The organism is Pseudomonas sp. FW305-20 (assembly GCF_058788075.1).
Map to the genome: position 1 here is coordinate 1 of NZ_JBYTAJ010000012.1, position 113,446 is coordinate 113,446.

Consider the following 113,446-nt stretch of genomic DNA (forward strand, 5'->3'; position numbering starts at 1 on the left):
ATGCCTCAAGGGACGCTCCGCGTCCAGTGACGCGGAGCGTCACGGGCTGCATTCCCACGCAGAGCGTGGGAACGATCTATGCGCGCTCCCACACCTCGAAGTTGTAGGCCGGCTTGTCGCCTTCCGCTGGATTCGGCACGTTCGACACCAGCTTCCACTGCTTCAAATCAAACTCCGGAAACCACGCATCCCCTTCCGGGCTCAGCGCCACGCGCGTCAAATACAGCCGATCAGCCTGCGCCAACCCCTGCGCATACAACTGCGCCCCGCCGATCAGCATCAGCTCATCGACGCCCTGCTCCCGAGCCCACTCTTCAGCGCGAACCACCGCAGCCTCCAGCGACGGATAAACTTCCGCGCCCTCGAGTTGCAGATCCGCCTGACGGCTGACCACGATGTTCAATCGGCCCGGCAACGGACGGCCGAGGGAATCCCAGGTCTTGCGCCCCATGATGATCGGCTTGCCGAGGGTCGTGGCCTTGAAGTATTTGAAGTCCCCCGGCAAGTGCCAGGGCATGCTGTTGTCGACGCCGATCACACGGTTTTCACCGAGGGCTGCGATCAGGCTGAGGGGGAGTGATTTAGTCATGCCGGCGAGGATACCAGAGCCTCCCGTACCCCGATAAGCGTCACAGCGGTTATGCTCACAGCTCGATTGAGCGACGGGATGCCGCGTGACTGAACTGACTCCACTGCAAAACCTCTGGCTGACCGAGACGGTGCGCCTGCGTGAAGAACACGCCGGCCCCCTGGATGATCTGGAAGCCAACCGACTGGCCCGCAGCGCGGGCGGTGATCTGCCGACACGGATTCAACGCCGCGCCCTGTGGCTGGCCGAGCGCGATGGGCTGACCAACGCCCTCACACATTGGCTGCAAGGCGCACGTCTGGCGTTGATCGTGATGGCGCTGCTGGCCATTGCCAGCGGCGCCGGCCTGGCGTTTGCCGCGTTGGGCGACGGACAAACCCCGGTCAATGTGTTCTGGGCCTTGGGCAGTTTGCTCGGGCTGAACCTGATTCTATTGCTGAGCTGGGCGCTGGGCCTGGTGTTTGCCGGCGAACACGGCGCCACCCTCGGCCGCTTATGGTTATGGCTCAGCGAAAAACTCGCCCGCGATGCCAAAGCTGCGCAACTGGCCCCGGCCCTGCTGCTTTTGCTGCAACGACAGAAACTCAATCGCTGGGCGGTTGGCGTACTGGTCAACAGCTTGTGGTTGCTGGCGATGCTCAGCGCGCTGGTCATGCTGTTGATGTTGATGGCGACCCGGCGTTATGGCTTCGTCTGGGAAACCACGCTCCTGGGCGGCGACACCTTCGTCGCCATGACCCAGGCCCTCGGCGCCCTGCCGGCCATGCTGGGTTTCAACGTTCCGACCGTGGAGATGATCCGCGCCAGCGGCGATGCCGCGCTCAACATCGAAAGCGCCCGTCAAGCCTGGGCCACATGGCTGGTCGGCGTGCTGGTGGTCTACGGTGTTTTGCCGCGCCTGTTGCTGGCGCTGTTTTGCCTGTGGCGCTGGAAAACCGGCCAAGTAGCCTTGCACCTGGATTTGAACCTGCCCGGCTACGCCCAACTGCGCGAACGGCTGATGCCGACCAGTGAACGCCTGGGCATCAGCGACGCGGCGCCAGAACAACTGCATCGAATCGAAAACGCTGCAAGCGATCTGCCAAGCGATGGCGCGCTGTTGGTGGCCATCGAGCTGGACGATCAACGCCCTTGGCCGCCGCCACTGCCGAAGTCCGTGAGCAATGCCGGCATCCTCGACAGTCGCGAATCGCGGCACAAACTCCTCGAACAGCTGAGTCGCTTCCCCCCAGCCCGTCTGGCCATCGCTTGCGATCCGCGACGCTCGCCGGACCGCGGCAGCCTGGCACTGATCGCCGAACTGGCCCGCAGCGCCAGCGCCACCCGCGTCTGGCTGCTGCAAGCACCGCCGGGCGAAGCGCTCGACGCCCAAAGGCTGGGCGACTGGCACGTGGCGCTGCAACAGTTGGACTTGCCGTTCGCCGATTGCGCGCCGTTGAACTGGCTGGAGAGCGGTCATGACTAATCCCTGGAAAGCGCCGTTGAAGCTCGCGGTGGTGGGCCACACCAACGTCGGCAAAACCTCGTTGCTGCGCACCCTGACCCGCGATGTCGGTTTTGGTGAGGTGTCCCATCGCCCCAGCACCACACGACACGTCGAAGGCGCGCGGTTGTCGGTGGACGGCGAGCCGTTGCTCGACCTCTTCGACACGCCGGGCCTGGAAGATGCCATCGCCCTGCTCGACTACCTCGAGCGTCTGGAACGACCGGGCGAACGCCTCGACGGTCCGGCTCGATTGGCGCGATTCCTTGAGGGCAGCGAAGCCCGGCAGCGTTTCGAACAGGAAGCCAAGGTGCTGCGGCAACTGCTGACCTGCGACGCCGGTCTCTACGTGATCGACGCCCGGGAACCGGTGCTGGCCAAGTACCGCGACGAACTGGAAGTGTTGGCCAGTTGCGGCAAACCGCTGCTGCCGGTGCTGAATTTCGTCAGCAGCGCCAACCACCGCGAACCGGATTGGCGCGAAGCCTTGGCACGGCTGGGCTTGCACGCCTTGGTGCGTTTCGACAGCGTCGCACCGCCGGAGGATGGTGAACGTCGACTCTATGAAAGCCTCGCCTTGCTGCTGGAAAACGCCCGGCCGCAACTGGAACGTTTGATCGCCGATCAGCAAGCCCAACGCCAGGCCCGGCAACAGAGTGCGGCGCGGCTGATTGCCGAATTATTGATCGATTGCGCCTCGTGCCGACGCAGCGTGGTCAGCGAAGCCGAGCAAGAACAGCAGGCCATCAACGAACTGCGCAAAGCGGTTCGACAACGGGAACAACGCTGCGTCGAAGCGCTGCTCAAGCTCTACGCCTTCCGCCCACAGGACGCGGCGGCCAGCGATCTGCCGCTGCTCGATGGCCGCTGGGGTGACGACCTGTTCAACCCGGAAACCTTGAAGCAACTCGGCGTGCGAGTCGGTGGCGGTATCGCGGCCGGCGCGGCAGCCGGGGCCGGCGTGGACTTGCTGGTCGGCGGCCTGACCCTCGGCGCGGCCGCATTGGCTGGCGCGATTGCCGGTGGCGCCCTGCAAACGGCCCGCAGTTATGGCAGTCGGTTGATGGGCAAGATCAAAGGCCAGCGTGAACTGACCGTCGATGACAGCGTGCTGCGGCTGTTGGCGTTGCGCCAGCGGCAACTGCTGCATGCGCTCAATGCCCGCGGGCACGCGGCGATGGACAGCATTCAGGTCGCCACGCCACAAGACAAATCCTGGCGCGAAGGCAAACTGCCCGAACCGCTGAACAAGGCCCGGGCGCATCCGCAGTGGTCGTCACTCAATCCCTATCCGAAGTTGAGCCAGGCGGAACGGCAGGAGCAGATCGAAGCGTTGGCGCAGCAACTCTGAACCTGATCGTTTCCATGCTCCCGCGTGGGAATGCAGGCCGTGACGCTTCGCGTCACTGGACGCGGAGCGTCCCTTGAGGCATTCCCACGCAGAGCGTGGGAACGATCAACCACTACCAATCGACCTTCAGAAACTCTCTCACCAACGCTGTGACACGACTGCGATCCGTGCGATCCGCGCGCCCGTCATTGTCCACATCCGAACTCAGTATCACCTCCAGCCCACCATCGTTATCAAGATCGTGAGCCGCGGCTTTATAGGCAATCTTCTGCCCCTCGTGAAAATGCAGCCGCACCGTTTCAGGTGTACCGTCAGAGGATGGATTCTGCGAGAAGATGCGCAAGTGTCGCTCCTCACCTTCACCCTCGTTGAACCAGGCGCATTTCAAATAGGTTTTGCCAAAAGAACTGAGCCGCTGCCGATCCACATCCGTCGTCTCACGCTGCAACCGATCATCTTCATGGAACTCAAAATGAACGGTATCTGCCGAGCCTTTCCTGCTTCGATCCTGTGCCATCACTTTCAAATAACGCATCCGTGCGCTTCCTTGCGAAAAGCCCAGATTGAACCGTTACTGCAAGCCCCTCCATCCGCCGTTTCTCAATTGCCTGTGAGACAACTCATTGCACCTTGCGGGACAAGAGACCGACCGCCTTGCGTTTCAACACCTCCAGATCCATCACCGGCACCGCCATCTCCTTTGCCAACTCATCCCACTGGCGCATCCGCAGACTGACCTCGCACAACGGATCTTGCTCGAACGCTTCAGCCTCGGCCGCCGTCATCACCCCGCCTTGATACTCCAGCGTTCGGCGGCTGGCTTCACTCAAGCGCTCGTAGTACCCAGGCTCTTTCAGCGTCAGGTAACGCTTGGCCTGAACGTGGTACTCCACCAGCCGCGCCATGCGTTCGCTGAAACCTGCGCGGCGTAAGTAGTCCGCGCCCAGGCGCTCGTGACTGACCACGCCGAAGCCGCCCATGTTCTCGGCACTCTCGGCGCAGATATGCCCGATGTCGTGGAAGAACGCAGCCAGGACCACTTCGTCATCGAAGCCCTCGGCCATCGCCAGTTCGGCAGCCTGGGACATGTGCTCGATCTGCGACACCGGCTCACCGATGTAATCGCTGTCACCAAAGCGCTCGTACAGACTGAACACCTCGGCGATCATTTGCTCATTGCGGTCCATCAACGCTCTCCCAACACAGTCGCTACGTTACGTTCAGCCATCGCCGGCCCGACACTCATGCCGACACCCGTGTGCATCAGTGCCACGCTCACACCCGGCATCGGCCGCAGGAACGAGAACGGCCCCGGCCCCCGTGAACCATAGACGCCTTGCCAGCGTTCGACCACTTGCACCCTGCAGCCCAACGTCTGCTCGGCCAGTTCAATCATCCAGTTATCCACCTGCTCGGCGTTGAACGGCGACGGATCGCTGCCGTAATGGTGGGAGTCGCCAATGATCAACTCGCCATAAGGTGTCGGGCTGATCAACAGGTGAATGCCGTGTTCATGCAGGTGCGGTTCCTCGCGCAGGATTTGCGCCTGCACCGCCGCCGCTTCCGGCAGATCGGCGAAGGCGCCGTAGTGCACGCAACTCAGACCGGTGAGCAGCGCGTGTTGCAGGTTGAGGTTGATCTGCGGTCGGGCGCGAAGCATTTGCAGACGGCAGATTTGCGGTTTGAGTTCGGCGATCGGCTCAGCCAGCAGCGTCTGATAATCGTGGCCGGAACAGACGATGATCTGCTCGGCACTGAAGGCTCCTGCGGTGCTGTGCAAGCGACCGGGCTCGATGTCGCGCACGAGAGTGGAGAAGTGAAACGTGACGCCGAGTTCGTGATGCAGGTAGTCGATCAGCGCTGGAATCGCTTCGCGGGAATACAGTTGCTGATCGTCCATCCCGTGCAACGCGGCGCGGTGATGGCTGAATTGGCCGCGATACACATCGCGCAATGCAGCGCCGCGTAGCAGGTCGACGCGGTAACCGTGTTCCACGGCGCGACCGGCGCAGAAGGCTTCCAGCAGGTGTTCTTCGGCTTCGGTGCGGGCAAACAGGTATGAACCGTTGCGCTTGAGTTGCAGGCCGGCGAGTTGTGCCCATTGGCCCCAGATCTCGCGGCTGGCTTTGGCCAGTTCGAGCATCGGGCCCGGTGGCTGGCCGGTGACCAGGGCCTGGCCGAAGTTGCGAACCGAGGCGCCCAGCGGGGTTTCGCTGCGTTCGAAAACGGTGACTTTCAGACCGCGCCTGGCGGCGGCGTAGGCGTGGGACAGGCCGAGAATGCCGGCGCCGACGATCAGCATGTCGTTGTGGTGTGTCATGGAGAGGTGTCCTGAATTCGAAGCCGCCTTCGCGGGCAAGCCCGCTCCCACAGGGTCCGTGGTGTTCACAAAACCTGTGGGAGCGGGCTTGCCCGCGAAGGGGCCCTGTCAGCCGATGAAAATCTTACTTGGCAGCCACTTTCTCGGACTTGCCGTCATAGCGCTTGCGCCACTCGGCCAGGATCTGGTCGCGATTCTTCGAGGCCCAGGCAAAGTCGTTCTTGATCAAACGCTGCTCATAATCGGCCGGCAATTCGGTCTGCGGCTTGGCGATACCCGGTTGCGCGAGGACGGCGAAGTTCTCTTTATAAAGCTCCATCGCCGCCGGGCTCGCGGAGAAGTCAGCCAGTTGCTTCGCCGCCTCTTCGTGCGGGGTGCCCTTGATGACTGCGGTCGCTTCGATCTCCCAGCCCAGGCCTTCTTTCGGCAGGATGATGTCCAGCGGTGCGCCTTGGCGTTTCAGCTGAACGGCCGGGTACTCGAAGGAAATGCCGATCGGAAATTCGCCCGACGCCGCCAGTTTGCAGGGCTTGGAACCGGAGTGAACGTACTGGCCGATGTTCTGGTGCAGGTCGTCCATGTACTGCCAGCCCTGCTTCTCGCCGAAGGTTTGCAGCCAGGCGCTGACGTCGAGGAAACCGGTGCCGGACGAGGCCGGGTTGGGCATGACGATCTTGCCTTTGTACTCAGGCTTGGTCAGGTCCTGCCAGCTCACCGGTTTGGTTAAACCCTGCTTTTCGGCCTCGACGGTGTTGAAGCAAATGGTCGCCGCCCAGACGTCCATGCCGACCCAGGCTGGCGGGTTGGCGGCGTCGCGGTAGTTGCTGCCGATCTTGCCCAGGTCTTTCGGTGCGTAGCTTTGCAGCATGCCTTGCTGGTCGAGAATCGCCAGGCTCGACGCCGCCAGGCCCCACACGGCGTCAGCCTGAGGGCGAGCTTTTTCGGCCAGCAGTTTGGCAGTGATGATGCCGGTGGAGTCGCGCACCCACTTGATCTCGACGTCCGGGTTGGCCTTTTCGAAGGCTGCTTTGTAAGTCTTCAATTGCTCGGCTTCGAGGGCGGTGTACACCGTCAACTCGGTTTTCGCCGCGAAGGCGTTCAGGCTGAAAGCGGTGAGGACAGCAGCGGCCAGGGCCATAGGCTTGAACATGATCTTTTCCTGTTTGAGTTGAGGGGTTGAATCAATGACCAGGCGCGGTCTGCCGCCAGGCCTGGGAGCGGCGCAACAAACCGCGCGAAGCCCAGGCCAGCAGCAGGGACACGCCCGCCGAGGTGAACAGAATCAGGGTCGACATCGCCGCCGCGCCGCCGACGTTGCCAGCGTCGTCCATGTTCAGAACCGCCACCGCCGCGAGGATGGTGTCGGGGCTGTAGAGGAAGATCGCTGCCGAGACGGTGGTCATCGCAGAGACGAACAGATAGCGCACGATGTCCAGCAATGCCGGCAGGCAGATCGGCACGGTGACGCGCAGGTAATGCCGATACAGCGGCGCCTTGAGCGACAGTGCGGCGGCTTCGAACTCGGCATCGAGTTGGCGCAACGCGGTGGTGGCGGTCATTTGCGCGGTGGTCAAATAGTGAGCAATGGTGCAGACCACCAGCAGGGTCATGGTCCCGTAGAGCACATGCAGCGGGTTGCCGCTGAGGTTGAAGAAGAAGACATAACCCAGGCCCAGCACCAGACCCGGCACCGCCATCGGTACGAAACTGAGCATGCGCAGTGTCAGATTCAGTCCGCGCTGGCCCTTGGTTTTTTCCATCAGGTACGCGCCGGTAAAGATCAGCACGCTGCCGATCAACGCCGTGCACAAAGCCATCTTTACGCTGTTGCCATAGGCCAGCCAGCCGCCACCCGCCGTGTCGTTGAACTGGTAATGATTGAGAGACAGCGACAGGTTGTACGGCCAGAATTTCACCAGCGACGAGTACACCGCCATGCCGAACACCAGCAGCAACACCGCGCAGATCAGCAGCACGATGGTCAGGTAGCAACCGTCGCGCAGTTTCGACGGCGCCGGTTGAAAGACCTGCGCTCGACCGCTCATGGAATCGCCGTGACCTCGACGCAACCAGGCGTCGACACCGAAGCTGAACAGCGCCGGCAACAGCAGGACCATGCCGATCAACGCGCCGCGACCGAATTGTTGCTGGCCGACCACGGCTTTGTAGGCTTCCAGCGCCAGCACCTGATAATCGCCGCCGATCACCACGGGCACGCCGAAGTCGGTGATGGTCAGGGTGAACACCAGACAGAACGCCGCGAACACAGCCTGACGCGTTGCCGGCCAAGTGATGCTGCGAAAGGCCTTCGCCGGACTGGCGCCCATGCTGGAGGCGGCATCGAACAGTCGCGCATCCGCCAGGGACAGGGCCGACAGCAGAATCATCAGCGCGTGTGGGAAGGTGTAGATGACCTCACCCAGAACAATGCCCCAGAAGCCGTAGATATTGTCTGAGAGCAAACCGCGCAACATGCCCTGGTTGCCAAACAGATAGACCAGCGCAATCCCCGGCAGCATCGACGGCGCCATCAGTGGCAACAACGACATGCCGCGCCAGATGCCTTTGCCTGGAATCAAGGTGCGTTGCAGGGCGTAGGCAAACAGGTAAGCCAGCGGTACGACAATCGCCGCCACGCTCAGGGAAACTTTCAGGCTATTGCCGAGCAACCAGTGGAAATTGGCACTGGTCACCAATTCACGGGCGGCCACCAGACCGCCGCCCTGCCCGGCCTCCGAGCTGAAACCGCGCCAGAAGATCGCCAGCAATGGCATCAGTACCGCAACGCCGAGCAACACCAGCAACAGGACTTTGCCGCCGACCACGAACACCCGGTCGCCGATCTCGGCACGGGAGGTCTGCCGAACCTGCTTGTGCGGTATCGGCAGCGCGAGGTTCGCGCTCATCAGGCAAACACCTGCAGGCAGCGCGGCGGCAAGGCGACCATGATCTGCTGCGCGCCGAGGCGCGGCATGGCTTCCGGTGCCAGTTCCGCCAGCAATGCGTGGCCCGGCAGTTGATCGAGTTCGAAGCTCATGCGGCAGCGGTTGCCGAGGAAGGTGATTTCGCGAACCTTGGCCGGGAACAGGTTTTCTTCATGCACGGGCGGGTTGACGTTGATCGCTTCGGGACGGCAAAACAGACGACCCGATGCGGCGTTGCCCGAATCGGCGGCCAGGCGCATGTTCATCCCGCCGACCCGGGCATGGCTGTCGCTGCTGCGCTGGAATGGCAGCCAGTTGCCCTGGCCGACGAACTCCGCCACAAACGGTGTAGCCGGGCGGTCGTAGATTTCCTGAGGCGTGGCGTATTGCTCGACCTTGCCGTTGTTCATCACGGCGATGCGGTCGGCCATCAGCATGGCTTCGTCCTGATTGTGGGTGACCATCAGGGTGGTGATGCCGAGGTTGCGCTGCAGTTGGCGCAGTTCGGTGCACAGGTGCTCGCGGACCCGGGCATCGAGGGCCGACATCGGTTCGTCCAGCAGCAGCAACGAAGGTGCCGGCGCCAAGGCCCGAGCCAGTGCGACGCGCTGCTGTTGGCCGCCGGACAATTGGCCAGGGTACTTTTTCTCACTGCCGATCAGGCCGACCAGCTCCAGCATCTGACCGACACGCTGGCGCACTTCATCGCGACCACTGCCGGCGAGGCCGTAAGCGATATTCGCTTCGACGGTAAGATTGGGAAACAGCGCGTAGGACTGAAACAGAATGCCGTAGTCCCGAGCCTGGGGCGCCAGGTGGGAAACGTCGCGATCGCCGAGGTACAACTCGCCGCTGTCCTGCTTCTCAAGACCGGCGATGCAACGCAACAAAGTAGTTTTGCCGCAGCCCGACGGGCCAAGCAGGCACACCAGTTCACCGGCGGCCACGTCGAGGGAAACGTTATCCAGCGCGGTAAAGGCGCCGAAGCGTTTCTGCACGCCACGCACTTTCATCGGGGCGCCGGGGTTGGTCAGGGCAGTTGCGATCGAGTGGTTCATGGACAGGCCTCATCAAGCAGATGAAGGCCATCCTAGATTTGTAATGCGTCCGTCATGTGGCAGTGAGGCAAAAACGGCTGATAGTGGTATTCGAGGATTTGGGTTCACCGCCGATCGTTCCCACGCTCTGCGTGGGAATGCAGCCCGGGACGCTCTGCGTCCCAAGAGCCGAACGCGGAGCGTCCGTTGAGGCATTCCCACGCAGAGCGTGGGAACGATCATTACGCGGGGGCCATTTCCTGCGCCAACCCCAGGAACGCCGCCGGCAGCCGTGCGTTTTTCCGCTCCTTGAGGCAGTACAAATACTCAGGGATCTGCGGCGCATTCTCCAGGGTCAGCACGCGCAGTTGCGGATCATGCGGCACTTCCTGCCGGGCAATGATGCTGATGCCGATGTTGCGCAGCACCGCCTCACGGATCGACTCCCGGCTGCCAATCTCCAGCAACGGCCCAAAACTCACCCCGGCGCCGGCCAGCAATTCCTCGGTCAGGCGTCGAGTGGTCGAGCCCGACTCGCGCATCAATAACGTATGCCCGGCCAACGCACTGAGCGGCACATGGTCGTGAACCGCCAGCGGATGATTGCGATGCACCGCCAGCACCAGCGGATCGCTGCCGAGCACCCGGCGAATCAACCGTGCATCGTCGAGCAATTGCGACGACGCCGCGACATCCACCCGATAGTCCTCCAGCGCTTCGAGCACCTGCTGGGAGTTGCCGATCTCCACCGACACTTCTACCTGCGGCAAGCGCTCGCGAAAGGTCTTCACCAGATCGAGGATGTAATACGGCGCGGTCGCGGCGATGCGCAACGTGCCCTGGACCTGACCGCTGTTGCGCAGGAAAAACTCGATGTCGGCTTCCTGCTGCAACAGCACCTTCACCATCGGCAACAGCCGCGCACCTTCATCGCTGACGCTGAGGCGGCGGCCGCCACGGTAGAACAGTTCAACCGAGTACTGACTTTCCAGATTGCGAATCTGGGTCGTCACCGTGGGTTGGCTCAGGCCGAGTTTTTTCGCCGCCAGGGTAATGCTGCCCAAGCGGGCAACCATGTAAAACGCCTTCAGCTCGGCACTCAGCACACCCTTCCCCCATCGCTTATTTGCGCAACAGGCGCAAACCGTTGAACACCACCAACAGGCTCACGCCCATGTCGGCGAACACCGCCATCCACATGGTGGCGATCCCGGCGAAGGTTACCCCAAGAAAGATCGCTTTGATGACCAATGCCAAGGCAATGTTCTGTTTGAGGATGCTTGAGGTTTGCCGTGACAGCCGGATGAAGGTCGGGATCTTGCGCAGATCGTCGTCCATCAGGGCGACATCGGCGGTCTCGATGGCGGTATCGGTGCCCGCTGCCGCCATGGCAAAACCGATCTCGGCGCGCGCCAGCGCCGGAGCGTCATTGATGCCGTCGCCGACCATGCCAACGTTATGGCCCCGAGCATAAAGGGCTTCGATGGCTTGCAGTTTGTCGGTCGGCAGCAGATCGCCCTTGGCCTCGTCGATGCCGACTTGCGCGGCAATCGCCTGAGCGGTGTGGACGTTGTCGCCGGTGAGCATCAGGGTTTTGATGCCCAGCGCGTGCAACTGCTGGATCGCCTCGCGGCTGGACTCTTTCACGGTGTCAGCCACGGCGAACAGCGCCAACGGGCCGGATTTGTCGAGCAGCAACACCACGGACTTGCCCTGTTGCTCCAGCGCGAACAGCTTTTCCTCCAGTTCAGGCGAGCACAGGTTCAGTTCTTCCACTAAACGGTGATTACCCAAGTGGTAAACCTGGCCGTTGATTTCGCCGCGTACACCGCGACCGGCCAGCGCCTCGAAGTTATCCACAATCAGCGGAGCGAATTGTTTATCCACAGCCGCGTTTGCAATGGCCAGGGACACCGGGTGATCGGAGCGACCGGCGAGCGCTGCGGCAATCGCCGGGGCTGATTCGTCCGCCGTCGGATCAAGCGACAGGTAATCGGTCTGCACCGGTTTGCCGTGGGTGATCGTGCCGGTCTTGTCCAACGCCAGGTAATCGAGTTTGTAGCCGCCCTCCAGATAGACGCCGCCCTTCACCAGAATGCCTTTGCGCGCCGCCGCCGCGAGGCCGCTGACGATGGTCACTGGCGTAGAAATCACCAGCGCGCATGGGCAGGCGACCACCAACAACACCAACGCCCGGTAGATCCAGTCAAACCACAGTGCCCCCATAAACAGTGGCGGAATCACCGCCACCGCAAGAGCCAGGATGAACACCGCCGGGGTGTAGATTTTCGAGAAGCTGTCGACGAAACGCTGGGTCGGCGCCCGCGCGCCCTGGGCCTGTTCCACGGCATGGATGATCCGCGCCAGGGTCGAGTTGTTGGCCGCCGCAGTGACCGAGTACTCAAGGGAACCGGCCTGATTGATGGTGCCGGCGAAGACTTTATCGCCGATGGTCTTCTCCACCGGCAGGCTTTCGCCGGTGATCGGCGCCTGATCGATGGTCGAACTGCCCGACACCACTTCCCCGTCCAGACCGATTCGCTCACCGGGACGCACCCGCACCCGCGCACCCAACTCGATGGCTTTGACAGGCTGCAAGACCCAACTGCCATCGGCCTGCTGCACCGTGGCCTGTTCCGGGGTCATCTGCATCAGGCCACTGATGGCGTTGCGCGCCCGGTCCAAAGACTTGGCCTCGATCAATTCGGCCACGGTGAACAGGAACATCACCATCGCCGCTTCCGGCCACTGACCGATCAGGATCGCGCCAGTCACCGCGATGCTCATCAGCGCGTTGATGTTCAGGTTGAGGTTTTTAAGTGCGATCCAGCCCTTTTTATAGGTGCCGAGGCCGCCGCTGAGGATCGAGATCAGCGCGATGACCGCCACCACCCAGTTCGGCGCAGCGTTGGTGAAGTGGATAACTTCGGCGACCAGGGCGCCAACACCCGACAGCGCCAAGGGCCACCAGTGCTTTTTCTCGGGCGTCGGCGCTGGCGGTTCAACGCCCTGCTCCAGCGGCTCGGCCTGCATCCCGAGGGACTTGATCGCGTCGATGATCGGCGCAGTGCTCGGCAGGTCATGGGTGACGCCCAACACGCGGTTGATCAGGTTGAATTCCAGTTGCTGCACGCCCGAGAGTTTGCCGAGTTTGTTCTCGATCAGCGTCTGCTCGGTCGGACAATCCATGGCGTCGATGCGGAAATTGCTCAGTCGCGCACCGGCCGTTGGGGTTTCGCTCAACTTGATCAGCGACGGTGCCGCCACTTTGGCGGAACAGCAGGAATCCCCGTGGCTGCCATGCTCATGCTTCTGTACAGGCTGCAGCTTGTGGCTGTGATCGTGATCGTGATCGTGATCGTGATCGTGATCAGCCTCGGGTTTGTGCGTGTGAAGGGAATCGCTCATTGGGTCGCGTCCGGAAAGGTGCCTGTTGCCAAGTAAAGACCCTGTAGCCACTATAGGGTCAAGCACCCTTTTGGAGATTGTCGTCATGAAGATCGGAGAACTGGCCAGACTCACCGACTGCGCCGTCGAAACCATCCGCTACTACGAGCGCGAAAACCTGCTGCCAGAGCCGGCCCGCAGCGACGGCAACTACCGCGTCTATACCCAGGCCCACGCCGAGCGCCTGACGTTCATCCGCAACTGCCGCACCCTCGACATGACGCTGGAAGAAATCCGCAGCCTGCTGGCCCTGCGCGACAGTCCGCAGGATCAGTGTGAAAGCGTGAATGCGTTGATCGACGAACACATTCATCACGTGAAGGCGCGGATCGACGGGTTGATGGCGTTGCAGACACAACTGCTCGACCTGCGCCAACGTTGCAGCGAAGGGCCGGATATCGATCAGTGCGGGATTTTGCAGCGGTTGGAGGTCAGCGGCGGGGTTGTAGCGACGGAGATTGAGCATTCCCATGTCGGCCGCAGTCACGGCCATTAGCAACCGATGATCGTTCCCACGCTCTGCGTGGGAACGATCAGGTGGGGCTAGACCGCCATTGGCGCGGTCATTGGGGCGTGATGCTCGTAGCCTTCCAGCGAGAAATCGCTCGGCTCGATCAACTCCAGCCACTCCGGCTGATAAACACCGGTCTTGGCGAAATCCGGCACACGGTCGCTGATCACCAGTTTCGGCATCGGGAACGGCTCGCGCTTGAGCTGTTCATTCAGCATGTCCAAATGGTTTTCGTAGACGTGGGCATCACCGATGAAATAGGTGAACCAGCGCGGCGTATAGCCAGTCAGGCGACCGATCAGGCTTAGCAGCGCGGCGCCTTCGGTGAGGTTGAACGGCGTGCCCAGGCCCAAATCATTGGAGCGGATGTACAGAGTCAAAGAAATCTCTTTGGTCTCCACATTCGGGTGGAACTGGTACAGCAAGTGGCACGGCGGCAGGGCCATTTCGTCGAGCTGGGCCACGTTCCAGCCGTGGAACAGAATGCGGCGGCTGCCCGGGTCCTTGATGATGGTGTCGACGCACTGGCGGATCTGGTCGATCGCCTTGTACAGCACCACGTAGGCTTGACCGTCTTCTTCGCCTTCGGCGATCTGGCGATAGCCCTGACTCAGGGTCTGCTCGATGGCGGCCTGGTTGCTGACCGGGATCTGCTTGTACGCCGGCCATTTGCGCCATTGCACGCCGTAGATCTCGCCAAGGTCGTCTTCGCCCTGACGGAAAGGATTGGCCAGCCACTGGGCGTTTTCGTTGGCGTTCTGATCCCAGACCTTGCAGCCCAGCGCACGGAATTCGGCGGCGTTGTTCACCCCGCGCAGAAAACCGCACATCTCGCCGATGGCTGACTTGAAGGCCATTTTGCGGGTAGTGATCGCCGGAAAACCTTCCTTGAGGTCATAACGCAGCATCGCGCCAGGGAAGCTGATGGTGTTCACGCCGGTGCGGTTGGCCTGTTTGGTGCCGTTCTTGATGACGTGGGCGACCAGTTCGAGATATTGCTTCATGAGTTACCTGTGTCCTTGAACCCGGGACCGTCGCCCCGGGGTTCGAATTTATACAACCGCTGCTGGAGCCGCCGGTGCACGGCGATACGCCAGCCAGATCAGGAACAGACCGCCGAGGATCATCGGTACGCACAGTACCTGACCCATGGTCAGCCAGTTCCAGGCCAGATAGCCCAGTTGCGCGTCCGGTACGCGGACGAATTCGACGATGAAACGGAAGATGCCATAGAACAGCGCGAACATCCCGGACACCGCCATGGTCGGCCGCGGCTTGCGCGAGAACAACCAGAGAATGGCGAACAGCGCCACGCCTTCGAGTGCGAACTGATACAGCTGCGACGGGTGGCGCGCCAGTTGCGCCGGATCGGTCGGGAAGACCATCGCCCAAGGCACATCGGTGGCCTTGCCCCACAACTCGGCGTTGATGAAGTTGCCGATCCGTCCGGCGCCCAGACCGATCGGCACCATCGGTGCGACGAAGTCCATCAGCTGGAAGAACGACTTGCCGTTCTTTTTACCAAACCACAACGCGGCCAGCATCACGCCGATAAACCCGCCATGGAACGACATGCCGCCCTTCCACACTTCAAAGATCAACAGCGGGTTGGCGAGGTAAGCGCTCAGATCGTAGAACAGCACATAGCCCAAGCGGCCGCCGACGATGACCCCCATCGACATCCAGAACACCATGTCGGAGAGTTTCTCTTTACTCCAGGTCGGGTCGAAGCGGTTCAACCGGCGCGACGCCAGCAGCCAGGCGCCGCCGATGCCGATCAGGTACATCAAGCCGTACCAGTGGATTTTCAGCGGACCGATGGCCAAGGCCACCGGGTCGATCTGCGGGTAAGGCAGCATTGCGACTCCTCGTTAGAGTTGAAACCTTCAAATTCCCGGGCGACGCTGTCACGCCAGGATTAAGCCAGGATTGCGCTACGCGTCAGAGCAAGAAGCTCAAGCCGACGCAAAACAGCAAAGCGGCAAACAGTCTTTTCAGCAAGCGCGGCGACAGCGAGTGGGCCAGTCGCGCACCGAGGCGGGCGAAGACCATGCTGGTCAGGGCAATCCCCAGCAACGCCGGCAAATAAATAAAACCGAGACTATGGGCCGGCAGCAGCGGATCGTGCCACCCCAGAATCATGAAACTTAATGCACTGGCCAAGGCGATTGGCAGGCCACAGGCCGACGAAGTGGCCACCGCCTGCTGCATCGGCACGCTGCGCCAGGTCAGGAACGGCACGGTCAACGAGCCGCCGCCGATCCCGAAAATCGCCGAGGCCCAGCCAATGACGCTGCCCGCCACGGTCAGACCGACTTTGCCCGGCACCGTTCGGCTGGCCTTGGGTTTGAAGTCCAAAGCGAGTTGAACGGCGATGATCAGCGCAAATACACCAATGATCTTCTGCAAATTCGGCCCGGAAATCGCTTCGGCCGTCAGCGCGCCGAAACCGGCACCGATCAGAATGCCGAGGGTCATCCAGGCAAAAATCGGCCAACGCACGGCACCGCGGCGATGGTGTTCGCGGATCGCATTGATCGAGGTAAATATGATGGTCGCCAGGGAGGTGCCGACTGCCAGATGCGTCAGGATCGACGCATCAAATCCCTGCAAGGTGAAACTGAACACCAGCACCGGGACAATGATGATCCCGCCGCCTACCCCGAACAGCCCGGCCAGCACGCCCGCACAGGCGCCCAACGCCAGATAGAGCAGAAATTCCATGGCCACATCCCCAAGCATCCCGAATCAGGAGCGGCATGGTAACGGAAGCATGGCCTCGGGCTCCACTGTGGAAGGCGATGGATCGATGAGCGATGTCTGCGTAGAGTGAGCAAAAAACACACAAGGACCACCTTATGTGCCTGATTGTTTTCGCTTGGCGACCGGGTCACGCCCAGCCGCTGATCGTGGCGGCCAACCGCGACGAATTCTATGCCCGGCCCAGCCTGCCGCTGGCGCAGTGGCCCGAAGCACCACAGGTGTATGCCGGTCGCGATCTGGAGGCCGGCGGCACCTGGCTCGGTGTTGGCGCCAATGGACGCTTCGCCGCACTGACCAATATCCGCGATCCGCATCAACCGCCCGCACGCAAGTCGCGAGGAGAGCTGGTGGCGCGATTTCTTGGTGGGGATATGCTGATAGATGACTATTTGAGCGACGTTGTTGCACGTTCGCTGGAATATTCCGGATTTAACCTGCTGGTTGGCAATGCCAACGAACTGTGGCACTTCAATGCCCGGGAGACTGAGGCGGTGATGCTGCCACCGGGGGTTTATGGGTTGTCGAACGCCGGGCTGGATACGCCATGGCCGAAACTGCTCAAGGCGCGGGCGGCGCTGGAAGAAGTGCTGGACGACCCGCAACCCCAGGCTTTATTGGCCTTGCTGAATGATCCGCAGACCGCACCCTTTGCCGAACTGCCGGATACCGGGGTCGGGTTGGCCACCGAGACATTGCTGTCGAGTGTGTTTATTGCCAGTCCGACTTATGGGACGCGAGCGAGTACGGCGTTGATCGTGCATGCGGATGGGACGCGGCATTTGGTCGAGCGGAGTTTTGGGCCGTATGGCGGGCATTTGGGGGAGGTAGAGGTCAGGGTTTGAAGCTCGGGCGATTAATTGTGGCGAGGGAGCTTGCTCCCGCTGGAGTGCGAAGCGCTCCCGATCCGGCCAATGCGTTCTTTCAGAAAAATCGCATCGGCCGGATTACGACTGCTTCGCAGCCGAACGGGAGCAAGCTCCCTCGCCACAGGCCATCAGCCTTTTAGAGGGTCTTGGCCGAAGCCGGATTAATCATCCGCGCCAACCCAAGGTTCTTCAGCGCCAATTGCAGCGAGCTGTGGATAACTTGCGGGTTGTCGATGGTCATCAATTCCGCGAGCAATTCCTTGGCCTTGCTCAGGTTGATCTGACGCAACATCCACTTCACTTTCGGCAGGTTGGTGGCGTTCATCGACAGGCTGTCGAAGCCCATCGCCATCAACAGCACCGCCGCCGCCGGATCACCGGCCATCTCACCGCAGATACTCACTGGCTTGCCTTCGGCATGCGCGTCACGCACCACGCTCTGAAGGGCTTGCAGCACCGCCGGGTGCAGGTAGTCGTAAAGGTCGGCTACCCGCGGGTTGTTTCGATCCACCGCCAACAGGTACTGGGTCAGGTCGTTGGAACCGACCGACAGGAAGTCCACTTGCCGCGCCAGTTCCTTGGTCTGATAAACCGCTGCCGGAATTTCGATCATCACGCCGATCGGCGGCATAGGCACGTCGCAGCCTTCGTCGCGGACTTCGCCCCAGGCCCGGTGAATCAGGTGCAGGGCTTCTTCCAGTTCGTGAGTGCCGGAGATCATCGGCAGCAGAATTCGCAGGTTGTTCAAGCCTTCGCTGGCCTTGAGCATGGCGCGGGTCTGCACCAGGAAGATTTCCGGGTGGTCGAGCGTGACGCGAATGCCGCGCCAGCCGAGGAACGGGTTGTCTTCCTTGATCGGGAAGTACGACAGCGATTTGTCGCCGCCGATGTCCAGGCTGCGCATCGTCACCGGTTGCGGGTGGAAGGCGGCGAGCTGCTCGCGATAGATCGCCAGCTGCTCCTTTTCGCTTGGGAACCTCTGATTGATCATGAACGGCACTTCGGTGCGGTACAGACCGACGCCTTCGGCGCCGCGCTTCTGCGCCCGCGCCACATCCGCCAGCAGGCCGGTGTTGACCCACAGCGGCATGCGGTGACCATCGAGGGTCACGCACGGCAAGTCCCGCAGTGCATCCAGCCCGAGGGCCAGTTGCTTCTCTTCCTCGACCACTTCGGCGAACTGCTTGCGCAGCACTTCGCTGGGGTTGGTGTAGACCTCGCCGTGGTAACCGTCGACGATCATCTGGATGCCGTCGACCTTGGAATACGGCAAGTCGACCAGGCCCATCACCGTCGGGATACCCATGGCGCGTGCCAGGATCGCCACGTGGGAGTTGCCGGAACCGAGTACCGACACCAGGCCGACCAGCTTGCCTTCCGGCACCTCGCCGAGCATTGCCGGCGTCAGTTCTTCGCTGATCAGAATGGTGTTGTCGGGGTAGACCAGGGTCTGCTGACGCTCTTCCTGCAAGTAGGCGAGCAAGCGCCGACCGAGGTCCTTGACGTCCGAGGCGCGCTCACGCAGGTAGGCGTCGTCCATCAATTCGAAACGGTTGACGTGTTCGGCGACCACCTGACGCAATGCGCCTTGGGCCCACTGGCCAGTCTTGATCACGGTAGTGATTTCGCTGCCCAGTGACGCGTCGTCGAGCATCATCAGGTAAACATCGAACAGCGCGCGCTCTTCCGGGCGCAACTGGTTCGCCAGTTTGGCGGACAAGGCGCGCATGTCGGCGCGCACGCCTTCGATGGCGGTCTTGAACAGCCCGAGCTCAGCCGCGATGTCGGTGATGGTCTTGTCCGGCACCACGTCCAGGTCGGCCGGCGGCAGCATGACCACCGCGGTACCGACCGCCGCACCCGGCGAACCCGGTACGCCGATGAACTTGGCTTCCTGGATGCCCTTGCCCTGACGGCCCAGCCCGCGGATCGAACCGGTGGCCTCGGCGTGGGCGATAACGCCGGCGAGCTGCGCGCTCATGGTCACGAGGAAGGCTTCTTCACCTTCGTCGAACTGGCGGCGTTCTTTTTGCTGAATGACCAACACGCCGACAACGCGGCGGTGGTGAATGATCGGCGCCCCGAGGAACGAGGCATAACGCTCTTCACCGGTTTCGGCGAAGTAGCGATAGCGCGGGTGATCCGCGGCGTTTTCGAGGTTCAGCGGTTCTTCACGCGTGCCGACCAGGCCGACCAGGCCTTCGTTGGGTGCCATGCTGACTTTGCCGATCGAGCGCTTGTTCAAGCCCTCGGTGGCCATCAGCACGAAGCGGTTGGTCTCAGGGTCAAGCAGGTAGACCGAGCAGACCTGGCTGCCCATGGCCTCTTTGACGCGCAATACAATAATGCCCAACGCCGCCTTGAGATCCTTGGCGGAGTTAACTTCCTGGACGATCTTGCGCAGCGTATTGAGCATGGCTCGGGGTCGAACTCCGTCGTCAGTCGCGCGATAAAAGGCGCGGGGCAAGCTCTTTGAGAGCGCGTCGATACACTTCGCGCTTGAATGTCACCACCTGGCCCAACGGATACCAATAGCTGACCCAGCGCCAGCCATCGAATTCCGGTTTACCGGTCAAATCCATCCGCACCCGCTGCTCGTTGGAGACCAGGCGCAGGAGAAACCATTTCTGTTTCTGGCCGATGCACAGCGGTTGGCTGTGCGTGCGGACCAGACGTTGCGGCAAACGATAGCGCAACCAGCCCCGGGTGCAGGCGAGAATTTCAACATCTTCGCGCTCTAGACCCACTTCTTCGTTCAACTCGCGGTACAAGGCGTCTTCCGGCGTCTCCTGGGGGTTGATCCCGCCCTGTGGAAACTGCCAGGCATCTTGATTGATACGGCGAGCCCATAGCACCTGTCCGGCATCATTCGTGAGAATGATCCCGACATTGGGGCGGAAACCATCGGGGTCGATCACGGCAACAACCTCGCAAACGCATGTCGCCGCATTGTTCCACAAAGGTTGTGATAGCAGCAACGAGCCGGTCTACCTTATGTGCACTCTTGTGAAAAGTCCGTATTCTGGACGCCTTTCTACAGACTTTTCAGCGAGTAACTGCAATGCGGCTGGCTTTATTCGACTTGGACAACACGCTCTTGGGCGGTGACAGTGACCACGCCTGGGGCGATTACCTGTGCGAGCGCGGCTTCCTCGACGCCGTTGCCTACAAGGCACGCAACGACGAGTTCTATCAGGATTACCTGGCCGGCAAGCTGGATAACGATGCCTACCTGAACTTCTGCCTCGAAGTCCTCGGCCGCACCGAGATGGCCACGTTGGATCAATGGCACCTGGACTACATGCGCGATTGCATTGAGCCGATTGTCTTGCCCAAGGCTATCGAACTGCTGGCCAAGCACCGCGAGGCCGGCGACAAACTGGTGATCATCACCGCGACCAACCGTTTTGTTACCGGGCCGATTGCAGCACGTCTGGGCGTTGAAACCCTGATCGCCACCGAATGTGAAATGGTTGATGGCCGCTATACCGGGCGCAGCACCGACGTTCCGTGCTTCCGGGAAGGCAAGGTGACGCGGTTGAATCGTTGGCTGGAAGAAACCGGGTATTCGTTGGAGGACAGCTATTTCTACAGCGACTCGATGAATGATTTCGCGCTGCTGGAGCAAGTGGCCAATCCGGTTGCGGTCGATCCGGACCCGAATTTGCGCGCTGAAGCCGAGAAGCGTGGCTGGCCGGTGATTTCGTTGCGCGATTGAAATCGCCTGTAGCAGCTGCCGAGGTACGAGGCTGCGTTGGGCTGCGTTGGGCTGCGCAACGGCCCCGGGGGGCGGTCCTGCGGACACGCAACGCAGCCTCGTACCTCGGCAGCTGCTACAGATTTCGCGCTAAACCGGCTTGGCACCCATCAACCCCGCAATGGCAACAAAGCAGACAAAACTGAACAGTGCGAGGGCAAAGGTAAACCTTCCGGTGCCCGCTGCCGGCGCCTTGCGCAGCCGATTCAGCCGCACCAGCAACCAGAACCAGCCCAACGCCGCGACGGTGTACAGCACACTGGAAGCCAACAACCAGACCTGCCCCAGCGGCCAGCCCACCAGATGCACCATCCACCAGCCGGTAAACGGCATGCTCAGCAGCGCCAGCCCCATCACCAGCCAGATAAACACCCACGGTCGCTGCAACGTGCGGGTGTGAGCCGTTGCGTCGCCGTTACGGCGCGTGCGCCAGACCCAGATCGCCAGACCCAGCGCGCTGACCAGCAGCAACACCGTCGCCACCATATGAGCGATTTTCAGGGCGGTTAACGTTTCCATTGTTCGATTTCCTTATGGCCTGGCCATCAGCGTAGCCGCTCAGCCGAGAAACAGCTGATAGGCCGGGTTGTCGCTTTCGTCCCAGTACGGGTAGCCGATTTCTTCCAGCGCTGCGGGCACCAGATGACGTTCTTCATGAGGCACTTGCAGGCCCGCGACCACACGACCATCCGCCGCGCCATGGTTGCGGTAGTGGAACATCGAGATGTTCCAGCGCCCGCCAAGCTTGTTGAGGAAGTTGAACAGCGCGCCCGGACGCTCCGGGAATTCGAAGCGCAGAATCACTTCATCCACCACATGCGCCGCACGTCCGCCGACCATGTGGCGGATGTGCAACTTGGCGAGTTCGTTATCGGTCAGGTCGAGCACCGGGAAACCCTGCTCGGTCAGGCTGGCGAGCAGCGCACTGCGCGGATCGTTTTCCGGGTGCGTCTGCACGCCAACAAAGATGTGCGCCTCGCTGCCAGTGTTGTAGCGATAGTTGAATTCGGTGATCTGGCGCTTGCCGATGGCCTCGCAGAACGCCTTGAAGCTGCCCGGTTTCTCGGGGATGGTCACGGCGATAATCGCTTCGCGGCCCTCGCCCAGTTCGGCGCGCTCGGCGACGTGGCGCAGGCGGTCGAAGTTGACGTTGGCACCGGAGTCGATGGCCACGAAGGTATGCCCGGTGACACCGCGCTGCTCGACGTACTTCTTGATCCCGGCCACGCCCAGGGCGCCGGCAGGTTCGGTGATCGAGCGGGTATCGTCGTAGATGTCCTTGATCGCCGCGCAGATTTCATCGGTGCTGACAGTGATCACTTCATCGACATAGTCTTTGCAGATGTCGAAGGTGTGCTGACCAATCTGCGCCACAGCGACGCCGTCGGCGAAGAGGCCCACGGTCGGCAGGATCACCCGTTCACCAGCGGCCATGGCGGCTTGCAGGCAGTTGGAATCGTCTGGTTCGACGCCGATGATTTTGATTTCAGGCCGCAGGTACTTCACGTATGCCGCGATCCCGGCGATCAGTCCGCCACCGCCTACCGGGACGAAGATAGCGTCCAGACGGCCAGGGTGCTGGCGCAGGATCTCCATGGCCACCGTGCCCTGCCCGGCAATGGTGTGGGGATCGTCGTAAGGGTGGATGTAGACGTAGCCTTTTTCGTCGACCAGTTTCAGCGAATAGGCCAGGGCTTCCGGGAACGAATCCCCGTGCAGCACCACTTTGCCGCCACGTGAACGCACACCTTCGACTTTGATTTCCGGGGTGGTCTTGGGCATCACGATGGTCGCTTTCACGCCCAACACTTTCGCCGCCAGGGCCAGGCCTTGGGCGTGGTTGCCCGCGGAAGCCGTGACCACGCCGCGAGCGCGTTCTTCATCGGAAAGCTGCGTGAGCTTGTTATAGGCGCCACGAATCTTGAACGAGAACACCGGCTGCAAGTCTTCGCGCTTGAGCCAGATACTGTTGCCCAGCCGCTCGGAGAGCTGGCGGGCAGTCTGCAATGGGGTTTCTACGGCAACGTCATAAACGCGCGAGGTGAGGATCTTTTTGACGTACTGTTCGAGCATCGGAAAGCATCACTGAGCGGGTTGGGCAGGGCCAAGGAGTCTAACCCGGCTTTCGCCTGAGCGACCACACTAAACAGGTGGTTTTAGCCGCTCACTGGCGCTGGAGATCCATTGTGGCGAGGGAGCTTGCTCCCGTTGGAGCGCGAAGCGGTCCCCCTGCATTCTTTCAGACATACCGCGCGGGCAGGTTTTACGGCTGCTGCGCAGCCGAGCGGGAGCAAGCTCCCTCGCCACAGGCAAGCCCCATCGCCACCATTCGACATACCGGCAATGACCTTCCCCATCGCGAAGCCTATAATGCCGGCCTTTCGTTCCCTCTTCGGCACTTCGGAGCCCGCATGACCCAGGATCAACTCAAACAGGCAGTGGCTCAGGCCGCCGTCGACTTCATCCTCCCGAAACTCGACGACAAGAGCATCGTCGGGGTCGGCACCGGCTCCACCGCCAACTGCTTCATCGACGCACTGGCCAAGCACAAAGGCGCGTTCGACGGCGCGGTCGCCAGTTCCGAAGCCACCGCCGCCCGCCTCAAGGGCCACGGCATTCCAGTGTATGAGCTGAACACGGTCAGCGACCTGGAGTTCTACGTCGACGGCGCCGACGAAAGCGACGAGCACCTGAACCTGATCAAGGGCGGCGGCGCAGCCCTGACCCGCGAGAAGATTGTGGCGGCCGTGGCCAAGACCTTCATCTGCATCGCCGACGCCAGCAAACTGGTGCCGGTGCTCGGTGCGTTCCCGCTGCCGGTAGAAGTCATCCCGATGGCCCGCAGCCACGTGGCCCGCGAGCTGGTGAAGCTGGGCGGCGACCCGGTTTACCGCGAAGGCGTGCTGACCGACAACGGCAACATCATCCTCGACGTGTTCAACATGCAGATCACCAACCCGGTGGAGCTGGAGAAGCAGATCAACGCCATCGTCGGCGTGGTCACCAACGGTTTGTTCGCCGCACGTCCGGCGGATTTGCTGCTGCTGGGCACCAGCGAAGGCGTGAAGACCCTGCGCGCAAAATAAAACATACGCAAAACCTGTGGGAGTGAGCCTGCTCGCGATAGCGGTCTTTCAGTCAACATCTCGATCGACTGACACGGCCTCATCGCGAGCAGGCTCGCTCCCACAGTAGATTTGGGGTGTTGGTCAGGGTTGTGCCGGTTTTTTGAAGACGTAGAACAGGTTCGGCTCGCTCACCAGGTACATCGTGCCGTCGTCATCCATGGCGATCCCTTCCGCTTGCGGCACTGTCTTCTGCAACCCCTGACGCCCCTTGCTCAATGACATGGTGCTCAGCGGTCGCCCGTCTACATCAAGCTCCAGAATCAGCCGCGATTCATCCGACAACGCCAACAGATGGCCGCTGCGCTCGTCGTATTGCAGGCTCGACAGGTCCGTCACGAACATCCCGGCATCACGCTTGGGGTTGTTCACTACGTGCACTGCGTAGGATTTTTCCGGGTTGTAATGGGGAAAACCCTGCACTTCGTAGATCAGCATCGGGTCGCGTTCCTTGGCGACAAACAACCGCTTGCCCACCGAGTCGTAAGCCAGGCCTTCGAAGCCCTTGTTGCCGCTCATGTGTACACCAAGGGTCATCTGCTCGGCATCCGCCGCGTCGAGGAACGTTGTGTCGTTTTCCAGATGAATCTTGATCAGCCGCTGCTCGCGCTCGTCAGTGATCACGTAGGTGTCGGCGCTGATGAATTCCACGGCTTCCGGATCACCAAACCCGACCAACGCAATGCGTCGAATAATCTGGCCGTCCAGCGACAGCTCGATCAGCTCTGAGTTTTTGTTGGTGACGGTGAACAGGCTTTTGCGCACAGGATCGAAAGTCAACGCCGACACATCGTCATCCAGCCCGACAATGACTCGCGCCTCGACCGCTACCTGGTACTGATCCAGAGCGATGGACTGACCGTTCATGGGCTGCCAAAGGGTGTTCAGGTTGAACCAGGCGCGCTCGAACAGGCGCAGGTACTGGCCGGCCGCAACCAAAGCGATCAGCGCAATGACCGACACAATCAGAATCAGGGGTTTGGGGCGGGCAAGTCGGCGCATTCGGGCAAAGCTCGGAATCAAAACGGGTGGATGAAATACCACGCCAGTCTGAATTGAAGCTTAATGGCCAGTGGCCGCGGTCCCGCAGGTGTACCCCAACAGACGGCCGCGCGCCACCCTCACGATGGGCTTATTTGTGCTTTTCGAAGCGGTAGAACAGATTTGGTTCGCTCACCAGATACAGCGTGCCCGCTTCATCCATGGTCACGCCTTCGGCGCGAGGGATGGTCTTGTTCAAACCATTGAAGCCGCTCAGCAAGGTCATGAAGCTGACCTGCTCGCCCTTCTCGTCCAGCTCCAGCAACAAGTGGGAGTCAGCAGACAGCACCAGCATATGGCCCGTGCGCGGGTCGATGGCCAGGGCCGAGAGGTTGCGGATGTCCAGTTCGTCACTGGCGAGTTTCTGCTTGTCACCGGTGAGTGTCTGGCCGTCGTTGCTTTTCCAGGTGAACAACGCCGGGGGACGTTCTACACCCAGCCACATTTGCTGATTGCGCGAATCCCAGGCAATGGCTTCGAACGCCTTGTTCTGGTCTTTCGAAGGACCGAGGTCGTATTTCGGGAAGTTGGCGATGTTCAGCTCGCGGGTATCGGCATCGACCTTGACGATGGAGAGCATGTGGTCGCGCTCATCGACGATGGCCAGCAGACCGTTGCCCATGGCGGTGACCCCCTCCGGATTGCTCCAACCCACCAGCGGCATCTTGCGCAGCACGTCGCCTTGCAACGTCAGCTCGACCAGGAACGGTTTATTGCCCATGACCGAAAACAGGGTTTTTGACTGAGGGTCGTAAGCCAGGTCCGACGCCTCGTCCTTCTCCATGCCCGGCAGCACCTTGGCGTCGATCACTGCCCGATAATCCGGTAGCCAGATGCTTTCCTGGCGTTCGGCGGGGCTTTCGAAACGCTCCAGCAGCCAGAGCACGCCTCGGTCATCCCAATGCATCGCGAACGCGAGGCCATAGGCGGCAGCGGCCACCAGCAAAAGCCAGGAATACCAACGCATGACAAAGCGCGAACGGCGGACAGTTTTAAGCTTGGGCAGGGGTTGGGTGACCATCGAGGGATGCGTTCCAGAAATTCAGGCTAAGGGTAATAGCACAAGTGGGACCGGCTCAGACGCCGCAAGTCCTGGAATTATCCGGACGGGATGTGAAAAAAACGGGAAATGGCGGTAAAGCCCTTTGCGGGCACCCCAGCCTGATGATCGTTCCCACGCAGAGCGTGGGAACGATCATCACAGGGGTCAGCGGTGATCTGACTAGCGGACGCTGCTGGTGAAGCGGCTGACGCCTGGCAATTCCAGCACCAGTTCGTCACCGACATTCAGCGGACCGACGCCAACCGGCGTACCCGTGAGGATCACGTCACCGGCCTGCAGCGAGAAGCAACCGGCCATGTGCTGGATCATCGGCACGATCGGGTTGAGCATCGCGCTGCTGTTGCCGTCCTGGCGCACTTCGCCGTTGATGGTCAGGCGGATGCCGATGTCGGTCAGGTCAGCGAATGTGCTGCCGGACACGAATGGCGCAATCACTGCCGCACCGTCGAAGGACTTGGCGATTTCCCACGGCAGGCCCTTGGCTTTCAGCTCGGCCTGCTTGTCGCGCAGGGTCAGGTCCAGGGCCGGGGCGAAACCGGAGATAGCATCCAGCACTTCTTCACGGCTCGGTTTGGTCGACAAAGGCTTGCCGATCAATACCGCGATTTCCGCTTCGTAATGCACCGAACCACGTTCGGTCGGAATGCAGAAACCACCTTCCAGCGGCACGACGCAACTGCCCGGCTTGATGAACAGCAGCGGTTCCGTAGGCACCGGGTTGTCCAGTTCCTTGGCGTGTTCGGCGTAGTTACGGCCGATGCACACCACTTTCCCCAACGGAAAGTGAATACGCGTGCCGTCGACATACTGGTGCTGATAGCTCATTACCGCCCCCTGTTTCGTAGCTTTTAAATTCAGAAGTCAAACAGCGAAAATCTTGCCCGGGTTCATGATGCCGTTCGGATCGAACACCGCTTTGACCGCTTTCATGTACTCGATCTCAACCGGCGAGCGGCTGTAGGTCAAGTAATCACGCTTGGTCATGCCCACGCCGTGCTCGGCGGAAATCGAGCCGTTGTACTTCTCGACGGTTTCGAACACCCACTTGTTGACGGTCGCGCACTTGGCGAAGAACTCGTCCTTGCTCAGGTTTTCCGGCTTGAGGATGTTCAGGTGCAGGTTGCCGTCACCGATGTGGCCGAACCAGACGATTTCGAAATCCGGGTAGTGTTCGCCGACGATCGCGTCGATTTCCTTCAGGAATGCCGGGACTTTCGACACAGTGACCGAAATGTCGTTCTTATACGGCGTCCAGTGGGAAATGGTTTCGGAGATGTATTCGCGCAGCTTCCAGAGGTTCTGCAGCTGGGTTTCGCTCTGGCTCATCACGCCGTCCAGCACCCAGCCCTGCTCAACGCAGTGCTCGAAGGTTTCCAGGGCGTGGTTGGCCACTTCTTCGGTGGTCGCTTCGAATTCCAGCAGCGCGTAGAACGGGCAATCTGTTTCGAATGGCGCGGGTACGTCGCCCCGGCCCATGACCTTGGCCAAGGCTTTATCAGAGAAGAATTCGAAGGCGGTCAGGTCGAGCTTGCTCTGGAACGCGTGCAGCACCGGCATGATCGAGTCGAAATCGGTAGTACCGAGGACCATCGCGGTGAGGTTTTTCGGCGCGCGGTCCAGACGCATGGTGGCTTCGACCACAAAACCGAGGGTGCCTTCAGCGCCAATGAACAACTGGCGCAGGTCGTAACCGGTGGCGTTCTTGATCAGGTCTTTGTTCAGCTCCAGCAGATCGCCCTTGCCGGTGACCACTTTCATGCCAGCGACCCAGTTGCGGGTCATGCCGTAGCGAATGACCTTGATCCCGCCGGCATTGGTGCCGATATTGCCGCCAATCTGGCTGGAACCTGCCGAAGCGAAATCCACCGGGTAGTACAGGCCTTTTTCTTCGGCGACGTTCTGCAGGTGTTCGGTGACCACGCCCGGCTGGCAGACCGCAGTGCGGTCAGTCAGGTTGACGTCGAGAATCTGGTTCATGTAGTCGAAGGACACGACGACTTCGCCATTGGCAGCCACGGCAGCGGCGGACAGCCCGGTACGACCGCCGGACGGCACCAGCGCAACCTTGTGCTCATTGGCCCAACGGACGATGGCCTGGACCTGCCCGGTGGTCTTGGGGAACACGATGGCGGTCGGGGCCGGGGCGAAATGCTTGGTCCAATCCTTACCGTAAGCATTCAGGGAGTCGGCATCGGTCAGCACCTTGCCAGGCTCAACCAGGGTCTTCAGCTCTTCAATCAGGGCAGGATTGGTCATCGACAGAACTCTCGAACAATTCATGGTCATCCTGAGAACGCTTCACGTCGCAGGAATGAGTGTTTAGCGGGGTGCGTATGCTAGCATACCGACCCCGCAGGGTAGTGCCCAACGGCTATTCTGCGGTAACGGCATTCTTGCCGTTCGGGTCAGCGTCTGCTGGCTATTTCCTGCCATTTTTCTCCGGGATACAGGTTTACGCAGATGAGCAAGACTTCTCTCGATAAGAGCAAGATCAAGTTCCTTCTTCTCGAAGGCGTCCACCAATCGGCTGTCGACGTCCTCAAGTCGGCGGGCTACACCAGCATCGAGTACCTCACAGGTTCTCTGCCGGAAGCCCAGCTGAAGGAAAAGATCGCTGATGCGCACTTCATCGGCATTCGCTCGCGCACTCAACTGACCGAAGAGATCTTCGATCACGCGAAGAAACTGGTCGCTGTCGGCTGTTTCTGCATCGGCACCAACCAGGTCGACCTTAACGCTGCCCGCGAACGCGGCATCGCCGTGTTCAACGCTCCGTACTCCAACACTCGCTCCGTTGCCGAGCTGGTGCTGGCCGAAGCGATCCTGTTGCTGCGCGGCATCCCTGAGAAGAACGCTTCCTGCCACCGTGGCGGCTGGATCAAGAGCGCTGCCAACTCCTTCGAGATCCGTGGCAAGAAGCTCGGCATTGTCGGTTACGGCTCGATCGGTACTCAACTGTCGGTCCTGGCTGAAGGCCTGGGCATGCAGGTGTACTTCTACGACACCGTGACCAAGCTGCCATTGGGCAACGCCACTCAGGTCGGCAACCTGCACGAGCTGCTGGGCATGTCCGACATCGTCACCCTGCACGTTCCGGAAACCGCTGCGACCCAGTGGATGATCGGCGAGAAGGAAATCCGCGCCATCAAGAAGGGCGGCATCCTGATCAACGCGGCTCGCGGCACTGTAGTTGAACTGCAAGCCCTGGCGGACGCGATCAAGGACAAGCACCTGATCGGCGCGGCCATCGACGTCTTCCCGGTGGAGCCACGCTCCAACGAAGAAGAGTTCGAAAGCCCGCTGCGTGGCCTGGACAACGTGATCCTGACCCCGCACATCGGCGGTTCCACCGCTGAGGCGCAAGCCAACATCGGTCTGGAAGTGGCGGAAAAACTGGTCAAGTACAGCGACAACGGTACCTCGGTATCGTCGGTGAACTTCCCGGAAGTGGCCCTGCCGGCTCACCCTGGCAAGCACCGTCTGCTGCACATCCACGAAAACATTCCGGGTGTGATGAGCGAGATCAACAAGGTCTTCGCCGAAAACGGCATCAACATTTCCGGTCAGTTCCTGCAGACCAACGAGAAAGTCGGCTACGTCGTGATCGATGTCGACGCCGAATACTCGGAAATGGCGCAAGAGAAGCTGCAGCACATCAACGGCACCATTCGTTGCCGCGTGTTGTTCTGATAGTGACTTGAGCGACAAAAAAAGGAGACCTTCGGGTCTCCTTTTTCATGGGCGCGACTAACGTTACTTAACGTTGACGGTGATTTTTTCCGAGACGATCGGCGGATCGAACGGCATGTGGCCGCTATCGCCCAGTTCCAGCTGCAAGGTGTGCTTGCCCGGTGTCAGCTTGATTTCGGCCTGGGTCTGCGCCTTGCCGAAGTGCAAATGGTTGGCATCATTCGGAATCGGGGCGCCAGCAGCTGGCAGTTTGTCGACGTCGATCAGCAAATGGTGATGGCCGGTGTTCTTGGTGACATCGCCCGCTGGTGCCAGCGCAATGTTCTCGACAGCGAACTTGACGACGACGGTTTGCGGAACCGTGGCGCCATCCGCAGGAGAAACGATGGATACTTCTGCACCTTTTGGAGCCGGTGTAGCCGCCGTTGCCAGCATCGAAGCCCCCATCAACAGGCCAGCCAATGCTGCACGTGACATAAAGGTTTTCATTTTCTTCTCCAGTTTTTTCGTAAAATCCGTGTGGCCATGACAACTTCACGGCCAATCGTTGTCGAAGGCACTCGACAACCATAGCAAAGCGAGCCTGAATCAGAGCATCGCAATAATGAATTCAAAGGAGTGACCATGCGCTTTTTGCCTGGCCTGATCTGCCTGCTACCCCTTCTGAGCCCTTTGGTTCATGCCGAACTGATTGACGACGTAAACGACCGCGGCGAATTGCGTATTGCCATTGAGGCTAATACACCGCCCTTCAATTTCAAGGAAGACGGCCAACTCTCGGGTTTTGAAGTCGAGTTGGGGCAAATGCTGGCCAATGAGCTGGATGTGCGAGCCGACTTCGTCATTACCGATTCCAACGATCTGCTGGCCGGTGTCGAAAGCGGTAAATACGACATCGCCATCAACCACATAGCAGTGACCCCGGACCTCAAGGATCGTTTCGATTTCAGCGAGCCTTACGTTCAGACCAACCCGCAATTGATCGCGCAGAAGGAAGAGCCACGTTCGATTTTGCTGGTGCAGTCGCTGACGCAAGAGAAACCAAAAGACACATCGCCGGTTAACCTGGCGATTCCGTTTCAGAAGGGCAACCCGGCGTTTCATGCCAGCCTGGAGAACGCCCTGCAGCGGATCAAGGCGGATGGGCGACTGGAGGCACTGGAACAGAAGTGGTTGGGGGCGGATGCGAGCGTGGCGCCGAAACCCTGATTTCAGGCTGATGAGTAACCCTGTGGGAGCGAGCCTGCTCGCGAAAGCGGTGTATCAGTCGACATTAGGCTGCCAGACATATCGCCTTCGCGAGCAGGCTCACTCCCACAGTGGTTTTGTGTAGGTTCTCAGTCGAGTGTTGCCAGGGCCTGCGCCGCTTGTAGCAACTCGATTTCGCTGAAGACCTGAACCCCATTGCGCTTGAGCAATGCGGCAGTCACGCCCTCGCCACTCACCTTCACCCCACTGAACGTCCCGTCGTAGGTCAACAGATTCCCGCAAGACGGGCTGTTGGCCTTGAGCACGGCAATGCGGATGCCGTGCTTTTGCACCAGTTCCAACGCCTGAAAAGCCCCCGAGAGAAACTCGGCGCTGACGTCCTCGCCCTCGGTGGTGATCACTGAGGCGTGGCCATCCAGCACTTCACCACCCTGCCCGCCCGGAATTTCCGCGGCGGCCCTTGGCGTCGGCAAGCCACCGGCCACCTCCGGACACAACGGCACCACCCGACCTTCATCAAGCCACTGCTGAAGCTGATCGAACGGCCCACTCGCACCGCCGTCGTAACGTACGCGGTGTCCCAGCAGACAGCGGCTTACCAGAATTTTTTGCATGATCAGAACGGCTCGTTGCCACGGCGCCGGAACCAGCCGGTCAACGACAGGCGATCGCGGGTCGCGGGCAGGACTTCATGGGGCACTTCACCCGACAGGAACACCACCAGGCAACCACCTGCGGGCACCACATCATGTTCGACGCTTTCATCGAGGTACATGCGCAACTGGCCGCCGTGCTCGGGCAGCCAGGCGTCGTTGAGATAGACCACCGCCGACACCATGCGCCGGTCGTCGTCGCGAAAACGGTCGACATGCTTGAGGTAGAACGCACCGGGCGGGTACAGCGCAAAATGGCTTTCGAAATCTTCCAGGCCCAGAAACAAACCGCGATTCATCGCCTCGCGCAGGCTGTCCATCAAGTCCAGATAGCTGTCACACGCCAACGCCTGGCCGCGCTCGATCCACTGGATATGGTCGCCGCGAATCCCCTCGCGAACTTCGGATGTCGCCCCGCGCCCTACGGCGGCCGGGGCCAATTCGCCCTCGGCAGCACGTTTACGGCACTCAGCCGCCAGTTCCCGGGTCAGACCCAGAGGAAGGAAAATATGCTGCTGCGACCAGCCGTGCTCGGCCAGGTCGTCGACGATACGTAACAGCAGCGGGTGATCAGAGGGTATTCGCATGCCGCGCATAGTATTCCTGTGCCTGAAAATCCGACAGAGCCGCGCAGCGGGTTGATACGAATTCTCGACAAGGACGAATGCCACACGGAGAATAGTCGCCTGCTGACAGGAGTCCCTATGCGCCGTTTGCTTTTTTCACTGTTGATGTTCTGTGTATTGCCCGCTTGGGCAGACGGCCACGACCAGCTGTACAAGGTCGCCGGTTGGCCAGAACAACGCGCGCATTTCAACGACGCTCTCTCGGCCGCTCAGCAGCGGTACCAGAACAGCCTGCCGCCGGCAGTGTTCCAGGCGCTGGTGAATAACAGCAATCAGCGCTTTGCCCCCCAGGCCGTGGACCAACGCGCCGAAGCGCAATTGCGCAAGGCCCTCGCCGATCCGAAACCTGCGCTGACATTCTTTCAGTCACCTTTGGGCAAGAAAATCGTGGCCGCCGAATTGCTTGCGACCCGTCGCGATCAGTTGGCAAAAAACGCCAAGGGCTTGCCCAAGATCCAGGCCAGCGACACCCGCATGCTGATCATCGGCCATCTGGCCCAGGCCTTGCCCGCTCGCGAAGCCGGCGCGGAAGTCAGCCTGGCGATCGCCGGCGTCGCGGCCGACAGCCTCAGTTCGATGATCCCCGGCCTGCTCGGCGGCGGTCAGGCTCAAGGCATGTTGAATGGTCAGCGTCAGCGCTTGATGGAGCAGATCGGCAACGACCTGAACAACACGCTGTTGTATGTCTATCGCGACCTGTCGGATGAAGAACTGGAAGAATTCGCGACCTTCGCCGAGTCCGCCGAGGGCAAGGCTTATTACCAGGCAGCCTTGGCGGCGATTCGCGCGGGGTTGGCGGTTGGGCAGTAATGTTTAGCGCCTGATAAATCGTTATCGCGAGCAGGCTCGCTCCCACAGTGAGCGAGTTGTTCACATGTGGGAGCGAGCCTGCTCGCGAAGAGGCCAGCACAGACGCTAAAGATTCCTGCCCTTGATCCGCTTGGTCAAAAACCCGAAATACTCCCGCCGCAACGCCATCGTTTCATTCGCCAGGTGATGCCGTGCCTCAGGCAACATCAGCACCTGCGGCCGATCGAACTTGCCCCGCAACACTTCAAGGTTATGCTCCCAATCCACGGTCATGTCCGCCTGCCCCTGCACAATCAGCGGTCGCCGCATGCTGTACGGTGCGGCTTCGATGTGCTTGATCCAGCGCGCCAGCGCACCGACCCAGGCAGTCGGCAAACGGAGCGGTTGCAACGGGTCCGCTTGCAGGAAGGGCAAAAAATCCGGGTCGTTGGAGTTCTCGCTAAAGCGCCGGGCGATGGCTTTGACGAAAGGCTTGAGCAGGTAATAACTGAGCTGCGACCAGCCCCAGGCCCGCGGCCTTACCAACGGCGACAGCAGAATGACCTGGCCCTGGGCCGGACTGCTGGCCCCCTGATTGAGCACATGATCGATCACGATCGCGCCGCCCGTGCTTTGCCCGCACAGGTGCCACGGCTGCGGCAGATCGAGGGATTGCGCCTCGGTGAACAACCCTTGCAGCGTGTCCTGATACTCGGTGAAATCCTTGATGCTGGCCCGTTCGCCACTGGACAGCCCGTGTCCCGGCAGGTCGCAGGCAATCACCGCAAAATCCTGCTCCAGCGCCCACTCGATCACATGCCGGTAAAGCCCGGTGTGATCGTAATAACCGTGGAACAAAAACAGCGTCGCCTTCGCCCGCTCGGGCCACCAGACCTGGCTGACCACTTCATAACCATCGATCGCGAAACGCCCAAGGCCACTGCGCACGTTGCGCCCCGCAAAATCCAGCCCGTAGAAACGCTGGTAAGCCAGCGCTTCTACCGACAGCGGCTGCCAGTCGGCCAGCGGCCGCAGGCTGGCACGCAGGTGATCGGGGTCGAAAGTGGCAGACATGAGCAATTCCAGAACGCGAAACGGACTTTATGGGCCTGCGATATTCATCTGTTGGGGCAAGCATGGCAAGCTAGCGCACCTTCGAGGACTGAAATCCATGCGTTCGCCCTACCGCGCCACATTGCTTGCCAGCCTGCTCGCCCTCGTGTGTGCCGGCGTGCTGTGGGCTGCCTACGACTGGTTTGAGGGACGCTACCTGCGAGCGTTCAGCGAGCACACCGCGGTGTTCTCCGGCGACCCGCTGCGCCTGCCCGATAACCTCGCCGGCCCCGGCGCCATCCGCCTCGTGCATTTCTGGGACCCGGCCTGTCCGTGCAACGTCGGTAACCAACAACACCTCAGCGAACTGGTTGAGCATTATGTACCGCAAGGCGTGGAGTTTTATGCGGTACAAAAGCCTGGCAGCCACGGCCAGTTGCCGAACACCTTAAGCAGCCTGAAAAGCATCGTCGTCCTGCCGGGTTCCGAACAGATCCCCGCAAGCCCGGCCGTGGCGATCTGGGATCGCAACGGCAAACTGGCGTATTTCGGCCCGTACAGCGAAGGCCTGACCTGCAATTCCAGCAACAGCTTTATCGAACCGATTCTGCAAGCGTTGAACGAAGGCCGTGCGGTGAATGCCACGCACACACTGGCCGTGGGTTGTTACTGCCCGTGGCCAGTCGACACACAGAAGCAAACGCTGACAGGAGACGCGAATCCCTCCTAAGTGCGATGGCCAGGTCGGCAAGCCGTGTTAAACAGTGGCGCCAGGAACTGCTGCCACACATAACAACAAGGAATCACCATGAAACGCAGCCTGACCGTCCTCGCCCTGCTGGTTGCCGCACTCGCCGCAGGTGCAGGCTGGTACGTTTTCAGCAAGCAGCCGACACGCCAAGGCATGGTGGAGCTGCAACACCTGCAAGGTTCGGTCACCGTGCGCTACGACGAGCGCGGCATCCCGCACATCCGAGCCGATAACGAAACCGACCTGTACCGCGCCCTCGGCTACGTGCACGCCCAGGACCGGCTGTTTCAGATGGAAGTCCTGCGCCGCCTCGCCCGCGGCGAGCTGGCCGAGGTGCTGGGCCCGAAACTGCTCGACACCGACAAGTTGATGCGCAGCCTGCGCATTCGCGAACGCGCCGACACCTACCTGGCGAACATGGAAAAACAGTCGCCGGCCTTTATCGCCATGCAAGCCTATCTGGATGGCATCAACCAATATCAGGACGGCCATTCAAAACCTGCGGAATTTGATGTACTGGGCATTCCCAAACGTCCTTTCACCGCCCAGGACACCATCAGCATCGCCGGTTACATGGCCTACAGTTTTGCTGCGGCGTTTCGCACCGAACCGTTGCTGACCTACGTGCGCGATCAGTTGGGCGCCAACTACCTGAACGTCTTCGATCTCGACTGGCAGCCCAAGGGTGTACTGACGAAAAACCGCAGCGCTGCCCTGCCGCCCCTCGCCAGTACCGACTGGAAAGACCTCAACGCCCTCGCCCGTCTCAGCGAACAGGCGCTGGCCGACAACGGCTTGCCGCAGTTCGAGGGCAGCAACGCCTGGGCGGTCTCCGGCAGTCGGACCAAAAGCGGCAAGCCGCTGTTGGCCGGCGACCCGCATATCCGTTTTTCCGCGCCGTCGGTGTGGTATGAAGCGCAGCTCTCGGCACCGGGTTTCGAGCTCTACGGCCACTATCAGGCATTGATGCCATTCGCCTCTCTCGGGATGAACCGCGACTTCGGCTGGAGCATCACCATGTTCCAGAACGACGACCTCGATCTGATTGCCGAGAAGGTCAACCCGGACAACGCCAATCAGGTCTGGTATCGCGGCAAGTGGGTGGACATGGTGACCAGCGAACAGCAGATCGCGGTCAAGGGCCAGGCACCAGTGACATTGGTGCTGCGCCAGTCGCCCCACGGCCCGATCGTCAACGATGCGCTGGGCAGCAGCGTCGGTAAAACGCCGATCGCCATGTGGTGGGGTTTTCTCGAAAGCCAGAATCCGATCCTTGAGGGCTTCTATCAGCTCAACCGCGCCGACACCCTGGCCAAGGCGCGCAGTGCCTCTGCAAAGATCCAGGCGCCGGGCCTGAACATCGTCTGGGCCAACGCCAAGGGCGACATCGGCTGGTGGGCAGCAGCGCAATTGCCGAAACGTCCGGCGGGTGTGCGTCCGGGGTTCATACTCGATGGCAGCACCGCCGACGCGGACAAGGAAGGTTTCTACCCGTTCAGCGCCAACCCGCAGGAAGAGAACCCGGCACGCGGTTACATCGTCTCGGCCAACTTCCAGCCGGTGTCGCCGACCGGCATGGAGATTCCCGGTTACTACAACCTGGCCGATCGAGGTCAGCAGCTCAATCGCCAGCTCAGCGACAAAACCATCAAGTGGGATCTGGACGCCAGCCAGAAGCTGCAACTGGGCACCACCACCGCTTACGGCCCGCGCCTGCTGGCGCCGCTATTGCCGGAATTACGTGAAGTAGTGAGCGATCCCGCCGAACTCAAACTGGTTGAGCAACTGGCCCAATGGCAAGGTGACTACCCGCTCGATTCCACCAGCGCCACGTTGTTCAACCAGTTCCTGTTCAACCTGGCTGACGCGACGATGCACGATGAGCTGGGCAATGATTTCTTCGAGACTCTGCTGTCGACCCGAGTGATTGATTCCGCACTGCCTCGCCTGGCCGCGACTGCCGATTCGCCGTGGTGGGACAACCGCAACACCCCCGACAAGGAAACCCGCGCCGATACGGTCAAGGTTGCATGGCAGGCGAGCATTGCTCATCTCAAGACCACCCTCGGCGCCGATTTCGCGCAATGGCAATGGGGCAAGGCGCACACGCTGACCCATGGCCATCCGCTGGGACAGCAAAAGCCGCTGGAGCGGATTTTCAATGTCGGCCCCTTCGCGGCACCCGGCACCCATGAAGTACCGAACAACCTCTCGGCCAAAATCGGCCCCGCGCCGTGGCCAGTAACTTACGGCCCGTCGACCCGGCGCCTGATCGACTTCGCCGACCCGACCCACAGCCTGACCGTCAACCCGGTCGGCCAGAGTGGCGTACCGTTCGACAGCCACTATGACGATCAGGCTGAGGCGTATATCGAAGGGACCTACTACCAGGCGTATCTCAACGACGAAGAAGTTACGGCCAATACCCGCAGTACGTTGAAGCTGTTGCCGGCGCGTTCAGCTCAGTAGTTGATCGTTCCCACGCTCTGCGTGGGAACGATAGATCAGCGTTCAAACCATCGCCGCAAAGTTCAGCCTGAACTGCTGTGGCGTCACGCCCAGCCTGCGATTGAACACACTGCGCATGTGCTGGGCATCGCGAAATCCGCACTGGTAAGCCACGGTCTTCAGCGGCGAGTGGGTGCTTTCAAGCAACACCCGCGCCGCATCCACCCTGGCCCGTTCGACGAATTCTGCCGGGGTGACTTTCGCCTCTTTGGCAAACACCCGGGAAAAGTTGCGGGCGCTCATGTTGGCGGCGTTGGCCAGGTCGGCAATCGCCAGGTCGCCCGTCAGGTTGGCCAATACATAGAGCTGCACCAACGCCACGGCCGAAGTGGGCTCGGCGTGTGGCGTGAGGAATGGGCTGAACTGTGACTGCCCACCCGAGCGCTGAGTGAACACCACCAGTCGCTTTGCCACATTCAGCGCGACTTCCGGCCCGTGATCCCTGGCCAGCAAGTACAGCGACAAATCAATCCCCGCCGTTACACCCGCCGAGGTGTAGAGCTCGCCGTCCTGCACGTAAAGGCGATCCGCCTCGACCTGAGTCGACGGGCACAACTGCGCCAGCGCCGCGGCGTCACCCCAGTGGGTGGTGACCGTTCGCCTTTCCAGCAACCCGGCCCGGGCGAGCATGAACGCGCCGTTGCAGATCGAGCCAAAACGTTGCGCCTGAGCGCAGGCGTCGCGCAGCCAGGTATCGAACGCCGCACCAAAATCCATGAACGGCAACTGCGGCCCACCGGCCACCAGCAGCAAGTCATACGCCTCCAGCGCTTCGCTGAAATGCCGATGGGCATTGAGTGACAAACCGTTGGAACACGCCATCATCCCGCGCTCGACGCCGATCACCTCCAGTCGATAGTGATCGGGGGGTTCAAGGAAACGATTGGCTTCGCAAAACACATCCATGGGACCGGTGACGTCCAGGGACTGAACGCCGGCAAAGACCACGATGGCAACGGTTTTACTCATGGCAGGAATCGCCTTCCAGGTATTGAAATGAAAGTCAGCCATCACACGACCTGTAGCAGCTGCCGAGCCTGCGAGGCTGCGTCCGGCTGCGCAGCAGTCGTGAAATCAGGCAATGCGGTCTTTCAGGTGAATCGCGTGCGCAGGGTTTACGACTGCTGCGCAGCCGGACGCAGCCTCGCAAGCTCGGCAGCTGCTACAGGGGGTGCGTGTATCCTGATTCAAACTTAGCCAATCCTCGCCCAACACGCGAGGTTGGCACGATATGCATGCTCATTGGCCGGGATCGCAGCCTTGGATCGATTGTCCGGTTTCGGGGGCGCGGACAGACTGAACCCATCAGCGCCGCCACGGCGCTCCCCATGAGGACAGCACGATGAGCAGCACCATCGCCGGTATCAAAATCCCCGACAGTGCGTTGGCCAAAGCCACCACGGAATACATTCGCGACGTCGAATCAGACTTGCTGTATCACCACTCGCGCCGGGTGTTTCTGTTCGGCGCCTTGAGCGGTGAACGCAAGCAACTGACCTACAACCCCGAACTGCTGTACGTCGGCGCGATGTTCCATGACTTGGGTCTGGTGGAGGGTCATCGCAGCGACAACGAACGCTTCGAAGTCGATAGCGCCAATGCCGCCAAAGCGTTCCTCAAGCCTTACGGTTTGTCCGATGACGATATCGAGCAGGTCTGGTTGTCGATTGCCCTGCACACCACACCGGGCGTGCCGCAACACCTGCGACCTAATGTGGCGCTGGTCACCGCGGGTGTTGAAATGGATGTGCTGGGCATCGATTACGCAGCATTCCCCAGCGCGCAACGCGAAGCAGTGGTGCATGCCCACCCGCGTGGCGAAGGGTTCAAGGAATGCATCCTGTGTGCGTTTGCCAATGGCTTCAAACACAAGCCGGATACCACGTTTGGCACCGTGAACGCGGATGTGCTGGTGGATAGCGAGCAGGGCTTCAAACCGATGAACTTCGTCGAGATCATCCGCAAGTCCCCTTGGGTTTCCTGATCTTGATCGTTCCCACGCTCCGCGTGGGAATGCAGCCCGGGACGCTCCGCGTCCCCTCCAAAGCCGAACGCGGAGCGTCCGTTGAGGCATTCCCACGCAGAGCGTGGGAACGATCAGGTGAGGCTCAAGCCGCTTCCGGCGCCTGCGGGGCGCGACGCACGTCCGGTTGTTTCCAGGAGTCGGCAGCGCTTTCTTCGATCGCCTGCTGGATCGCACGCTTGCGACTTTCTTCGGCACGGCGGCTGAAGAACCAGACCAGGAACGTCATCAGCGATACCGCCAGCAGAATCAGACTGGCCACGGCGTTGATCTCGGGTTTCACGCCCAGACGCACCGCCGAGAACACTTCCATCGGCAGGGTCGTGGAACCCGGGCCGGACACGAAGCTCGCCAATACCAGGTCATCCAGGGACAAGGCGAACGACATCATGCCGCCAGCCCCCAACGATGGCGCGATCATCGGAATGGTGATCAGGAAGAACACCTTCCACGGCCGCGCCCCAAGGTCCATGGCCGCTTCTTCGATGGACAGGTCCAGCTCACGCAAGCGCGCCGAGACCACCACCGCCACATACGCCGCACAGAACGTCGTGTGGGCGATCCAGATGGTGAGGATGCCGCGTTCCTGTGGCCAACCGATCATCTGCGCCATCGCCACGAACAGCAGCAACAGCGACAGACCGGTGATCACCTCAGGCATCACCAGCGGCGCGGTGACCAGGCCACCGAACAGAGTGCGGCCCTTGAAGTGGGTGATACGGGTGAGTACGAATGCCGCCAGCGTCCCCAGTGCCACCGCTGCAATCGCCGTGTAGCAGGCGATTTCCAGCGAGCGCACCACCGAGCCCATCAGTTGGGTGTTGTCCATCAAGCCGACGTACCACTTGATCGACCAGCCGCCCCACACCGTCACCAGTTTCGAGGCGTTGAACGAGTAGATCACCAGGATCAGCATCGGCGCGTAGATGAACAGCAAACCCGCCACCAGCATGAAACTTGAGAAACGGAAGCGCTTCATTCTTTACCCTCCATTTCCTTGGCCTGACTGCGGTTGAACAGGATGATCGGCACAATCAGGATCGCCAGCATCACCACCGCCAGGGCAGACGCCACCGGCCAGTCACGGTTGTTGAAGAACTCTTGCCAGAGCACCTTGCCGATCATCAGGGTTTCCGGACCGCCGAGCAGTTCCGGGATCACGAACTCGCCCACCACCGGAATGAACACCAGCATGCAGCCGGCGACGATGCCGTTCTTGGACAGCGGAATGGTGATCTTCCAGAAGCTGTTGAACGTGCTTGAACCCAGGTCGGAGGCGGCTTCCAGCAGGCTGTTGTCGTGCTTCACCAGGTTGGCGTAGAGCGGCAGGATCATGAACGGCAGGTACGAATAAACCACGCCGATGTACACCGCGAGGTTGGTGTTGAGGATCTGCAGCGGTTCGTCGATCCAGCCCATGGTCATCAGGAAACCATTGAGCAGACCGTTGTTGCTGAGGATGCCCATCCACGCGTAAACGCGGATCAGGATCGCGGTCCAGGTCGGCATCATGATCAGCAGCACGAGTACCGTTTGCATCTCTTTGCGGGCACTGGCGATGGCGTAGGCCATCGGGTAGCCGATCAGCAAACAGAGGACAGTGCTGATCAGCGCCATCTTCAATGAGCCGAGGTAGGCGGCGATGTACAAATCATCGCCGGCCAGCATCGCGTAGTTGCTCAGGTTAAGCAGCAACTGCACCTTTTGGTCGAGGTAGCTGTAGATCTCGGTGTACGGCGGAATGGCCACGTCGGCTTCGGCGAAGCTGATCTTCAGGACGATGAAGAACGGCAACATGAAGAACAGGAACAGCCAGATGAACGGAACCCCGATGACCAACTGGCGGCCACCGGGAATTATTCGATTGAGGCGGCGTTTGAATTTGCGCATGTTCATGAGCGAAGTACCACGCCGCTGTCGTCTTCCCAGTACACATAAACCTGGTCACCCCAGGTTGGGCGCTGGCCGCGGCGCTCGGCGTTGGCGACGAAAGACTGGACGATCTTGCCGCTCGGCAGTTCGACGTAGAACACCGAGTGGCCGCCGAGGTAGGCGATGTCGTGCACCTTGCCGCTGGACCAGTTGTATTCGCAGGTCGGCATGGTCGGCGTCACCAGCAGTTTTTCCGGACGGATCGCGTAGGTCACGGATTTGTCCTGCACCGACGTGCTGATACCGTGGCCCACGTAAATCTGCCGGTCCAGGTCCTTGCAGGTGATGATTGCGTGGCCTTCGGCGTCGTCGATCACTTCACCTTCGAAGATGTTGACGTTGCCGATGAATTCGCAGACCAGGCGGCTGGTCGGGGTTTCGTAGATGTCGATCGGGCTGCCGATCTGGGCGATCCAGCCCAGGTGCATGATCGCGATACGCTCGGCCATGGTCATGGCCTCTTCCTGGTCGTGGGTCACCATGACGCAGGTTACGCCGACCCGCTCGATGATCTCGACCAGCTCCAGCTGCATTTGCGAACGCAGCTTCTTGTCCAGAGCCCCCATCGGTTCGTCGAGCAGCAACAGCTTCGGCCGCTTGGCCAGGGAACGCGCCAGGGCCACACGCTGACGCTGGCCACCGGACAACTGATGCGGCTTGCGCTTGGCGTACTGCGTCATCTGAACCAGCTTGAGCATGTCCGCGACACGGGCATCGACTTCAGCGGCGGGGATTTTGTCCTGTTTGAGGCCAAATGCGATGTTCTGCGCCACGGTCATGTGCGGGAACAACGCGTAGGACTGGAACATCATGTTGATCGGTCGCTCGTAGGGCGGCATGTCCGTGATGTCTACGCCATCGAGGAAAATGCGCCCCTCCGTGGGCCGTTCGAAGCCTGCGAGCATGCGCAGCAACGTGGATTTGCCCGATCCCGAACCGCCGAGCAGGGCGAAAATCTCGCCTTTCTTGATTTCCAGGGACACGTCGTCCACGGCAATCGTCTCGTCGAACTTCTTCGTGACCCGGTCGATTTTGACCAACACCTGTTTAGGTGATTGGTCGCCCTCGAGGGCTTTCTTATAGGCGCCGGAGGCAACTGCCATTTACGAAACTCCCAGAAAAAAAGAGTGCAGTTCGCTCAAGGTGAGCCAACCTTGGATAGTTTGAGCCTTGTCGCTATTTACCCGACTTGACCTTGGTCCAGCTGCGGGTCATCAAACGTTGAATGTTTGGTGGCAACTCGATAGACACGTAAGTCTTGTCGAGGACGGCTTGCGGTGGATAAACCGATTCGTCGGTGCGAATGGATTCGTCCATCAGCTTGTCCGACCCTGGGTTAGGGTTGGCGTAACCCACGTAATCGCTGACTTGGGCGATCACCTCGGGTTTCAGCAAATAATTGATAAAGGCGTGGGCTTCCTTGACGTTGGCTGCATCCTTGGGGATCGCCAGCATGTCGAACCAGAGCGCGCCGCCCTCTTTCGGAATCGAGTAGGCGATGTTCATGCCTTTGCCGGCTTCAGCCGCGCGGGCCTTGGCCTGGAACATGTCGCCGGAAAAACCGATCGCCACGCAGATATCGCCGTTGGCCAGGTCCGCGATGTATTTGGACGAGTGGAAATAGGTCACGTAAGGCCGCACCGCCAGCAACTTGGCTTCGGCCTTTTTGTAGTCTTCGGGGTTGGTGCTGTTGGCGTTCAGGCCCATGTAGTTGAGGACCGTGGGCATCATTTCATCGGCGGAGTCGAGAAACGCCACGCCGCAGCTTTGCAGTTTCTTGATGTTTTCCGGCTCGAACACCACATCCCAGGAATCGATCTTGTCGAGGCCCAAAACAGCCTTCACTTTGTCGACGTTGTAACCGATGCCGTTGGTGCCCCACAGGTACGGCACGGCGTACACGTTACCCGGATCGTTTTGCTCCAGGCGCTTGAGCAGCACCGGGTCGAGGTTGGCATAGTTGGGCAGCTTGGACTTGTCGAGCTTCTGGAAAGCGCCCGCCTTGATCTGCTTGCCGAGGAAGTGGTTGGACGGTACGACCACGTCATAACCGGTACGCCCGGCCAGCAACTTGCCTTCCAGGGTTTCGTTGGAGTCGAAGACGTCATACACCGGCTTGATGCCGGTCTCTTTCTGGAAGTCGGCCAGGGTTGTCGAACCGATGTAGTCCGACCAGTTATAAATATGCACAGTGCCAGCGGCCTGGACACTCACGGCAAGTGTCAGTCCGGCGCCGACCAGCAGTGCATTGCGCAACAAAGAAAAAACAGGCACGTGGAGGTCCTCTAAAATTAGTTGGGCCCAAGTTGCCCCGCGTTACATGACAGCCATGGCTGCCTGGCAACAAAACCGGCGCGCAACTTACCCTCGAAAAACCGTTCCAGCAAAACTTTTATGCAGAACCCTGTAACAGCTGCCGAAGGCTGCGTTAAGGTCCGAAGGACCTTCCCGCGTTCTTGAGAGCGCAACCGCTGCGCGGTTGGACGCAGCCTGCGACAGCTGCTACAGGGTTTGTTACTTACTTACCGGATTTGATCTTGGTCCAGCTGCGAGTCAGGATCCGCTGCGTCGCGGCCGGCAAGTCGGCAATCGCGTACAGCTTGGCCAGCACGTCTTCTGGCGGGTAGATGCCCGGGTCGGCGGTGATTTCTTTATCGACCAATGCGGTGGCGGCTGCGTTACCGTTCGGGAAACGTACGGCGTTGGTGATTTCAGCCATGATTTCCGGCTTCTGCAGGAAGGTCATGAACTTGTAGGCGCCTTCGACGTTTTCGGCATCTTTAGGGATGGCGACCATGTCGTAGAAGCTGCCTGCACCTTCTTTCGGAATGTTGTAGCTGACTTTCACCTTGTCACCGGCTTCAGCCGCGCGAGCCTTGGCCTGGTAGATGTCGCCCGAGTAACCCACGGCCACGCAGATGTTGCCGTTGGCCAGGTCGGAGATGTACTTGGACGAGTGGAAGTAGCCCACCGACGGACGAATCTTCAGGAAAAGCGCTTCGGCTTCGGCCAGTTGTTTTTTGTCCTGGCTGTCGGTTGGGTAACCGAGGTAGTGCAACGCCACCGGAATCATCTCGGTTGGCGAATCGAGGAAGCTGATACCGCACGATTTCAACTTGGCAGCGTTTTCAGGTTTGAACAGCAGGTCCCAGGAGTTGGTTGGCGCATCGGCGCCCAGTGCAGCCTTGACCTTCTCGGCGTTGAAGCCGATACCGATCGAACCCCACATGTACGGGAACGCGTGTTCGTTGCCCGGGTCGCTTACCGATACTGCTTTAAGCAGGTCAGTGTTCAGGTTCTTCCAGTTAGGCAGCTTGGACTTGTCGAGCTTCTGGTAAACGCCGGCCTTGATCTGCTTGGCCAGGAAGTTGTTCGACGGTACGACGATGTCGTAGCCGGACTTGCCTGCCAGTAACTTGGCTTCCAGGGTTTCATTACTGTCGAAGACGTCGTAAACAACCTTGATCCCCGACTCGGCTTCGAACTTCTTGACGGTGTCCGGCGCGATGTAATCGGACCAGTTGTACACGCGAAGAACCTTGTCGTCCGCCTGAACTGCGCCCGCCATCATGCCCATCAGGGACATGGCGAGGAGGGTCTTGCCAGCTATCTTCATACCTAATGCCTTCATGGGTAATGCTCCAATTATTCTTTTTAACCACGTTCTTGTTAACCAAGAGCCAGCGGCCTTTTCCTGGGCAACTAAAACAACCGGTAGTCTGGCAAGATCCAAGGCAGGCTTTCAAGGAAAGACCCATCCTTTGTTTGCGCTGAGCGAAGTGCACACTTCACACCTCGCTCAGAGCCTAGCACTTAGCCCTGCAACGCACTCAAGGTCAGGTCCAGGCACTTGCGTGCCTTGGTCACCAACTCGTCGATTTCAGCCGGTGTAATCACCAGTGGCGGAGCAATGATCATGGTGTCGCCCACGGCGCGCATGATCAGGCCGTTTTCGAAGCAGAACGTGCGGCAAATCATGCCGGCGCCCTTGCCTTCGAAACGTTTGCGAGTGGCTTTGTCCTGAACCAGTTCTATGGCCCCCAACAGACCCACGCCACGCACTTCGCCCACCAACGGGTGATCGCTCAGTTCCCGTAGACGCTTTTGCAAATAGGGTGCCGTTTCTGCATGAACGCGCTCGATAATTTTTTCTTCGCGCAGGATGCGGATGTTCTCCAGTGCCACCGCAGCGGCCACCGGGTGCCCGGAATAGGTGAAACCGTGGTTGAAATCGCCGCCTTCGTTGAGCACCTCAACCACTTCATCACGCACGATCAGGCCACCCATAGGGATGTAGCCGGAGGTCAGGCCTTTGGCGATGGTCATCATGTCGGGTTTGAGGTCGTAGAAATCGCTACCGAACCACTCGCCGGTACGGCCGAAACCACAGATCACTTCGTCAGCCACGAACAGGATGTCGTACTTGGCAAGGATTTCCTTGATGCGCGGCCAGTAGGTGGCTGGCGGAATGATCACGCCGCCGGCACCCTGGATCGGCTCGGCAATAAAGGCACCGACGTTGTCCACGCCGACTTCCAGAATCTTCTCTTCCAGCTGATTGGCCGCCCAGACACCGAACTCTTCCGGTGTCATCTCGCCGCCTTCAGCGAACCAGTACGGCTGCGCGATGTGGACGATGCCCGGAATCGGCAAGTCGCCTTGTTCGTGCATGTACGTCATGCCACCCAGGCTCGCGCCGGCCACGGTGGAACCGTGATAGCCGTTCTTGCGGCTGATGATGACTTTCTTCTTCGGCTGACCCTTGATCGCCCAGTAGTGACGAACCATACGCAGCATGGTGTCGTTGCCTTCAGAACCGGAACCGGTGAAGAACACATGGTTCATGCCTTGTGGCGCGATGTCGGAGATGGCCTTGGCCAGTTCCAGCACCGGTGGGTGAGCCGTCTGGAAGAACAGGTTGTAGTAAGGCAGTTCGCGCATCTGTTTACTGGCGGCATCGGCCAGTTCATCGCGACCGTAGCCGATGGCTACGCACCACAGGCCGGCCATGCCGTCGAGGATCTTGTTGCCTTCGCTGTCCCAGAGATAAACGCCTTTGGCGTTGGTGATAATCCGCGGGCCTTTCTCTTTCAGCTGCTTGAAATCGCTGAACGGGGCCAGGTGGTGATCGTTGCTCAGGGTTTGCCATTCACGGGTTTGCGGGTTGTTGCTGGTCATGCGAACTCTCCTAAGATTTTCAGTGAGAGCGCCGCCAACATCAGCGGCGCCCGGCGCATCAGACGGCGAACAGCAGGAATTCCCGCTCCCACGAACTGATCACGCGCTTGAAGTTTTCATGCTCGGCCCGCTTGACCGCGACGTAGCCAGTGATGAATTTCTTGCCCAGGTATTTCTCGATAGTCGCGCTGTGTTCCATGCGTTCCAGCGCGTCTTCGATGGTCAGTGGCAGGCGCAGGTTGCGGCGTTCATAGCCGCGCCCCACCACCGGCGCACTCGGGTTGAGGCCTTCGACCATGCCGATGTAACCGCAGAGCAGGCTCGCGGCAATCGCCAGGTACGGGTTGGCGTCGGCGCCCGGCAGGCGGTTTTCCACCCGACGGTTTTGCGGCCCGGCATCCGGAACCCGCAGGCCCACGGTGCGGTTCTCTTCGCCCCATTCCACGTTCACCGGCGCCGAGGTGTCCGGCAAGAAGCGGCGGAACGAGTTGACGTTCGGCGCGAACAGCGGCAACAGCTCGGGGATCAGTTTCTGCAAACCACCGATGTGGTTCAGGAACAGCTGGCTCATGCTCCCGTCTTCATTGGAGAAGACGTTCTTGCCGGTCTCGATGTCGATGATGCTCTGGTGCAAGTGCATCGCACTGCCCGGCTCGCCGGTCATGGGCTTGGCCATGAAGGTGGCAGCCACATCGTGCTTGAGCGCGGCTTCGCGCATGGTGCGCTTGAACACCAGGATCTGGTCGGCCAGGGACAGGGCATCGCCGTGACGGAAGTTGATTTCCATCTGCGCCGTGCCGTCCTCGTGGATCAACGTGTCCAGGTCCAGTTCCTGCAATTCGCACCAGTCGTAGACGTCTTCGAACAGCGGATCGAATTCGTTCGCCGCTTCAATCGAAAAGGACTGACGACCGGTTTCCGGACGACCGGAACGGCCAATCGGCGGTTGCAGCGGGAAGTCCGGGTCTTCGCAGCGCTTGGTCAGGTAGAACTCCATTTCTGGCGCCACGATCGGCTGCCAGCCCTTGTCGGAATAGAGTTTCAGCACCTTTTTGAGCACGTTGCGCGGCGACAGCTCGATCGGGTTGCCTTGCTTGTCGTAGGTGTCGTGGATCACCTGAGCGGTGGGCTCGATGGCCCAGGGCACAAGGTACACCGCGTTCTGGTCGGGGCGGCAGATCATGTCGATGTCGGCCGGGTCGAGCAGTTCGTAATAGATGTCGTCTTCGACATAGTCGCCGGTCACGGTCTGCAACAGAACGCTCTCGGGCAGGCGCATGCCTTTTTCGGCAATGAACTTGTTGGTCGGCGAAATCTTGCCCCGGGTGATCCCGGTCAAGTCGGCGATCATGCATTCGACTTCTGTGATCTTGTGGTCTTTCAACCAATCGGTGAGCTGGTCGAGGTTGTTACTCATAAATGCCTCTTAGGCTGAGTTTCCTGACTCTGATAAGTCAGGCGTTGTTTGACGCATCGGCGTCGCGTTGTAATGCGCGCTTACGGCAGGCATCGCCAAATGCCTGGAAGATCGCAAGGTAATCCGGGTTTGAGCTTACCTGCCATTCGGGATGCCATTGCACTCCCAAAGCAAAACTCTTGCCCTGCGGGACCGAGACGGCCTCGATCAACCCGTCAGGCGCCAAGGCTTCGATGCAAAGGCCCGGCGCCAGACGTTCAACGCCCTGGCCATGAATCGAATTGACCTGTATCTCACTCGCCAGCCCCAGGCCCGCGAGCACGCCACCCGGTTGAATGTGCACCGGATGACTTGGCGCATACTGTCCTTCAAGCGGTAGGCTATCGTCTTCACGGTGATCCATGAATGGACCGGCTTCGTGAACTTTTTGATGCAGGGTGCCGCCAAACGCCACATTCATTTCCTGGAAGCCGCGGCAAATGCCGAGCACGGGAACACCGGCCTCGACAGCGGCGCGGATCAACGGGAGGGTGGTGGCATCACGTGCAGAATCATGAGCAGTGCCCGGCGCGCTGGCGGGGCCGCTATAGTGAAACGGTTCTATATTGGAAGGTGAGCCTGTAAAGAGGATGCCATCCAGACCGTCCAGAATATCGGACGGTGCCAGCAAATCGGCCAGGGACGGAAGAATCACCGGCAGGCCATTGGCCGCCGAGGCCACGGCGCGGACGTACTTGTCGCCACTGATGTGATAAGCATGCAGACCGATCTGCTTAGAGCAGGCGGTGACGCCGATTAACGGCAGGCGAGACATGAAGCACCCCGGTATTATTGCTGTTATGGGTTTGAATCGAGCTTAGCCTTGTTCATTTTTTTACACAACACCCCCGTAAAAAATACAACACGGCCCGCTCAAGCCCGCAGACGCTAAAGCGCTCAAAGGCATAAAAACGCCCCAAAGTGCCTCAAAAAAGCTCAATGGGTGCTTTTTTAGGGCAAAAAAGGCCTCGCTTGACTTCGGCATGCCGTTCGGGTTGACTGGAATCCGAAGAGATCAATGATTGATATTTTTAACAACAAAGGTGTTGCATCATGTCGGTACCCCCGCGTGCCGTTCAGCTTAACGAAGCGAACGCGTTCCTTAAGGAACATCCTGAGGTTCTGTACGTTGACCTTCTGATTGCGGATATGAATGGTGTGGTGCGCGGCAAGCGCATTGAACGCACCAGCCTCCACAAGGTTTACGAGAAAGGCATCAACCTGCCGGCCTCTCTATTTGCTCTGGATATCAATGGCTCGACGGTGGAAAGCACCGGCCTGGGCCTGGACATCGGCGATGCTGACCGAATCTGCTATCCAATCCCTGACACCCTGTGCAATGAACCTTGGCAGAAGCGCCCTACCGCGCAACTGTTAATGACCATGCACGAACTTGAAGGTGAACCTTTCTTCGCGGATCCCCGTGAAGTTCTGCGTCAAGTTGTTGCCAAGTTCGACGAGATGGGTCTGACCATCTGCGCCGCGTTCGAACTGGAGTTCTACCTGATCGACCAGGAGAACGTGAACGGTCGCCCACAACCGCCTCGCTCGCCAATCTCCGGCAAACGCCCGCATTCGACCCAGGTTTACCTGATCGACGACCTCGACGAATACGTCGACTGCCTCCAGGACATTCTGGAAGGTGCGAAAGAGCAAGGCATCCCTGCCGACGCGATCGTCAAGGAAAGTGCCCCGGCGCAGTTCGAAGTGAACCTGCACCATGTTGCCGACCCGATCAAGGCCTGCGACTACGCGGTCCTGCTGAAACGCCTGATCAAAAACATCGCCTACGACCATGAAATGGACACCACGTTCATGGCCAAGCCTTACCCGGGCCAGGCGGGCAACGGTCTGCACGTCCACATCTCGATTCTTGATAAAGATGGCAAGAACATTTTTGCCAGCGAGGATCCCGAGCAGAACGCCGCACTGCGTCACGCGATCGGCGGTGTGCTCGAGACCCTACCGGCGCAGATGGCTTTCCTCTGCCCGAACGTCAACTCCTACCGTCGTTTCGGCGCACAGTTCTACGTGCCGAATGCACCGTGCTGGGGCCTGGACAACCGTACCGTTGCGGTGCGTGTGCCGACCGGTTCCGCCGACGCGGTTCGTCTGGAGCACCGCGTTGCCGGCGCCGATGCCAACCCGTACCTGCTGATGGCTTCGGTCCTGGCAGGCGTGCACCACGGCCTGACCAACAAGATCGAGCCGGGCGCACCCGTGGAAGGCAACTCCTACGAGCAGAACGAGCAAAGCCTGCCGAACAACCTGCGCGATGCATTGCGTGAGCTGGACGATAGCGAAGTCATGGCCAAGTACATCGATCCGAAATACATCGATATCTTCGTCGCGTGCAAAGAGAGCGAGCTGGAGGAGTTCGAACACTCCATCTCCGACCTCGAGTACAACTGGTACCTGCATACCGTGTAAGCGGTTGCAGTAAAAACAACGCCGCCGGCCTCACAGCTTGCGGCGTTTTTTTATGGGGTTTATTCAGTTAAACCGAGTTGGACTCATCGCGAGCAGGCTCGCTCCCACAGGTACCCACAAATCAAATGTGGGAGCGAGCCTGCTCGCGATGGCGTCCTGGCAGACAACACAGATGCCTGCTCGTACAATGCCCGCTGCCCCGCAGGAGACTTCAATGACGCGCACCGCCACCCTTCGCAAACCCCGCGCCCGCAGCCAGGCCCGGATCGATTCGATACTCGATGCCGCCCGCACGCTGCTGGCTGCCGAGGGCGTGGCCAGCCTGTCGATCTACTGCGTCGCCGAACGCGCAGAGATCCCGCCCTCCTCCGTCTATCACTTCTTCGCCAGCGTCCCTGCATTGCTCGAAGCCCTGACGGCCGACGTTCACGCGGCATTCCGTGCCTGCCTGCAAGCGCCCATCGACCACGACGCCCTCCACGGCTGGCGCGATTTGTCGCGCCTGGTGGAACAACGCATGCTCGACATCTACGACGAAGACGCCGCCGCCCGCCAACTGATCCTTGCCCAGCACGGGCTGACCGAAGTCACCCAGGCCGACCGCCAGCACGACATCGAACTCGGCGACCTGATGCACAAGCTGTTCGATCATCACTTCGAACTGCCGAGGCTTCCCAATGATGTCGACGTGTTTGCGCTGGCCATGGAGCTGGGCGATCGCGTCTATGCGCGCTCGGTGCAACAACACGGGCAGATCACGCCGCGCATGGCAGAGGAAGGCATGCGAGTATTCGACGCCTACCTGGGCCTGTATTTGCCGCCCTATCTGCCCAAGCGCAGCCTGTAATACAACGAGGTCTTCATGCCGCACGTTCCAGACAACTACCTTGGCGTGTGGCAACGACGCCTGATCAAATTCCAGTCGGGGCGCGTCGACAGCGAAACGGCTGTGTACTGGCTGCAAACACCGCGCTTGTTTGCCGATCTGCGCATCCCGCCTGCCCCGCTTCCGGCCTTGCCGCTGGAGCAACAGAATCACGCTGACCTGCTGACCCTGAGCGAGCAAAAAGGCTTCGCCGGCGTGACCCAGGTCGACGGCGACATTTGCCAGTGGCATCGCAAACTCGACTACCAGCCGGTCAGCACCGAAGAAGACATCGGACGCATGCATTTCGAAACCAGCGAACGCCTGATCGAAACCGCTCTGGACGACAGTTACTACGAGATCTGGGAGCGGTTGCCGGACTCTCGCGGCACTTGTCGCGGCCAGTGGCTGCAGGCGGTTGATGATCCAACACGCGTTGCCTGCCTGGTGCTGGCCGGCGACTACTTTTTGTTCGCCGCCAGCCGCGCGGTCGCGCTCAATCCCGGCGGCCATTTGCGTGAACACATCAATACGGCAACCGCCCCGCAACAGCTTGCCTGCGAACTCTCTTTCGGTCGCCACCATGCCGGGCAAACCCCGTGGCACATCGACTATTCGACACTGCCCATGCTGACCGGGCAACCACTGTTACCGGCAGACATCGATCCAAACGCCGGCGAGATATTCCGCGACCCACGCCTGTTGTCTTCACTCGGCTCCTACGCGCCCGCCGCCGGTTGGCGCTGCGCGCCGGAGCCCTGAGAGCCGAACGCAGAGCGTCCGTAGAGGCATTCCCACGCAGAGCGTGGGAACGATCAGGGCTTAAACCATTCGGGGTTGTTGTTTGCGCACCCGCTTACAACTTGGCGATCGACACTTCGGTGGATTTCACAAACGCGATCACTTCGCTGCCGACCACCAGTTCCAGCTCTTTCACCGAGCGAGTGGTGATCACCGAGGTGACGATGCCGGAAGCGGTCTGTACGTCGATTTCCGACAGCACGTCGCCGAGTACGATTTCCTTGATGGAGCCTTTGAACTGGTTGCGAACGTTGATGGCTTTGATCGTCATGATGTTGATTCCTGTCGTTGGATAAGGCTTGAGTTATTGAGCCCAGCGCAATTGCGTGGGCAATGGTGAAACAGGTTCCGGTGCCGGCGGTTCGCCGGGCAACGCCAGCACGCGATTGAGGACTTCGGTTTCCAGCGCCGCCAGCCGATGGGAGCCACGAACCCGAGGGCGCGGCAACTCAACGTGGAGGTCGAGGCCGACTTCGCCCTCTTCGATCAGGATCACCCGGTCGGCAATCGCCACCGCTTCACTGACGTCGTGGGTGACCAGTAACACGGTGAAACCGTGCTTCTGCCAGAGCCGTTCGATCAGCTGCTGCATTTCAATTCGGGTCAGGGCATCCAGCGCGCCCAGCGGTTCGTCGAGCAACAGCAAACGCGGTTGGTGAATCAGCGCGCGGGCCAGGGCCACGCGTTGCTTCTGGCCGCCGGACAAGGCGGCCGGCCATTCATTGGCGCGATCAGCCAGGCCCACCGACTCCAACGCTTCCAGCGCTTGCGCACGCCAGTTGCCCTTGAGCCCGAGGCCGACGTTGTCGATAACCTTTTTCCATGGCAGCAAGCGCGCTTCCTGAAACATCAATCGAGTGTCTTCCCGCGCCGCACTCAGGGGCGCGGAGCCCGCGCGCAGTTCACCGCCCGTGGGTTTGTCGAGACCGGCGAGCAAGCGCAGCAAGGTGCTTTTGCCGCAACCGCTACGACCGACCACGGCGACAAACTGACCCGCCGGGATGTGCAGATCGATCTCGCGCAAAACCTGTCGTGCACCAAACGTCTTCTGCAGTTTGCGCACTGCCAGCGGAATCCCGCGCAGCAGGCGTGGAGGTTGTTGAGCCGTCATGCCGCACCGCCTTTGACAACCTGATAGGCCGGGTGCCAGCGCAACCACACGCGTTCAAGCCCACGGGCCGCGAGGTCGGCGAGTTTGCCGAGCACGGCATACAAAAGAATCGCCAGCACCACCACGTCCGTCTGCAAGAACTCCCGGGCATTCATCGCCAGGTAGCCGATGCCGGAGCTGGCGGAAATGGTTTCCGCGACGATCAACGTCAGCCACATGAAGCCCAGCGCGAACCGCACGCCGACCAGAATCGAAGGCAGCGCGCCCGGCAGGATCACCTGTCGGAACAAGCTGAAACCGGACAAGCCATAACTGCGGGACATTTCCACCAGTGCCGGATCGACGTTGCGAATGCCGTGATAAGTGTTGAGGTAGATCGGGAACAACGTGCCCAACGCCACCAGGAAAATCTTCGCCGACTCATCGATGCCGAACCACAGGATCACCAGTGGAATCAGCGCCAGGTGCGGCACGTTGCGGATCATCTGCACCGAACTGTCGAGCAGCCGTTCGCCCCATTTCGACAGGCCAGTGATGAAGCCCAAAGCCAGGCCGATGCTGCCGCCGATGGCGAAGCCCAGCGCTGCGCGCCAGCCGCTGATCGCCAGGTGCGTCCAGATTTCACCGCTGCGCACCAGGCTGACGCCGGCTTCGATGACGGCGATGGGTGCCGGCAAAATCCGTGTCGACAACCAGCCCGCCGACACCGACAACTGCCACACCGCCAGCAGCAACACCGGCAACGCCCATGGCGCGAGGCTATGGATAAGTTTCTTCATGGCGCGCCTCAGCTCTGCGAGGCGGCTTTGGGGAGGATGTCGTTGGCGACCATCTCGCCAAACGGGCTGACGTAACCGGCGCTTTTCGGCAGTTCCGGACGCTCGATATCAAGGTGCGGGAACAGCAATTCGGCAACACGGTACGACTCTTCCAGATGTGGGTAACCAGAGAAGATGAACGTGTCGATGCCCAGGTCCGCGTATTCCTTCACGCGGGCGGCCACGGTCGGGCCGTCGCCCACTAATGCCGTACCGGCACCGCCACGCACCAGTCCGACACCGGCCCACAGGTTGGGGCTGACTTCCAGGTTGTCACGGCTGCCGCCATGCAGGGCGGCCATGCGTTGCTGGCCGACCGAGTCGAAGCGCGCCAGAGAAGCCTGGGCGCGAGCGATGGTGTCGTCGTCCAGATGAGAGATCAGCCGATCCGCCGCTTGCCAGGCTTCGGCATTGGTTTCACGAACGATCACATGCAAGCGAATGCCGAAGCGCACGGTGCGCCCGAGCTTCGCGGCTTTGGCGCGCACTTGTTCGATCTTCTCGGCAACGGCGGCCGGCGGTTCGCCCCAGGTCAAAACCATTTCAACCTGCTCAGCTGCCAGATCCTGCGCCGCTTCCGAAGAACCGCCGAAGTACAGCGGCGGACGCGGTTGCTGGATCGGCGGGTAGAGCAACTTCGCGCCCTTCACGCTGATGTGCTGACCGTCATAATCGACGGTTTCGCCTTCCAGCACGCGGCGCCAGATGCGGGTGAATTCCACCGAGGCTTGATAGCGTTCTTCGTGAGTCAGGAACAAACCGTCGCCGGCCAATTCTTCCGGATCACCGCCGGTTACCAGATTGAACAAGGCACGGCCGCCGGACAGGCGATCCAGCGTCGCAGCCTGACGCGCGGCCACCGTCGGGGAAATGATCCCGGGGCGCAGGGCGACGAGGAATTTCAAACGCTGGGTCACCGGGATCAGCGACGCGGCCACCAGCCACGAATCTTCGCAAGAACGCCCGGTAGGAATCAGCACCCCGCCGAAGCCCAGCCGATCCGCCGCTTGCGCGACTTGTTGCAGATAACCGTGGTCGACGGCGCGAGCGCCTTCGGCGGTACCAAGGTAATGGCCGTCGCCGTGGGTAGGCAGGAACCAGAAGATATTGAGGCTCATTGGAGTGGTCTCCTTGGGGATTCGAATTACTGAGCGTTGGCAACGGCCGCCGGAGGCGTCCAGATCACGTCTTTGATGCTCAGTGGCTTTGGAATCAGCTTGAGCTGATAGAAGGTATCGGCGATTTTCTGTTGCGCGGCGACCACGTCTGGCGTGATGAACAGTGCGCCGAAACCTTGGCGCTTCATCGAAGTGAGGGTGATGTCGGCGGGCAGGCCGAGCAGCGGCGAGACTTGTTGGGTCACCTCGACGGGATTGGCCTTGGACCATTCACCGACCGCGCGCACTTCTTCCACGAGGGTCTTGATTACCTGCGGATTTTTCTGCGCATAAGGCTTGGTCGCGAGGTAGAACTGATGGTTGTCGACGATGCCTTGGCCATCACGCAGGGTGCGCGCCTGCAACTGTTGTTCGGCGGCGGCCTGGTACGGATCCCAGATCACCCAGGCATCGACGCTGCCACGTTCGAACGCGGCGCGGGCATCGGCCGGCGGCAGGAAGACGGTCTGGATGTCGGTGTATTTGAGGCCGGCATCTTCCAGCGCACGGACCAGCAAATAGTGAACGTTGGAGCCTTTGTTCAGGACTACTTTCTTGCCCTTGAGGTCCAGCACCGATTTGATCGGCGAGTCCTTCGGCACCAGGATCGCTTCGCTGTGAGGCGCGGGTGGTTCGTAGGCGACGTAGAGCAGATCGGCGCCGGCGGCTTGAGCGAACACCGGTGGCGTTTCACCCGTCACGCCGAAGTCAATGGAGCCGACGTTCAGCCCTTCGAGCAATTGCGGGCCGCCGGGGAATTCAGTCCACTGCACGTCCACGCCTTGGGCGGCGAGGCGTTTTTCCAATGTACCTTTGGCTTTGAGCAGCACCAGGGTGCCGTATTTTTGATAGCCGATTCGAAGCGTCTCGGCTTGAGCTTGAGTAATGGCGCCGAAGGTGACAGCCGCAGCAAACAGAGCGACCAGACCACGACGCAAAATGACAGTGCGCATGGCGCTCTCCTTTTTGCAGTTGGGTTTTGGCTGCACCTGCTTGGCCGTTGGCGGCTGAGTAAGGTGAGTACTTCAAATTCAGGTGTGGCTTAAGTGCTGGCTTAAATGCTCCAGCGAGCACTCAACAAACGTTCATTCAACAGGTTCGGATCGATCGGCTTGGGCCGTCGGGCCATGGCGCTGAAAAACAGTTCCAGCGATTCATTCAGTCGTTCTTCCAGTTCCGGTGCCAACTGCGCCTGGGCGCTGCCTTCGCCATAAGCGATCTGGCTGTCTACGGCGAAAATCCCGTGGAGCATCTCCTGGGCTTTCAACGCCGACAGCACCGGTTTGAGCGCGTAGTCCACCGCCAACATGTGCGCGATGCTGCCGCCGGTGGCCATTGGCAATACCACTTTGTGGGCCAGGGCACGCTCGGGCAGCAGGTCCAATACAGTTTTCAGTGCGCCGGAGAACGACGCTTTGTAGACCGGCGTGGCGATCAGCAGGCCATCGGCGTTTTCAATCTGTTGCAGCAGGTCGATCACCTTTGGGCTGTCGAAGCGCGCATGCAGCAAATCCTCGGCCGGGAAGTCCCGCACCTGATAACTCACCACTTCCACACCTTGCTCCTGCAACCAGCGTTGAGAGCGTGCCAGCAGCACCCCGGAACGGGAGCGTTGGCTGGGACTGCCACCGAGTGAGACAACCAACATTCAGACGATTCCTTGAACGGTGTGGGCGATTCGCGGCTTGCGATCTCGCTTTGATGGAAGTGACCTTAACAGGTGATTGTTATATCCATAAATCATATTTATTCATTTAGTTATTCGTTGTAGTTCTATGCGAAATAGCTTTTTCCGAGCAAAAAAACAGGCCAAAAAATGGCCTGAGATCCCCTGCTTTGTGGTGATCGTTCCCACGCTCCGCGTGGTATTGCCTCAAGGGACGCGGAGCGTCACGGGCTGCATTCCCACGCGGAGCGTGGGAACGAGAGTTAGCTGAGTTATCTGTTCGGTTGTGGCGTCAGACGCAGGTACGGCTTCACCGCGCGATAGCCCTTGGGAAAGCGTTTGTTGATTTCGTCTTCGTCCTTGAGCGAAGGCACGATCACCACTTCATCACCGTCCTGCCAATTGGCCGGGGTGGCCACCTTGTAGTTGTCGGTGAGTTGCAGCGAGTCGATCACCCGCAGAATTTCATGGAAGTTACGGCCGGTGCTCGCCGGGTAGGTAATGGTCAGCCGAACCTTTTTGTTCGGGTCGATCACGAACAACGAACGCACGGTCAGGGTGTCGTTGGCATTGGGATGAATCAGGTCGTAGAGGTCCGAGACCTTGCGGTCGGCGTCGGCAAGGATCGGGAAGTTGACGAGGGTGTTCTGGGTTTCGTTGATGTCTTCGATCCACTTGTGGTGCGAGTCCACCGGGTCCACGGACAGAGCAATGGCTTTCACGCCGCGTTGGGCAAACTCGTCCTTGAGCTTGGCTGTGAAGCCCAATTCGGTGGTGCACACAGGGGTGAAGTCCGCCGGGTGGGAAAAAAGCACGCCCCAGCTATCGCCCAGCCATTCGTGGAAACGGAGGGGGCCGGCGCTGGAATCCTGTTCAAAGTCGGGGGCAATATCGCCCAGTCTGAGGCTCATGGTGCTGCTCCTGGTGAGTGCTTGTTGAGGGCAACTGTGCCTGCATTTCTTATTCATTAAAAAGAATAAATATCGATTTATTTAGATCATTAATGAATATTAAAAAACTGTTCACTGGACCTCGGCAGCGGTCAGGACGACTATCGCCCTCAAGGTTCGAGAAGGCCTTGAGTTGCTGCACAAAGAGGGAAATTTCGAGGAGGGTTTACGGGGTGAGCCTGACTTGAAAACGCAAAAGCCCCGCCCGGCGAGATGCCGGGCGGGGCTTTTTTTTACTTCAGTTACCCGAGCGCTATTACAACAGCGGGATCGAGTAGCTGACGATGAGGCGGTTTTCGTCCTGGTCGCGTTGGCCCGGGATGTTGGTGCGCCATGTAGCGTTTTTCCACATCAGGCCAACGTTTTTCAACGGGCCTTCCGGTACGACATAACCAACGGTCAGATCGCGTTCCCATTCGGAGCTGCCAGAGCTTGCTGGGGAACGGGTATCGATGTCGTCGCCATGCAAGTAAACCATGCCGGCGGTCAAGCCAGGCACGCCAACCTTGGCGAAGTCATACGAGTAGCGTGCCTGCCAGGTACGTTCGCCGGCACGGGCGAACTTGGCGATCTGGCTGTCGGTAGTCAGGTAAGCCGACGAGCCATCACCCTGGTTCAACCAAGGGAAGTCGCTGCTGCCGTTGCTGACCTGATAGCCGCCGCCGAAGGTATGACCGGCAACGGTGTACAGGAACAGGCCGCTGTACAGGTTGTTGTCGACCTTGCCTTTACCGTTGACGGTGCTGTTGTAGTTACCGCTGCTGTAATAGGTCGGAGTGTTGCTATTGAGACCGTCATCGGAGCTGTTGAAATAACGCAGGTCAGATTTCAACACACCTGGACCGATCGCCCAGTTGTGTACCAGACCCAGGAAGTGTTGCTTGTAGAAGTCTTCCAGATTGCCGTAGTAGTACTGGGCAGTCAGGTCTTTGGTGATCTTGTAGTCACCACCGGCGTAAATGAACTTGTTGCTGTTGGCGGTACGCGCGGAAGCGCCGCCGATAGACATTTGTTCATTGTTGCTGGAGTTACGACCCTTGACGTGCTCGATCTGACCACCGATCAGTGTCAGGTCCTTGATCTCGCCCGAAGTGATCTGGCCGCCCTGGAAAGTTTGCGGCAGTAGACGACCGTCGTTGGTCACGATCACCGGCAGTTTTGGCTGCAAGGTACCCAGCTTCAGTTCGGTCTGGGAAATCTTGGCTTTGGCAGTCAGGCCCAGGCTGGAGAAGTTATCAACCGCTTCGCCGTTGGACTCGCTTGGGAAAACAGTGCCGCCATAAGCGCTACCAGGGGAGCCATTGCCGTTAACGTTGCCATTAGTGCCGCCGCCCGAATCCAGACGTACGCCCAGCAGGCCGATAGCATCGATACCAAAACCTACGGTGCCTTGGGTGTAGCCAGAGATGAAGCGCAGGTCGAAGCCTTGGCCCCATTCTTCGTTTCTGCTTGGATCGGCAGCACCGCTACGGTTATCGGTGTTGATGTAGAAGTTACGCAGCCCCAAAGTAGCTTTGCTGTCTTCGATGAAACCGGCGGCGCCTGCCTGCTGCGCCACAACCCCTACGGCCACAGCCAGGGCCAAGGTGGACTTGTTCATTTGTTTCGCTCCTCTCGTTTCTAATTTTTAGGTCCTGGGTCGAATGCCCTGGATCCTGAAAGCTCGGTGAGTACCAGACCGTATAACTACGGCGATGGTCTGACCCTGTGATTTTGGCCCGCATAATAAACACAAAAAGAATTATTTCATCTTTTTTCATGCCATTCAGGAATATGGCTTCGCGCTATTACGCTGAGTCGGGACACAAGGTATCGGCTCCTGTGCCACTCACTTTAGGCGTTTATCATAAAAGCTAAAAAGAATAATAAATTACTGATTAATTGCTATTTGGAATATACAAACCCACAAAAAAGCCTCGCTTGCCAGCGAGGCTTTTCCGGATGGTTTTTAGAGGAAGCTGTAGGTGTAGTTGAAGATCAGACGGGTCTGGTCCTGGCTGGCGATACCGGTATCGCTACCACGGTAAGTGCCATGACGCAGTGTTGTGCCAAAGCCTTTGAGTACGCCTTGCTGGATGGTGTAGTCCACACGCAGGTCGCGTTCCCACTCGGATTGATCAGGGCTGGTACCGTTTTTGGCCTTGATATTATCGCCATACAGGTAGGCGACCGAGGCTTTCAGACCTGGCACACCCAACGCAGCGAAGTCGTAGGAGTACTGACCGAACGTGGTGTTTTCACCGGCCCGAACAAAGCCGTTGATCATGGAGTCGGTGAACAGGTAAAAGCTCGCGCCGCCCGCTTCTTCGCTGCGACGGTTGTCATTCACAACGCTACCCTGGTTCAGGTAGACGAATCCGCCGTCATCATTGACGCGCTGATGACCCAGCAGGAACGCGTTGCCACCCAGGGTGTAGGTGAACATGGCGCTCCAGGTCTTGTTGTCGACCTCGCCCGGGGTCTTGGCGAAACCACCGTTGTTGTTGAACTGATAGCCCGCATCGCCGTTCTTGCCATCGGAACCGCTATCGAAGTAGCGCAGGTCAGTCTTGAAGGACTGATTGGTACCAATCGGCCAGACATGCACCAGACCCAGGAAGTCCTGTTTGTAGTAGTCCTTCAGATTCGCATGGTAGTACTGCAGAGTCAGGTCTTTGGTGACCTTCCAGTCGGCACCGGCATAACGGAACTGGTTGCTCTCTTCGGTACCACCAGCCACGGCCAGACCGGTGCTGTTGGAAGAGGCGCGACCCGCCGCGTGCTCCAACTGACCCACATTGAGGGTTACGTTGTCGATTTCCTTCGAGGTGAGGGTGCCACCGTCAAAGGTCTGTGGCAGCAGACGGCTGTCGTTCGCGACCAGAATCGGCATGCTCGGTTGCAACGCGCCGCCCAAGTGGGCCTCGGTCTTTGAGAAGCGTGCCTTTACGTTAGCTGACGCACGGCTCCATTCACTCGCCGCCGAACCATCGGAGTCGCTTGGGAAGAATGAGCTCGGGTACGGGTGATGCCCCTTGCCGCCGTCCAGATGGATACCGACCAGTGCTTGAGCGTCGATACCAAAACCAACCGAACCTTGGGTGAAACCGGACAGGTAATCGAACTTTAGGCCTTCAGCGGTCTCTTTCTGATCAGCACCGCCGTCACGGTTATCGTTGTTGAAATACATGGTGCGGGAACTGACGGAAGCCTTGCTGTCTTCCAGGAAACCGGCGGCGCCTGCCTGCTGCGCCAAAACCCCTACAGCCACGGCCAGAGCCAAGGTGGACTTGTTCATTGTTTCGCTCCTCTCGTTTCTAATTCTTGTGTTCCTGGTCCTGGGTCGTTCGCCCGGGCTCCTAAGATCCGCGATTAGCGCCAGACCGTGACTCACAAGTCAATCGTAACTTTGTGTGTCTACGACCATGGTCTAACCCCTCTATAAATTCCTTCCTTTCCGGGCCTTAAACCCAAAAAGAATCACCCCGTTCTTTTTCATACCGTTCAGGAATTTAGCTACGCACTTTCCCTTGAGTAGGGACATGGTCACCGACTCATAAGCTAATTCCTAAATGGTATTTATTAGCCTTTTTTTAGATCGATTAGCTTGATGCCACACACGATCAATCCCTATCGAAAGGCAGCGCCATGACGACCAAACGCGCACTATCCGGTCCAATTGTTACAGTTTGTGTATCGCTATTAATTTCCGTCAGCGCTCAGGCGGCGAACCTCACGATCGGTTATCAAACCGGCATCGACCCCAGCAAAGTCCCCCAGGCAGACGGACTTTACGAGAAAACCCTGGGTCAGAAAATTGACTGGCGTCGTTTCAATAGCGGCCCGGAAGTGGTTACAGCCATCGCTTCCGGCGACGTACAGATTGGCAACCTCGGCTCCAGTCCGCTGGCTGCCGCCGCTTCGCGCAATCTGCCAATCGTTGCGTTTATTGTTTCCGCCCAGATCAACGCCGCTGAAGCACTGGTGGTACGCAACGACAGCGGTATTGATAAACCGGAAGATCTGATCGGCAAGACCATCGCCACACCCTTCGTTTCAACCTCCCATTACAGTTTGCTGGGTGCGTTGAAGCACTGGGGCCTGGATGCCTCGAAAGTCAAAGTGGTGAATTTACAGCCAGCGGAAATTGCTGCCGCGTGGAAGCGCGGTGATATCGATGGGGCGTTTGTCTGGTCGCCGGCGCTGGGGGAAATTCGCAAGACTGGCAAGACCTTGACCGACGCGGCACAGGTCGGCCAATGGGGAGCACCGACCTTCGAGGTCTGGGTCGCGCGCAAGGATTACGCCGAGAAGCACCCAGAGGTTGTGGCCAGATTCGCCAAGGTCACGCTGGACTCTTTCGCCGACTATGCCGCGCATAAGGACAGCTGGACTGCCGACTCGGTACCGGTGCAAAAAATCGCCAAACTGACCGGTGCCAATGCTGTGGATGTGCCGGAGTTGCTGGCCGGTTCCACGTTCCCGGACGCTAAAGCCCAACAGACCGCCGCGTTGCTGAACGGCGGCACGGCCAAGGCGATTGGCGAGACGGCGAAGTTCTTGAAGGAACAGGGGAAGGTCGAGACGGTGCTGCCGGATTATTCGCCGTATGTCAGTGCGAAGTTTGTCACTGAGTAACAGGCTGAAAACCTGTGATGATCGTTCCCACGCTCCGCGTGGGAATGCCTCAACGGACGCTCCGCGTTCGGCTCTGGATGGGACGCGGAGCGTCCCGGGCTACATTCCCACGCAGAGCGTGGGAACGATCAGGTCACAGGGTTTTTTCGAAGATCTTCGAATTACGCTGATAGTTGTACAGCGACGCCCGCGCTGATGGCAGACGTTCAACGCTGCTCGGCACAAACCCACGCTCGCGAAACCAGTGAGCGGTGCGGGTCGTCAGTACGAACAGGGTTTTCAGCCCCTGCGCCCGGGCGCGGGTTTCGATGCGCTCCAGCAGCTCATCTCCACGACCGCCATGGCGATACTCCGGGTTCACCGCCAGACACGCCAACTCCCCCGCATCCGAATCAGCAATCTGATACAGCGCCGCACACGCGATGATCATGCCTTCGCGCTCGACCACGCTGAACTGCTCGATCTCACGCTCCAGCACCTCGCGGGAACGCCGCACCAGAATGCCCTGCTCTTCCAACGGGCTGATCAAATCCAGCAAACCACCGACGTCTTCGATGGCCGCTTCGCGGACAATCTCGAATTGCTCCTGGGCCACCAGCGTACCGCCACCGTCGCGGGTGAACAGTTCGGTCAGCAGCGCGCCGTCTTCGGCGTAGCTGACGATATGACTGCGCGCCACACCACCGCGGCAGGCCTCGGCGGCCGCATCCAACAGCTCTGCTTGATAGTTGCTGCCCAGTCGCTGCAAATGCGCCGGCACCTGTTGCGGACGCAGCTCACGAACCAGGCGACCGTTTTCATCGATCAGGCCGAGGTCGGCGCCGAACAACAGCAGCTTGTCCGCCCCCAGATCGATGGCCGCGCGGGTGGCGACGTCTTCGCACGCGAGGTTGAAAATCTCACCGGTCGGCGAGTAACCCAGCGGCGACAGCAGCACGATGGAACGCTCATCCAGCAGGCGATTGATGCCCTTGCGGTCGACCCGACGCACTTCGCCGGTGTGGTGATAGTCGACACCTTCCAGCACGCCGATCGGCCGCGCCGTCACCAGGTTGCCGCTGGCCACCCGCAAACGCGAGCCCTGCATTGGCGATGAAGCCATGTCCATCGACAGCCGCGCTTCGATGGCGATGCGCAGCTGGCCTACCGCATCGATCACACATTCCAGCGTTGCAGCATCGGTGATGCGCATGCCGTGGTGGTAATGCGGGGTCAGGCCGCGTGCAGCGAGGCGGGTTTCAATTTGCGGACGGGAACCGTGAACCAGCACCAGCCGCACACCCAGGCTGTGCAACAGCACCAGGTCGTGGACGATGTTGCCGAAGTTCGGGTGCTCCACGCCGTCGCCGGGCAGCATGACGACGAAAGTGCAATCGCGGTGGGCGTTGATGTAGGGCGAAGCGTGACGAAGCCAATTAACGTATTCGGGCATGAACCTGGGCCTGTAATAAATAGCAGCCAAAAAATGGGCGAAACAGAAAACGCACAGCGGGCTGATGGTTATCGTCGGAACAGGCTTGGCGACACGCGCGCTCTCCTCATGAATACGGGTTGGGACACCGGCAATTTACAAGGCTTGCCAGCCGTGACACAGCTCCTGTGGGAGTGAGCCTGCTCGCGATAGCGGAATGTCAGTCGATACTGAAGTGTCTGACACACCGCTATCGCGAGCAGGCTCACTCCCACAGGGATCTCGCTCAACCGACTGGCATTGGCGTTTTGGCCGGTGTCAGGCAGTAATGTTCAATCAGTTGACGTAATAGATGCACCGTAGGCTGCAAACGTGACATTTCGAGGTATTCCCCCGGTTGGTGCGCACAGGCGATGTCGCCAGGGCCGAGCACCAGGGTTTCGCAGCCAAGACGCTGAAGATAAGGCGCTTCGGTGCCGAACGCTACTGCTTCGGCACGATGGCCGGTGAGCTTTTCCGCGACACGGACCAATTCGGCGTCCTCGGCCTGCTCGAACGGCGGCACTTCGGGGAACAGTGGCGCGTAATCGATCTTCACCTGATGCCACTCGGCAATGGGCTTGAGCTTCTGCAGAATCTGCGCACGCAGGGCATTGGGGTCCATGCCCGGCAATGGACGCAGATCGAATTCCAGCGAGCACTGGCCGCAAATACGGTTGGGATTATCGCCGCCATGGATGCAGCCGAAATTCAGAGTCGGCGTCGGCACGCTGAACTGTGGATTACGGAACTCACGCTGCCATGCCAATCGCAAACCACGCAGTTCACCGATGGCATCGTGCATGGCTTCGAGGGCGCTGTGACCCAGTCGCGGATCCGAGGAGTGGCCGCTCTGACCGAGGATGTCGATGCGCTCCATCATGATGCCTTTGTGCATGCGGATCGGCTTGAGCCCGGTCGGCTCGCCGATCACCGCCGCACGACCGAGCGGCCGCCCGGCTTCGGCCAGGGCGCGAGCGCCGGACATCGAGCTTTCTTCATCGCAGGTGGCGAGGATCAGCAGCGGTTGCTTGAACGGCTGATCGAGCAGCGGTATGACGGCCTCGATGGCCAGCGCGAAAAAGCCCTTCATGTCGCAACTGCCCAGCCCGACCCAGCGGCCGTCGACTTCGGTCAGTTTCAGCGGATCGGTCTGCCACAGCGCACCATCGAATGGCACGGTGTCGCTGTGACCGGCCAGCACCAGGCCACCGGGGCCGGAGCCGAAACTGGCCAGCAGATTGAATTTGCCGGGGCTGACCTGCTGGATGTCGCAGGCAAAACCCAGATCGCCGAGCCACGTCGCCAGCAAATCAATCACCGGTCGGTTGGATTGATCGAGGCGGGCCTGCGTACAGCTGACGGACGGCGCGGCGATCAGCGCAGCGAACTGATCTTTCATGGACGGCAAAGGCATCGCTGACTCCAACTCCCGATTTGAACTCCATCATAGAACCATCCGGCGACAGGAATAAACCGTCGCGGACCCTATCTCGGAGGAGTCCTGTACACTGCACGACCTTGGCAGCCACACATTTCCCCCGGCTGCGCTCCCGATCCTGGATTTTCCGGCCATGCAGAAAGAAACCGAAATCAAACTCCGCGTCAGCCGAGAAACGCTCGCTGCCCTGCGCGAGCACCCGCTCCTGAAAAAACGCAACAAAAGTGGCTGGGAACGCCGTGAGTTGATGAACCAGTACTTCGACACGCCTGAGCGCGACCTGGCCCGCGCCAAGGTTGCCCTGCGCCTGCGCCGCGATGGCGAAGAAGTGATTCAGACCCTCAAGACCCGCGGCCAGAGCGTCGCCGGTTTGTCCGAGCGTAACGAATACGACTGGAACCTGCCCAAAGCCAAGCTCGACGTGAAGAAACTCGACGGCGAATGCTGGCCTGAAGAATTGGCCGAGCTGGACAAGAAAACCCTCAAGCCGATCTTCACCACCGATTTCGTCCGCGAACGCGCGGAAATCGCCTGGGGCCGTGGCAAGACCAAAGTGGTGATTGAAGCCGCACTGGACCTGGGTCATGTGATCGTGGGCAAGCAGAAAGAAGAAATCTGCGAGCTGGAACTGGAACTGCGCGAAGGCGAGCCGGCCGCACTGCTGGAACTGGCCGCCGAACTGGCCGCGACCCTGGCCCTGATGCCGTGTGACATCAGCAAGGCCGAGCGCGGTTATCGCTTGTACGACGCCAACAGCTATTCGTTGAGCCTGCCGGCGCCGCAGATCACCGCCGAAATGCCGCTGGATGACGCTTTCGCCGCGCTGAGCTGGCACTTGCTGAGCAGCAGCCAGCGCCTGGCCGAGCAGTATCGCTTCAATGGCCACTGGCGCCTGTTGCAGGACTGGGTCGAAAACCTGGCTGAATTGCGCGCGCTGCTGAGCAGCCTGGGCCAAGCCGCGCCACGTCAGTCAACGCACGATCTGCGCGTCGCGCTGGACGCCTTGCTCGAAGACTGGCGTCCGCTGGTACAGGCCGGTATCGATGACGAAGACGTGCGCAAAGCCGCGCCGGAGCAGTTCCTCGAAGAACTGGAAGATCCGCGCTGGGGCTTGTTCTCGTTGAACACTTCGCGCTGGTTGCTGGCCCGCACCTGGGCTGCCGATCGCAACGTCCGCGGCAATCGCCAGGGCGCTGCGCAATTGGGTAGCTGGCTGCCGCGTCTGCTGGGCGAGGAAGCGACTTCCCTGCAACTGCAGCGTTATCAGCAACAACCGGAAGACCTGGCCGAGCAACTGCCGCGCATCGAGCGCATCCAGGCCTGGCTGCACCACGCCCGCAACGTGCTGGACATCCCGGAAATGGATCGCCTGTACGGTGAGCTGAAACAGCTTGCTCAATTGGCCAACGAGCCGATCACCGATGAATCGCTGGATGCGCGTAAGCAGCAGGCGATTGCGGTGTATCAGAATCGTGCCTGGAAAATGCTGCTGCGCATGTAAATCTCGCGATGATGATCGTTCCCACGCTCTGCGTGGGAATGCCTCAAGGGACGCTCCGCGTCCAGGTGACGCGGAGCGTCACAGGCTGCATTCCCACGCAGGAGCGTGGGAACGATCAGTGTAGGGTCAGCGCAACACCGGCAAACTCGTCGTTGATTTGATCTCCGACAACGCCACAATCGAGTTCACCTCCTGGATCCCCGGCACCATCGACAGCTTCTCGAAGAAGAAGCGCTCATACGCCTCGATGTCCGCCGTCACAATCCGCAGCAAGAAATCCACCGACCCCATCAGCACATAACACTCCAGCACCTCGGGAAAACCGCGAATCGCCTCGGTGAATTCGGTGAAGTTCGAACGCCCGTGAGCGTTGAGTTTGATTTCGGCGAAGATCTGCGTGTTAAGCCCGATTTTCTTCCGGTCAAGCAAGGTCACCTGCCCGCGAATAATCCCCTCCTCCTTCATCCGCTGAATCCGCCGCCAGCACGGCGACTGCGACAGCCCCACCTGTTCGGCAATCTGTGCACTGGAAAGCGAAGCGTCCTCTTGCAGCAACGCGAGAATCTTGCGGTCGTAGCCATCCAACTCGCTATGCATAAAAAAACCTTTAATTGATAACTTACCGAATCAAGCAATTCAAACAACCGCCAATAATCTCAATCATAGATAAGAAATGCCCGACACCGAATGTAAAAATTCCTCCACCAGTTTGGAGACCGAGCATGCCGCATCTAGAAGCCGTCAACACCTCGCACACCCGCGCCGATGTCTGGAACGTCAGCAACGCCCACTGCCGCGTGCACTATCAACTGTTGGCCGAGGCCGAACCCGACCTGCTGTGCCGGGCTCTCAACCTGTTCGCTTTGCAGTGTCTGACGCCGCAACAGGTCAGCGTGCAGCGGACGGACGATCTGTTGTCGATCGACATCGTAATAGACGGCCTGAGCTGGCACCGCGCCCAGGTGATCGCAGAAAAATTACGTAACCTGATCAGCGTCTGTTCGGTTGATCTGCAAGCGGTTGATTGCATGTGGAATGAACTGGCTCAGGCGGCGGGCTGAAAAAACTCGACACGGCTTCGTCGCGTAGTGGCCCAACGGTCTGCGGGTCCGCGACTATCCTTTGCGAACTGTTGTTCATGAGGAGCCCGCATGTCCGTTCAACTTGCCATTCAGGACCGCTGGCTGGATCTCAATGATTTGCTGCGTGAACTGGTCGCCCAGGGTTTCATCAGCCAGGACTCGGCCGAACACGCGCTCAATGCTCGACGCCGTCACGCTGCCAATGGCCAGATGCACCCGCTGGAATTCATTGCCAGCCAACTGCTGGACGATCTCAGCCGTCCCGGTAAACACCTTGATCTGGAAAGCCTGACCCTGTGGCTATCGCAGCAGGCCGGTCAGCCTTACCTGCGTATCGATCCGCTGAAAATCAACGTTGCAGCGATTACGCCGCTGATGTCCTACGCCTTCGCCCAGCGCCACAAGATTCTGGCGGTGTCCATCGACCGCGACGCGGTGACCGTGGCCAGCGCCCAGCCCTACGTCACCGGTTGGGAAGCCGACCTGACCCATGTGCTGAAGCTGCCGATCAAGCGTGTGGTTGCCAACCCGGTGGATATCCAGCGCTTCAGCGTGGAGTTTTTCCGCCTGGCCAAATCGGTCAGCGGCGCGACCAACGCCGATCAGCAGATGAACACCCTGGGCAATTTCGAGCAGTTGCTCAACCTCGGCGCCAGCGACCAGGAACCGGACGCCAACGACGCGCACATCGTCAACATCGTCGATTGGCTGTTCCAGTACGCGTTCCAGCAACGCGCCAGTGACATCCACATCGAACCCCGGCGCGAACAAGGCACGGTGCGCTTTCGCATCGACGGCGTGCTGCACAACGTCTATCAATTCCCGCCGCAAGTGACCATGGCCATCGTCAGCCGCCTGAAAAGCCTGGGGCGGATGAACGTCGCGGAAAAACGCAAACCCCAGGACGGCCGGGTGAAAACCAAGACCCCGGGCGGTGGCGAAGTCGAGCTGCGGCTGTCGACATTACCCACTGCGTTCGGCGAAAAAATGGTCATGCGGATCTTCGACCCGGAAGTACTACTCAAGAACTTCGATCAGTTGGGCTTCTCCGCCGATGACTTGCGCCGCTGGCAGGACATGACGAGCCAGCCCAACGGCATCATCCTGGTCACCGGGCCAACCGGTTCCGGCAAGACCACCACGCTATACACCACCCTGAAGAAACTGGCGACGCCGGAGGTCAACCTCTGCACCATCGAAGACCCGATCGAAATGGTCGAGCCGGCGTTCAACCAGATGCAGGTCCAGCACAACATCGACCTGACCTTCGCCGCCGGTGTGCGCGCGCTGATGCGGCAGGATCCCGACATCATCATGATCGGTGAGATCCGTGATCTGGAAACCGCTGAAATGGCGATCCAGGCTGCGCTCACTGGCCACCTGGTGCTCTCGACGCTGCACACCAACGATGCGCCGAGCGCAATCAGCCGCTTGCTGGAACTGGGCGTGCCGCATTACCTGATCAAAGCCACGGTGCTTGGCGTCATGGCCCAGCGCCTGGTCCGCACCTTGTGCCCGCATTGCAAGGCGCCGCTGACCCTGGGTGAAGAAGACTGGCAAACCCTGACGCGGCCCTGGCAGGCACCGTTGCCGCACAACGCACATCGTGCCATCGGTTGCCTTGAATGCCGCGATACCGGTTACCGCGGCCGCGCCGGGGTCTACGAAATCATGCAGCTGACGGACGGCGTCAAAGCGCTGATCAGCCCCGACACCGATTTGCTGGCGGTGCGGCGACAGGCGTTCAAGGAAGGCATGCGCAGCTTGCGATTGTCAGGCGCGCAGAAAGTGGCGGCGGGTTTGACGACGATTGAGGAGGTGTTGCGGGTAACGCCGCAGAGCGAGCAAAAGTAGGCGCGGCCGCTATGGAACTCGATTGGGGAATTGGCAATCAAAGGCCGTAGTTAACCAGTGGAGTCACCCAATATGCGTTTCAAACTTGCTGTCGCTACCATCGCCTTGTTGTCCCTTCCTGTCGGTTCGGCGATGGCTGATAGCTTTTGGCGTAACGTCATCTCATCCGGTGCGACCACCGGTTCGACCTACCTGACGTTCAAGGATCACAAACTGATCGTTGCTGCCCAGGACGATGCCGGCAGCTTTGTCGCCAGCGACGGCGGCATTCGCGGTCCATACCTGGAGGCCGCGATGCAGAAAGTCCGTGCCGACAACCCTGGCCTGCAAGCCACGGACATGGAACTGGCGAACGCGATCCTGGCGAAGAATGCCGTCGCGTCGAATTAAGATTTACCGCTGAACAAAAATGCCGCTCCCATGAGCGGCATTTTTTATGCCTGATACAAAACCCTGTGGGAGCGAGCCTGCTCGCGATAGCGGTAGATCAGTCGAAATCATCCACGACTGTCACACCGCTATCGCGAGCAGGCTCGCTCCCACAGTGGATTTGTATCTCCCGTGAGATCAGCGGTAATCATCCACCGGGACGCAAGCGCAAAACAGGTTCCGATCGCCGTAAACGTTATCGACACGGTTCACCACCGGCCAGTACTTGTGCGCCTTGGTGTGAGCATCCGGTGTCACCGCCTGCTCGATGCTGTAGGACCGTTCCCAAACCCCGGTGATATCCGCCAGGGTATGCGGCGAACGTTTCAGCGGGTTGTCATCGGCTGGCCAGTTGCCGTTCTGCACCTCGGTGATTTCCGCGCGGATACTCAGCATCGCCCCGATAAACCGGTCCAGTTCTGCCTTGGATTCACTTTCGGTCGGTTCCACCATCAACGTCCCCGGTACAGGAAACGACATGGTCGGCGCATGGAAGCCGTAGTCCATCAGCCGCTTGGCGACGTCCTCCTCGCTGATTCCGGTCAGCGTCTTGAGTGGCCGCAGGTCAAGAATGCATTCGTGAGCCACCCGCTCGTTGCGCCCGGTGTAAAGCACCGGAAACGCCCCGGACAAGTGCTGCGCCAGGTAATTCGCGGCGAGGATCGCCACCTCACTGGCATCCGCCAGTTGCGGCCCCATCATCGCGATGTACATCCAGCTGATCGGCAGGATGCTCGCACTGCCCCAAGGCGCCGCACTGACTGCGCCGTTTTGCGCCAGTGGCCCTTCGATCGGCACCACCGGGTGGTTGGCCACGAACGGCGCCAGATGCGCGCGCACACCAATCGGCCCCATGCCCGGCCCGCCGCCACCATGGGGAATGCAGAAAGTCTTGTGCAGGTTCATGTGGGACACGTCGGCACCAATGTCCGCCGGGCGCGCCAGTCCGACCTGCGCGTTAAGGTTGGCGCCATCCATGTACACCTGGCCGCCGTGGCTGTGGATAACTTCGCAGATTTCGCTGATGCCTTCCTCGTATACGCCGTGGGTCGAAGGATACGTCGCCATCAGGCAGGCGAGTTTGTCGCCCGCCTCGGCTGCTTTGCCTTTAAGGTCATCCAGATCAACGTTGCCCGCCTCGTCACACTCGACGATCACCACCCGCATCCCGGCCATCTGCGCCGACGCCGGGTTGGTGCCGTGGGCCGAGGACGGGATCAGGCAAATATCCCGCGCGCCCTCATGACGACTCTCGTGATATTTGCGGATCGCCAGCAACCCGGCGTACTCGCCTTGGGCGCCAGAGTTGGGTTGCATGCAGATCGCGTCGAAACCGGTAATCGCGCAGAGCCAGCGCTCCAGTTCTTCGATCATCAGCGAATAACCGATCGCCTGCTCTTTCGGCACAAACGGGTGCAGGTTGGCGAACTGCGGCCACGTGATGGGGATCATCTCGCTGGTGGCGTTGAGCTTCATGGTGCAGGAGCCCAGCGGGATCATCGATTGATTGAGCGCCAGGTCTTTGTTCTCCAGTTGCTTGAGGTAGCGCAGCATCTCGGTTTCGCTGTGATGGGCGCTGAACACCGGATGACGCAGATAAGGCGAGGTACGCAGCAGACCGGCAGGAATGCCGGAATCAAGGGTTTCGGCGTCCAGTTCGTCGACGTTGAGCCCATGATCGGAACCGAGGAATACATCAAACAACTTGGCGACGGTGGATTCGTCAGAGGTTTCATCGAGACTCAGCCCCAACTGCCCACGCCCGAGAATGCGCAGGTTGATCTGAGCAGCCTGGGCGCTTTCGATGATTGCGGTCTGAGTACCCCCGACTTCCAGCGTCAGCGTGTCGAAAAAGTGCGTGTTGAGGCGGGTGATGCCGTGGCGCTCCAGGCCAGCGGCGAGGATGCAGGTCAGCCGATGGACGCGTTGGGCAATGCGTTTGAGCCCTTCCGGACCGTGGTAGACCGCATAGAAACTGGCAATGTTGGCCAGCAGTACCTGAGCGGTGCAGATGTTCGAGTTGGCTTTCTCCCGGCGGATATGTTGTTCGCGGGTTTGCAGGGCCATGCGCAAAGCGACGTTGCCGCGAGCATCCTTCGACACGCCGATGATTCGCCCGGGAATCGCCCGTTTGTATTCATCGCGACTGGCAAAAAACGCCGCGTGAGGGCCGCCGTAACCCATGGGCACGCCAAAACGCTGGGAGGAACCGAACACCACGTCGGCGCCCAACTCCCCCGGCGGGGTCAGCAACAGCAGACTCAACAGATCGGTGGCGACACACGCCAGGGCTTGCTGCGCATGCAGATGATCGATCAAGGGACGAAGGTCGCGGATTTCACCGTGGGTATCGGGATATTGCAGGAGCGCGCCGAATACCTGGTGCTGTTTCAAGTTATCCACAGTGTCGATGATCAGCTCGAAGCCGAACCCTTCTGCTCGGGTCTGCACCACGGAAATAGTCTGCGGATGACAGTTTTCGTCGACGAAGAACAGATTGCTTCTGGACTTGGCGACCCGCTTGGCCAGTGCCATGGCCTCCGCCGCCGCCGTGGCTTCGTCCAGCAGCGAGGCGTTGGCCAGTTCCAGGCCCGTGAGGTCGATGGTCAATTGCTGGAAGTTCAGCAGCGCTTCGAGCCGGCCCTGGGCGATCTCTGGTTGATAGGGCGTGTACGCGGTGTACCAACCGGGATTTTCCAGCACGTTGCGCACAATGACGGCTGGCGTGAGGGTGCCGTGGTAGCCCATGCCGATCAGGCTGGTCCACACCTGATTTTGCTCGGCATAACCACGCAATTTGGCCAGCGCGGCTTCTTCGTCGAGGGCCGGTGGCAGGTCCAGCGGCCTGTTCAGACGGATGCCTGGCGGCACGGTCTGCTCGATCAACTCGACCCGGCTGCCAAGTCCGAGGCTGTCGAGCATCGCCTGTTGCTCGGCGGCATCGGGCCCGAGGTGACGGCGAAGAAAGGCATTGGGGTCGCGTAACTGGCTCAAGGACGGCAACTGGGACATGACGGGCTCTCTCTTGACTGGCGCTCAACGTCGATGCAACACGGTCAAACCAGCATAGCAGTCGATGTCCCTGTGTCCCTGAAGATCAAAAGATCGCAGCCTCGTTTCACTCGACAGCTCCTACAGGGATCGCATTCCAATGTAGGAGCTGTCGAGTGAAACGAGGCTGCGATCTTTTGATTTTGAGAATAAAAAAGCCCCGACAAGTCGGGGCTTTGGGGGGTGACGCTTAAGGCTTACTCGCCGATGGCGGCCTTGTAGCCTGCTGCATCGAGCAGCTTGTCCAGATCGCCAGCGTTGCTTGGCTTGAGCTTGAAGATCCAGGCACCGTACGGGTCGGAGTTGAGCAACTCAGGGTTAGCGCTCAGTTCTTCGTTGATGGCAATCACTTCACCGGCAACCGGGGAGTAGATGTCCGAAGCGGCTTTAACCGACTCCACCACACCGGATTGATCACCGGCAGCGAAGACTGTCCCGACTTCGGTCAGCTCAACGAACACCACGTCGCCCAAGGCTTCCTGAGCGTGATCGCTGATGCCCACGGTGACGCTGCCATCGGCTTCGAGACGGGCCCACTCGTGACTTTCGGCAAAACGCAGGTCGGCAGGAATATCGCTCATGTTCTGTGTCCTCAAGAGAATTGTCAGCGGTCGTTGCCCGCCAGAAAAGGTTAGATCAAGGTTTTGCCATGGCGTACGAAGGTCGGTTTGACCACTCGGACCGGGTACCACTTGCCACGGATTTCCACTTCTGCGCGGTCGGCTGTCGCCATCGGCACGCGCGCCAGGGCAATCGACTTGCTAAGCGTAGGAGAGAAACTACCACTGGTGATCTCCCCTTCGCCAACATTGGCGATGCGGACCACTTGATGAGCGCGCAAAACCCCACGCTCCTCAAGGACCAGACCGACCAGTTTGTGCTGCACGCCACCCGCCCGTTCGGCTTCAAGAGCGCTGCGGCCGATGAACTGGCGAGTGGCCGGTTCCCACGCAATGCTCCAGGCCATGTTGGAGGCCAGTGGTGAAACGTCTTGATGAATGTCCTGACCGTAGAGGTTCATACCGGCTTCGACCCGCAGCGTATCGCGTGCCCCGAGGCCGATCGGCGAAATGCCCGCGCCCACCAGATCGTTGAAAAATCCTGGCGCTTGATTGGCCGGCAGAACGATTTCCAGGCCATCTTCGCCGGTGTAGCCCGTGCGTGCGATGAACCAGTCACCATCGGCCTGGCCTTCGAAGGGCTTGAGCATCTGAATCAGGTTGCCCCGGGACTGGGTCACCAGTTCCGAGATTTTGTGCCGGGCGTGGGGCCCCTGAATGGCCAGCATCGCCAACTCGGAGCGCTCGTTGAGCTGCACCTTGAAACCTTCGAGGTGAGCCTGCATCCAGGCGAGGTCCTGATTACGGGTGGAGGCGTTGACCACCAGCCGATACCCGTCGTCGAGACGGTAGACGATCATGTCGTCGACGATGCCGCCGCGCTCGTTGAGCATGGTGCTGTACAGGGCACGGCCAGGGCTGTGCAGACGTTCGACATCATTGGCCAGCAAATGCTGGAGCCAAACCTTGGCCTGAGGGCCGCTGACATCGATCACGGTCATGTGGGATACATCGAAAACCCCACAATCGCGGCGCACCTGATGGTGTTCCTCGACCTGCGAGCCGTAATGCAAAGGCATATCCCAACCGCCAAAATCGACCATCTTCGCGCCGAGGGCGAGATGAAGGTCATACAGAGGCGTGCGCTGTCCCATGGGTTTCTCCTTCCGGGCGTGGCGAAGGTGCGGGCCGGTACTGCACGGGGTGAAAGCCTTGAAACAGAAGGCTTTCAGCCGATTTCAGCTACCTGGTCCGTAGGACGGACCGCACCGAATGCCGCGCATTGTAGCCTCAAGGTGTAGGACTGGCACCTAGGCGTTTCGATGCGCTGAACGTCGAATCAATCCGATGACCGGTAACAGCCCGACCAAAACCAGGGTCAGGGCAGGCAACGAGGCTCTCGCCCACTCGCCTTCGCTGGTCATTTCGAAGATGCGTACCGCCAGCGTGTCCCAGCCAAACGGGCGCATCAGAAGGGTCGCGGGCATTTCCTTGAGCACATCGACGAACACCAGCAACGCGGCGCTCAACGTTCCAGGCAGCAATAACGGCAGATACACTTTGAAAAACAGTCGTGGCCCACTGACGCCAAGGCTACGTGCCGCTTCAGGCAAAGATGGCCGTATTCGCGCCAGACTGCTTTCCAGCGGCCCATAAGCCACCGCGATGAAACGCACCAGGTAGGCCAGCAACAACGCCGACAGGCTGCCCAGCAGCAATGGCTTGCCGGCGCTGCCCAGCCAACCCGACAACGGGATCACCAGTTCGCGGTCCAGGTAACTGAACGCCAGCATGATCGACACCGCCAGCACCGAACCCGGCAACGCGTAACCGAGGTTGGCCAGGCTGATGCCAGAGCGGATCACTCGGGTCGGGGCCAGACGCCGGGCAAACGCCAGCACTAGAGCAACACTGACGGTGATCAACGCCGCCATGCCGCCCAGGTACAGGGTATGGACGATCAGTCCCGCGTAACGCTCATCGAGGTCGAAACGCCCGCGCTGCCAGAACCACACCACCAGTTGAAGCACTGGAATGACGAAAGCGCAGGCGAACACCAGGCCGCACCAACTCATGGCCGCCAGCGCCTTGAAACCGCGCAGGTGATACAGCGCCTTGACCCGCGGTCGTTCGTTGCTCGCCCGGTTGGCCCCGCGAGCACGGCGCTCGCCGTACAGCACGACCATCACCACCAGCAGCAACAGGCTGGCCAGTTGCGCAGCGGTGGAGAGGCTGAAAAATCCGTACCAGGTCTTATAGATGGCGGTGGTGAACGTGTCGAAGTTGAACACCGACACCGCGCCGAAATCCGCCAGGGTTTCCATCAACGCCAGCGCCACGCCAGCGCCGATGGCCGGGCGCGCCATGGGCAACGCGACTCGCCAGAACGCTTGCCACGGGGATTGCCCCAGGACTCGCGCCGCTTCCATCAAGCCTTTGCCCTGAGCCAGGAACGCGGTTCGCGCCAACAGGTAAACGTAGGGATAAAAGACCAGCACCAGGACCAGAATCACGCCGCCGGTGGAGCGCACGCGCGGCAACCTCAAACCCGTGCCGAACCATTCGCGCAACAGGGTTTGCACGGGCCCGGCGAAATCCAACAGGCCGACGAAGACGAACGCCAGCACATAGGCGGGAATCGCGAATGGCAGCATCAGCGCCCAGTCCAGCCAACGTCGACCGGGGAATTCGCAGAGGCTGGTGAGCCAAGCCAGGCTTACACCCAAGAGCGTCACACCGATACCGACGCCGAGCACCAGGGTCAGGGTATTGCCCAGCAGGCGCGGCATCTGGGTATCCCACAAGTGGGACCAGATTTGATGATCGACGGTTTGCCATGACAACAGCAAAACGCTGAGGGGCAACAGGACCAGCGCAGCGATGGCGAAGACCAGGGGGTACCAGCGGCGTTGGGCGGGGTGGGCCAAGGAGATTCTCTAGAAAATATTGGGCCAACTCTAACCTGAAGTCGGCTCCATTTTGTGGCGAGGGAGCTTGCTCCCGCTCGGGTGCGAAGCAGCCGCAGGAGGTTATCAGATCATCTCGATCCTGACCTGTCGATGCCAACGGGGCCGCTTCGCAGCCCAGCGGGAGCAAGCTCCCTCGCCACAGGTAGCCGCTCGCCACAATAACGGTGGGGGTCAGTTCCAGCCAGCCCGATCCATCATGCGAATCGCTTCAGCCTGACGCTTGCCGGCAATTTCCACAGGCAACGTATCAGCCACAAACTTGCCCCAGCCCGCCACTTCTGCAGAAGGTTGAACCGCAGGGTTGGCCGGGAATTCCTGGTTCACGTCAGCGAAAATCTTCTGCGCTTCAGGCGTGGTCATCCACTCTACCAGCGCCTTGGCGGCTTCCGGGTGCGGTGCGTGCTTGGTCAGGCCGATGCCCGACAGGTTGACGTGCACGCCACGGTCACCCTGGTTTGGCCAGAACAGCTTCACCGGCAGGTCTGGCTTCTGCTTGTGCAGACGACCGTAGTAATAGGTATTGACGATACCGACGTCGCATTGACCCGCGTTGATGGCTTCCAGCACCGCGACGTCATCGGAGAACACATCGGTGGACAGGTTATTCACCCAGCCCTTGAGAATTTTCTCGGTTTTGTCGGCGCCATGGACTTCGATCATGGTGGCGGTCAGGGACTGGTTGTAGACCTTCTTCGACGTGCGCAGGCACAGGCGGCCTTCCCACTGCTTATCCGCCAGCGCCTCGTAGGTGGTCAACTCACCGGGTTTCACCCGATCGGTGGAGTAAGCGATGGTCCGCGCCCGCAGGCTCAGGCCAGTCCAGGCATGGGCGGATGAGCGGTATTGCAGCGGGATGTTGGCGTCGATCACCTTGGAGGTGAACGGTTGCAGGATGCCCATTTGCTCGGCCTGCCAGAGGTTGCCGGCATCGACGGTCAGCAGCAGATCCGCGGTAGCGTTCTCGCCCTCGGCCTTGATCCGCTGCATCAGCGGCGCTTCCTTGTCGGTGATGAACTTCACCTGCACACCGGTTTTTGCGGTGTAGGCATCGAAGACCGGCTTGATCAGCTCGTCGATACGCGAGGAATAAACCACCACCTCGTCAGCGGCCTGGGCCGCAGTGCTACCAATCAGGGTCAGGGCGAGCGCGGTCAATAGACGCTTCGGTACCAACATGGGAGCGATCCTCGATTGAAAAAATGAAGCCAAATGATATGGACTCACATTTACCTTCTCAATCGAACAGTTGGTGGAGACGTTACCAGATGTTGCACGGAACCATGGACAATGTGGCGAGGGGGCTTGCCCCCGTTCGAGCGCGAAGCGGTCGCAAATCGAAATGCAAGGTTTGTCTGAAGATATGCCGGGGCTGCTTCGCAACCCAACGGGGGCAAGCCCCCTCGCCACAGGTCAGGCTTTGGCCAACGCGGGCAAATCACCGGTCAACCCCAGCGCCTCACGCACGAACAGCGCCTTGGCTTCGGGCATCTGATCGACCATCTTCAACCCGGCATTGCGCAACCAGCGAATCGGCAACGGATCGGCCTGGAAGAGACGCTCGAAGCCTTCCATCGCCGCCATCAACGCCAGGTTGTGGGGCATGCGCCGACGTTCGTAACGGCTGAGCACTTTCACATCCGCCAGACGTTCGCCACGCGTGGCCGCTTGCAACAGCACTTCGGCCAGCACGGCGGCATCGAGAAAACCCAGGTTCACGCCCTGCCCGGCCAATGGGTGAATGGTGTGCGCCGCATCCCCGATCAACGCCAGACCTTCAGCCACATAACGCTTGGCATGACGCTGGCGTAGCGGTACGCACAGGCGCGGGTCGGCGCTGACCACCTCGCCCAGTCGGCCTTCGAAGGCCCGCTCCAGCTCTTTGCAGAAACCGTCGTCATCCAGCGCCATCAGGCGTTCGGCTTCGCTCGGGGTGGTCGACCAGACGATCGAACACCAATCCTGCTGACCATCACGCTCCAGCGGCAAGAACGCCAGCGGACCGTTGTCGGTGAAGCGCTGCCACGCGGTCAGTTGATGAGGTTTGGCACTGCGCACGCTGGTGACAATCGCATGGTGCAGGTAGTCCCACTCGCGCGTCGCCATGCCGGTCAGACGCCGAACGGCGGAATTGGCGCCATCCGCTGCGATCACCAAAGGTGCGCGCAAGGTGCGGCCATCGGCCAGGGTCAGCAACCAGTCATCGCCGGAACGACGCATTTGCTCCAGGCGCGCATTGGCCAACATGCCGAGATCGCAGTCGTGCAGGCGGTCGAGCAAGGCGTCCTGAACCACGCGGTTCTCGACGATATGCCCCAGCACGTCGGCATGCACACTGGCCGCCGAGAAATGGATTTGCCCGGTGCCGCTGCCGTCCCAAACCTGCATGTCGGTGTAGGGGCTGCTGCGCCGTTTGGCGATGCCGTCCCAGACGCCCAGACGATCAAGAATCCGCTGGCTGGCAATCGATAAGGCGCTCACTCGCGGCTCGAACGAAGCCTGGGCATCGAAGGGTTTGACGCTCAGGGGGCTGCCGTCCAGCAGCAGGACTTCCAGCCCGCTGTCCTGCAACGCCAGCGCCAGGGCGCTGCCGACCATTCCGGCCCCGACAATCAGCAGATCTGCGCGCATTTCCATGCTTTAAGCCTGTCTCGCTTGCGGCTTGAGCCGCCTAAAAAGGGATTTAACCAAAGTGCCCGCGCCGAGGTACGGCGGGTAGCAGCTGCCGAACCACTCAAGCATCGGGACGCGTACCCAGCCCCATGGCCTGACGCGCGAACCAGCGTTTGGCCGGCGGCAACAGGTCCAGCCCGAGCAGGCCGATATTGCGGCCCAGGGAAACCAAGGGTTGAGTGCTGCCGAACAAACGGGTGACCTGATCGGAGAAACCCACGGTCAGGTTCTGATCCAGACGCTGACGCTCGCGGTAGGCCTGCAAGGTCGCAAAGTCGCCGGGAGATGTTTCGCTGCCCAGCAACGCATCGGCCAGCGCTTGAGCATCACGCAACGACAGGTTGAAACCTTGCCCGGCTATCGGGTGCAGACTGTGGGCAGCATTGCCGAGAATTGCCAGGTGCGGACGCACCTGCTCTTCGGCCTCGATCAATGTCAGCGGGTACAAATGCCGCGCGCCAACCTGTTTCAACGTGCCGAGGCGATAACCGAACACGCCTTGCAGCTCGCTGAGGAAACTCTTTTCATCGAGGGCCGCCAGCCGTTGCGCGTCCATCCCCAATCGGGTCCAGACCAGTGCGCAGCGGTTTTCCGGCAACGGCAACAAGGCCATCGGCCCGTCATCGGTGAAACGCTCGAAGGCCATGCCGTTGTGCGCTTCACTCGGCGTGATGTTGGCAATCAACGCGCTCTGGTTATACGGGCGCTTTTTGATGCCGATCCCCAGTTGCTCGCGCAGGCCGGAACGGCCGCCATCAGCCAGCACCGCAAGCTCGCATTCCAGGATGGTTTCGTCGTTGAGGGTCAGGCGATAGCCATCGATCAGCGGCTCCATACGCGTGACTTCCGCGGGGCAACGCCAGCTGATCACGTCCTTGTCCAGCCCCTGCCAGAGGCATTGGCCGAGCCAGGCGTTTTCCACCACATAACCCAGCGCCGGAACGCCCTCTTCCATCGCCGACAATCGCGCGGTGGAGAAGCGTCCACGGTCGGAGACATGAATCTGTTTGATCGGCTCGGCGCGGCGGGAGATTTCCTGCCACACGCCCAACCGTTGATAAATCTGCTTGGCACCGTAGGACAACGCCGAGGAACGGGCGTCGTAGCTCGGTTGATAAGTATCGCCGGGGGCGAACGGTTCGATCAGCACGATCTTCCAGCCACGAGCCTTGGCCCCCGCCTGCAACGCCAACGCCAGACTGGCGCCGACCAGGCCACCACCGATGATTGCCAGATTGACTCGACTCATGCCGCTTGTGTCCGCGCGGCGGCCATCAAGGCCTCGATCTCGGCGACCGTTTTCGGTACGCCTTTGGTCAGGATTTCACAGCCGGTTTTGGTGACCACTACGTCGTCCTCGATGCGCACGCCAATGCCGCGCCATTTTTTCGCTACGTTCTGGTTGCCCGGGGCAATGTAGATGCCCGGCTCTACGGTCAGCGCCATGCCGACTTCCAATACACGCCATTCCCCGCCGACCTTGTATTCGCCGACATCATGCACATCCATGCCCAGCCAGTGGCCGGCGCGGTGCATGTAGAACGCTTTATAGGCTTCGCTGGCGATCAACTCATCGACCTCGCCCTGCAACAGGCCCAACTTCACTAACCCGGCAGTAATCACCCGGACTGTAGCTTCGTGGGCCTGATTCCAGTGTTTGTCTGGGGCAATTTCCGCAAACGCGGCTTCTTGCGACGCCAGCACCAACTCGTAGATTGCCTTCTGTTCCGCTGAATACTTGCCGTTGACCGGCCAGGTGCGGGTGATGTCGCTGGCGTAGCAGTCGATCTCACAACCGGCGTCGATCAATACCAGATCGCCGTCCTTGAGCACCGCGTCATTCTGCTGGTAATGCAGGATGCAGCTGTTGCGCCCAGCGGCGACGATCGAGCCGTAGGCCGGCATTTTCGCCCCGCCCTTGCGGAATTCGTAGTCGAGTTCGGCTTCGAGGCTGAACTCATGCAGCCCCACACGACTGGCCTGCATCGCACGGATGTGCGCCTGGGCGGAAATCCGTGCGGCTTCGCGCATCACCTTCACTTCTGCCGCCGATTTATACAGGCGCATGTCGTGAAGCAGGTGATCCAGGGCAACGAATTCGTTCGGCGGCTGGGCGCCGAGGTGCGCTTTAGAGCGGATCACGTTGATCCAGTCCATCAGGTGCCGGTCGAATTCCGGATTGCTGCCCATGGCCGAATACACCCGGTCGCGACCTTCGATCAGGCCCGGCAAGATGTCGTCGATGTCGGTGATGGGGAAGGCGTCGTCGGCGCCAAAGTCGCGAATCGCGCCTTCCTGCCCGGCGCGCAGGCCGTCCCACAACTCGCGTTCGGCATTGCGTTCACGGCAGAACAGAATGTATTCGCCGTGCAGACGCCCAGGCATCAAAACGATGACCGCCTGAGGCTCGGGAAAACCGCTGAGGTACTGGAAGTCGCTGTCCTGACGGTAGACGTGCTCGACGTCGCGGTTGCGGATCGCAACGGCGGCGGCGGGCAGGATGGCGATACTGTTGGGTTCCATCTGCGCCATCAGGGCCTTGCGGCGACGGCTGTATTCCGATTTCGGGATATGAATCATGGGCAGATGGCTTTCCCTGGCACGCGATTAATGCAACGACGGTTTGGCGGCAGCCGGCGCGTCCGGCTTTTTGTTTTCGGTGAACAGCAGCAGTGGCGCGACGCGCAGGTACTCCATCACTTCCATGTAATCGCTTTCGCCGTCGTCGGACTCTTCCAGGGCGTCTTGCACCTGTGAAATAGCCGCCAGGTCCTGAAGCACTTCGGTGGCCTCGGTGCTCAGCATGCTGCTGTCACGGCAGTTCAGGCCAAAACCGCTGAGGAAACCCTGGCACCATTGGCCCAGTGCGGCGGCACGGTCGGCCAGTGGCTCGTCATCGGTCGGCAGCAACAGAACGACGGTCACGTCGTCGCCGGTGAGCTCGCCCTTGACCATCTCCTGCAAGCCGATCAAGGCGTTGCGGACGTTATCCTGCGGCTCGCTCTCGAGCAGTTCGGCGGCATCGACCAGCCAGCCTTCGGCATCGAAACCGGCACCGGCGCAACTGCGGCCGAGCAACAGGCCATGCAATTCGGCAGGCGAGACGTTATGACCGCTGGAAGTCAGCAGTTTGGCGAAGGCTTGGTACGGGGAATTCTGAATGGGCATGGGCAGCTAGGCGCCAGACGGCGCTATGTCTAGAATGAAGGCCTTGTATCCTACATCGACAGACTCGCCAAGACTATTAAAGGCTGTCCGCCAGCTACCACCCATCTGACACATTTTCAGTGGACACAATGGAAGACACCGACCTGCAAGCGCTGATGGCCAGACTCGAACTGCTAATTAGCCGCGTCGAGCAACTAAAGAGTCAAAACGGACTCCTATTAGCTCAGGAAAAGACCTGGCGCGAGGAACGCGCTCACCTCATTGAAAAGAACGAAATCGCCCGGCGTAAGGTCGAATCAATGATTTCGCGCCTCAAGGCCCTGGAGCAAGACTCATGAGTTCAAGCAATAGCGTTACCGTGCAGATCCTCGATAAAGAATATTCGATCATCTGCCCCCAGGAAGAGCGCAGCAACCTGGTGAGCGCCGCCCGTTACCTGGACGGCAAGATGCGCGAAATCCGCAGCAGCGGCAAAGTCATCGGCGCCGATCGCATCGCCGTGATGGCCGCCCTGAACATCACCCACGACCTTCTGCACAAGGAAGAACGCCCGGATGTACAGGCCAGCGGCTCGACCCGCGAGCAGGTTCGCGACCTGCTGGATCGCGTCGATCTGGTGCTCGCAACCGATCCGGACGTCACCAAGGGCTGAAACGCGAAACCGCTTGGGGTATACTCGCATCACTCCCTGGGGTGCTTGCCAGTTGACCACGTCCCTGAGCCGATTCGCACTACCCTGGAAGTTGCACGTTGGGCTGGTGTGCATGTCCGCTAGACGGAAAGCCTTAAAGCCTACTGCATCTTCCACCTTGAACTTTCGGGTTCAAGGGCTAAGTCAGCAGCGGTTCATCCGGGGAGCCTGATTCCAGTCCGATGCCGGTTTAAATACCGGCATCGGCTTTTTTACGGGTACGCTTTACGTACTTGCCCTTCTGAAGCCGAATTCATGACCGAACCTGCGCTGCTGCCCCGCCCGCAACTTCGACGCATGCTGCGCAAGGCCCGCCGCGCACTGACACCCAGTCAGCAACGCCAGGCCGCTCGCGGGCTGTACAAGCAACTGGCCCAGCAGCCGTTGTTTCGCCGCGCTAAACATATCTCCCTGTATTTGCCCACCGACGGTGAAATCGACCCGCGCATTTTGCTGCGTGCCGCTCAACGTCGGGGCAAGGCGACGTATCTGCCGGTACTCAGCGCCTGGCCACGAACCAAAATGGTGTTCCAGCGAATTCGCCCCGGCGAAAAACTCAAACCCAACCGCTTCCGTATTCTCGAACCCCGGCACAACCTCGCCCGGCAACGCAAAGTCTGGGCGCTCGATCTGGTGCTGTTGCCATTGGTGGGGTTTGACGATGTCGGCGGACGCCTGGGCATGGGCGGTGGTTTTTATGATCGAAGCCTGGCGTACCTGGCACGACGTAAAAACTGGCGCAAGCCGACGCTATTGGGGCTGGCCCATGAATGTCAGAAGGTCGAACGATTGGCTCAAGCGAGCTGGGATGTGCCGTTACAGGGAACGGTGACAGACAAGGCGCGGTATTTCGCCGGCTAGACGCCACTGGAATCAGCGGCGCCCGAAGACAGGTTCAGCGCTTGAAGGCCGACGGCTGTTGTTGCTGCGCGATTTCGATCGGTGCGTCAGTCTTGTTGCTCCACAGGCTTTGGGCATAGCCGGTAGTCACGACGCCGAGGCCGAACAAAATAACCAAAATCCATAGTAAATCCGGTTTGCGTTTCATCGATTGCCCCCCAAAGGCACATCAACACGATGACAGCAGCGGTTTCCGTTTCAGGTGTAGGCCGTGCAGCAGCGTCAAGCTTAGAAGGCCGGCATTTTGCGACAACGTGAACCGACACGCAAACACTGGCGTCAACCGACCGTCGGTTTGTCATAAAATCCCCGGACAACTTGCCCACCACTTCGCAAGGAGCAAAAACCATGGCTTATTGGCTGATGAAATCCGAGCCCGACGAACTCTCGATCAAGGACCTGGAGACGCTCGGCAAGGCGCGCTGGGACGGGGTTCGCAACTACCAGGCGCGTAATTTTCTGCGGGCCATGGCCGTAGGCGACGAGTTTTTCTTCTATCACTCAAGCTGCCCCGAACCGGGGATCGCCGGGATCGGAAAGATCGTCGAAGCCGCGTATCCGGACCCGACGGCGCTGGAGCCGGAAAGCCCTTACTACGATCCGAAAGCCACGGCAGAGAAAAACGCCTGGAGCGCGATCGATGTCGCGCATGTCGAGACGTTTCCCAAGGTGCTTAAGCTGGATTACCTGAAACAGCAGGCGGCGCTGGCCGAGATGCCGCTGGTGCAGAAAGGTTCGCGCCTGTCGGTGATGCCGGTGACAAACGCGCAATGGGCTACGGTGCTCGATTTACGTTAAATACAGCAGAACCACCCGGTCACCCTCTTTTCAGCACCGAACAGGGTTAGGCTTGGCCCCCAGTTGACTGGTATCAACGCGCCTCGGCGTTCGATCAACCAGACTAGGACGCAACAGCCGCAGGATGCCCGCATGTCTATGCACAGCCGCTCTTCAATTTTTTTCACCAGCGCTTTAATGGTACTGCTGCTGGCCGCCGGTGGTTTTGGCTACTGGAAGTCGATGCATGACCGGTTGCCCGAAGGTTTGTATGTCGGCAACGGCCGTCTCGAAGCCACCGAAGTGCAGATCGCCAGCAAGACATCGGGCCGACTGGCAGAGGTGCTTGTCGATGAAGGCGACAAGGTCACCAAGGGCCAGCTGCTGGCCCGCATGGACACCCGCACCCTTGAAGCCCAACGCCACCAGGCCGAAGCTGAAGTGTTGCGCGCCCGGGAAAACCTCAACGCCGCACAAGCCAACGTGCAATTGCGCCAGAGCGAGCAACTGCTGGCCCGGCAGGAACTCAAGCGCTCTCAGGAACTGTTCAAACACGGTTTCGTCAGCGGCCAGATTATCGATCAACAGCAGGCACGTCTCGACACCAGCATCGCTTCGGTCGCCTCGTCTAGAGCCCAGGTGTCAGCCGTTGGCGCAGCGATTGGTGCGGCACAAGCCCAAGTCGCGATGTTGACCAGCGAAATCGATGACAGCAGTTTGCGAGCCCCTATCGACGGAGTGATCCAGCTGCGCATGGCCGAAGCCGGTGAGGTGCTGGGGGCTGGGGGACGCGTATTAGTGCTGATAGACCCCAACGATCAATACATGAACCTCTACCTCCCGGCCTCCGTGACTGGACGCCTGGCGGTGGGCGATGAAGCGCGGATTTTGCTCGATGCCCTGCCCGACCGTCCCCTGCCGGCAAAAATCAGCTTTGTGGCTGCCAAGTCGCAATTCACCCCCAAAGAGGTCGAGACCCGCGATGAGCGGCAAAAACTGGTGTTCCGCGTCAAGTTACACCTGACGGATCCCAAGGCAATGCCGCAAGCCAAACCCGGCATGCCCGGTGCTGGCTATGTGCGCACCACCTCCGTTGCCTGGCCGGCCAATCTGCAATGACCGGCCAGGCGGTTCAAGCTACCGGCATCAATCATCGCTACGGCAAACAACAGGCGCTCAGTGACATCACGTTCAGCCTGCCCGCCGGAACCCGTTGCGGGTTGATCGGCCCCGATGGCGCTGGAAAATCGAGTCTGCTGGGGCTGATCGCCGGGGTGAAAACGCTGCAGCAGGGCCATTTGGAAGTGCTCGGCGGCTCAATCCAGGATCGCCGCCATCGCAATACCCTCTATGCGCGCATCGCCTTCATGCCCCAAGGCCTGGGGGGCAACCTTTACCCCGAGTTGTCGATCAGCGAGAACATCCACTTTTTCGCCACCCTGTTCGGCCTGTCAAAAGCTGAATGCGATCAGCGCATGCACAATCTGTTATTGGCCACCGACCTGTTGCGCTTTGCCGAGCGCCCGGCCGGCAAACTGTCCGGCGGCATGAAACAGAAGCTGGGCCTGTGTTGTGCGTTGATCCATGAGCCGGATCTGCTGATCCTTGATGAACCGACAACCGGCGTCGATCCCCTGTCCCGTCGGCATTTCTGGGAACTGATTGACGATGTGCGGCGCCAGCGTTCACAACTGACACTGCTGGTTGCCACCGCGTATATGGAGGAGGCCGAGCAGTTCGAGCATTGCCTGATGCTCGATGGCGGCAAGCTGATTGCCACCGGGTTAAGCAAGGAATTACGGGCAGTCACAACCAGCGGCAAACTCGACGAAGCCTTCACCCACTATCAGGGCGACAGCAGCCACGACCATCAGCCTCTGGTGATCCCGCCTCGAACCGGCACCACCACCGATATCGCTATCGAAGCCCACGCTCTGACCCTGCGCTTCGGCGACTTCACTGCTGTAGACAAGGTCAGTTTTGCCATCGGTCGTGGCGAAATCTTTGGCTTTCTCGGTTCCAACGGCTGCGGCAAAACCACCACAATGAAAGTCCTCACCGGGCTGATACCCGCCAGTGAAGGCAGTGCCACGCTGCTGGGCAATCCGGTGAATGCCAAGGACCTGGCCACCCGCAAACGGGTCGGGTTCATGTCCCAGAGCTTTTCGCTGTATGGCGAACTCAGCGTGCGGCAGAACCTGGATTTGCACGCGCGCCTGTTCGATTTGCCCACAACCCAAAGCACACAACGCATCGATGAGCTGATCCAGCGCTTCAATCTGGGCAGCGTTTGCGATCAGCAGTCCGGGGCGCTGCCTTTGGGCTTGCGCCAACGCCTGTCCCTGGCGGTGGCGGTGTTGCATCGCCCGGAAGTATTGATCCTCGACGAACCGACTTCCGGCGTCGACCCGGCGGCGCGGGACGACTTTTGGCGACTGCTGATCGAGTTGTCCCGTGAACAAGGTGTGACCATCTTCCTCTCCACCCATTTCATGAACGAAGCCCAACGTTGCGATCGCATCTCGTTGATGCATGCCGGTAAGGTGCTGGCTTGCGATACGCCGCCAGCACTGCAACAACAGTTCAAAGGCGAAACACTGGAAGCTGCATTTGTCACATGCCTGGAGCAGGCCCAAAACACGCCTGAACCAGCGAAACCTCCAGAGCCTGCGAATGCGCCCGTCATGCCGGCCATGCCCAAGAAAGATCGCGGCTTCAGTCTCGGGCGCCTGATGGCGGTAGCAAGTCGTGAGGGTAAGGAACTGCTGCGCGACAAAGTGCGGATGGCCTTTGCCCTGCTCGGGGCAATTTTCATGATGGTGATCTTCGGCTACGGCATTTCCCTGGACGTAGAGAAACTCGCCTTCGCCGTCTACGATCAGGATCAGACGCCGCAGAGCCGCGCGTATCTGGAAGCCTTTCGCGGCTCTCGGTATTTCGACGAACAACCCTCTATCCGCGATGCCAAAGAGCTGCATCGCCGCCTTCAGCGTTCTGAAATCAAACTGGCACTTGAGATTGCGCCGGGTTTTGGCCGGGACTTGTACGCCGGGCGTCAACCGGTCGTGGCTGCCTGGCTCGATGGTGGCATGCCGTTTCGCGCCGAGACCAGCCGCAACTACGTTGAGGCCGTGCACCTGGCCAATATTGAACAGCTGGCCGAACAGAGCAGCCCCGCGCTGAACCGCCAAGCAGCCGCCCGACTGGAAACCCGCTTCCGCTACAACCAGGACGTGGTCAGCGTCAACGCCATCGGCCCCGGCGTCATGGCGCTGATCCTGGCGTTCATCCCAGCCATGCTGACAGCGCTGGGCATCGTACGGGAGAAAGAACTGGGTTCGATCACCAACTTCTACGCCACGCCGCTGACCCGACTCGAGTTCCTGCTGGGCAAACAGGTACCGTATCTGGCAGTCAGCCTGGTCAACCTCGCGGTACTGGTCGCCATGAACCGGTGGCTGTTCGGTGTACCGTTCAAGGGCAGCTTCCTGACCCTGACCTTTGGTGGACTGCTTTATGTGCTGGCAACTACCAGCATGGGCCTGTTGATCTCGGCGTTCACCCGAACCCAGATCGCTGCCATCCTCGGCACCATGATCATCACCAGCTTGCCGACCATCCAGTTTTCCGGGCTGATTGTGCCGCGCTCGTCCCTGGAGGGTGCGGCATCCGTGATGGGCATGCTGTTCCCCGCGGGTCACTTTCTCGATATCGCGGTAGGCACTTTCACCAAGGCCCTGGATATACGACAGCTTTGGCCACAATGCCTGGCGCTGTTCGGGTTCTTTCTCGGATTCACCGGGCTCAGCCTGGTCATGCTGAAAAAGCAGGAGGCCTGATGCACAAGCTCGCGCACATCCTGCGCCTGGGTCTCAAGGAACTCACCAGCTTGCGGCATGACAGCGTCCTGCTGCTGTTCCTCTTCTACGCCTTCACGGTGGCGATCTATATGCCGGCTGCCGGCTCGGTGATCGGCGTGCATAACGCCAGCGTGGCTATCGTGGACGAAGATCACAGCCTAGTGTCGCGACAACTGGCGCAGGCGCTGCAACCGCCGGAGTTTCAACGCCCGGTCTTGCTGCCCTATGGGCAACTCGATCAGGTCATGGACAGCGGCCAGTACACGTTTGTGATCAATGTGCCGGCGAACTTTCAGACGGATTTGTTGGCCGGTCGCCAGCCTGCCGTGCAAGTGAATGTCGACGCCACGGCCATGAGCCAGGCGTTCATGGGGGCGGGTTACATAGGGCGGATTTTCCAGCGCGAATTGTTGAATTACAGCGGCCAGAGCGATGTGGCGAGTAAAGCGCCAGTCCTGCTGACCACTCGCTCGCTGTTCAATACGAATCTGGAGGGAGGCTGGTTCCTGGCGGTGATTCAGATCGTCAATAACATCACCATCCTCGCCATCATCCTGACCGGCACGGCGCTGCTGCGTGAGCGCGAACACGGCACCCTCGACCATTTGCTGGTGCTGCCGCTGACAGCGCTGGAAATCATGCTGGCGAAAATCTGGAGCAACATGCTGGTGGTGGTGCTGTGCACCTGGCTGTCGCTGGAAGTGATCGTCAAAGGTGCGCTCGGCGTGCCGCTGGCCGGCTCGATAACCTTATTTTTACTGGTGACTGCCGTTTATCTGTTCGCCAGCACAGCCCTGGGGATATTCCTCGCGACCCTCGCCCGCTCGACACCGCAGTTCGGCTTGTTGGCGATTCCGGTAATTATCCCGATGTTGCTGCTATCTGGTGGCAGTACGCCACTCGACAGCATGCCGCAATGGCTGCAATGGGTGATGCAGGGTTCGCCATCGACGCACTTCGTCAGCCTCAGTGCCGCGATACTGTTTCGCGACGCCGGGCTGAGCGTGGTCTGGCCGGACTTGCTGGCACTCACGGTCATTGGGCTGCTGTTCTTTGCGATTGCGCTGATGCGGTTTCGCAAGAGTCTGGCGTCCTGAATGCAGGAGCACGGCTTGGCGGCGATGGCGGTCTTGTGGGCGCTATCGCGAGCAAGCTTTGCTCCTACAGATCCAGCATTACTGGATGATCAGGTTGTTGAACAACAAATCCTCAACCACCGGGTTGCCGGTTTCGTCGCTCATGATTTGCTGGGTCTGCTTGAGGGCTTCCTGACGCAGCTTTTCCTTGGCCTCGACGTTGTTCATCGCTTCAGTGGTCTGCTGGGCAAACAACGCCACCAGTTGATTACGAATCAACGGTTCGTTGGCTTTCACCAGTTTGGTCGCCTCATCACCGGTCACTCGCAACGCCACATCGGCCTTGTAGACCTTGAGCTTCGGCGTCCCGTCCAGCCCGTAATTGCCCACGAACGGCGGGCTCAGGGTGATGTAATTGACCTTCGGCGCTGCACCTTCTTTGGCTTCTTCGGCCATCGCTGCCACAGGCAGAGACAGGGCCAGCAACAACATGATCCACGCTTTCACAATTCGCTCCTTATCCGGTTTGCGGCCTAGCATAACGACCCGCCGCTCAAGCACAAGCTTATGGCTGACTATCAGGGCCGGGCATGCTCGTTGACCCATCGACTCACACACCTACACTTATCGGCCATCACTCCCAAAGGAATAGCCCTGATGAAAGCCGTGCTGTGCAAAGCCTTCGGCCCTGCCGAATCGCTGGTGCTGGAAGACGTCGCCAGTCCTGTCGCGAAGAAGAATGAAATCCTGCTGGACGTGCACGCCGCCGGGGTGAATTTCCCGGACACGCTGATCATCGAGGGCAAATACCAGTTCAAACCGCCCTTCCCGTTTTCCCCGGGCGGCGAAGCGGCTGGCGTAGTCAGCCAAGTAGGCGAAAAAGTCAGCAACCTCAAGGTGGGCGACCGGGTCATGGCGCTGACCGGCTGGGGCAGTTTCGCCGAACAGGTCGCGGTGCCGGGCTACAACGTGCTGCCCATTCCGCCATCGATGGATTTCAACACCGCCGCCGCGTTCAGCATGACCTACGGCACTTCGATGCACGCGCTCAAGCAACGGGGAAACCTGCAACCGGGTGAAACCTTGCTGGTACTCGGCGCGTCCGGGGGTGTCGGCCTGGCCGCCGTGGAAATCGGCAAAGCCATGGGCGCCCGCGTGATCGCCGCCGCCAGCAGCGCCGAAAAACTCGCAGTAGCCAAGGCCGCCGGTGCCGATGAGTTGATCAACTACAGCGAAACCAGTCTCAAGGACGAAATCAAGCGCCTGACCGATGGCCAAGGCGCCGACGTGATCTACGACCCGGTCGGCGGCGATCTGTTCGACCAGGCCATCCGCGCCATCGCGTGGAATGGCCGCCTGCTGGTAGTCGGCTTCGCCAGCGGACGCATCCCCGAACTCCCCGTGAACCTCGCGCTGCTCAAAGGCGCAGCGGTGATCGGCGTGTTCTGGGGCTCATTCGCCCAGCGCCAGCCTCAAGACAACGCGGCGAACTTCCAGCAATTGTTTGGCTGGTTCGCCGAGGGCAAGTTGAAGCCGTTGGTGTCGCAAGTGTATCCACTGAGCAATGCGGGGCAGGCGATTAATGATCTTGGCCAGCGCAAAGCGGTCGGGAAAGTGGTGGTTCAGGTTCGCTGAGCCCAATGCAGCGGTCTGGACTTCAAATGAAGTTGTTCAGACCGCTTTTTATTGTCCTGGGAACAAAACGCCACGACTTCCCATACACACGAAGGACATTTCCCAAAGCCTCGTCCTACCCTGGACCGAAATGCGGCACGTAGATCTGCAAGTAACCTTTCCCACAACGCCCTACATTTATACCTGAGCGACATGTTCATAAAAGAACATGCAATCTCCAGCATTTCCGCTATTTGGCCGATGCGAACCGGTGCTATTTTCGGTAACGAAACTGTAACATTCGCATCCGCAGTCAAAACAAGAAATCTGGAGCTCTTGAATGTTTGCTTTCTTTCGTCCTGCCGCACATCAGGCTCCATTGCCTGAAGAAAAAATAGACAACACCTACCGACGCCTTCGCTGGCAGATCTTCGCCGGTATTTTTATCGGTTATGCCGGCTATTACCTGCTGCGCAAAAACTTCTCCCTGGCCATGCCCTATCTGATCGAAGAGGGCTATACCCGCGGCGAGTTGGGCCTGGCGCTGTCGGCCATTGCCATTGCCTATGGCCTTTCCAAGTTCCTGATGGGCATTGTGTCCGACCGTTCCAATCCGCGTTTCTTCCTGCCCTTCGGCTTGTTGGTATCGGCCGGTGTGATGTTCATTTTCGGCTTCGCGCCCTGGGCGACGTCCAGCGTGACCATCATGTTCATCCTGCTCTTTATCAATGGCTGGGCCCAGGGTATGGGCTGGCCGCCGAGTGGGCGGACGATGGTGCACTGGTGGTCGCAGAAGGAACGCGGTGGAGTAGTGTCCTTGTGGAACGTGGCGCATAACGTCGGTGGCGGCCTGATCGGCCCGCTGTTCCTGCTCGGCATGGGCCTGTTCAATGATTGGCACGCAGCGTTTTACGTGCCGGCGGCGGTCGCCATGGCGGTGGCGGTGTTTGCCTTCGTCACCATGCGCGACACCCCGCAATCGGTGGGCCTGCCGCCGATCGAGAAGTACAAGAACGACTATCCGGAAGGCTACGACGCCAGCCACGAAGAAGAATTCAGCGCCAAGGAAATCTTCGTCAAGTACGTGCTGCGCAACAAAATGCTCTGGTACATCGCCCTGGCCAACGTCTTCGTCTACCTGTTGCGCTACGGCGTGCTGGACTGGGCACCGACCTACCTCAAGGAAGCCAAGGGCTTCACTGTGGATAAAACCTCGTGGGCCTACTTCTTCTACGAATGGGCAGGTATTCCGGGCACGCTGCTCTGTGGCTGGATGTCGGACAAGATCTTCCGTGGCAACCGTGGCCTGACCGGCATGGTGTTCATGGCTTTGGTGACCGTGGCGACCCTGGTGTACTGGCTCAACCCGGCCGGCAACCCGACAGTCGACATGATCGCGCTCGTCTCGATCGGCTTCCTGATTTACGGCCCGGTGATGCTGATCGGCCTGCAAGCGCTGGAATTGGCGCCGAAGAAAGCCGCCGGTACGGCAGCGGGCTTCACGGGTCTGTTCGGTTATCTGGGGGGGTCGGTCGCGGCCAGTGCAGCGATGGGCTACACCGTGGACCACTTCGGTTGGGATGGCGGTTTCGTCTTACTGATCGGCGCGTGCCTGCTGGCGATGGCGTTCCTGGCGCCGACGCTGTGGCACAAACAAGTCGCCAGTCAGAGCCGCGAAGCAATCGCCTGATCGGTTTTTGATTTGCAGCGCTTGAGCCGCGCCTCCAGATTCCGGTCTGGCATGGCGTGGCTACGCAGGGCGTGGGCGGTCTGCTCGACATAATCGCGAGTGGTGCCGTAACGCCCGCAAGCGTTTTCGAACACATGACTCAGCACGTGATCCGGCAAGTTGCCCGCATAGCTGGGCAGATGCCGCTCCAATACAAAACCCAACGCCTGAACCTGACTTCCGTCTTCAAGACGGCAGTTGAGCCAGTGTGGGCGATAGGACGGGAATGGCATTTCGCGCTGCCAAAGTGCGTAAAGAGAGGCTTCAAGTTGTTCTTCCGGCAAGCGATAGGCGAAGCCGCTGCAAGAACCACCGCGATCCAGGCCGAATACCAGCCCAGGCACTTCGGGTGTGCCGCGATGTTCGTGGGACCACAAATACAAACCGCGATGGTAGCCATGCACACGACCCCGCACTCGCTCCACCGCTGCACATTCAGGACGCCAGATCAGCGAACCGTAAGCGAACAGCCACACCGGCCCGCCCTTGTGGCGCGCCATGGTCGACTGCATTGAGCTGACTAATTGTTCGTGCGTGAGCTGCGGCCCCAGATCGAGCTGCGGAGGGTAAGCCAGATTCAAAAAAGCAGATTCAATGGCGCTCATGGCGATTAGCGTTCAGCTCCCCGCGGGTGAAGAATTACTTAATAGAACGCACCGCTGTAACAATAAGGCACATAAGTTTTAAGGCAATTTAAGTGCCATGGCACAGTTCTTAAATAATTGCCTGAATGACATATAACCTACCGGCATTTATATAATTTTATAAATACCGATCGGCTATATAGAGAGTTATAACGATTAAGAGCGGGGGATCAAGATCGAGGATCAAAATCGCGGCGCGTACGCAAACACATCTGCGCGCATTTGATGGGCATCCATCCCGGCTTCGACCAAAGCATCCAGCGTGCCGTAGACCATGGCCGGAGAGCCGCTGGCGTAGACATGCAAGGGTTTCAGATCGGGGAAGTCCTCGCACACCGCCTCATGCAGCATCCCGCAGCGCCCCTGCCAGCCGCATTGATCGCTGACGACTTTATGCAGGAACAGGTTGGGCAGTTTCAGCCATTCGTCCCAATGTTCGATGGCATAAAAGTCTTCAGGACGACGCACGCCCCAATACAGATGCACCGGATGCTTGAAGCCCTTGGCGCGGCAATGTTCGATCAGGCTATGGATCTGGCCCATGCCGGTGCCCGCGGCAATCAGCACCAGTGGACCGTCCGGCAGTTCCGCCAGATGGGTGTCGCCGAATGGCATTTCGATCCGCACCATTGGGTTGCGTTGCAACTGGTCGATCAGGCTCAGCGCACTGCTTTCGCGCGCCAGTACATGAATTTCCAGATCACGCCCGCCATGCGGTGCCGATGCCAGGGAGAATGCGGATTTCTCCCCATTCTCGCGCTCGATCATCAAGTACTGGCCGGCGTGATAACGCGGTGGCTTGCCAGCCGGAGCTCGCAGACGTACACGCCAGGTATCGCCGCCGACGTCCCTGCACTCAATGACCTGACATGACAAGCTGCGCACCGGCAATTCTCCCAGCGCGAGCACGCCATCCCACAGCACGATGCAGTCTTCCAGCGGCTCTGCAATGCAAGTGTAGAACTCGCCATGGTCGCGCACATCGCCGGCTTGTTCGACCCGCCCTTCCACCAACAGCGCGGCGCACACGTGGCAATTGCCGTTTCGACAGCTTTGCGGGCATTCATAGCCCAGACGCCGTGCGCCGTCGAGAATCCGCTCGCCGGGCAGAATCTCTAGCACTGCTCCGGAGGGCTGCAAGGTTACACGCATCAATCTATTCCTAACTGATTCCAGATGGCATCGATCCGCTGGGTAACGGCTTCGTCCTTGACGATCACCCGGCCCCACTCGCGAGTGGTTTCGCCCGGCCATTTATTCGTGGCATCGAGCCCCATCTTCGAACCCAGGCCGGAAACCGGCGAGGCGAAGTCCAGGTAATCGATCGGCGTGTTGTCGATCATCACCGTGTCGCGCTTGGGGTCCATGCGCGTGGTGATGGCCCAGATCACGTCGTTCCAGTCGCGTGCGTTGATGTCGTCATCACAGACGATAACGAACTTGGTGTACATGAACTGTCGCAAAAACGACCAGACACCGAGCATTACCCGCTTGGCATGGCCAGGATACGACTTCTTCATGGTCACGATGGCCATGCGATACGAGCAGCCTTCGGGCGGCAGGTAGAAGTCAGTGATTTCGGGGAACTGCTTCTGCAGGATCGGCACGAACACTTCGTTCAGTGCCACACCGAGAATCGCCGGCTCATCCGGCGGACGACCCGTATAGGTACTGTGGTAAATCGGTTTGATCCGGTGGGTGATGCGCTCGACCGTGAACACCGGGAAGCTGTCGACTTCGTTGTAGTAACCGGTGTGGTCGCCGTACGGGCCTTCATCGGCCATCTCGCCCGGATGGATTACGCCTTCAAGGATGATCTCCGCGGTGGCCGGCACTTGCAGGTCGTTGCCACGGCACTTCACCAGTTCGGTGCGGTTGCCACGCAACAAGCCAGCGAAAGCGTATTCGGAAAGGCTGTCCGGTACAGGTGTTACAGCGCCGAGAATCGTTGCCGGGTCAGCGCCCAATGCCACGGACACCGGGAACGGCTGGCCAGGGTGCTTCTCGCACCACTCGCGGTAATCCAGCGCGCCGCCACGATGACTGAGCCAACGCATGATGACCTTGTTGCGGCCGATCACTTGTTGACGGTAGATACCGAGGTTCTGGCGGTCCTTGTTCGGGCCTTTGGTGACGGTCAGGCCCCAGGTGATCAGCGGGCCGACGTCGCCCGGCCAGCAGGTCTGCACCGGCAGCATCGCGAGGTCGACGTCGTCGCCTTCGATGACGATTTCCTGGCACACCGCGTCTTTGACGACTTTCGGCGCCATGGCGATGATCTTGCGGAAGATCGGCAGCTTGGACCAGGCATCTTTCAGGCCTTTGGGCGGTTCGGGCTCCTTGAGGAACGCCAGCAGCTTGCCGATCTCGCGCAATTCGCTGACCGCTTCTGCGCCCATGCCCAGCGCCACGCGCTCAGGGGTGCCGAACAGGTTGCCGAGCACCGGGATGTCATATCCCGTGGGCTTTTCGAAAAGCAGGGCCGGACCTTTGGCACGCAGGGTGCGGTCGCAGACCTCGGTCATTTCGAGCACTGGGGACACCGGAACCTGGATGCGCTTGAGTTCGCCGCGCTTTTCCAGACCGCTGATAAAGTCGCGCAAGTCGCGATACTGCATGCGTGAGCCTCGTATTGGCCGTGCCGTTCGGGGGTGGCAGTTTAGCGCCGAACCCCTCTATTCAGAACCACGAACTGCCGGTTCATCAAAAATCAGATAGCAAAAAGCCGGGTTTCCCCGGCTTCTTGGCCTTATCGACTTACTTGCGTTTCATCGACAGGAAGAACTCATCGTTGGTCTTGGTCGTTTTCAGCTTGTCGACCAGGAACTCGATGGCAGCGATTTCGTCCATCGGGTGCAGGAGCTTGCGAAGGATCCACATGCGTTGCAACTCGTCGTCGGCTGTCAGCAACTCTTCGCGGCGGGTGCCGGAACGGTTGATGTTGATGGCCGGGAAGACGCGTTTTTCGGCGATACGACGATCCAGCGGCAGTTCCATGTTGCCCGTGCCTTTGAATTCTTCGTAGATCACTTCGTCCATCTTCGAGCCGGTTTCAACCAGCGCGGTGGCGATGATGGTCAGCGAACCGCCTTCTTCGATGTTCCGCGCGGCGCCGAAGAAACGTTTCGGTTTCTCCAGGGCGTGGGCATCGACACCACCGGTGAGTACCTTGCCGGAGCTCGGGATCACGGTGTTGTAGGCGCGAGCCAGACGGGTGATGGAGTCGAGCAGGATCACCACGTCCTTCTTGTGTTCGACCAGGCGCTTGGCCTTCTCGATCACCATTTCGGCAACCTGCACGTGGCGGGTTGGCGGCTCATCGAACGTCGAGGCAACCACTTCGCCGCGCACGGTGCGCTGCATTTCGGTCACTTCTTCTGGACGTTCGTCGATCAGCAATACGATCAAATGAACTTCAGGATTGTTACGTGCGATGTTTGCCGCGATGTTCTGCAGCATGATGGTTTTACCGGCTTTCGGCGGTGCAACGATCAGACCGCGCTGGCCTTTACCGATCGGGGCGCACAGGTCGATGACACGACCGGTCAAGTCTTCGGTGGAACCGTTGCCGGCTTCCATCTTCATGCGCACAGTCGGGAACAGCGGGGTCAGGTTCTCGAAGAGAATCTTGTTTTTCGCATTCTCGGGACGATCGTAGTTGATCGTGTCGACCTTGAGCAGCGCGAAATAACGCTCGCCTTCCTTTGGAGGGCGGATCTTGCCAACGATGGTGTCACCGGTGCGCAAGTTGAAGCGACGGATCTGACTCGGCGAGACGTAGATATCGTCTGGGCCGGCGAGATAGGAAGCGTCAGCGGAGCGAAGGAAGCCGAAGCCGTCCTGGAGAATCTCCAGCACGCCATCACCGGAAATTTCCTCGCCGCTTTTAGCGTGCTTTTTGAGCAGGGAGAAAATCACGTCCTGCTTGCGCGAACGGGCCATATTTTCTATGCCCATCTGTTCGGCCAATTCGAGCAGTTCGGTAATCGGCTTTTGCTTGAGTTCAGTCAGATTCATATAGGAATGACGTAATCATTTATGGAGGGGGGGAAATTAAGCTTTTGGGCTTAATGAGGCCGCGCCGCAGAGAAGGCGACAGGATCGCGTACTTATTCGAAAAGGAGTGCGTCGGCGACGGCTAGCAGGGGGCAATGGAGAAACCAGTGCGGGGCCGAATGTACCACCTGAGTTTCGGAGCGTCTAGCCCTCAATAACGAAAAGGCCCCGCGATGTGCGGGGCCTTTTTGATGACGCTTAAACGACGCTTAGATGTTGGCGTCGAGGAAAGCAGCCAGTTGCGACTTCGACAGTGCGCCGACCTTGGTCGCTTCAACGTTGCCGTTCTTGAACAACATCAGGGTCGGGATACCACGCACGCCATGCTTGGCCGGAGTTTCCTGGTTTTCGTCGATGTTCAGTTTGGCAACGGTCAGCTTGCCTTTGTAGGTTTCAGCAATTTCGTCCAGAACAGGAGCGATCATTTTGCAAGGGCCGCACCATTCAGCCCAGTAGTCGACCAGTACAGCGCCTTCGGCCTTGAGGACGTCGACGTCGAAGCTAGCGTCGGTGACGTGTTTGATAAGATCGCTGCTCATGGAAGTCTCCAGGTTGTAAGCAAAAAAACGTGGCCCATCATAGCCGCCCTTCCCTCGTTCAGGAAGGTGCAGATGATTGAGTCTCGCTATGGTGCCGCATGAGTTTGGGTATAGCTCAAGTCACGAGGTGGCGGGAGCGACGAAGGCAATTCCAGTGCGCAATGCCGCGTTACGCACATGTTCTTGCATGGCCTTCTGCGCTGCGCCAGACGCCCGCCGGGCCAGTGCGCGGAGGATTTTGCGGTGTTCCTGCCACGTTTCCATGGCCCGCTCGGCCCTGATGAACGGTAGCTTTTGGCTCTCCAGAAAGATGTCGGCGCTGGCCGTCAGAATGCTCAGCATCGCCTGATTGCCGCTCGCCAGCAGGATGCGCCGGTGAAACTCGAAATCAAGTCGCGCCGCAGCCTCGAAGTCGCCGGCCTTCAATTCGAGGCGCATGGCGGCGACGTTATCTTCCAGTGCATCGAGCTCGTGAGTGCTCAGGGTCACCGCTGCCAAACCGGCGGCAAAGCCTTCCAGGGCATAGCGCAACTGGAAGATGTCCAGCGGCGAGGCCTGGGCCGCGAACGGCCAACTCAGCCCCGCATCACCTCGCGGCAAATCAACCGGTGACTGCACGAACACGCCTTTGCCCGGCTGGATGCTGATCACCCCTAACGCGCTCAACGACGACAACGCTTCGCGCAGCGACGCGCGGCTGACGCCTAATTGCACCGCCAAATCCCGTTGCGAGGGCAAGGCATCGCCCGGCCCGAAACCTTGCTCGGTGATCAGTTTACGGATGGCTTGCAGCGCCACTTCAGGTACGGCGCGAGAGATCGAGTTCATGGTTTTTCAGACGAACCAGGCCAATGAGCGGTCAGTTGTAAAGCTATTCACGACGCCCGGCAAGTCGTGCCCCATGGGGGTTCGGAGAAATCCGGCAATGCGCTATCGGGGTGCGAAACGCCGCCAAACTGTTCAGACCAGTAAGACCGAACGAATCCAGCAAAACCGCGGCCTGCGGCATCCAAAACCGACTCTTGGCACGGCCCATGCTCTGTCGATCCGCAGAATTCACTTCTCGCCGATTCGGAGATTTGCCATGACCCAGCGTTACAGCGCCCTCCTCGCCGCCCTGTTTGCCAGCCTGATGCTGAGCCAGGCGCCCGCCCACGCCGACGGTCTGGAGGATGTGGTCAAGCGCGGCGTCCTCAAGGTGGCCGTGCCTCAGGATTTCCCGCCCTTCGGCTCGGTCGGGCCGGACATGAAGCCGCGCGGCCTTGATATCGATACTGCCAAACTGCTGGCCGACCAACTCAAGGTCAAACTCGAGCTGACGCCAGTCAACAGCACCAACCGCATTCCGTTCCTGACCACCGGCAAGGTCGATCTGGTGATCTCCAGCCTCGGCAAGAACCCCGAGCGCGAGAAAGTCATCGATTTCTCCCGTGCCTACGCGCCGTTCTACCTCGCCGTGTTCGGTCCGCCAGACGCCAGCATCAAAAGCCTGGACGATCTCAAGGGCAAAACCATCAGTGTCACCCGTGGCGCTATCGAAGACATCGAGCTGACCAAAGTCGCGCCCGAAGGCGTGACCATCAAGCGCTTCGAAGACAACAACTCGACCATCGCCGCCTACCTCGCCGGGCAAGTTGACCTGATCGCCAGCGGCAACGTGGTGATGGTGACCATCAGCGAGCGCAACCCGAAGCGCATTCCGGCGCTGAAAGTGAAGCTCAAGGATTCGCCAGTCTATGTCGGCGTGAATAAAAACGAGCCGGCGCTGCTGGACAAGGTCAACCAGATCCTCGCCACTGCCAAGACCGACGGCGCGCTGGAGAAGAACTCCCGGACCTGGCTCAAAGAGCCGCTGCCGGCTGATCTCTGATCGTCGTAGCGGAGACTGAACATGGCTTATCAGTTCGATTTCATACCGGTGGTGCACAACACCGACCTGCTGTTGCGCGGTGCGCTGTTCACCCTTGAACTGACGGCCATCGGCGCGGTGCTCGGGGTGGGTCTGGGCATCGTCGGGGCGCTGGTGCGGGCGTGGAACATCCGTCCGTTCGCCGGCATTTTTGCGGTCTACGTCGAGTTGATCCGCAACACGCCCTTTCTGGTGCAGTTGTTTTTCATCTTCTTCGGTCTGCCGTCACTGGGCGTGCAGATCTCGGAATGGCAGGCGGCGGTGCTGGCGATGGTGATCAACCTGGGCGCCTATTCCACCGAGATCATCCGCGCCGGTATCCAGGCGATCCCCCGAGGACAGCTTGAAGCCGCTGCGGCGCTGGCGATGACACGCTTCGAAGCCTTTCGCCATGTGGTGCTGCTGCCGGCACTGGGCAAGGTTTGGCCTGCGTTGAGCAGCCAGATCATCATCGTCATGCTGGGCTCGGCGGTCTGCTCGCAGATCGCCACCGAAGAGCTGAGCTTCGCCGCCAATTTCATTCAGTCGCGCAACTTCCGCGCCTTTGAGACTTACGCCCTGACCACGTTGCTCTACCTGTGCATGGCGCTGCTGATCCGCCAGTTGTTGAACTGGATTGGCCGCCGATTCATTGCGAGGAGCAGCCAATGAGCGATTTCACTTTCTGGGACGTCGTACGCAACCTGCTCACAGGCCTGCAATGGACCCTGGCGCTGTCGCTGGTAGCGTTTATCGGTGGCGGACTGATCGGCTTGCTGATCATGGTCATGCGCATCTCGAAAAAAACCCTGCCGCGCAGCTTCGCCCGCACCTACATCGAACTGTTCCAGGGCACGCCGCTGTTGATGCAGCTGTTTCTGGTGTTCTTCGGCGTGGCGCTGGCCGGGGTGGAGATATCGCCGTGGATGGCCGCGGCGATTGCCCTGACGCTGTTCACCAGCGCCTACCTGGCGGAGATCTGGCGTGGTTGCGTCGAGTCGATCCCTAACGGCCAGTGGGAAGCCTCGTCGAGCCTGGCGCTGAACCCGCTGGAGCAACTGCGCTACGTGATCCTGCCGCAAGCGCTGCGGATTGCCGTGGCGCCGACCGTGGGCTTCTCGGTGCAAGTGGTCAAAGGCACCGCCGTCACCTCGATCATCGGCTTCACCGAACTGACCAAGACCGGCGGCATGCTCGCCAATGCGACCTTCGAACCGTTCATGGTCTACGGCCTCGTGGCGCTCGGTTATTTCCTGCTCTGCTACCCCTTGTCCCTCAGTGCGCGCTACCTGGAAAGGAGACTGCATGCCTCTGCTTAGAATTTCCGCCCTGCATAAGTATTACGGCGACCACCATGTACTCAAAGGCATCGACCTGAGCGTCGAGGAAGGCCAGGTGGTGGCGATCATCGGCCGCAGCGGTTCGGGCAAATCCACTTTGTTGCGCACCCTTAATGGCCTGGAATCGATCAACGACGGCGTGATCGAAGTCGACGGCGAATACCTCGACGCCGCCCGTGCCGACCTGCGCAGCTTGCGACAGAAAGTCGGGATGGTGTTCCAGCAGTTCAACCTGTTCCCACACCTGACGGTTGGCGAGAACGTGATGCTCGCGCCGCAAGTGGTGCAGAAAGTGCCGAAAGCCAAAGCGGCCGAACTGGCGCGGGAGATGTTGGAGCGGGTCGGATTGGGGGAGAAATTCGATGCCTTCCCGGATCGGTTGTCGGGCGGGCAGCAACAGCGGGTGGCGATTGCCCGGGCGCTGGCGATGTCGCCGAAGGTCTTGCTGTGCGATGAGATTACCTCGGCGCTGGACCCGGAATTGGTCAATGAAGTGCTGAGCGTGGTCCGGCAATTGGCCAAGGAAGGGATGACGTTGATTATGGTCACCCATGAGATGCGTTTCGCCCGGGAGGTTGGGGATAAGTTGGTGTTCATGCATCAGGGCAAGGTGCATGAGGTCGGGGATCCGAAGGTGTTGTTTGCCAATCCGCAAACGGCGGAGCTGGCGAATTTCATTGGGACGGTTGAGGCGGCGGGCTGAGGGATCTTCGGCGCCTGCAAGGCCGCCTTCGCGGGCAAGCCCGCTCCCACAGGGTTCTCTGCTGGAACGCGATGGTGTGTTCGACGCAAAAACCTGTGGGAGCGGGCTTGCCCGCGAAGAGGCCATTCGCAACACCTCGGATGCCCCGCGGTAAAAGATCGCAGCCTTCGGCAGCTCCTACGCGTTGGCGTCAGCGTTTGATCGTGGCACGATGTCGAGGTTATCGACCGAGACCCCCTGACCATGCCGCAATCCCAAGCCAAGAATCTGTCCCTGATCGCCGCAATCGACCTGGGCTCCAACAGCTTTCACATGGTCGTGGCCAAGGCCCAGAACGGCGAAATCCGTATTCTCGAGCGTCTCGGGGAGAAGGTTCAGCTGGCCGCCGGCATCGACGATGAGCGCCAGCTCAGTGAAGAATCCATGCAACGCGGGCTCGATTGCCTGAAGCGTTTCGCCCAACTGATCAACGGTATGCCGACCGGCGCCGTGCGGATCGTCGGCACCAACGCGCTGCGTGAAGCCCGTAACCGTGCCGAGTTCATCCACCGCGCCGAAGAAATTCTCGGCCACCCGGTGGAAGTCATCTCCGGCCGTGAAGAAGCGCGCCTGATCTACCTCGGCGTTTCCCACACCCTCGCCGACACCCCGGGCAAACGCCTGGTGGCCGACATCGGCGGCGGCAGTACCGAATTCATCATCGGCCAGCGCTTCGAACCGCTGCTGCGCGAAAGCCTGCAAATGGGCTGCGTCAGCTACACCCAGCGCTATTTCAAGGATGGCAAGATCACCCCGGCCCGCTACGCCCAGGCGTACACCGCGGCGCGGCTGGAGATCATGAGCATCGAACACGCCCTGCACCGCCTGACCTGGGATGAAGCCATCGGCTCCTCGGGCACCATCCGTGCCATTGGCCTGGCGCTGAAGGCCGGCGGTCATGGCACTGGCGAGGTCAACGCCGAAGGCCTGGCCTGGCTCAAGCGCAAGCTGTTCAAACTGGGCGATGTCGACAAGATCGATTTCGAAGGCATCAAGCCCGACCGCCGGGCGATCTTCCCGGCGGGCCTGGCAATTCTCGAAGCGATCTTCGACGCGCTCGAGCTGAAACGCATGGACCACTGTGAAGGTGCCCTGCGCGAAGGCGTGCTCTATGACCTGTTGGGCCGTCATCATCACGAAGACGTCCGTGAACGCACCCTCAGCTCGTTGATGGAGCGTTATCACGTCGATCTGGAACAAGCGGCGCGCGTTGAGCGCAAGGCGCTGCATGCCTTCGATCAAGTGGCCGAGGATTGGGAGCTGGATGACGGCGTCTGGCGCGAACTGCTGGGTTGGGCGGCCAAGGTCCATGAAGTGGGCCTGGACATCGCCCACTATCAGTATCACAAGCACGGCTCCTACCTGATCGAGCACTCGGACCTGGCCGGGTTCTCCCGCGAAGACCAGTTGATGCTCGCGCTGCTGGTGCGTGGCCACCGCCGCAATATTCCCCGGGACAGGTTTGCCGATTTCGGCGATGAAGGCATCAAGCTGATTCGCCTGTGCGTGCTGCTGCGCTTTGCGATTCTGTTCCATCACATCCGTGGCACCCAGGAAATGCCCCAGGTCGTGCTGCACGCCAACGGCGACAGTCTTGATGTGCAGTTCCCGGAGAACTGGCTGGACGAAAACCAGCTGACCCAGGCCGACTTCGCCCTTGAAGCGGAGTGGCTGACCCGGGTCGGCTTTGTGCTTAACGTTCGCTGAAAATGAAAAAGGCCTTCTTCGGAAGGCCTTTTTTGTGTCCAAAATTCAGCAAACGACGCAAACCCATGTGGGAGCGAGCTTATGTGGCGAGGGGGCTTGCCCCCGTTGGGTCGCGAAGCGGCCCCAGAATCTGCGGTCGTGGTGTATCAGGTACACCGCGTGCAATGTTCTACGACTGCTACGCAGCCGAACGGGGGCAAGCCCCCTCGCCACACAGGGTTTGCGCGTTAACGGACCGCCAGAATCGGGCTACCCAAACGCTCCAGCAACGTCGCCTGCGCGCTGCGCGGGTTCTGGTTGCCGGTCGGCGTATTGCGGATGTAACGGCCGTCCGCCTGCAGGCTCCAGCTGTGAGTGTTATCGGTGAGATACAGCTCCAGCTCTTTCTTGACCCGCATGATCAGCTTCTTGCCCTCGACCGGGAAGCAAGTCTCGACGCGCTTGTCGAGGTTGCGCTCCATCCAGTCGGCGCTGGACAGGAACATCTGCTCTTCGCCGCCATTGAGGAAGTAGAAGACCCGGGTGTGCTCCAAGAAACGCCCGATGATCGAGCGCACGTGGATGTTGTGCGAAACCCCGGCGATGCCCGGACGCAGGCAGCACATGCCGCGCACCACCAGATCGATACGCACCCCGGACTGACTGGCCTTGTACAACGCACGGATGATCTTCGGATCGGTCAGCGAGTTGAACTTGGCGATGATGTGCGCCGGTTTGCCGTCGAGGGCGAACTGGGTCTCCCGGGCAATCATGTCGAGCATGCCCTTCTTCAACGTGAACGGCGCATGCAGCAACTTTTTCATGCGCAGAGTCTTGCCCATGCCGATCAGTTGGCTGAACAGTTTGCCGACGTCTTCGCACAACGCGTCATCCGAGGTCAGCAAGCTGTAGTCGGTGTACAGACGGGCGTTGGCCGCGTGGTAGTTGCCGGTGCCCAAGTGGGCGTAACGGACAATCTCGCCGGCCTCGCGACGCAAGATCAGCATCATCTTGGCGTGGGTCTTGAAGCCGACCACGCCGTAAATCACCACCGCACCGGCCGCTTGCAGACGGCTGGCCAGTTGCAGGTTGGACTCTTCGTCGAACCGCGCACGCAATTCGATCACCGCAGTGACTTCCTTGCCGTTACGCGCCGCATCGACCAGCGCATCGACGATTTCCGAGTTGGCGCCGGAGCGATACAGGGTCTGGCGGACCGCCAATACATGCGGGTCCTTGGCAGCCTGGCGCAGCAGGTCGACCACCGGAGTGAAGGACTCGAACGGGTGCAGCAACAGGATGTCCTGCTTGCTGATCACGCTGAAGATGTTCTCGCTGTTTTGCAGCAGTTTCGGGATCTGCGGGGTAAACGGCGTGTATTGCAGCGCTCGCTGACTGTCCAGACCGGTGATGCTGAACAGACGGGTCAGGTTGACCGGCCCGTTGACCTGATACAGCTCGGTCTCGTGCAGGTTGAACTGCTTGAGCAAGTAGTCGGACAGGTGTTTCGGGCACGTGTCGGCCACTTCCAGACGCACCGCGTCACCGTAGCGACGCGAGAACAACTCGCCGCGCAGGGCGCGGGCCAGGTCTTCTACATCTTCGGTGTCGACGGCGAGGTCGGCGTTTCGGGTCAGCCGGAACTGGTAGCAGCCCTTGACCTTCATGCCCTGGAACAGGTCATCGGCATGCGCATGGATCATCGACGACAGGAACACGTAATTGTCGCCAGCGCCGCCCACTTCTTCCGGCAACTTGATGACCCGCGGCAGCAGACGTGGCGCCGGAATGATCGCCAGACCGGAATCGCGGCCGAAGGCGTCGATGCCTTCGAGCTCGACGATGAAGTTCAGGCTCTTGTTCACCAGCAACGGGAACGGGTGCGTCGGGTCGAGGCCGATCGGGGTGATGATCGGCGCGATCTCGTCGCGGAAATAGCGGCGCACCCAGGTTTTGATCTTGGTGGTCCAGTGACGCCGACGGATGAAGCGGACCTGATGCTTTTCCAGCTCCGGCAACAGAATGTCGTTGAGGATCGCGTACTGGCGGTCGACGTGACCGTGTACCAGCTCGCTGATGCGGGCCAGGGCCTGATGCGGTTGCAGGCCATCGGCACCGGCCTGTTCACGGGCGAAGGTGATCTGCTTCTTCAGGCCGGCCACACGGATTTCGAAGAACTCGTCCAGGTTGCTGGAGAAGATCAGCAGAAACTTCAGCCGCTCCAGCAACGGATAGGACTCATCCAGCGCCTGCTCCAGCACGCGGATGTTGAACTGCAGTTGCGAGAGCTCGCGATGGATGTACAGGCTGCTGTCATCCAGGCCGGGAATGGCAATCGCTGGCGCCGCTACAACGGGCTCGGCCACCACCGCGGGTGGAGCAGGCTCCAGCTCCGGCGGGGTTTCGGCGATTGGCTCCACCACAGGTTGAGCGTCTTTTACGGCAACTTCAGTGAGCACTTCGGTATTCATCGAATGTTCCTGGGAGGGCTATTTTTGCTCTCGTAACAATTGAGCAGCACGGACGGCAAAGTACGTCAGGATGCCATCAGCGCCTGCACGTTTAAAAGCGGTCAGGGATTCGAGGATAACCCCTTCGCTCAACCAGCCATTCTGGATCGCCGCCATGTGCATGGCATATTCACCGCTGACCTGATAGACAAAGGTCGGCACTTTAAATTCTTCTTTGACCCGGTAAAGGATGTCCAGATACGGCATGCCTGGCTTGACCATGACCATGTCCGCGCCTTCTGACAAGTCCGCCGCCGCTTCGTGCAGGGCTTCGTTGCTGTTGGCCGGGTCCATTTGATAGGAGGCCTTGTTGGCCTTGCCCAGGTTCAGCGCCGAACCGACCGCATCGCGGAACGGGCCGTAATAGGCGCTGGCGTATTTGGCCGAGTAAGCCATGATCCGCACGTTGACGTGATCGGCCAGCTCCAGCGCTTCGCGGATCGCCTGAATGCGACCGTCCATCATGTCCGAAGGCGCCACCACCTGAGCGCCGGCTTCGGCGTGGGACAGGGCCTGTTTAACCAGTGCGTCGACGGTAATGTCGTTCTGCACGTAGCCTTCTTCGTCGAGGATGCCATCCTGGCCATGAGTGGTGAACGGGTCCAGGGCGACGTCAGTGATCACACCCAACTCCGGGAACCGGTCACGCAGGGCGCGGGTGGCGCGCTGGGCGATGCCGTTGGGGTTCCAGGCTTCGGCGGCGTCCAGAGACTTGAGCTCTGGCGGCGTCACCGGGAACAGCGCCAGCGCCGGGATCCCCAGCTCGACCCACTTGGCCGCTTCTTCAAGCAACAGATCGATGGTCAGGCGCTCGACGCCCGGCATCGACGCCACCGCTTCGCGACGGTTTTCACCGTCCAGCACGAACACCGGCAGGATCAAATCATCGACGGTCAAAACGTTTTCACGGACCAGTCGACGCGAGAAATCATCACGGCGATTGCGACGCAGGCGGGTTGCTGGGAACAAACGGTTGGCGGGGGTAAAGCTCACGGCAGACTCCTGAGCCCGCGCTGGCGGGCGAGCGTGACAGTTATAAGCGGCCATTATGACGAACACATGACAGTTGTGCTTAGCCCTGTGACACGTAGCCGCATTCCATTGTCCTTGTAGGAAATGTTCACGTCGAGACACATTTGGACACTTTCATGAATGTTGCCGAAGGGTTAGGCTGCGCGTTCATTTCGCCAGCATCCAGACAATGCTCCAACAATTTCTTCAGGAATTCGGCTACTTCGCCCTCTTTCTCGGCACGTTTTTCGAAGGCGAAACCATTCTGGTGCTCGCCGGCTTCCTTGCGTTCCGCGGATACATGGACCTCAAAGTGGTGATGATCGTGGCGTTCCTCGGCAGTTATGCCGGTGATCAGCTGTGGTATTTCCTGGGGCGCAAGCACGGCCGCAAGTTGCTGGCACGCAAACCGCGCTGGCAATTGATGGGCGACCGGGCACTGGAACACATCCGCCGGCACCCGGACATCTGGGTACTGAGCTTCCGCTTTGTCTATGGCCTGCGCACGGTGATGCCGGTGGCGATCGGCCTGTCGGGCTATCCGCCAGGACGTTATCTGCTGCTCAACGGGATTGGTGCCGCGATCTGGGCCACCGCGCTGGCTGCCGCCGCCTATCACTTTGGCGCGGTACTCGAAGGCATGCTCGGCAGCGTCAAGAAGTACGAGCTGTGGGTGCTTGGCGCCCTGTTGGTACTGGGCTTTTGCCTGTGGTTGCGCCGACGCCTCAAGAACGCCCGTCTGGCGAAGAAGATCTACGCCGACGAGCAGGCCGCACTGGCCAAATCTGCCGAGACTAAGACGCCAGCCGAGTGAAACGGTTTCTGCAACAGTAGAGACCGATTCCGCTGAGCAGGCTGTAGCTCAGCAGGCCGACCCAGCCTGCCGCGCTGGCCGGCCACAGCCCAACGACCGGCGCCAGCCACACCAGCGGCACATTCGACGCCAGGCGCAGCAGCTCCAGCTTCAGCGCCCACGGGCGATTCTCCAGGGCCACGCCCAACGTAAACAACCCCAGCGCCACGGCACTCCAGCCGAGCACCAGCGCGGCGGTTGGCAAACCCTGCTCCAGGTTCATCAAGTAGCTGCCCAGCGCGATGTAGACGCAGAACTGCAACACGACGTACAGCTGCTGACGCCCGTCAAGCGGCACCTCGAATTTACGGAACAGACTCAGGTCAGGCTTGTTCATCGGGTATCTGGCCGCCACGTCAGCCGGCCGCCAACCGGTGCGCATGAACCAGATGCGCACCTTGTCCCATTTGCTTTGCGCACGCCGCGCGTCATCCCACAGCTGCGCGTAGAACTGCACGTTCGCCCACAACGGGTTCCAGCTCGCCAGTGGCGTGGTCACGCCGAAAATCACCGGTTCGTTATCGTCCTCTTCCTGGAACGAGCCAAATAGACGGTCCCAAATAATGAACACCCCGCCGTAGTTGCGATCCATGTAGAGAGCGTTCTGTGCATGGTGGGCCCGATGATTGGACGGCGTGACGAAGAACCACTCGAACCAGCCGAGCTTGGGAATGTGTTTGGTATGCACCCAGAATTGGTACAGCAGGTTCAGCGAGGCGACACTGATGAACACCAGCAGCGGCACACCGAGCACAGCCATCGGCAGGTAGAAAATCCAGCTCAACAGGAAGCCGGTACTGGTCTGGCGCAACGCCGTGGACAGGTTGTAGTCCTCGCTCTGGTGATGCACCGAATGCGCCGCCCAGAGAATGTTGCGTTCGTGGCCCATGCGATGCAGCCAGTAGTAGCAGAAGTCGTAGAGGACGAAGGCGAATACCCAGACCCAAACGCTGTCGGCCGAGAGTTCGAACAGCGCCAGGTGCTTGAGGGCAAACGCATACGTCACCAGGCCGACGCCTTTGGTCAACAGGCCGGTGGTGGTCGACAGCACGCCGGTGCTTATGCTGTTGATCGCATCCGCCACGCGATAATTGCTCACCCCGCGCCAACGGTCGGCCAGCAGTTCGACGGCAATCAGCACAAAGAAAAACGGCACCGCATACAGAATGAAGTCCATGACGCGCCCTGATCGGAATCTTGAGGACAGATCCTAGGTGTAGCCGCGAATTAACCCTATGGCAACGAGTGACAAATTAGTGGACATTTAACGCCATGAATCTGGAGAAAAGCCCATGAGCAAAAAAATTGCAGTGATCCTGTCCGGCTGTGGCGTATACGACGGCGCCGAGATCCACGAAAGTGTGATCACCCTGCTGCGTCTGGACCAGCGGGGGGCTCAGGTGCAGTGTTTCGCGCCGAACATCGCGCAGTTGCACGTGATCAATCACCTGACCGGCGAAGAAATGCCCGAGTCGCGCAATGTGCTGGTGGAATCGGCGCGGATCGCCCGGGGCAACATCAAGGATATCCGCGAAGCCAGCGTCGAAGACTTCGATGCGCTGATCGTTCCCGGCGGATTTGGATCGGCCAAGAACCTGTCGAACTTTGCCGTCGAAGGCGCCGGATGCAGCGTTCAGCCTGACGTCCTGGCGTTGACCGAAGCGTTCGCCGAGGCCGGCAAGCCGGTCGGGCTGATCTGCATCTCGCCGGCGCTCGCGGCGAAAATCTATGGACCGGGCGTGACCTGCACCATCGGCAATGACGCCGATACCGCCGCCGCCATGAACAAGATGGGCGCCACCCACGCCGACTGCGCGGTAACCGACATCGTTGAAGACAAGGCACGCAAACTGGTCAGCACCCCGGCGTACATGCTGGCGCAGAGCATCAGCGAAGCGGCGTCGGGCATCAACAAACTGGTCGACCGCGTGCTCGAACTGACCCACGAAAACGACGCCTGACCTGATCGTTCCCACGCTCTGCGTGGAAATGCAGCCCGGGACGCTCCGCGTCCCAAAGCGGACGCAGAGCGTCCAGTTAGGCATTCCCACGCAGAGCGTGGGAACGATCAGTGTGAACGGGTAAGCCGCGTGAGGATCCGGTCCAGCGCATTGGCAAACGCCTGCTTCTCGCGCTCGCCAAAGGGTGCTGGCCCGCCGCTCATTTGCCCTTGTTCACGTAGATCGGTAAACAGGTTCCGCACCGCCAACCGGTCGCCCATGTTCTGCGTATCGAACTCTTTGCCCCGTGGATCCAGCGCCGCAACGCCCTTTTTCACCAGACGGTCGGCCAGCGGCACATCGCTGCAGATCACCAATTCGCCAGGGACCGCGTGCTCCACCAGATAGTCGTCGGCCGCATCCGGGCCGCTGGGCACTACGATCAACTTCACCAGCGCCAAGCCCGGCTTGATCTGCGGCTGTCCGGCCACCAGCACCACTTCGAACTGGCGCTTGAGGGCGAACTTCACCACCAGATCCTTGGCCGCCCGGGGGCAGGCGTCGGCATCGATCCACACGCGCATTGTGTTTTCCTCTTCCAAAAAAAATCGCGAGCAGGCTCGCTCCCACAGGTTATACGCAATTCCTGTGGGAGCGAGCCTGCTCGCGATTGTGAGCGAAGCGAATGCTGTTGTTAAGAAACCTGCACCCGCCGCTTCTCAGCCATCCGGCTACGGCTATACAGCACGATGATCGCGATAATCGCCACCGCCTGCGCACTCAGCGAATACGCGTCAGCGTGGATCCCCAGCCAGTCGAAGTCAAAGAACGGCACCGGCCGGGTGCCGAAAATCCCGGCTTCCTGCAATGCCTTCACGCCATGCCCGGCAAACACCACCGACAACGCGCACAACAGACCGGCGTTGATGCTGAAGAACAACGACAGCGGCAGTTTCGCCGAACCGCGCAGGATCACCCAGGCCAGCCCCACCAACATGACCAACGCCGTCGCACCACCCGCCAGTACCGCGTTATGGCCCGCCGGACCTGCCTGCAACCAAAGGGTCTCGTAGAACAGAATCACTTCAAACAGTTCGCGATACACCGAGAAGAACGCCAGCGTTGCAAACCCGAAACGACCACCGCCGCCCACCAGGCTGCTCTTGATGTAATCCTGCCAGGCCGCCGCGTGACGACGGTCGTGCATCCACACGCCAAGCCAAAGCACCATGACAGCGGCGAACAACGCCGTGGCACCTTCCAGCAGTTCGCGTTGCGAGCCGCTGACATCGATCACATACGCCGCCAGCGCCCAGGTCGCCAGACCTGCCAGCAACGCCAAGCCCCAACCGACGTTGACGCTGCGCACCGCCGATTGCTGGCCGGTGTTGCGCAGGAACGCGAGGATCGCCGCCAGCACCAGAATCGCTTCCAGGCCTTCGCGCAACAGAATCAACAAACCGGAAATGTAGCTCAGGGACCAGCTCAAGCCATCGCTGCCCAACAGGCCGGCAGCTTCCTTCAATTTGGCCTTGGCTGCGTCCAGACGCTGCTGGACCTGAGCCACCGGCAAACCGTCCTGCAACGACTGACGGTACGCCATCAGGGATTTTTCGGTGTCTTTGCGCACGTTGGCGTCGACGTTGTCCAGCGAGCTTTCGACCAATTCGAAGCCTTCCAAATACGCCGCTACCGATAAGTCATAAGCCTGATCGTGATCGCCCGCGCGGTAGGCGGCGATGCTCTTGTCCAGGGTGGCCGCCGTGTAATCGAGCAACTGCCCCGGACCACGCTTGACCAGCGGCGGTTGCGCTCGCTGGGCACGGAAGGTGGCAGCCGCCCGAGGACCTTCAGCAGCCTGCACTTCGGCTGGCGTCTGACGGGCGAGGTCGGCGATGTTGTAGGTTTTCTCGGATTTTGCCGCGGCCGGGTCGGCACTGAAGCTCGCGATGTAGGTCGCCAGATCCCAACGTTGACGATCATCCAGTTGATCGGCGAAGGCCGGCATGTCGGTGCCTTCGACGCCCATTCCCAAGGTGTTGTAGATCGCGTAGAGGCTCAGTCGGTCCAGTCGCACAGCATCGCGCAGATTGGCTGGCGGCGGCGTCATGCCGACACCCGCCGGGCCGTCACCGGCACCCGCATCGCCATGGCACACCGAACATTGCTGGGCATACAGCGGCGCGCCGCGAGTCGGGTCCGGGGTGATGACCGGAGCCTGGCTGACTTCATAGGTCACCGCCAGTCTGGCCCCCAGCTGACGTGCCTGACGGGCAACATCCGCGCCATCCTTGCGAGCAGCAATGGCAGCGCCAAGGCTGTCGACGCCCTGCTCCAGCTCTGCGCGTTCGGGTTTGGCCGGCAAATCGGCGATCAAACCTTGCAGTACTTTCAAAAATTCCTGCTGTTCGCGGTATTCAGACTCATCGATGACGTTGCCCGCCTCCACCGTCGCCGGGTAATCGGCGCCGATGTAATCGAGCAGATGCAGGGCCTTGGGCGCACCTTCCGCGGTTTCGGCCAGCGCATTGAAGCTGCAGAACACGATCATTGGCAGCACGAGCCACGCCAGAAAACGAGAGGAGGCAATCATGAATAACTCTCAAATGGAAATACGAAGTAACACATTGTTCACTCTCAATGAGTTTCACTCAAGCTTTGTTGGAGTTTCCTGAGACAGCCATAGGGCGTGCGGCCTGAAATAACTAATGGCACATTTCGGAAATATGAAATTAAAAAGCCATTACATAGCCAGCATCCTTGCTTATAATGCCGCGCCGTCGTTATTGCTAAACGGCATTTAAGCTCCTCTTTTTATGAGGAATTGGCAGGATGCCAACCTTCCCGCCAATAGG

At 60.1% G+C, this 113,446-nt stretch carries 103 protein-coding genes and 1 other RNA gene; 37 read left to right on the plus strand and 67 right to left on the minus strand.

Annotation, left to right across the window (positions count from 1 at the left end; translation table 11 throughout):
* Positions 1-76: 76 nt before the first annotated feature.
* Positions 77-589, minus strand: a complete 513-nt coding sequence (locus AC3WP4_RS12555; protein WP_074871719.1) for a dihydrofolate reductase — start codon at positions 587-589, stop codon at positions 77-79.
* 85 nt (positions 590-674) lie between these two features.
* Here AC3WP4_RS12555 and AC3WP4_RS12560 point away from each other — a divergent pair, with 85 nt between their 5' ends.
* Together AC3WP4_RS12560 and AC3WP4_RS12565 are read left to right on the plus strand one after the other, a co-directional pair.
* The gene (locus AC3WP4_RS12560) at positions 675-2,054 is read left to right on the plus strand and encodes a DUF2868 domain-containing protein (protein WP_102616785.1); all 1,380 of its coding nucleotides are present in this window, start codon (positions 675-677) and stop codon (positions 2,052-2,054) included.
* Entirely contained in the window at positions 2,047-3,423 is a 1,377-nt protein-coding gene (locus tag AC3WP4_RS12565) for a GTPase/DUF3482 domain-containing protein (protein WP_102616784.1), read from the plus strand. The genes AC3WP4_RS12560 and AC3WP4_RS12565 overlap by 8 nt, the downstream gene beginning before the upstream one ends.
* A 112-nt stretch (positions 3,424-3,535) precedes the next feature.
* On the opposite strand, the gene AC3WP4_RS12570 is transcribed toward AC3WP4_RS12565, so the two are convergent.
* From AC3WP4_RS12570 to AC3WP4_RS12605, 8 genes are all read right to left on the minus strand, one after another.
* Positions 3,536-3,958, minus strand: coding sequence for a hypothetical protein (locus AC3WP4_RS12570; protein ID WP_102616783.1), 423 nt, complete (start codon positions 3,956-3,958; stop codon positions 3,536-3,538).
* An 85-nt stretch (positions 3,959-4,043) separates the two neighbouring features.
* Positions 4,044-4,610 (minus strand): phosphonate degradation HD-domain oxygenase, encoded by a 567-nt coding sequence (locus AC3WP4_RS12575; RefSeq protein ID WP_102616782.1) that lies wholly within the window; start codon positions 4,608-4,610, stop codon positions 4,044-4,046.
* Positions 4,610-5,743, minus strand: a complete 1,134-nt coding sequence (locus tag AC3WP4_RS12580; RefSeq protein ID WP_102616781.1) for a TIGR03364 family FAD-dependent oxidoreductase — start codon at positions 5,741-5,743, stop codon at positions 4,610-4,612. Before AC3WP4_RS12580 ends, AC3WP4_RS12575 begins: the two co-directional genes overlap by 1 nt.
* Positions 5,744-5,867: 124 nt before the next feature.
* Positions 5,868-6,893: a putative 2-aminoethylphosphonate ABC transporter substrate-binding protein gene (locus AC3WP4_RS12585; RefSeq protein WP_074871732.1), complete on the minus strand. Its 1,026-nt coding sequence runs from the start codon at positions 6,891-6,893 to the stop codon at positions 5,868-5,870.
* Between the two features lie 31 nt (positions 6,894-6,924).
* Complete coding sequence (locus tag AC3WP4_RS12590) at positions 6,925-8,649, minus strand: putative 2-aminoethylphosphonate ABC transporter permease subunit (protein WP_102616780.1); 1,725 nt, start codon at positions 8,647-8,649, stop codon at positions 6,925-6,927.
* Positions 8,649-9,725: a putative 2-aminoethylphosphonate ABC transporter ATP-binding protein gene (locus AC3WP4_RS12595; RefSeq protein ID WP_102616779.1), complete on the minus strand. Its 1,077-nt coding sequence runs from the start codon at positions 9,723-9,725 to the stop codon at positions 8,649-8,651. Before AC3WP4_RS12595 ends, AC3WP4_RS12590 begins: the two co-directional genes overlap by 1 nt.
* A 221-nt stretch (positions 9,726-9,946) precedes the next feature.
* On the minus strand, positions 9,947-10,810 hold the full coding sequence (locus tag AC3WP4_RS12600; protein WP_102616093.1) for a LysR family transcriptional regulator: 864 nt from the start codon (positions 10,808-10,810) through the stop codon (positions 9,947-9,949).
* Between the two features lie 16 nt (positions 10,811-10,826).
* Positions 10,827-13,112, minus strand: coding sequence for a heavy metal translocating P-type ATPase (locus AC3WP4_RS12605; protein ID WP_102616094.1), 2,286 nt, complete (start codon positions 13,110-13,112; stop codon positions 10,827-10,829).
* An 85-nt stretch (positions 13,113-13,197) separates the two neighbouring features.
* Between AC3WP4_RS12605 and cadR the strand changes: the two genes are divergently transcribed.
* On the plus strand, positions 13,198-13,647 hold the full coding sequence (cadR, locus tag AC3WP4_RS12610) for a Cd(II)/Pb(II)-responsive transcriptional regulator (RefSeq protein ID WP_102616095.1): 450 nt from the start codon (positions 13,198-13,200) through the stop codon (positions 13,645-13,647).
* 47 nt (positions 13,648-13,694) lie between these two features.
* Here the strand turns inward: cadR and AC3WP4_RS12615 are convergent, their stop codons facing one another.
* The 3 genes from AC3WP4_RS12615 to AC3WP4_RS12625 all read right to left on the minus strand — a co-directional run bounded on the left by AC3WP4_RS12615 (position 13,695) and on the right by AC3WP4_RS12625 (position 16,386).
* Positions 13,695-14,666 carry a thymidylate synthase gene (locus tag AC3WP4_RS12615; RefSeq protein ID WP_102616096.1) on the minus strand — a complete coding sequence of 324 codons (972 nt, stop codon included), beginning with the start codon at positions 14,664-14,666 and terminating at the stop codon, positions 13,695-13,697.
* Between the two features lie 48 nt (positions 14,667-14,714).
* Complete coding sequence (lgt, locus tag AC3WP4_RS12620; RefSeq protein WP_076029391.1) at positions 14,715-15,521, minus strand: prolipoprotein diacylglyceryl transferase; 807 nt, start codon at positions 15,519-15,521, stop codon at positions 14,715-14,717.
* 82 nt (positions 15,522-15,603) lie between these two features.
* The gene (locus tag AC3WP4_RS12625; RefSeq protein WP_076031527.1) at positions 15,604-16,386 is read right to left on the minus strand and encodes a sulfite exporter TauE/SafE family protein; all 783 of its coding nucleotides are present in this window, start codon (positions 16,384-16,386) and stop codon (positions 15,604-15,606) included.
* A 134-nt stretch (positions 16,387-16,520) separates the two neighbouring features.
* Here AC3WP4_RS12625 and AC3WP4_RS12630 point away from each other — a divergent pair, with 134 nt between their 5' ends.
* Positions 16,521-17,267, plus strand: coding sequence for an NRDE family protein (locus tag AC3WP4_RS12630; RefSeq protein ID WP_102616097.1), 747 nt, complete (start codon positions 16,521-16,523; stop codon positions 17,265-17,267).
* A 160-nt stretch (positions 17,268-17,427) separates the two neighbouring features.
* On the opposite strand, the gene ptsP is transcribed toward AC3WP4_RS12630, so the two are convergent.
* Entirely contained in the window at positions 17,428-19,707 is a 2,280-nt protein-coding gene (ptsP, locus tag AC3WP4_RS12635) for a phosphoenolpyruvate--protein phosphotransferase (RefSeq protein WP_074871745.1), read from the minus strand.
* A gap of 22 nt (positions 19,708-19,729) precedes the next feature.
* Positions 19,730-20,209 (minus strand): RNA pyrophosphohydrolase, encoded by a 480-nt coding sequence (locus tag AC3WP4_RS12640; protein ID WP_008150514.1) that lies wholly within the window; start codon positions 20,207-20,209, stop codon positions 19,730-19,732.
* Positions 20,210-20,352: 143 nt separating this feature from the next.
* Here AC3WP4_RS12640 and AC3WP4_RS12645 point away from each other — a divergent pair, with 143 nt between their 5' ends.
* Positions 20,353-21,009, plus strand: a complete 657-nt coding sequence (locus tag AC3WP4_RS12645) for a histidinol-phosphatase (protein WP_074871746.1) — start codon at positions 20,353-20,355, stop codon at positions 21,007-21,009.
* Positions 21,010-21,138: 129 nt separating this feature from the next.
* Here AC3WP4_RS12645 and AC3WP4_RS12650 read toward each other — a convergent pair whose 3' ends face one another.
* Together AC3WP4_RS12650 and ilvA are read right to left on the minus strand one after the other, a co-directional pair.
* Positions 21,139-21,567, minus strand: a complete 429-nt coding sequence (locus AC3WP4_RS12650; RefSeq protein ID WP_102616098.1) for a DUF2269 domain-containing protein — start codon at positions 21,565-21,567, stop codon at positions 21,139-21,141.
* A gap of 39 nt (positions 21,568-21,606) precedes the next feature.
* On the minus strand, positions 21,607-23,121 hold the full coding sequence (ilvA, locus tag AC3WP4_RS12655) for a threonine ammonia-lyase, biosynthetic (protein WP_074871749.1): 1,515 nt from the start codon (positions 23,119-23,121) through the stop codon (positions 21,607-21,609).
* 338 nt (positions 23,122-23,459) lie between these two features.
* Here ilvA and rpiA point away from each other — a divergent pair, with 338 nt between their 5' ends.
* Positions 23,460-24,134 (plus strand): ribose-5-phosphate isomerase RpiA, encoded by a 675-nt coding sequence (rpiA, locus tag AC3WP4_RS12660; RefSeq protein WP_074871751.1) that lies wholly within the window; start codon positions 23,460-23,462, stop codon positions 24,132-24,134.
* Positions 24,135-24,257: 123 nt separating this feature from the next.
* Here the strand turns inward: rpiA and AC3WP4_RS12665 are convergent, their stop codons facing one another.
* The 4 genes from AC3WP4_RS12665 to AC3WP4_RS12680 all read right to left on the minus strand — a co-directional run bounded on the left by AC3WP4_RS12665 (position 24,258) and on the right by AC3WP4_RS12680 (position 28,533).
* Positions 24,258-25,175, minus strand: coding sequence for an SdiA-regulated domain-containing protein (locus AC3WP4_RS12665; RefSeq protein ID WP_074871753.1), 918 nt, complete (start codon positions 25,173-25,175; stop codon positions 24,258-24,260).
* A gap of 130 nt (positions 25,176-25,305) precedes the next feature.
* Positions 25,306-26,235, minus strand: coding sequence for an SdiA-regulated domain-containing protein (locus AC3WP4_RS12670; protein ID WP_102616099.1), 930 nt, complete (start codon positions 26,233-26,235; stop codon positions 25,306-25,308).
* A gap of 201 nt (positions 26,236-26,436) precedes the next feature.
* The gene (locus AC3WP4_RS12675) at positions 26,437-27,102 is read right to left on the minus strand and encodes a fumarylacetoacetate hydrolase family protein (RefSeq protein WP_102616100.1); all 666 of its coding nucleotides are present in this window, start codon (positions 27,100-27,102) and stop codon (positions 26,437-26,439) included.
* 36 nt (positions 27,103-27,138) lie between these two features.
* Positions 27,139-28,533 carry an FAD-binding oxidoreductase gene (locus AC3WP4_RS12680; protein WP_074871758.1) on the minus strand — a complete coding sequence of 465 codons (1,395 nt, stop codon included), beginning with the start codon at positions 28,531-28,533 and terminating at the stop codon, positions 27,139-27,141.
* Between the two features lie 204 nt (positions 28,534-28,737).
* Between AC3WP4_RS12680 and serA the strand changes: the two genes are divergently transcribed.
* Positions 28,738-29,967: a phosphoglycerate dehydrogenase gene (gene serA / locus AC3WP4_RS12685; RefSeq protein ID WP_102616101.1), complete on the plus strand. Its 1,230-nt coding sequence runs from the start codon at positions 28,738-28,740 to the stop codon at positions 29,965-29,967.
* A gap of 63 nt (positions 29,968-30,030) precedes the next feature.
* On the opposite strand, the gene AC3WP4_RS12690 is transcribed toward serA, so the two are convergent.
* The gene (locus AC3WP4_RS12690) at positions 30,031-30,456 is read right to left on the minus strand and encodes a DUF4399 domain-containing protein (RefSeq protein ID WP_008150497.1); all 426 of its coding nucleotides are present in this window, start codon (positions 30,454-30,456) and stop codon (positions 30,031-30,033) included.
* A 135-nt stretch (positions 30,457-30,591) separates the two neighbouring features.
* On the opposite strand from AC3WP4_RS12690, the gene AC3WP4_RS12695 reads away from it, so the two are divergent.
* On the plus strand, positions 30,592-31,176 hold the full coding sequence (locus AC3WP4_RS12695; protein ID WP_074871762.1) for a transporter substrate-binding domain-containing protein: 585 nt from the start codon (positions 30,592-30,594) through the stop codon (positions 31,174-31,176).
* A gap of 128 nt (positions 31,177-31,304) precedes the next feature.
* On the opposite strand, the gene AC3WP4_RS12700 is transcribed toward AC3WP4_RS12695, so the two are convergent.
* A complete protein-coding gene (locus AC3WP4_RS12700; RefSeq protein ID WP_102616102.1) occupies positions 31,305-31,790 on the minus strand; it encodes a 2-thiouracil desulfurase family protein in 486 nt (161 codons plus the stop codon).
* A gap of 2 nt (positions 31,791-31,792) precedes the next feature.
* Positions 31,793-32,425: a 2OG-Fe(II) oxygenase gene (locus AC3WP4_RS12705; protein WP_074871765.1), complete on the minus strand. Its 633-nt coding sequence runs from the start codon at positions 32,423-32,425 to the stop codon at positions 31,793-31,795.
* Positions 32,426-32,533: 108 nt separating this feature from the next.
* Here AC3WP4_RS12705 and AC3WP4_RS12710 point away from each other — a divergent pair, with 108 nt between their 5' ends.
* Positions 32,534-33,265 (plus strand): DUF2059 domain-containing protein, encoded by a 732-nt coding sequence (locus AC3WP4_RS12710; RefSeq protein WP_074871766.1) that lies wholly within the window; start codon positions 32,534-32,536, stop codon positions 33,263-33,265.
* Positions 33,266-33,370: 105 nt separating this feature from the next.
* Here the strand turns inward: AC3WP4_RS12710 and bipL are convergent, their stop codons facing one another.
* Positions 33,371-34,318 (minus strand): phospholipase BipL, encoded by a 948-nt coding sequence (gene bipL / locus AC3WP4_RS12715; RefSeq protein WP_076029378.1) that lies wholly within the window; start codon positions 34,316-34,318, stop codon positions 33,371-33,373.
* A 97-nt stretch (positions 34,319-34,415) separates the two neighbouring features.
* Between bipL and AC3WP4_RS12720 the strand changes: the two genes are divergently transcribed.
* On the plus strand, positions 34,416-35,027 hold the full coding sequence (locus tag AC3WP4_RS12720) for a DUF6436 domain-containing protein (RefSeq protein ID WP_102616103.1): 612 nt from the start codon (positions 34,416-34,418) through the stop codon (positions 35,025-35,027).
* A 78-nt stretch (positions 35,028-35,105) separates the two neighbouring features.
* Positions 35,106-37,517 carry a penicillin acylase family protein gene (locus AC3WP4_RS12725; protein WP_102616104.1) on the plus strand — a complete coding sequence of 804 codons (2,412 nt, stop codon included), beginning with the start codon at positions 35,106-35,108 and terminating at the stop codon, positions 37,515-37,517.
* A gap of 42 nt (positions 37,518-37,559) precedes the next feature.
* On the opposite strand, the gene AC3WP4_RS12730 is transcribed toward AC3WP4_RS12725, so the two are convergent.
* Positions 37,560-38,525 (minus strand): GlxA family transcriptional regulator, encoded by a 966-nt coding sequence (locus AC3WP4_RS12730; RefSeq protein WP_102616117.1) that lies wholly within the window; start codon positions 38,523-38,525, stop codon positions 37,560-37,562.
* Between the two features lie 373 nt (positions 38,526-38,898).
* Here AC3WP4_RS12730 and AC3WP4_RS12735 point away from each other — a divergent pair, with 373 nt between their 5' ends.
* Positions 38,899-39,540 carry an HD domain-containing protein gene (locus AC3WP4_RS12735; protein ID WP_074871772.1) on the plus strand — a complete coding sequence of 214 codons (642 nt, stop codon included), beginning with the start codon at positions 38,899-38,901 and terminating at the stop codon, positions 39,538-39,540.
* Between the two features lie 124 nt (positions 39,541-39,664).
* Here the strand turns inward: AC3WP4_RS12735 and AC3WP4_RS12740 are convergent, their stop codons facing one another.
* From AC3WP4_RS12740 to AC3WP4_RS12775, 8 genes are all read right to left on the minus strand, one after another.
* On the minus strand, positions 39,665-40,558 hold the full coding sequence (locus AC3WP4_RS12740; protein WP_074871774.1) for an ABC transporter permease subunit: 894 nt from the start codon (positions 40,556-40,558) through the stop codon (positions 39,665-39,667).
* On the minus strand, positions 40,555-41,475 hold the full coding sequence (locus tag AC3WP4_RS12745) for an ABC transporter permease subunit (protein ID WP_074871776.1): 921 nt from the start codon (positions 41,473-41,475) through the stop codon (positions 40,555-40,557). Before AC3WP4_RS12745 ends, AC3WP4_RS12740 begins: the two co-directional genes overlap by 4 nt.
* A complete protein-coding gene (locus AC3WP4_RS12750) occupies positions 41,472-42,614 on the minus strand; it encodes an ABC transporter ATP-binding protein (protein WP_074871777.1) in 1,143 nt (380 codons plus the stop codon). The genes AC3WP4_RS12745 and AC3WP4_RS12750 overlap by 4 nt, the downstream gene beginning before the upstream one ends.
* A 73-nt stretch (positions 42,615-42,687) precedes the next feature.
* The gene (locus AC3WP4_RS12755) at positions 42,688-43,785 is read right to left on the minus strand and encodes a polyamine ABC transporter substrate-binding protein (protein ID WP_074871779.1); all 1,098 of its coding nucleotides are present in this window, start codon (positions 43,783-43,785) and stop codon (positions 42,688-42,690) included.
* Between the two features lie 244 nt (positions 43,786-44,029).
* Complete coding sequence (locus tag AC3WP4_RS12760) at positions 44,030-45,127, minus strand: polyamine ABC transporter substrate-binding protein (protein WP_074871782.1); 1,098 nt, start codon at positions 45,125-45,127, stop codon at positions 44,030-44,032.
* A gap of 197 nt (positions 45,128-45,324) precedes the next feature.
* Positions 45,325-46,689: an aspartate aminotransferase family protein gene (locus tag AC3WP4_RS12765; RefSeq protein WP_074871784.1), complete on the minus strand. Its 1,365-nt coding sequence runs from the start codon at positions 46,687-46,689 to the stop codon at positions 45,325-45,327.
* Between the two features lie 58 nt (positions 46,690-46,747).
* Positions 46,748-48,106 carry a glutamine synthetase family protein gene (locus AC3WP4_RS12770; protein ID WP_074871785.1) on the minus strand — a complete coding sequence of 453 codons (1,359 nt, stop codon included), beginning with the start codon at positions 48,104-48,106 and terminating at the stop codon, positions 46,748-46,750.
* A gap of 37 nt (positions 48,107-48,143) precedes the next feature.
* Positions 48,144-48,920, minus strand: a complete 777-nt coding sequence (locus tag AC3WP4_RS12775) for a gamma-glutamyl-gamma-aminobutyrate hydrolase family protein (protein WP_102616105.1) — start codon at positions 48,918-48,920, stop codon at positions 48,144-48,146.
* A 278-nt stretch (positions 48,921-49,198) separates the two neighbouring features.
* On the opposite strand from AC3WP4_RS12775, the gene AC3WP4_RS12780 reads away from it, so the two are divergent.
* From AC3WP4_RS12780 to AC3WP4_RS12790, 3 genes are all read left to right on the plus strand, one after another.
* Complete coding sequence (locus tag AC3WP4_RS12780) at positions 49,199-50,575, plus strand: glutamine synthetase family protein (protein ID WP_008150449.1); 1,377 nt, start codon at positions 49,199-49,201, stop codon at positions 50,573-50,575.
* A 214-nt stretch (positions 50,576-50,789) separates the two neighbouring features.
* Positions 50,790-51,422, plus strand: a complete 633-nt coding sequence (locus AC3WP4_RS12785) for a TetR/AcrR family transcriptional regulator (protein ID WP_102616106.1) — start codon at positions 50,790-50,792, stop codon at positions 51,420-51,422.
* Positions 51,423-51,437: 15 nt separating this feature from the next.
* The gene (locus tag AC3WP4_RS12790; RefSeq protein ID WP_102616107.1) at positions 51,438-52,202 is read left to right on the plus strand and encodes a hypothetical protein; all 765 of its coding nucleotides are present in this window, start codon (positions 51,438-51,440) and stop codon (positions 52,200-52,202) included.
* Positions 52,203-52,296: 94 nt separating this feature from the next.
* Here AC3WP4_RS12790 and AC3WP4_RS12795 read toward each other — a convergent pair whose 3' ends face one another.
* The 9 genes from AC3WP4_RS12795 to AC3WP4_RS12835 all read right to left on the minus strand — a co-directional run bounded on the left by AC3WP4_RS12795 (position 52,297) and on the right by AC3WP4_RS12835 (position 61,220).
* A complete protein-coding gene (locus AC3WP4_RS12795) occupies positions 52,297-52,512 on the minus strand; it encodes a TOBE domain-containing protein (protein ID WP_003229256.1) in 216 nt (71 codons plus the stop codon).
* A gap of 33 nt (positions 52,513-52,545) precedes the next feature.
* A complete protein-coding gene (gene ssuB, locus AC3WP4_RS12800) occupies positions 52,546-53,352 on the minus strand; it encodes an aliphatic sulfonates ABC transporter ATP-binding protein (protein WP_102616108.1) in 807 nt (268 codons plus the stop codon).
* Positions 53,349-54,131 (minus strand): aliphatic sulfonate ABC transporter permease SsuC, encoded by a 783-nt coding sequence (ssuC, locus tag AC3WP4_RS12805; protein ID WP_102616109.1) that lies wholly within the window; start codon positions 54,129-54,131, stop codon positions 53,349-53,351. Before ssuC ends, ssuB begins: the two co-directional genes overlap by 4 nt.
* 8 nt (positions 54,132-54,139) lie before the next feature.
* The gene (ssuD, locus tag AC3WP4_RS12810; RefSeq protein WP_008026018.1) at positions 54,140-55,288 is read right to left on the minus strand and encodes an FMNH2-dependent alkanesulfonate monooxygenase; all 1,149 of its coding nucleotides are present in this window, start codon (positions 55,286-55,288) and stop codon (positions 54,140-54,142) included.
* A 26-nt stretch (positions 55,289-55,314) separates the two neighbouring features.
* Positions 55,315-56,280: a sulfonate ABC transporter substrate-binding protein gene (locus AC3WP4_RS12815; protein WP_102616110.1), complete on the minus strand. Its 966-nt coding sequence runs from the start codon at positions 56,278-56,280 to the stop codon at positions 55,315-55,317.
* A 101-nt stretch (positions 56,281-56,381) separates the two neighbouring features.
* Positions 56,382-56,975 carry an NADPH-dependent FMN reductase gene (gene ssuE / locus AC3WP4_RS12820; protein WP_074871799.1) on the minus strand — a complete coding sequence of 198 codons (594 nt, stop codon included), beginning with the start codon at positions 56,973-56,975 and terminating at the stop codon, positions 56,382-56,384.
* Positions 56,976-57,265: 290 nt separating this feature from the next.
* Positions 57,266-57,904 carry a peroxiredoxin gene (locus AC3WP4_RS12825; RefSeq protein ID WP_102616111.1) on the minus strand — a complete coding sequence of 213 codons (639 nt, stop codon included), beginning with the start codon at positions 57,902-57,904 and terminating at the stop codon, positions 57,266-57,268.
* 295 nt (positions 57,905-58,199) lie between these two features.
* A complete protein-coding gene (locus tag AC3WP4_RS12830) occupies positions 58,200-59,543 on the minus strand; it encodes an OprD family porin (protein WP_102616112.1) in 1,344 nt (447 codons plus the stop codon).
* Positions 59,544-59,891: 348 nt separating this feature from the next.
* Positions 59,892-61,220, minus strand: coding sequence for an OprD family porin (locus AC3WP4_RS12835; RefSeq protein ID WP_076029362.1), 1,329 nt, complete (start codon positions 61,218-61,220; stop codon positions 59,892-59,894).
* Between the two features lie 350 nt (positions 61,221-61,570).
* Here AC3WP4_RS12835 and tauA point away from each other — a divergent pair, with 350 nt between their 5' ends.
* Positions 61,571-62,560 carry a taurine ABC transporter substrate-binding protein gene (tauA, locus tag AC3WP4_RS12840; protein WP_074871803.1) on the plus strand — a complete coding sequence of 330 codons (990 nt, stop codon included), beginning with the start codon at positions 61,571-61,573 and terminating at the stop codon, positions 62,558-62,560.
* Positions 62,561-62,693: 133 nt separating this feature from the next.
* On the opposite strand, the gene argA is transcribed toward tauA, so the two are convergent.
* Both argA and argE read right to left on the minus strand, forming a co-directional pair.
* Positions 62,694-63,992, minus strand: a complete 1,299-nt coding sequence (gene argA / locus AC3WP4_RS12845) for an amino-acid N-acetyltransferase (protein ID WP_074871805.1) — start codon at positions 63,990-63,992, stop codon at positions 62,694-62,696.
* Positions 63,993-64,257: 265 nt separating this feature from the next.
* On the minus strand, positions 64,258-65,427 hold the full coding sequence (argE, locus tag AC3WP4_RS12850) for an acetylornithine deacetylase (RefSeq protein WP_074871807.1): 1,170 nt from the start codon (positions 65,425-65,427) through the stop codon (positions 64,258-64,260).
* Positions 65,428-65,584: 157 nt separating this feature from the next.
* On the opposite strand from argE, the gene AC3WP4_RS12855 reads away from it, so the two are divergent.
* Positions 65,585-66,952, plus strand: a complete 1,368-nt coding sequence (locus AC3WP4_RS12855) for a CYTH domain-containing protein (RefSeq protein WP_074871808.1) — start codon at positions 65,585-65,587, stop codon at positions 66,950-66,952.
* A gap of 126 nt (positions 66,953-67,078) precedes the next feature.
* Here AC3WP4_RS12855 and AC3WP4_RS12860 read toward each other — a convergent pair whose 3' ends face one another.
* On the minus strand, positions 67,079-67,549 hold the full coding sequence (locus AC3WP4_RS12860; protein ID WP_018927598.1) for an Lrp/AsnC family transcriptional regulator: 471 nt from the start codon (positions 67,547-67,549) through the stop codon (positions 67,079-67,081).
* A 125-nt stretch (positions 67,550-67,674) separates the two neighbouring features.
* Between AC3WP4_RS12860 and AC3WP4_RS12865 the strand changes: the two genes are divergently transcribed.
* The 3 genes from AC3WP4_RS12865 (at position 67,675) to AC3WP4_RS12875 (ending at position 70,278) form a co-directional block, all read left to right on the plus strand.
* Positions 67,675-68,013: an ACT-like domain-containing protein gene (locus AC3WP4_RS12865; protein ID WP_102616113.1), complete on the plus strand. Its 339-nt coding sequence runs from the start codon at positions 67,675-67,677 to the stop codon at positions 68,011-68,013.
* 90 nt (positions 68,014-68,103) lie between these two features.
* Complete coding sequence (tfpB, locus tag AC3WP4_RS12870; protein ID WP_074871812.1) at positions 68,104-69,888, plus strand: type IV pilus assembly ATPase TfpB; 1,785 nt, start codon at positions 68,104-68,106, stop codon at positions 69,886-69,888.
* A 72-nt stretch (positions 69,889-69,960) separates the two neighbouring features.
* Entirely contained in the window at positions 69,961-70,278 is a 318-nt protein-coding gene (locus tag AC3WP4_RS12875) for a DUF2388 domain-containing protein (RefSeq protein WP_074871813.1), read from the plus strand.
* A gap of 177 nt (positions 70,279-70,455) precedes the next feature.
* Here the strand turns inward: AC3WP4_RS12875 and gcvP are convergent, their stop codons facing one another.
* From gcvP to AC3WP4_RS12920, 9 genes are all read right to left on the minus strand, one after another.
* Complete coding sequence (gcvP, locus tag AC3WP4_RS12880; protein WP_102616114.1) at positions 70,456-73,329, minus strand: aminomethyl-transferring glycine dehydrogenase; 2,874 nt, start codon at positions 73,327-73,329, stop codon at positions 70,456-70,458.
* Positions 73,330-73,565: 236 nt separating this feature from the next.
* On the minus strand, positions 73,566-73,949 hold the full coding sequence (gene gcvH / locus AC3WP4_RS12885) for a glycine cleavage system protein GcvH (protein WP_074871817.1): 384 nt from the start codon (positions 73,947-73,949) through the stop codon (positions 73,566-73,568).
* 50 nt (positions 73,950-73,999) lie between these two features.
* A complete protein-coding gene (gene gcvT, locus AC3WP4_RS12890) occupies positions 74,000-75,082 on the minus strand; it encodes a glycine cleavage system aminomethyltransferase GcvT (protein ID WP_074871819.1) in 1,083 nt (360 codons plus the stop codon).
* Positions 75,083-75,238: 156 nt separating this feature from the next.
* Positions 75,239-76,855, minus strand: a complete 1,617-nt coding sequence (locus AC3WP4_RS12895) for an ABC transporter permease (RefSeq protein ID WP_102642465.1) — start codon at positions 76,853-76,855, stop codon at positions 75,239-75,241.
* A 213-nt stretch (positions 76,856-77,068) separates the two neighbouring features.
* On the minus strand, positions 77,069-78,073 hold the full coding sequence (locus tag AC3WP4_RS12900; protein WP_074871821.1) for an extracellular solute-binding protein: 1,005 nt from the start codon (positions 78,071-78,073) through the stop codon (positions 77,069-77,071).
* 234 nt (positions 78,074-78,307) lie between these two features.
* Entirely contained in the window at positions 78,308-79,525 is a 1,218-nt protein-coding gene (locus tag AC3WP4_RS12905) for a 2-octaprenyl-3-methyl-6-methoxy-1,4-benzoquinol hydroxylase (protein ID WP_162842867.1), read from the minus strand.
* Between the two features lie 103 nt (positions 79,526-79,628).
* On the minus strand, positions 79,629-80,816 hold the full coding sequence (ubiH, locus tag AC3WP4_RS12910) for a 2-octaprenyl-6-methoxyphenyl hydroxylase (RefSeq protein ID WP_102616159.1): 1,188 nt from the start codon (positions 80,814-80,816) through the stop codon (positions 79,629-79,631).
* Positions 80,813-82,147 (minus strand): Xaa-Pro aminopeptidase, encoded by a 1,335-nt coding sequence (gene pepP, locus AC3WP4_RS12915; protein ID WP_074871826.1) that lies wholly within the window; start codon positions 82,145-82,147, stop codon positions 80,813-80,815. The genes ubiH and pepP overlap by 4 nt, the downstream gene beginning before the upstream one ends.
* A 27-nt stretch (positions 82,148-82,174) precedes the next feature.
* Positions 82,175-82,735: a YecA/YgfB family protein gene (locus AC3WP4_RS12920; protein ID WP_102616160.1), complete on the minus strand. Its 561-nt coding sequence runs from the start codon at positions 82,733-82,735 to the stop codon at positions 82,175-82,177.
* Between the two features lie 128 nt (positions 82,736-82,863).
* On the opposite strand from AC3WP4_RS12920, the gene AC3WP4_RS12925 reads away from it, so the two are divergent.
* The 4 genes from AC3WP4_RS12925 (at position 82,864) to AC3WP4_RS12940 (ending at position 84,287) form a co-directional block, all read left to right on the plus strand.
* Complete coding sequence (locus AC3WP4_RS12925; RefSeq protein WP_007942437.1) at positions 82,864-83,073, plus strand: TIGR02449 family protein; 210 nt, start codon at positions 82,864-82,866, stop codon at positions 83,071-83,073.
* On the plus strand, positions 83,070-83,387 hold the full coding sequence (locus tag AC3WP4_RS12930) for a cell division protein ZapA (RefSeq protein WP_007942435.1): 318 nt from the start codon (positions 83,070-83,072) through the stop codon (positions 83,385-83,387). Before AC3WP4_RS12925 ends, AC3WP4_RS12930 begins: the two co-directional genes overlap by 4 nt.
* 30 nt (positions 83,388-83,417) lie before the next feature.
* A non-coding RNA gene (ssrS, locus tag AC3WP4_RS12935) (6S RNA) lies at positions 83,418-83,596 on the plus strand.
* A gap of 85 nt (positions 83,597-83,681) precedes the next feature.
* Positions 83,682-84,287: a 5-formyltetrahydrofolate cyclo-ligase gene (locus AC3WP4_RS12940; RefSeq protein ID WP_074871830.1), complete on the plus strand. Its 606-nt coding sequence runs from the start codon at positions 83,682-83,684 to the stop codon at positions 84,285-84,287.
* Positions 84,288-84,321: 34 nt separating this feature from the next.
* Here the strand turns inward: AC3WP4_RS12940 and AC3WP4_RS12945 are convergent, their stop codons facing one another.
* Entirely contained in the window at positions 84,322-84,474 is a 153-nt protein-coding gene (locus AC3WP4_RS12945; protein WP_008024268.1) for a hypothetical protein, read from the minus strand.
* A 200-nt stretch (positions 84,475-84,674) separates the two neighbouring features.
* On the opposite strand from AC3WP4_RS12945, the gene AC3WP4_RS12950 reads away from it, so the two are divergent.
* The 4 genes from AC3WP4_RS12950 (at position 84,675) to AC3WP4_RS12965 (ending at position 90,060) form a co-directional block, all read left to right on the plus strand.
* Positions 84,675-85,124, plus strand: a complete 450-nt coding sequence (locus tag AC3WP4_RS12950; protein WP_102616161.1) for an EVE domain-containing protein — start codon at positions 84,675-84,677, stop codon at positions 85,122-85,124.
* Between the two features lie 132 nt (positions 85,125-85,256).
* Complete coding sequence (locus AC3WP4_RS12955; RefSeq protein WP_102616162.1) at positions 85,257-86,222, plus strand: HlyD family secretion protein; 966 nt, start codon at positions 85,257-85,259, stop codon at positions 86,220-86,222.
* Positions 86,219-88,942, plus strand: a complete 2,724-nt coding sequence (gene rbbA, locus AC3WP4_RS12960) for a ribosome-associated ATPase/putative transporter RbbA (RefSeq protein ID WP_102616163.1) — start codon at positions 86,219-86,221, stop codon at positions 88,940-88,942. The genes AC3WP4_RS12955 and rbbA overlap by 4 nt, the downstream gene beginning before the upstream one ends.
* The gene (locus AC3WP4_RS12965) at positions 88,942-90,060 is read left to right on the plus strand and encodes an ABC transporter permease (protein WP_074871837.1); all 1,119 of its coding nucleotides are present in this window, start codon (positions 88,942-88,944) and stop codon (positions 90,058-90,060) included. The genes rbbA and AC3WP4_RS12965 overlap by 1 nt, the downstream gene beginning before the upstream one ends.
* Before the next feature lie 78 nt (positions 90,061-90,138).
* On the opposite strand, the gene AC3WP4_RS12970 is transcribed toward AC3WP4_RS12965, so the two are convergent.
* A complete protein-coding gene (locus tag AC3WP4_RS12970) occupies positions 90,139-90,546 on the minus strand; it encodes a flagellar basal body-associated protein FliL (protein WP_074871839.1) in 408 nt (135 codons plus the stop codon).
* A gap of 150 nt (positions 90,547-90,696) precedes the next feature.
* Here AC3WP4_RS12970 and AC3WP4_RS12975 point away from each other — a divergent pair, with 150 nt between their 5' ends.
* Both AC3WP4_RS12975 and glpT read left to right on the plus strand, forming a co-directional pair.
* Positions 90,697-91,674 carry an NADPH:quinone oxidoreductase family protein gene (locus AC3WP4_RS12975; protein ID WP_102616164.1) on the plus strand — a complete coding sequence of 326 codons (978 nt, stop codon included), beginning with the start codon at positions 90,697-90,699 and terminating at the stop codon, positions 91,672-91,674.
* A gap of 319 nt (positions 91,675-91,993) precedes the next feature.
* Positions 91,994-93,343, plus strand: coding sequence for a glycerol-3-phosphate transporter (glpT, locus tag AC3WP4_RS12980; RefSeq protein ID WP_074871843.1), 1,350 nt, complete (start codon positions 91,994-91,996; stop codon positions 93,341-93,343).
* On the opposite strand, the gene AC3WP4_RS12985 is transcribed toward glpT, so the two are convergent.
* The 6 genes from AC3WP4_RS12985 to AC3WP4_RS13010 form a co-directional block, all read right to left on the minus strand.
* A complete protein-coding gene (locus tag AC3WP4_RS12985) occupies positions 93,319-93,987 on the minus strand; it encodes a gamma-glutamylcyclotransferase (RefSeq protein ID WP_074871845.1) in 669 nt (222 codons plus the stop codon). The two genes, glpT and AC3WP4_RS12985, sit on opposite strands and share 25 nt — an antisense overlap.
* A 222-nt stretch (positions 93,988-94,209) precedes the next feature.
* Positions 94,210-95,178: a CDP-6-deoxy-delta-3,4-glucoseen reductase gene (locus tag AC3WP4_RS12990; protein WP_102616165.1), complete on the minus strand. Its 969-nt coding sequence runs from the start codon at positions 95,176-95,178 to the stop codon at positions 94,210-94,212.
* Positions 95,178-96,644, minus strand: coding sequence for a 4-hydroxy-3-polyprenylbenzoate decarboxylase (gene ubiD / locus AC3WP4_RS12995; protein ID WP_074871848.1), 1,467 nt, complete (start codon positions 96,642-96,644; stop codon positions 95,178-95,180). The genes AC3WP4_RS12990 and ubiD overlap by 1 nt, the downstream gene beginning before the upstream one ends.
* A 139-nt stretch (positions 96,645-96,783) precedes the next feature.
* The gene (gene rho / locus AC3WP4_RS13000; protein WP_007942421.1) at positions 96,784-98,043 is read right to left on the minus strand and encodes a transcription termination factor Rho; all 1,260 of its coding nucleotides are present in this window, start codon (positions 98,041-98,043) and stop codon (positions 96,784-96,786) included.
* Positions 98,044-98,291: 248 nt separating this feature from the next.
* A complete protein-coding gene (trxA, locus tag AC3WP4_RS13005; RefSeq protein ID WP_008150340.1) occupies positions 98,292-98,621 on the minus strand; it encodes a thioredoxin TrxA in 330 nt (109 codons plus the stop codon).
* A 120-nt stretch (positions 98,622-98,741) separates the two neighbouring features.
* Positions 98,742-99,449: a FadR/GntR family transcriptional regulator gene (locus tag AC3WP4_RS13010; protein WP_102616166.1), complete on the minus strand. Its 708-nt coding sequence runs from the start codon at positions 99,447-99,449 to the stop codon at positions 98,742-98,744.
* A gap of 256 nt (positions 99,450-99,705) precedes the next feature.
* On the opposite strand from AC3WP4_RS13010, the gene AC3WP4_RS13015 reads away from it, so the two are divergent.
* The 5 genes from AC3WP4_RS13015 to ppx all read left to right on the plus strand — a co-directional run bounded on the left by AC3WP4_RS13015 (position 99,706) and on the right by ppx (position 104,298).
* On the plus strand, positions 99,706-100,491 hold the full coding sequence (locus AC3WP4_RS13015) for a transporter substrate-binding domain-containing protein (protein ID WP_033060641.1): 786 nt from the start codon (positions 99,706-99,708) through the stop codon (positions 100,489-100,491).
* Between the two features lie 21 nt (positions 100,492-100,512).
* Complete coding sequence (locus AC3WP4_RS13020; protein WP_076029344.1) at positions 100,513-101,181, plus strand: amino acid ABC transporter permease; 669 nt, start codon at positions 100,513-100,515, stop codon at positions 101,179-101,181.
* Positions 101,178-101,828: an amino acid ABC transporter permease gene (locus AC3WP4_RS13025; RefSeq protein WP_076029343.1), complete on the plus strand. Its 651-nt coding sequence runs from the start codon at positions 101,178-101,180 to the stop codon at positions 101,826-101,828. Before AC3WP4_RS13020 ends, AC3WP4_RS13025 begins: the two co-directional genes overlap by 4 nt.
* Positions 101,815-102,552 carry an amino acid ABC transporter ATP-binding protein gene (locus tag AC3WP4_RS13030; RefSeq protein WP_076029342.1) on the plus strand — a complete coding sequence of 246 codons (738 nt, stop codon included), beginning with the start codon at positions 101,815-101,817 and terminating at the stop codon, positions 102,550-102,552. The genes AC3WP4_RS13025 and AC3WP4_RS13030 overlap by 14 nt, the downstream gene beginning before the upstream one ends.
* A 243-nt stretch (positions 102,553-102,795) precedes the next feature.
* Entirely contained in the window at positions 102,796-104,298 is a 1,503-nt protein-coding gene (ppx, locus tag AC3WP4_RS13035) for an exopolyphosphatase (RefSeq protein WP_074871853.1), read from the plus strand.
* Between the two features lie 227 nt (positions 104,299-104,525).
* Here the strand turns inward: ppx and ppk1 are convergent, their stop codons facing one another.
* Together ppk1 and hemB are read right to left on the minus strand one after the other, a co-directional pair.
* Positions 104,526-106,748, minus strand: coding sequence for a polyphosphate kinase 1 (gene ppk1 / locus AC3WP4_RS13040; RefSeq protein WP_074871855.1), 2,223 nt, complete (start codon positions 106,746-106,748; stop codon positions 104,526-104,528).
* A gap of 18 nt (positions 106,749-106,766) precedes the next feature.
* Positions 106,767-107,780, minus strand: a complete 1,014-nt coding sequence (gene hemB, locus AC3WP4_RS13045) for a porphobilinogen synthase (RefSeq protein WP_102616168.1) — start codon at positions 107,778-107,780, stop codon at positions 106,767-106,769.
* Between the two features lie 208 nt (positions 107,781-107,988).
* Between hemB and AC3WP4_RS13050 the strand changes: the two genes are divergently transcribed.
* Entirely contained in the window at positions 107,989-108,612 is a 624-nt protein-coding gene (locus tag AC3WP4_RS13050; protein ID WP_074871857.1) for a DedA family protein, read from the plus strand.
* On the opposite strand, the gene AC3WP4_RS13055 is transcribed toward AC3WP4_RS13050, so the two are convergent.
* On the minus strand, positions 108,593-109,828 hold the full coding sequence (locus tag AC3WP4_RS13055) for a sterol desaturase family protein (RefSeq protein WP_102616169.1): 1,236 nt from the start codon (positions 109,826-109,828) through the stop codon (positions 108,593-108,595). The genes AC3WP4_RS13050 and AC3WP4_RS13055 overlap by 20 nt on opposite strands.
* Positions 109,829-109,943: 115 nt before the next feature.
* On the opposite strand from AC3WP4_RS13055, the gene elbB reads away from it, so the two are divergent.
* Entirely contained in the window at positions 109,944-110,612 is a 669-nt protein-coding gene (elbB, locus tag AC3WP4_RS13060; RefSeq protein WP_074871861.1) for an isoprenoid biosynthesis glyoxalase ElbB, read from the plus strand.
* Between the two features lie 107 nt (positions 110,613-110,719).
* On the opposite strand, the gene AC3WP4_RS13065 is transcribed toward elbB, so the two are convergent.
* Both AC3WP4_RS13065 and AC3WP4_RS13070 read right to left on the minus strand, forming a co-directional pair.
* Positions 110,720-111,175 carry a YaiI/YqxD family protein gene (locus AC3WP4_RS13065; protein ID WP_074871863.1) on the minus strand — a complete coding sequence of 152 codons (456 nt, stop codon included), beginning with the start codon at positions 111,173-111,175 and terminating at the stop codon, positions 110,720-110,722.
* Positions 111,176-111,285: 110 nt separating this feature from the next.
* Positions 111,286-113,184: an FTR1 family protein gene (locus AC3WP4_RS13070; protein ID WP_102616170.1), complete on the minus strand. Its 1,899-nt coding sequence runs from the start codon at positions 113,182-113,184 to the stop codon at positions 111,286-111,288.
* Positions 113,185-113,446: the final 262 nt, after the last annotated feature.

Excerpts from the sequence above, each read along its gene's own strand:
- AC3WP4_RS12555 (WP_074871719.1), bottom strand. The coding sequence starts at position 589 with ATGACTAAATCACTCCCCCTCAGCCTGATCGCAGCCCTCGGTGAAAAC.
- AC3WP4_RS12565 (WP_102616784.1), top strand. The coding sequence starts at position 2,047 with ATGACTAATCCCTGGAAAGCGCCGTTGAAGCTCGCGGTGGTGGGCCAC.
- AC3WP4_RS12570 (WP_102616783.1), bottom strand. The coding sequence starts at position 3,958 with ATGCGTTATTTGAAAGTGATGGCACAGGATCGAAGCAGGAAAGGCTCG.
- AC3WP4_RS12575 (WP_102616782.1), bottom strand. The coding sequence starts at position 4,610 with ATGGACCGCAATGAGCAAATGATCGCCGAGGTGTTCAGTCTGTACGAG.
- AC3WP4_RS12580 (WP_102616781.1), bottom strand. The coding sequence starts at position 5,743 with ATGACACACCACAACGACATGCTGATCGTCGGCGCCGGCATTCTCGGC.
- AC3WP4_RS12585 (WP_074871732.1), bottom strand. The coding sequence starts at position 6,893 with ATGTTCAAGCCTATGGCCCTGGCCGCTGCTGTCCTCACCGCTTTCAGC.
- AC3WP4_RS12590 (WP_102616780.1), bottom strand. The coding sequence starts at position 8,649 with ATGAGCGCGAACCTCGCGCTGCCGATACCGCACAAGCAGGTTCGGCAG.
- AC3WP4_RS12595 (WP_102616779.1), bottom strand. The coding sequence starts at position 9,725 with ATGAACCACTCGATCGCAACTGCCCTGACCAACCCCGGCGCCCCGATG.
- AC3WP4_RS12605 (WP_102616094.1), bottom strand. The coding sequence starts at position 13,112 with ATGAGCGATTCCCTTCACACGCACAAACCCGAGGCTGATCACGATCAC.
- cadR (WP_102616095.1), top strand. The coding sequence starts at position 13,198 with ATGAAGATCGGAGAACTGGCCAGACTCACCGACTGCGCCGTCGAAACC.
- AC3WP4_RS12615 (WP_102616096.1), bottom strand. The coding sequence starts at position 14,666 with ATGAAGCAATATCTCGAACTGGTCGCCCACGTCATCAAGAACGGCACC.
- lgt (WP_076029391.1), bottom strand. The coding sequence starts at position 15,521 with ATGCTGCCTTACCCGCAGATCGACCCGGTGGCCTTGGCCATCGGTCCG.
- AC3WP4_RS12625 (WP_076031527.1), bottom strand. The coding sequence starts at position 16,386 with ATGGAATTTCTGCTCTATCTGGCGTTGGGCGCCTGTGCGGGCGTGCTG.
- AC3WP4_RS12630 (WP_102616097.1), top strand. The coding sequence starts at position 16,521 with ATGTGCCTGATTGTTTTCGCTTGGCGACCGGGTCACGCCCAGCCGCTG.
- ptsP (WP_074871745.1), bottom strand. The coding sequence starts at position 19,707 with ATGCTCAATACGCTGCGCAAGATCGTCCAGGAAGTTAACTCCGCCAAG.
- AC3WP4_RS12645 (WP_074871746.1), top strand. The coding sequence starts at position 20,353 with ATGCGGCTGGCTTTATTCGACTTGGACAACACGCTCTTGGGCGGTGAC.
- AC3WP4_RS12650 (WP_102616098.1), bottom strand. The coding sequence starts at position 21,567 with ATGGAAACGTTAACCGCCCTGAAAATCGCTCATATGGTGGCGACGGTG.
- ilvA (WP_074871749.1), bottom strand. The coding sequence starts at position 23,121 with ATGCTCGAACAGTACGTCAAAAAGATCCTCACCTCGCGCGTTTATGAC.
- rpiA (WP_074871751.1), top strand. The coding sequence starts at position 23,460 with ATGACCCAGGATCAACTCAAACAGGCAGTGGCTCAGGCCGCCGTCGAC.
- AC3WP4_RS12665 (WP_074871753.1), bottom strand. The coding sequence starts at position 25,175 with ATGCGCCGACTTGCCCGCCCCAAACCCCTGATTCTGATTGTGTCGGTC.
- AC3WP4_RS12670 (WP_102616099.1), bottom strand. The coding sequence starts at position 26,235 with ATGGTCACCCAACCCCTGCCCAAGCTTAAAACTGTCCGCCGTTCGCGC.
- AC3WP4_RS12675 (WP_102616100.1), bottom strand. The coding sequence starts at position 27,102 with ATGAGCTATCAGCACCAGTATGTCGACGGCACGCGTATTCACTTTCCG.
- AC3WP4_RS12680 (WP_074871758.1), bottom strand. The coding sequence starts at position 28,533 with ATGACCAATCCTGCCCTGATTGAAGAGCTGAAGACCCTGGTTGAGCCT.
- serA (WP_102616101.1), top strand. The coding sequence starts at position 28,738 with ATGAGCAAGACTTCTCTCGATAAGAGCAAGATCAAGTTCCTTCTTCTC.
- AC3WP4_RS12690 (WP_008150497.1), bottom strand. The coding sequence starts at position 30,456 with ATGAAAACCTTTATGTCACGTGCAGCATTGGCTGGCCTGTTGATGGGG.
- AC3WP4_RS12695 (WP_074871762.1), top strand. The coding sequence starts at position 30,592 with ATGCGCTTTTTGCCTGGCCTGATCTGCCTGCTACCCCTTCTGAGCCCT.
- AC3WP4_RS12700 (WP_102616102.1), bottom strand. The coding sequence starts at position 31,790 with ATGCAAAAAATTCTGGTAAGCCGCTGTCTGCTGGGACACCGCGTACGT.
- AC3WP4_RS12705 (WP_074871765.1), bottom strand. The coding sequence starts at position 32,425 with ATGCGCGGCATGCGAATACCCTCTGATCACCCGCTGCTGTTACGTATC.
- AC3WP4_RS12710 (WP_074871766.1), top strand. The coding sequence starts at position 32,534 with ATGCGCCGTTTGCTTTTTTCACTGTTGATGTTCTGTGTATTGCCCGCT.
- bipL (WP_076029378.1), bottom strand. The coding sequence starts at position 34,318 with ATGTCTGCCACTTTCGACCCCGATCACCTGCGTGCCAGCCTGCGGCCG.
- AC3WP4_RS12720 (WP_102616103.1), top strand. The coding sequence starts at position 34,416 with ATGCGTTCGCCCTACCGCGCCACATTGCTTGCCAGCCTGCTCGCCCTC.
- AC3WP4_RS12725 (WP_102616104.1), top strand. The coding sequence starts at position 35,106 with ATGAAACGCAGCCTGACCGTCCTCGCCCTGCTGGTTGCCGCACTCGCC.
- AC3WP4_RS12730 (WP_102616117.1), bottom strand. The coding sequence starts at position 38,525 with ATGAGTAAAACCGTTGCCATCGTGGTCTTTGCCGGCGTTCAGTCCCTG.
- AC3WP4_RS12735 (WP_074871772.1), top strand. The coding sequence starts at position 38,899 with ATGAGCAGCACCATCGCCGGTATCAAAATCCCCGACAGTGCGTTGGCC.
- AC3WP4_RS12740 (WP_074871774.1), bottom strand. The coding sequence starts at position 40,558 with ATGAAGCGCTTCCGTTTCTCAAGTTTCATGCTGGTGGCGGGTTTGCTG.
- AC3WP4_RS12745 (WP_074871776.1), bottom strand. The coding sequence starts at position 41,475 with ATGAACATGCGCAAATTCAAACGCCGCCTCAATCGAATAATTCCCGGT.
- AC3WP4_RS12750 (WP_074871777.1), bottom strand. The coding sequence starts at position 42,614 with ATGGCAGTTGCCTCCGGCGCCTATAAGAAAGCCCTCGAGGGCGACCAA.
- AC3WP4_RS12760 (WP_074871782.1), bottom strand. The coding sequence starts at position 45,127 with ATGAAGATAGCTGGCAAGACCCTCCTCGCCATGTCCCTGATGGGCATG.
- AC3WP4_RS12765 (WP_074871784.1), bottom strand. The coding sequence starts at position 46,689 with ATGACCAGCAACAACCCGCAAACCCGTGAATGGCAAACCCTGAGCAAC.
- AC3WP4_RS12770 (WP_074871785.1), bottom strand. The coding sequence starts at position 48,106 with ATGAGTAACAACCTCGACCAGCTCACCGATTGGTTGAAAGACCACAAG.
- AC3WP4_RS12775 (WP_102616105.1), bottom strand. The coding sequence starts at position 48,920 with ATGTCTCGCCTGCCGTTAATCGGCGTCACCGCCTGCTCTAAGCAGATC.
- AC3WP4_RS12780 (WP_008150449.1), top strand. The coding sequence starts at position 49,199 with ATGTCGGTACCCCCGCGTGCCGTTCAGCTTAACGAAGCGAACGCGTTC.
- AC3WP4_RS12785 (WP_102616106.1), top strand. The coding sequence starts at position 50,790 with ATGACGCGCACCGCCACCCTTCGCAAACCCCGCGCCCGCAGCCAGGCC.
- AC3WP4_RS12790 (WP_102616107.1), top strand. The coding sequence starts at position 51,438 with ATGCCGCACGTTCCAGACAACTACCTTGGCGTGTGGCAACGACGCCTG.
- AC3WP4_RS12795 (WP_003229256.1), bottom strand. The coding sequence starts at position 52,512 with ATGACGATCAAAGCCATCAACGTTCGCAACCAGTTCAAAGGCTCCATC.
- ssuB (WP_102616108.1), bottom strand. The coding sequence starts at position 53,352 with ATGACGGCTCAACAACCTCCACGCCTGCTGCGCGGGATTCCGCTGGCA.
- ssuC (WP_102616109.1), bottom strand. The coding sequence starts at position 54,131 with ATGAAGAAACTTATCCATAGCCTCGCGCCATGGGCGTTGCCGGTGTTG.
- ssuD (WP_008026018.1), bottom strand. The coding sequence starts at position 55,288 with ATGAGCCTCAATATCTTCTGGTTCCTGCCTACCCACGGCGACGGCCAT.
- AC3WP4_RS12815 (WP_102616110.1), bottom strand. The coding sequence starts at position 56,280 with ATGCGCACTGTCATTTTGCGTCGTGGTCTGGTCGCTCTGTTTGCTGCG.
- ssuE (WP_074871799.1), bottom strand. The coding sequence starts at position 56,975 with ATGTTGGTTGTCTCACTCGGTGGCAGTCCCAGCCAACGCTCCCGTTCC.
- AC3WP4_RS12825 (WP_102616111.1), bottom strand. The coding sequence starts at position 57,904 with ATGAGCCTCAGACTGGGCGATATTGCCCCCGACTTTGAACAGGATTCC.
- AC3WP4_RS12830 (WP_102616112.1), bottom strand. The coding sequence starts at position 59,543 with ATGAACAAGTCCACCTTGGCCCTGGCTGTGGCCGTAGGGGTTGTGGCG.
- AC3WP4_RS12835 (WP_076029362.1), bottom strand. The coding sequence starts at position 61,220 with ATGAACAAGTCCACCTTGGCTCTGGCCGTGGCTGTAGGGGTTTTGGCG.
- tauA (WP_074871803.1), top strand. The coding sequence starts at position 61,571 with ATGACGACCAAACGCGCACTATCCGGTCCAATTGTTACAGTTTGTGTA.
- argA (WP_074871805.1), bottom strand. The coding sequence starts at position 63,992 with ATGCCCGAATACGTTAATTGGCTTCGTCACGCTTCGCCCTACATCAAC.
- argE (WP_074871807.1), bottom strand. The coding sequence starts at position 65,427 with ATGCCTTTGCCGTCCATGAAAGATCAGTTCGCTGCGCTGATCGCCGCG.
- AC3WP4_RS12855 (WP_074871808.1), top strand. The coding sequence starts at position 65,585 with ATGCAGAAAGAAACCGAAATCAAACTCCGCGTCAGCCGAGAAACGCTC.
- AC3WP4_RS12860 (WP_018927598.1), bottom strand. The coding sequence starts at position 67,549 with ATGCATAGCGAGTTGGATGGCTACGACCGCAAGATTCTCGCGTTGCTG.
- AC3WP4_RS12865 (WP_102616113.1), top strand. The coding sequence starts at position 67,675 with ATGCCGCATCTAGAAGCCGTCAACACCTCGCACACCCGCGCCGATGTC.
- tfpB (WP_074871812.1), top strand. The coding sequence starts at position 68,104 with ATGTCCGTTCAACTTGCCATTCAGGACCGCTGGCTGGATCTCAATGAT.
- AC3WP4_RS12875 (WP_074871813.1), top strand. The coding sequence starts at position 69,961 with ATGCGTTTCAAACTTGCTGTCGCTACCATCGCCTTGTTGTCCCTTCCT.
- gcvP (WP_102616114.1), bottom strand. The coding sequence starts at position 73,329 with ATGTCCCAGTTGCCGTCCTTGAGCCAGTTACGCGACCCCAATGCCTTT.
- gcvH (WP_074871817.1), bottom strand. The coding sequence starts at position 73,949 with ATGAGCGATATTCCTGCCGACCTGCGTTTTGCCGAAAGTCACGAGTGG.
- gcvT (WP_074871819.1), bottom strand. The coding sequence starts at position 75,082 with ATGGGACAGCGCACGCCTCTGTATGACCTTCATCTCGCCCTCGGCGCG.
- AC3WP4_RS12900 (WP_074871821.1), bottom strand. The coding sequence starts at position 78,073 with ATGTTGGTACCGAAGCGTCTATTGACCGCGCTCGCCCTGACCCTGATT.
- AC3WP4_RS12905 (WP_162842867.1), bottom strand. The coding sequence starts at position 79,525 with ATGCGCGCAGATCTGCTGATTGTCGGGGCCGGAATGGTCGGCAGCGCC.
- ubiH (WP_102616159.1), bottom strand. The coding sequence starts at position 80,816 with ATGAGTCGAGTCAATCTGGCAATCATCGGTGGTGGCCTGGTCGGCGCC.
- pepP (WP_074871826.1), bottom strand. The coding sequence starts at position 82,147 with ATGATTCATATCCCGAAATCGGAATACAGCCGTCGCCGCAAGGCCCTG.
- AC3WP4_RS12920 (WP_102616160.1), bottom strand. The coding sequence starts at position 82,735 with ATGCCCATTCAGAATTCCCCGTACCAAGCCTTCGCCAAACTGCTGACT.
- AC3WP4_RS12925 (WP_007942437.1), top strand. The coding sequence starts at position 82,864 with ATGGAAGACACCGACCTGCAAGCGCTGATGGCCAGACTCGAACTGCTA.
- AC3WP4_RS12930 (WP_007942435.1), top strand. The coding sequence starts at position 83,070 with ATGAGTTCAAGCAATAGCGTTACCGTGCAGATCCTCGATAAAGAATAT.
- AC3WP4_RS12940 (WP_074871830.1), top strand. The coding sequence starts at position 83,682 with ATGACCGAACCTGCGCTGCTGCCCCGCCCGCAACTTCGACGCATGCTG.
- AC3WP4_RS12945 (WP_008024268.1), bottom strand. The coding sequence starts at position 84,474 with ATGAAACGCAAACCGGATTTACTATGGATTTTGGTTATTTTGTTCGGC.
- AC3WP4_RS12950 (WP_102616161.1), top strand. The coding sequence starts at position 84,675 with ATGGCTTATTGGCTGATGAAATCCGAGCCCGACGAACTCTCGATCAAG.
- AC3WP4_RS12955 (WP_102616162.1), top strand. The coding sequence starts at position 85,257 with ATGTCTATGCACAGCCGCTCTTCAATTTTTTTCACCAGCGCTTTAATG.
- rbbA (WP_102616163.1), top strand. The coding sequence starts at position 86,219 with ATGACCGGCCAGGCGGTTCAAGCTACCGGCATCAATCATCGCTACGGC.
- AC3WP4_RS12965 (WP_074871837.1), top strand. The coding sequence starts at position 88,942 with ATGCACAAGCTCGCGCACATCCTGCGCCTGGGTCTCAAGGAACTCACC.
- AC3WP4_RS12975 (WP_102616164.1), top strand. The coding sequence starts at position 90,697 with ATGAAAGCCGTGCTGTGCAAAGCCTTCGGCCCTGCCGAATCGCTGGTG.
- glpT (WP_074871843.1), top strand. The coding sequence starts at position 91,994 with ATGTTTGCTTTCTTTCGTCCTGCCGCACATCAGGCTCCATTGCCTGAA.
- AC3WP4_RS12985 (WP_074871845.1), bottom strand. The coding sequence starts at position 93,987 with ATGAGCGCCATTGAATCTGCTTTTTTGAATCTGGCTTACCCTCCGCAG.
- AC3WP4_RS12990 (WP_102616165.1), bottom strand. The coding sequence starts at position 95,178 with ATGCGTGTAACCTTGCAGCCCTCCGGAGCAGTGCTAGAGATTCTGCCC.
- ubiD (WP_074871848.1), bottom strand. The coding sequence starts at position 96,644 with ATGCAGTATCGCGACTTGCGCGACTTTATCAGCGGTCTGGAAAAGCGC.
- rho (WP_007942421.1), bottom strand. The coding sequence starts at position 98,043 with ATGAATCTGACTGAACTCAAGCAAAAGCCGATTACCGAACTGCTCGAA.
- trxA (WP_008150340.1), bottom strand. The coding sequence starts at position 98,621 with ATGAGCAGCGATCTTATCAAACACGTCACCGACGCTAGCTTCGACGTC.
- AC3WP4_RS13010 (WP_102616166.1), bottom strand. The coding sequence starts at position 99,449 with ATGAACTCGATCTCTCGCGCCGTACCTGAAGTGGCGCTGCAAGCCATC.
- AC3WP4_RS13015 (WP_033060641.1), top strand. The coding sequence starts at position 99,706 with ATGACCCAGCGTTACAGCGCCCTCCTCGCCGCCCTGTTTGCCAGCCTG.
- AC3WP4_RS13020 (WP_076029344.1), top strand. The coding sequence starts at position 100,513 with ATGGCTTATCAGTTCGATTTCATACCGGTGGTGCACAACACCGACCTG.
- AC3WP4_RS13025 (WP_076029343.1), top strand. The coding sequence starts at position 101,178 with ATGAGCGATTTCACTTTCTGGGACGTCGTACGCAACCTGCTCACAGGC.
- AC3WP4_RS13030 (WP_076029342.1), top strand. The coding sequence starts at position 101,815 with ATGCCTCTGCTTAGAATTTCCGCCCTGCATAAGTATTACGGCGACCAC.
- ppx (WP_074871853.1), top strand. The coding sequence starts at position 102,796 with ATGCCGCAATCCCAAGCCAAGAATCTGTCCCTGATCGCCGCAATCGAC.
- ppk1 (WP_074871855.1), bottom strand. The coding sequence starts at position 106,748 with ATGAATACCGAAGTGCTCACTGAAGTTGCCGTAAAAGACGCTCAACCT.
- AC3WP4_RS13050 (WP_074871857.1), top strand. The coding sequence starts at position 107,989 with ATGCTCCAACAATTTCTTCAGGAATTCGGCTACTTCGCCCTCTTTCTC.
- AC3WP4_RS13055 (WP_102616169.1), bottom strand. The coding sequence starts at position 109,828 with ATGGACTTCATTCTGTATGCGGTGCCGTTTTTCTTTGTGCTGATTGCC.
- elbB (WP_074871861.1), top strand. The coding sequence starts at position 109,944 with ATGAGCAAAAAAATTGCAGTGATCCTGTCCGGCTGTGGCGTATACGAC.
- AC3WP4_RS13065 (WP_074871863.1), bottom strand. The coding sequence starts at position 111,175 with ATGCGCGTGTGGATCGATGCCGACGCCTGCCCCCGGGCGGCCAAGGAT.
- AC3WP4_RS13070 (WP_102616170.1), bottom strand. The coding sequence starts at position 113,184 with ATGATTGCCTCCTCTCGTTTTCTGGCGTGGCTCGTGCTGCCAATGATC.